This window comes from Streptomyces sp. NPDC000134 (assembly GCF_042899225.1).
GTDB lineage: Bacteria > Actinomycetota > Actinomycetes > Streptomycetales > Streptomycetaceae > Streptomyces.
The window spans coordinates 1-112,775 of the sequence record NZ_JBIAZN010000001.1; the positions used below are offsets into that span (position 1 = coordinate 1).

General features: G+C 72.9%; 100 protein-coding genes, 1 tRNA gene and 2 pseudogenes (1 of these 103 running past the window's edge). 47 read left to right on the plus strand and 56 right to left on the minus strand.

Going from position 1 to position 112,775, the window contains the following annotated elements; translation table 11 throughout:
- Nucleotides 1-472 (plus strand): IS5 family transposase (locus tag ACFY32_RS00005; RefSeq protein ID WP_390672998.1); only part of this gene is annotated, 472 nt, incomplete at its 5' end.
- A gap of 390 nt (nt 473-862) precedes the next feature.
- On the opposite strand, the gene ACFY32_RS00010 is transcribed toward ACFY32_RS00005, so the two are convergent.
- Nucleotides 863-1,078 (minus strand): hypothetical protein, encoded by a 216-nt coding sequence (locus tag ACFY32_RS00010; protein ID WP_359192661.1) that lies wholly within the window; start codon nt 1,076-1,078, stop codon nt 863-865.
- Nucleotides 1,079-1,450: 372 nt separating this feature from the next.
- On the opposite strand from ACFY32_RS00010, the gene ACFY32_RS00015 reads away from it, so the two are divergent.
- Nucleotides 1,451-1,978 carry a universal stress protein gene (locus ACFY32_RS00015; RefSeq protein WP_359192317.1) on the plus strand — a complete coding sequence of 176 codons (528 nt, stop codon included), beginning with the start codon at nt 1,451-1,453 and terminating at the stop codon, nt 1,976-1,978.
- Between the two features lie 231 nt (nt 1,979-2,209).
- On the opposite strand, the gene glmS is transcribed toward ACFY32_RS00015, so the two are convergent.
- Together glmS and ACFY32_RS00025 are read right to left on the minus strand one after the other, a co-directional pair.
- Nucleotides 2,210-4,027, minus strand: coding sequence for a glutamine--fructose-6-phosphate transaminase (isomerizing) (gene glmS / locus ACFY32_RS00020; protein ID WP_359192314.1), 1,818 nt, complete (start codon nt 4,025-4,027; stop codon nt 2,210-2,212).
- 32 nt (nt 4,028-4,059) lie between these two features.
- Nucleotides 4,060-4,317, minus strand: a complete 258-nt coding sequence (locus tag ACFY32_RS00025; protein WP_359192312.1) for a hypothetical protein — start codon at nt 4,315-4,317, stop codon at nt 4,060-4,062.
- A 165-nt stretch (nt 4,318-4,482) separates the two neighbouring features.
- Between ACFY32_RS00025 and ACFY32_RS00030 the strand changes: the two genes are divergently transcribed.
- Complete coding sequence (locus tag ACFY32_RS00030) at nt 4,483-6,042, plus strand: metallophosphoesterase family protein (protein WP_359192309.1); 1,560 nt, start codon at nt 4,483-4,485, stop codon at nt 6,040-6,042.
- Between the two features lie 9 nt (nt 6,043-6,051).
- On the opposite strand, the gene ACFY32_RS00035 is transcribed toward ACFY32_RS00030, so the two are convergent.
- The 11 genes from ACFY32_RS00035 to ACFY32_RS00085 form a co-directional block, all read right to left on the minus strand.
- Entirely contained in the window at nt 6,052-6,942 is an 891-nt protein-coding gene (locus tag ACFY32_RS00035; protein ID WP_359192306.1) for a DUF4429 domain-containing protein, read from the minus strand.
- A 29-nt stretch (nt 6,943-6,971) separates the two neighbouring features.
- Complete coding sequence (locus tag ACFY32_RS00040; protein ID WP_359192303.1) at nt 6,972-8,741, minus strand: IucA/IucC family siderophore biosynthesis protein; 1,770 nt, start codon at nt 8,739-8,741, stop codon at nt 6,972-6,974.
- Nucleotides 8,738-9,268, minus strand: coding sequence for a GNAT family N-acetyltransferase (locus ACFY32_RS00045; protein WP_359192300.1), 531 nt, complete (start codon nt 9,266-9,268; stop codon nt 8,738-8,740). The genes ACFY32_RS00040 and ACFY32_RS00045 overlap by 4 nt, the downstream gene beginning before the upstream one ends.
- A complete protein-coding gene (locus ACFY32_RS00050; RefSeq protein WP_359192298.1) occupies nt 9,265-10,539 on the minus strand; it encodes a lysine N(6)-hydroxylase/L-ornithine N(5)-oxygenase family protein in 1,275 nt (424 codons plus the stop codon). Before ACFY32_RS00050 ends, ACFY32_RS00045 begins: the two co-directional genes overlap by 4 nt.
- Nucleotides 10,523-11,965 (minus strand): lysine decarboxylase DesA, encoded by a 1,443-nt coding sequence (desA, locus tag ACFY32_RS00055; protein WP_390672999.1) that lies wholly within the window; start codon nt 11,963-11,965, stop codon nt 10,523-10,525. The genes ACFY32_RS00050 and desA overlap by 17 nt, the downstream gene beginning before the upstream one ends.
- A gap of 153 nt (nt 11,966-12,118) precedes the next feature.
- Nucleotides 12,119-12,976: a siderophore-interacting protein gene (locus ACFY32_RS00060; protein ID WP_390673000.1), complete on the minus strand. Its 858-nt coding sequence runs from the start codon at nt 12,974-12,976 to the stop codon at nt 12,119-12,121.
- A gap of 79 nt (nt 12,977-13,055) precedes the next feature.
- Nucleotides 13,056-14,102, minus strand: coding sequence for an ABC transporter substrate-binding protein (locus ACFY32_RS00065; RefSeq protein ID WP_359192289.1), 1,047 nt, complete (start codon nt 14,100-14,102; stop codon nt 13,056-13,058).
- Nucleotides 14,103-14,223: 121 nt separating this feature from the next.
- Complete coding sequence (locus ACFY32_RS00070) at nt 14,224-15,384, minus strand: acyl-CoA dehydrogenase family protein (RefSeq protein WP_359192285.1); 1,161 nt, start codon at nt 15,382-15,384, stop codon at nt 14,224-14,226.
- A gap of 4 nt (nt 15,385-15,388) precedes the next feature.
- A complete protein-coding gene (locus ACFY32_RS00075; RefSeq protein ID WP_359192283.1) occupies nt 15,389-16,321 on the minus strand; it encodes a hydroxymethylglutaryl-CoA lyase in 933 nt (310 codons plus the stop codon).
- Complete coding sequence (locus ACFY32_RS00080; RefSeq protein ID WP_359192280.1) at nt 16,318-18,321, minus strand: biotin carboxylase N-terminal domain-containing protein; 2,004 nt, start codon at nt 18,319-18,321, stop codon at nt 16,318-16,320. The genes ACFY32_RS00075 and ACFY32_RS00080 overlap by 4 nt, the downstream gene beginning before the upstream one ends.
- 14 nt (nt 18,322-18,335) lie before the next feature.
- The gene (locus ACFY32_RS00085; RefSeq protein ID WP_359192277.1) at nt 18,336-19,952 is read right to left on the minus strand and encodes a carboxyl transferase domain-containing protein; all 1,617 of its coding nucleotides are present in this window, start codon (nt 19,950-19,952) and stop codon (nt 18,336-18,338) included.
- Nucleotides 19,953-20,035: 83 nt separating this feature from the next.
- Here ACFY32_RS00085 and ACFY32_RS00090 point away from each other — a divergent pair, with 83 nt between their 5' ends.
- From ACFY32_RS00090 to ACFY32_RS00105, 4 genes are all read left to right on the plus strand, one after another.
- Nucleotides 20,036-20,620: a TetR/AcrR family transcriptional regulator gene (locus ACFY32_RS00090; protein WP_390673001.1), complete on the plus strand. Its 585-nt coding sequence runs from the start codon at nt 20,036-20,038 to the stop codon at nt 20,618-20,620.
- A 145-nt stretch (nt 20,621-20,765) separates the two neighbouring features.
- On the plus strand, nt 20,766-21,923 hold the full coding sequence (locus ACFY32_RS00095; RefSeq protein ID WP_390673002.1) for an acyl-CoA dehydrogenase family protein: 1,158 nt from the start codon (nt 20,766-20,768) through the stop codon (nt 21,921-21,923).
- Nucleotides 21,924-21,958: 35 nt separating this feature from the next.
- Nucleotides 21,959-22,831: an acyl-CoA thioesterase II gene (locus ACFY32_RS00100; protein ID WP_359192268.1), complete on the plus strand. Its 873-nt coding sequence runs from the start codon at nt 21,959-21,961 to the stop codon at nt 22,829-22,831.
- Nucleotides 22,832-22,836: 5 nt separating this feature from the next.
- The gene (locus tag ACFY32_RS00105; protein ID WP_359192265.1) at nt 22,837-23,814 is read left to right on the plus strand and encodes a cation diffusion facilitator family transporter; all 978 of its coding nucleotides are present in this window, start codon (nt 22,837-22,839) and stop codon (nt 23,812-23,814) included.
- A gap of 30 nt (nt 23,815-23,844) precedes the next feature.
- On the opposite strand, the gene ACFY32_RS00110 is transcribed toward ACFY32_RS00105, so the two are convergent.
- Together ACFY32_RS00110 and ACFY32_RS00115 are read right to left on the minus strand one after the other, a co-directional pair.
- Nucleotides 23,845-24,633 carry a phosphatase gene (locus ACFY32_RS00110; protein ID WP_359192262.1) on the minus strand — a complete coding sequence of 263 codons (789 nt, stop codon included), beginning with the start codon at nt 24,631-24,633 and terminating at the stop codon, nt 23,845-23,847.
- Between the two features lie 26 nt (nt 24,634-24,659).
- Nucleotides 24,660-24,902 carry a helix-turn-helix domain-containing protein gene (locus tag ACFY32_RS00115; protein WP_390673003.1) on the minus strand — a complete coding sequence of 81 codons (243 nt, stop codon included), beginning with the start codon at nt 24,900-24,902 and terminating at the stop codon, nt 24,660-24,662.
- 198 nt (nt 24,903-25,100) lie between these two features.
- Here ACFY32_RS00115 and speB point away from each other — a divergent pair, with 198 nt between their 5' ends.
- A complete protein-coding gene (gene speB / locus ACFY32_RS00120) occupies nt 25,101-26,069 on the plus strand; it encodes an agmatinase (protein ID WP_390673004.1) in 969 nt (322 codons plus the stop codon).
- Nucleotides 26,066-27,751 carry a thiamine pyrophosphate-binding protein gene (locus ACFY32_RS00125; RefSeq protein ID WP_390673005.1) on the plus strand — a complete coding sequence of 562 codons (1,686 nt, stop codon included), beginning with the start codon at nt 26,066-26,068 and terminating at the stop codon, nt 27,749-27,751. The genes speB and ACFY32_RS00125 overlap by 4 nt, the downstream gene beginning before the upstream one ends.
- 62 nt (nt 27,752-27,813) lie before the next feature.
- Here ACFY32_RS00125 and ACFY32_RS00130 read toward each other — a convergent pair whose 3' ends face one another.
- Nucleotides 27,814-28,239 carry a peptidoglycan-binding protein gene (locus tag ACFY32_RS00130; RefSeq protein ID WP_359192253.1) on the minus strand — a complete coding sequence of 142 codons (426 nt, stop codon included), beginning with the start codon at nt 28,237-28,239 and terminating at the stop codon, nt 27,814-27,816.
- Between the two features lie 296 nt (nt 28,240-28,535).
- Here ACFY32_RS00130 and ACFY32_RS00135 point away from each other — a divergent pair, with 296 nt between their 5' ends.
- From ACFY32_RS00135 to ACFY32_RS00160, 6 genes are all read left to right on the plus strand, one after another.
- Complete coding sequence (locus tag ACFY32_RS00135) at nt 28,536-29,336, plus strand: helix-turn-helix domain-containing protein (protein WP_390673006.1); 801 nt, start codon at nt 28,536-28,538, stop codon at nt 29,334-29,336.
- Nucleotides 29,333-30,139 carry a helix-turn-helix domain-containing protein gene (locus ACFY32_RS00140; protein WP_390673007.1) on the plus strand — a complete coding sequence of 269 codons (807 nt, stop codon included), beginning with the start codon at nt 29,333-29,335 and terminating at the stop codon, nt 30,137-30,139. Before ACFY32_RS00135 ends, ACFY32_RS00140 begins: the two co-directional genes overlap by 4 nt.
- 115 nt (nt 30,140-30,254) lie before the next feature.
- Nucleotides 30,255-31,292 (plus strand): esterase-like activity of phytase family protein, encoded by a 1,038-nt coding sequence (locus ACFY32_RS00145; RefSeq protein ID WP_390673224.1) that lies wholly within the window; start codon nt 30,255-30,257, stop codon nt 31,290-31,292.
- 87 nt (nt 31,293-31,379) lie between these two features.
- Complete coding sequence (locus ACFY32_RS00150) at nt 31,380-35,099, plus strand: ABC transporter ATP-binding protein (RefSeq protein ID WP_390673008.1); 3,720 nt, start codon at nt 31,380-31,382, stop codon at nt 35,097-35,099.
- 79 nt (nt 35,100-35,178) lie between these two features.
- Nucleotides 35,179-35,568, plus strand: coding sequence for a hypothetical protein (locus ACFY32_RS00155; RefSeq protein WP_390673009.1), 390 nt, complete (start codon nt 35,179-35,181; stop codon nt 35,566-35,568).
- Nucleotides 35,569-35,665: 97 nt separating this feature from the next.
- Nucleotides 35,666-37,090: a S28 family serine protease gene (locus tag ACFY32_RS00160; protein WP_359192238.1), complete on the plus strand. Its 1,425-nt coding sequence runs from the start codon at nt 35,666-35,668 to the stop codon at nt 37,088-37,090.
- A gap of 60 nt (nt 37,091-37,150) precedes the next feature.
- Here ACFY32_RS00160 and ACFY32_RS00165 read toward each other — a convergent pair whose 3' ends face one another.
- On the minus strand, nt 37,151-38,998 hold the full coding sequence (locus ACFY32_RS00165) for a glycoside hydrolase family 3 protein (protein ID WP_390673010.1): 1,848 nt from the start codon (nt 38,996-38,998) through the stop codon (nt 37,151-37,153).
- 131 nt (nt 38,999-39,129) lie between these two features.
- On the minus strand, nt 39,130-40,047 hold the full coding sequence (locus ACFY32_RS00170) for a LysR family transcriptional regulator (protein WP_359192232.1): 918 nt from the start codon (nt 40,045-40,047) through the stop codon (nt 39,130-39,132).
- A 90-nt stretch (nt 40,048-40,137) separates the two neighbouring features.
- Between ACFY32_RS00170 and ACFY32_RS00175 the strand changes: the two genes are divergently transcribed.
- The gene (locus ACFY32_RS00175) at nt 40,138-41,151 is read left to right on the plus strand and encodes an EamA family transporter (protein WP_359192229.1); all 1,014 of its coding nucleotides are present in this window, start codon (nt 40,138-40,140) and stop codon (nt 41,149-41,151) included.
- 209 nt (nt 41,152-41,360) lie between these two features.
- Nucleotides 41,361-42,353: a hypothetical protein gene (locus ACFY32_RS00180; RefSeq protein ID WP_390673011.1), complete on the plus strand. Its 993-nt coding sequence runs from the start codon at nt 41,361-41,363 to the stop codon at nt 42,351-42,353.
- Nucleotides 42,354-42,414: 61 nt separating this feature from the next.
- On the opposite strand, the gene ACFY32_RS00185 is transcribed toward ACFY32_RS00180, so the two are convergent.
- The 3 genes from ACFY32_RS00185 to ACFY32_RS00195 form a co-directional block, all read right to left on the minus strand.
- Nucleotides 42,415-43,212: a sugar phosphate isomerase/epimerase family protein gene (locus ACFY32_RS00185; RefSeq protein WP_359192224.1), complete on the minus strand. Its 798-nt coding sequence runs from the start codon at nt 43,210-43,212 to the stop codon at nt 42,415-42,417.
- A 75-nt stretch (nt 43,213-43,287) separates the two neighbouring features.
- Nucleotides 43,288-43,884 (minus strand): dihydrofolate reductase family protein, encoded by a 597-nt coding sequence (locus ACFY32_RS00190; RefSeq protein ID WP_390673012.1) that lies wholly within the window; start codon nt 43,882-43,884, stop codon nt 43,288-43,290.
- A gap of 180 nt (nt 43,885-44,064) precedes the next feature.
- Nucleotides 44,065-45,111: a LacI family DNA-binding transcriptional regulator gene (locus ACFY32_RS00195; protein ID WP_359192219.1), complete on the minus strand. Its 1,047-nt coding sequence runs from the start codon at nt 45,109-45,111 to the stop codon at nt 44,065-44,067.
- 179 nt (nt 45,112-45,290) lie between these two features.
- On the opposite strand from ACFY32_RS00195, the gene ACFY32_RS00200 reads away from it, so the two are divergent.
- Genes ACFY32_RS00200 through ACFY32_RS00210 form a run of 3 tightly spaced genes read left to right on the plus strand, consistent with a single transcriptional unit; the run spans nt 45,291 to nt 48,471 of the window.
- Complete coding sequence (locus tag ACFY32_RS00200) at nt 45,291-46,442, plus strand: Gfo/Idh/MocA family oxidoreductase (protein WP_359192216.1); 1,152 nt, start codon at nt 45,291-45,293, stop codon at nt 46,440-46,442.
- Nucleotides 46,439-47,599, plus strand: a complete 1,161-nt coding sequence (locus ACFY32_RS00205; protein WP_390673013.1) for a dihydrodipicolinate synthase family protein — start codon at nt 46,439-46,441, stop codon at nt 47,597-47,599. Before ACFY32_RS00200 ends, ACFY32_RS00205 begins: the two co-directional genes overlap by 4 nt.
- Entirely contained in the window at nt 47,596-48,471 is an 876-nt protein-coding gene (locus ACFY32_RS00210; protein ID WP_390673014.1) for a sugar phosphate isomerase/epimerase family protein, read from the plus strand. The genes ACFY32_RS00205 and ACFY32_RS00210 overlap by 4 nt, the downstream gene beginning before the upstream one ends.
- Before the next feature lie 1,180 nt (nt 48,472-49,651).
- Here the strand turns inward: ACFY32_RS00210 and rbsD are convergent.
- The 5 genes from rbsD to ACFY32_RS00235 all read right to left on the minus strand — a co-directional run bounded on the left by rbsD (nt 49,652) and on the right by ACFY32_RS00235 (nt 55,650).
- Nucleotides 49,652-50,041: a D-ribose pyranase gene (gene rbsD, locus ACFY32_RS00215; RefSeq protein ID WP_359192206.1), complete on the minus strand. Its 390-nt coding sequence runs from the start codon at nt 50,039-50,041 to the stop codon at nt 49,652-49,654.
- Entirely contained in the window at nt 50,038-51,027 is a 990-nt protein-coding gene (locus ACFY32_RS00220; protein ID WP_390673015.1) for a ribokinase, read from the minus strand. The genes rbsD and ACFY32_RS00220 overlap by 4 nt, the downstream gene beginning before the upstream one ends.
- Before the next feature lie 66 nt (nt 51,028-51,093).
- Nucleotides 51,094-53,034 carry a substrate-binding domain-containing protein gene (locus tag ACFY32_RS00225; RefSeq protein WP_390673016.1) on the minus strand — a complete coding sequence of 647 codons (1,941 nt, stop codon included), beginning with the start codon at nt 53,032-53,034 and terminating at the stop codon, nt 51,094-51,096.
- Nucleotides 53,024-54,550 (minus strand): sugar ABC transporter ATP-binding protein, encoded by a 1,527-nt coding sequence (locus ACFY32_RS00230; RefSeq protein WP_359192197.1) that lies wholly within the window; start codon nt 54,548-54,550, stop codon nt 53,024-53,026. Before ACFY32_RS00230 ends, ACFY32_RS00225 begins: the two co-directional genes overlap by 11 nt.
- A complete protein-coding gene (locus ACFY32_RS00235) occupies nt 54,547-55,650 on the minus strand; it encodes a LacI family DNA-binding transcriptional regulator (protein WP_390673017.1) in 1,104 nt (367 codons plus the stop codon). Before ACFY32_RS00235 ends, ACFY32_RS00230 begins: the two co-directional genes overlap by 4 nt.
- A 161-nt stretch (nt 55,651-55,811) precedes the next feature.
- Here ACFY32_RS00235 and ACFY32_RS00240 point away from each other — a divergent pair, with 161 nt between their 5' ends.
- Together ACFY32_RS00240 and ACFY32_RS00245 are read left to right on the plus strand one after the other, a co-directional pair.
- On the plus strand, nt 55,812-58,067 hold the full coding sequence (locus ACFY32_RS00240; RefSeq protein WP_390673018.1) for an ATP-dependent RecD-like DNA helicase: 2,256 nt from the start codon (nt 55,812-55,814) through the stop codon (nt 58,065-58,067).
- 231 nt (nt 58,068-58,298) lie between these two features.
- A complete protein-coding gene (locus tag ACFY32_RS00245; protein WP_359192187.1) occupies nt 58,299-59,588 on the plus strand; it encodes a citrate synthase in 1,290 nt (429 codons plus the stop codon).
- Nucleotides 59,589-60,135: 547 nt separating this feature from the next.
- Here the strand turns inward: ACFY32_RS00245 and ACFY32_RS00250 are convergent.
- From ACFY32_RS00250 to ACFY32_RS00260, 3 genes are all read right to left on the minus strand, one after another.
- A complete protein-coding gene (locus tag ACFY32_RS00250) occupies nt 60,136-62,427 on the minus strand; it encodes a heavy metal translocating P-type ATPase (protein WP_390673019.1) in 2,292 nt (763 codons plus the stop codon).
- 387 nt (nt 62,428-62,814) lie between these two features.
- Complete coding sequence (locus tag ACFY32_RS00255) at nt 62,815-63,054, minus strand: cation transporter (RefSeq protein WP_359192181.1); 240 nt, start codon at nt 63,052-63,054, stop codon at nt 62,815-62,817.
- A 360-nt stretch (nt 63,055-63,414) separates the two neighbouring features.
- Nucleotides 63,415-63,606, minus strand: a complete 192-nt coding sequence (locus ACFY32_RS00260) for a MerR family transcriptional regulator (protein ID WP_359192178.1) — start codon at nt 63,604-63,606, stop codon at nt 63,415-63,417.
- A gap of 300 nt (nt 63,607-63,906) precedes the next feature.
- Between ACFY32_RS00260 and ACFY32_RS00265 the strand changes: the two are divergent.
- From ACFY32_RS00265 to ACFY32_RS00300, 8 genes and pseudogenes are all read left to right on the plus strand, one after another.
- A pseudogene (locus ACFY32_RS00265) lies at nt 63,907-64,005 on the plus strand (5-deoxy-glucuronate isomerase); the annotation flags it as partial.
- A gap of 137 nt (nt 64,006-64,142) precedes the next feature.
- Nucleotides 64,143-65,645, plus strand: a complete 1,503-nt coding sequence (gene mmsA / locus ACFY32_RS00270; RefSeq protein ID WP_390673020.1) for a CoA-acylating methylmalonate-semialdehyde dehydrogenase — start codon at nt 64,143-64,145, stop codon at nt 65,643-65,645.
- Nucleotides 65,646-65,964: 319 nt separating this feature from the next.
- Nucleotides 65,965-67,377 carry an APC family permease gene (locus ACFY32_RS00275; RefSeq protein WP_390673021.1) on the plus strand — a complete coding sequence of 471 codons (1,413 nt, stop codon included), beginning with the start codon at nt 65,965-65,967 and terminating at the stop codon, nt 67,375-67,377.
- Nucleotides 67,378-67,472: 95 nt separating this feature from the next.
- Nucleotides 67,473-70,094 carry an alpha/beta fold hydrolase gene (locus ACFY32_RS00280; RefSeq protein ID WP_390673022.1) on the plus strand — a complete coding sequence of 874 codons (2,622 nt, stop codon included), beginning with the start codon at nt 67,473-67,475 and terminating at the stop codon, nt 70,092-70,094.
- Nucleotides 70,095-70,097: 3 nt separating this feature from the next.
- Nucleotides 70,098-70,973 (plus strand): ABC transporter permease, encoded by an 876-nt coding sequence (locus tag ACFY32_RS00285; protein WP_359192166.1) that lies wholly within the window; start codon nt 70,098-70,100, stop codon nt 70,971-70,973.
- A gap of 114 nt (nt 70,974-71,087) precedes the next feature.
- Nucleotides 71,088-73,013, plus strand: a complete 1,926-nt coding sequence (locus tag ACFY32_RS00290; RefSeq protein WP_390673023.1) for an AMP-dependent synthetase/ligase — start codon at nt 71,088-71,090, stop codon at nt 73,011-73,013.
- Nucleotides 73,014-73,208: 195 nt separating this feature from the next.
- On the plus strand, nt 73,209-73,436 hold the full coding sequence (locus ACFY32_RS00295; protein WP_359192160.1) for a chaplin: 228 nt from the start codon (nt 73,209-73,211) through the stop codon (nt 73,434-73,436).
- Between the two features lie 61 nt (nt 73,437-73,497).
- The gene (locus ACFY32_RS00300; RefSeq protein WP_390673024.1) at nt 73,498-74,328 is read left to right on the plus strand and encodes a chaplin family protein; all 831 of its coding nucleotides are present in this window, start codon (nt 73,498-73,500) and stop codon (nt 74,326-74,328) included.
- A gap of 84 nt (nt 74,329-74,412) precedes the next feature.
- Here the strand turns inward: ACFY32_RS00300 and ACFY32_RS00305 are convergent, their stop codons facing one another.
- Nucleotides 74,413-75,702, minus strand: a complete 1,290-nt coding sequence (locus ACFY32_RS00305; RefSeq protein WP_390673025.1) for an ATP-grasp domain-containing protein — start codon at nt 75,700-75,702, stop codon at nt 74,413-74,415.
- A gap of 137 nt (nt 75,703-75,839) precedes the next feature.
- Here ACFY32_RS00305 and ACFY32_RS00310 point away from each other — a divergent pair, with 137 nt between their 5' ends.
- On the plus strand, nt 75,840-77,189 hold the full coding sequence (locus ACFY32_RS00310; protein ID WP_390673026.1) for a glycoside hydrolase family 26 protein: 1,350 nt from the start codon (nt 75,840-75,842) through the stop codon (nt 77,187-77,189).
- 25 nt (nt 77,190-77,214) lie between these two features.
- Here the strand turns inward: ACFY32_RS00310 and ACFY32_RS00315 are convergent, their stop codons facing one another.
- From ACFY32_RS00315 to ACFY32_RS00350, 8 genes and pseudogenes are all read right to left on the minus strand, one after another.
- Nucleotides 77,215-78,318 (minus strand): GNAT family N-acetyltransferase, encoded by a 1,104-nt coding sequence (locus tag ACFY32_RS00315; RefSeq protein WP_359192147.1) that lies wholly within the window; start codon nt 78,316-78,318, stop codon nt 77,215-77,217.
- The gene (locus tag ACFY32_RS00320; protein ID WP_390673027.1) at nt 78,315-79,028 is read right to left on the minus strand and encodes a lipopolysaccharide biosynthesis protein; all 714 of its coding nucleotides are present in this window, start codon (nt 79,026-79,028) and stop codon (nt 78,315-78,317) included. Before ACFY32_RS00320 ends, ACFY32_RS00315 begins: the two co-directional genes overlap by 4 nt.
- Complete coding sequence (locus ACFY32_RS00325; RefSeq protein ID WP_390673028.1) at nt 79,025-80,182, minus strand: glycosyltransferase; 1,158 nt, start codon at nt 80,180-80,182, stop codon at nt 79,025-79,027. The genes ACFY32_RS00320 and ACFY32_RS00325 overlap by 4 nt, the downstream gene beginning before the upstream one ends.
- A gap of 1 nt (nt 80,183) precedes the next feature.
- Entirely contained in the window at nt 80,184-80,873 is a 690-nt protein-coding gene (locus ACFY32_RS00330; RefSeq protein ID WP_390673029.1) for a polysaccharide deacetylase family protein, read from the minus strand.
- A gap of 94 nt (nt 80,874-80,967) precedes the next feature.
- Nucleotides 80,968-82,665, minus strand: coding sequence for a lipid II flippase MurJ (locus tag ACFY32_RS00335; protein WP_390673030.1), 1,698 nt, complete (start codon nt 82,663-82,665; stop codon nt 80,968-80,970).
- Between the two features lie 299 nt (nt 82,666-82,964).
- A pseudogene (locus ACFY32_RS00340) lies at nt 82,965-84,224 on the minus strand (O-antigen ligase family protein); the annotation flags it as partial.
- Between the two features lie 38 nt (nt 84,225-84,262).
- Nucleotides 84,263-85,681, minus strand: coding sequence for an exopolysaccharide biosynthesis polyprenyl glycosylphosphotransferase (locus ACFY32_RS00345; RefSeq protein ID WP_359192135.1), 1,419 nt, complete (start codon nt 85,679-85,681; stop codon nt 84,263-84,265).
- Nucleotides 85,678-86,847 carry a glycosyltransferase family 4 protein gene (locus ACFY32_RS00350; protein WP_390673031.1) on the minus strand — a complete coding sequence of 390 codons (1,170 nt, stop codon included), beginning with the start codon at nt 86,845-86,847 and terminating at the stop codon, nt 85,678-85,680. Before ACFY32_RS00350 ends, ACFY32_RS00345 begins: the two co-directional genes overlap by 4 nt.
- Before the next feature lie 262 nt (nt 86,848-87,109).
- Here ACFY32_RS00350 and ACFY32_RS00355 point away from each other — a divergent pair, with 262 nt between their 5' ends.
- The 10 genes from ACFY32_RS00355 (at nt 87,110) to ACFY32_RS00400 (ending at nt 92,588) form a co-directional block, all read left to right on the plus strand.
- Nucleotides 87,110-87,355 (plus strand): chaplin, encoded by a 246-nt coding sequence (locus ACFY32_RS00355; RefSeq protein ID WP_359192130.1) that lies wholly within the window; start codon nt 87,110-87,112, stop codon nt 87,353-87,355.
- Nucleotides 87,356-87,571: 216 nt separating this feature from the next.
- Nucleotides 87,572-88,288, plus strand: coding sequence for a hypothetical protein (locus ACFY32_RS00360; RefSeq protein WP_390673032.1), 717 nt, complete (start codon nt 87,572-87,574; stop codon nt 88,286-88,288).
- Nucleotides 88,289-88,459: 171 nt separating this feature from the next.
- Nucleotides 88,460-88,756 (plus strand): hypothetical protein, encoded by a 297-nt coding sequence (locus ACFY32_RS00365; RefSeq protein WP_359192124.1) that lies wholly within the window; start codon nt 88,460-88,462, stop codon nt 88,754-88,756.
- 95 nt (nt 88,757-88,851) lie between these two features.
- The gene (locus tag ACFY32_RS00370) at nt 88,852-89,319 is read left to right on the plus strand and encodes a tyrosinase family oxidase copper chaperone (protein WP_390673033.1); all 468 of its coding nucleotides are present in this window, start codon (nt 88,852-88,854) and stop codon (nt 89,317-89,319) included.
- A complete protein-coding gene (locus ACFY32_RS00375) occupies nt 89,303-90,169 on the plus strand; it encodes a tyrosinase family protein (protein WP_390673034.1) in 867 nt (288 codons plus the stop codon). Before ACFY32_RS00370 ends, ACFY32_RS00375 begins: the two co-directional genes overlap by 17 nt.
- 119 nt (nt 90,170-90,288) lie before the next feature.
- Nucleotides 90,289-90,792 carry a DUF5949 family protein gene (locus ACFY32_RS00380; RefSeq protein ID WP_359192114.1) on the plus strand — a complete coding sequence of 168 codons (504 nt, stop codon included), beginning with the start codon at nt 90,289-90,291 and terminating at the stop codon, nt 90,790-90,792.
- 44 nt (nt 90,793-90,836) lie between these two features.
- Entirely contained in the window at nt 90,837-91,085 is a 249-nt protein-coding gene (locus tag ACFY32_RS00385; protein ID WP_359192111.1) for a hypothetical protein, read from the plus strand.
- A 144-nt stretch (nt 91,086-91,229) separates the two neighbouring features.
- On the plus strand, nt 91,230-91,511 hold the full coding sequence (locus ACFY32_RS00390; protein ID WP_359192108.1) for a hypothetical protein: 282 nt from the start codon (nt 91,230-91,232) through the stop codon (nt 91,509-91,511).
- A 260-nt stretch (nt 91,512-91,771) separates the two neighbouring features.
- Nucleotides 91,772-92,056, plus strand: coding sequence for a hypothetical protein (locus ACFY32_RS00395; protein WP_359192106.1), 285 nt, complete (start codon nt 91,772-91,774; stop codon nt 92,054-92,056).
- 250 nt (nt 92,057-92,306) lie between these two features.
- Nucleotides 92,307-92,588 carry a hypothetical protein gene (locus ACFY32_RS00400; RefSeq protein WP_359192103.1) on the plus strand — a complete coding sequence of 94 codons (282 nt, stop codon included), beginning with the start codon at nt 92,307-92,309 and terminating at the stop codon, nt 92,586-92,588.
- A gap of 193 nt (nt 92,589-92,781) precedes the next feature.
- On the opposite strand, the gene ACFY32_RS00405 is transcribed toward ACFY32_RS00400, so the two are convergent.
- Entirely contained in the window at nt 92,782-92,994 is a 213-nt protein-coding gene (locus tag ACFY32_RS00405; RefSeq protein ID WP_359192100.1) for a hypothetical protein, read from the minus strand.
- Between the two features lie 330 nt (nt 92,995-93,324).
- Nucleotides 93,325-93,400 (minus strand) — tRNA-Arg (locus ACFY32_RS00410).
- A gap of 322 nt (nt 93,401-93,722) precedes the next feature.
- Between ACFY32_RS00410 and ACFY32_RS00415 the strand changes: the two genes are divergently transcribed.
- The 4 genes from ACFY32_RS00415 (at nt 93,723) to ACFY32_RS00430 (ending at nt 99,787) form a co-directional block, all read left to right on the plus strand.
- On the plus strand, nt 93,723-95,330 hold the full coding sequence (locus ACFY32_RS00415; RefSeq protein ID WP_390673035.1) for a dynamin family protein: 1,608 nt from the start codon (nt 93,723-93,725) through the stop codon (nt 95,328-95,330).
- 3 nt (nt 95,331-95,333) lie between these two features.
- Nucleotides 95,334-97,343 (plus strand): GTPase, encoded by a 2,010-nt coding sequence (locus ACFY32_RS00420; RefSeq protein WP_390673036.1) that lies wholly within the window; start codon nt 95,334-95,336, stop codon nt 97,341-97,343.
- Nucleotides 97,344-97,601: 258 nt separating this feature from the next.
- Nucleotides 97,602-98,105 (plus strand): single-stranded DNA-binding protein, encoded by a 504-nt coding sequence (locus ACFY32_RS00425; protein ID WP_390673037.1) that lies wholly within the window; start codon nt 97,602-97,604, stop codon nt 98,103-98,105.
- 269 nt (nt 98,106-98,374) lie between these two features.
- Nucleotides 98,375-99,787 carry a Cys-Gln thioester bond-forming surface protein gene (locus ACFY32_RS00430; protein WP_390673038.1) on the plus strand — a complete coding sequence of 471 codons (1,413 nt, stop codon included), beginning with the start codon at nt 98,375-98,377 and terminating at the stop codon, nt 99,785-99,787.
- Nucleotides 99,788-99,995: 208 nt separating this feature from the next.
- Here ACFY32_RS00430 and ACFY32_RS00435 read toward each other — a convergent pair whose 3' ends face one another.
- From ACFY32_RS00435 to ACFY32_RS00480, 10 genes are all read right to left on the minus strand, one after another.
- Nucleotides 99,996-101,276, minus strand: a complete 1,281-nt coding sequence (locus ACFY32_RS00435) for a tyrosine-type recombinase/integrase (protein WP_390673039.1) — start codon at nt 101,274-101,276, stop codon at nt 99,996-99,998.
- Nucleotides 101,276-101,473: a helix-turn-helix transcriptional regulator gene (locus ACFY32_RS00440; RefSeq protein ID WP_390673040.1), complete on the minus strand. Its 198-nt coding sequence runs from the start codon at nt 101,471-101,473 to the stop codon at nt 101,276-101,278. Before ACFY32_RS00440 ends, ACFY32_RS00435 begins: the two co-directional genes overlap by 1 nt.
- Nucleotide 101,474: 1 nt before the next feature.
- Nucleotides 101,475-102,848 carry a replication initiator protein RepSA gene (gene repSA / locus ACFY32_RS00445; protein WP_390673041.1) on the minus strand — a complete coding sequence of 458 codons (1,374 nt, stop codon included), beginning with the start codon at nt 102,846-102,848 and terminating at the stop codon, nt 101,475-101,477.
- Nucleotides 102,841-103,032 carry a hypothetical protein gene (locus tag ACFY32_RS00450; RefSeq protein ID WP_390673042.1) on the minus strand — a complete coding sequence of 64 codons (192 nt, stop codon included), beginning with the start codon at nt 103,030-103,032 and terminating at the stop codon, nt 102,841-102,843. The genes repSA and ACFY32_RS00450 overlap by 8 nt, the downstream gene beginning before the upstream one ends.
- A 91-nt stretch (nt 103,033-103,123) precedes the next feature.
- The gene (locus tag ACFY32_RS00455) at nt 103,124-103,444 is read right to left on the minus strand and encodes a SpdD-like protein (RefSeq protein ID WP_390673043.1); all 321 of its coding nucleotides are present in this window, start codon (nt 103,442-103,444) and stop codon (nt 103,124-103,126) included.
- A gap of 23 nt (nt 103,445-103,467) precedes the next feature.
- Nucleotides 103,468-103,623, minus strand: a complete 156-nt coding sequence (locus ACFY32_RS00460; protein ID WP_137303588.1) for a hypothetical protein — start codon at nt 103,621-103,623, stop codon at nt 103,468-103,470.
- A gap of 14 nt (nt 103,624-103,637) precedes the next feature.
- Nucleotides 103,638-103,829 (minus strand): mobile element transfer protein, encoded by a 192-nt coding sequence (locus ACFY32_RS00465; protein WP_390673044.1) that lies wholly within the window; start codon nt 103,827-103,829, stop codon nt 103,638-103,640.
- 22 nt (nt 103,830-103,851) lie between these two features.
- Nucleotides 103,852-104,529: a DUF2637 domain-containing protein gene (locus ACFY32_RS00470; protein ID WP_390673045.1), complete on the minus strand. Its 678-nt coding sequence runs from the start codon at nt 104,527-104,529 to the stop codon at nt 103,852-103,854.
- An 82-nt stretch (nt 104,530-104,611) separates the two neighbouring features.
- A complete protein-coding gene (locus ACFY32_RS00475) occupies nt 104,612-105,967 on the minus strand; it encodes an FtsK/SpoIIIE domain-containing protein (RefSeq protein ID WP_390673046.1) in 1,356 nt (451 codons plus the stop codon).
- 2 nt (nt 105,968-105,969) lie between these two features.
- Nucleotides 105,970-106,320 (minus strand): hypothetical protein, encoded by a 351-nt coding sequence (locus ACFY32_RS00480; RefSeq protein WP_390673047.1) that lies wholly within the window; start codon nt 106,318-106,320, stop codon nt 105,970-105,972.
- A 424-nt stretch (nt 106,321-106,744) separates the two neighbouring features.
- Here ACFY32_RS00480 and ACFY32_RS00485 point away from each other — a divergent pair, with 424 nt between their 5' ends.
- Nucleotides 106,745-107,788: an XRE family transcriptional regulator gene (locus ACFY32_RS00485; RefSeq protein WP_390673225.1), complete on the plus strand. Its 1,044-nt coding sequence runs from the start codon at nt 106,745-106,747 to the stop codon at nt 107,786-107,788.
- On the opposite strand, the gene ACFY32_RS00490 is transcribed toward ACFY32_RS00485, so the two are convergent.
- The 4 genes from ACFY32_RS00490 to ACFY32_RS00505 all read right to left on the minus strand — a co-directional run bounded on the left by ACFY32_RS00490 (nt 107,772) and on the right by ACFY32_RS00505 (nt 111,634).
- Nucleotides 107,772-108,566 (minus strand): NUDIX domain-containing protein, encoded by a 795-nt coding sequence (locus ACFY32_RS00490; protein ID WP_390673048.1) that lies wholly within the window; start codon nt 108,564-108,566, stop codon nt 107,772-107,774. The two genes, ACFY32_RS00485 and ACFY32_RS00490, sit on opposite strands and share 17 nt — an antisense overlap.
- 494 nt (nt 108,567-109,060) lie before the next feature.
- Nucleotides 109,061-110,197, minus strand: a complete 1,137-nt coding sequence (locus tag ACFY32_RS00495; protein WP_390673049.1) for a pentapeptide repeat-containing protein — start codon at nt 110,195-110,197, stop codon at nt 109,061-109,063.
- A 301-nt stretch (nt 110,198-110,498) separates the two neighbouring features.
- Nucleotides 110,499-110,774 (minus strand): hypothetical protein, encoded by a 276-nt coding sequence (locus ACFY32_RS00500; protein WP_390673050.1) that lies wholly within the window; start codon nt 110,772-110,774, stop codon nt 110,499-110,501.
- Nucleotides 110,775-111,355: 581 nt separating this feature from the next.
- Nucleotides 111,356-111,634, minus strand: a complete 279-nt coding sequence (locus ACFY32_RS00505) for a hypothetical protein (protein ID WP_390673051.1) — start codon at nt 111,632-111,634, stop codon at nt 111,356-111,358.
- A gap of 77 nt (nt 111,635-111,711) precedes the next feature.
- On the opposite strand from ACFY32_RS00505, the gene ACFY32_RS00510 reads away from it, so the two are divergent.
- Nucleotides 111,712-112,467, plus strand: coding sequence for a GntR family transcriptional regulator (locus tag ACFY32_RS00510; RefSeq protein ID WP_390673052.1), 756 nt, complete (start codon nt 111,712-111,714; stop codon nt 112,465-112,467).
- Between the two features lie 13 nt (nt 112,468-112,480).
- Here ACFY32_RS00510 and ACFY32_RS00515 read toward each other — a convergent pair whose 3' ends face one another.
- On the minus strand, nt 112,481-112,775 hold the 3' portion of the coding sequence (locus ACFY32_RS00515) for a hypothetical protein (protein ID WP_390673053.1). Its footprint extends 209 nt past the window's final position; 295 of the gene's 504 nt are visible here — the last part of the coding sequence; its start codon lies beyond the right edge, outside the window; its stop codon occupies nt 112,481-112,483.

The window sequence follows — 112,775 nt, forward strand, 5'->3', positions numbered from 1 at the left end:
AAGGGGCGGACATACAGGTCCGAGCCCCGTGGACCGGGGCAAGCCGGGTTCCAAGATGCACGTCCTGTCGGACGCGAACGGACTGCCCCTTGTCGTCGGCGTCTCGGCCGGCAACACCCACGACAGCGAAGGGCTGAAGCCGATGGTCGAGGGTCACCAAACGAGACACGACCCCCATCGCGGCCGGTACTTCAAGCCCCAGCGCCTGCACGCCGACAAAGCCTACGATCGGGCTGACCTGCGTAGATGGCTGCGAGGGAAGCGGATCGGCGTGCGCATCGCCCGCAAGGGAATCGAGTCCAGCGAGCGATTAGGGCGGCGCCGCTGGGTGATCGAACGCACCATGTCGTGGCTGTCCGGCTACCGCCGCTTGAGCCCTCGCTACGAACGCGATCCCCGCAACTACCTGGCCTTTCTCGGCCTCGCCGCCGCCCTGTGCTGCTACAAGCGACTCATCCGCCTCACCACGTAGGACACGGTCTAAGCCCCCCTCGGTGGTCGCGGCGCCCTGGTCCCTTCGGGTCTGTCGCTCCAACACGTTTCCCCTCGGTCCTGCACGAGTCCCCCGCCGTAGACAGTCAAGATCGAATCTACTGTGTCCCATGACGCCGAAGTGGCCGGTTCGGCACTCGGGACATTGTCGACATGGCAACTTGGCGTGAAGCATTCGATCACGAAGCGTTGCACTCCCGGGCGCCGCAGGGAAGTGCGCCTCGTGTCAGTGGCCAATCCCCGTAGGGTGCGCAGTGCCGCCAAGACCCTTTCCGTGCAGGTGGAACGGGGGTTGGGGGGTGGTTCCGACGGGTAATGCGCCATCGCCGGAAGTTGGCTGAAAAGATGCGGGCGAGGGTGTGGAAACCGGTCAACCGACCGGTGTGTTTTTCCCGGAGTGCCGCCCGCCCCGGCGTGCGGTGGCACCGGTCCGCGCGCACCGCTCCGAGCGGCGCAGCAGGAGCCGGCAGGCCGCGGTGACGGCGGCCAGACCCAGTGCGGTGCCGGCCGCGCCCGCGAGCGAGGTGCCGCACCACAGCAGTACGACCGGGACCAGCAGGCAACTGAAGGCCGCCCAGCGGACCAGGTCCGTGACGCCGTCCCGGGGGCGTCCCCGGGGGCCGCGGGCGGCGCCGGGCGCGGGGCGTGCCCCGGCGGGGGCGTCGGTGCGGTGCCGACCGGGTCCGCCTGCTCTCTGGGGATGGTCCACGCGCGTTCAACGTCCCGGCCGACCGGTCGGTCACGTGGCAAACCGGCTGTGTGGCGCAGCCACCATTGCCATCCGTGCGCCCCCTCGTGCATGCTCCCTGGAACCCCGGCACGGAGCGTGCCGGGCACTGGGCGAAGGAGGCGTTCCGCCGTACCCTTGGGGGTACGGGATTGGGAAGATGATTCCCGGACACAGCTCCGCCGCACACTGTCGGTCCCATCCATAAAGGATCAAAACGCCGAGACAGCCATGGCCGGTCACGAATTCTTCGAACCCGCGGACCGCAAGCGGCCGGTCGCCGATCAGACGGCGGCCGATCCCCTGGCGGCGGAAGAGGCGCGCCACTCGTGCGACCCCGCCTTCAAGCACGGCGTCGTCGTCGGCTTCGACGGTTCCATGTCCAGTGAGCGCGCCCTGGCGTACGCCATCGGCATGGCGCGGCGGCTGGCGTCGGGCCTGATCATCGTCCATGTGGCCAACCGGCTGCCCACCACGGTGTGGGCGGGCTGCGAGCCGCCGGTCTTCGTGGACGTCCCCGACCACCGCACCGAGGTGCTCGGGCTGGAGCTGGCCTGCGCGGACTACCTCGCCGAGGTGCCCTGGGTCCTGGTCGAGCGGGGCGGCGACATCTGCCACGAACTCGAAGAGGTCGGGCGGGAGTACGAGGCGGACGCGATCGTGGTGGGCTCCACCCACGGGCTGGTGGGCCGGATCTTCGGCTCGGTCGCGGGGCGGCTGGCCAAGCGGGCGCAGCGGCCCGTGGTGGTCATTCCCTGACGGTTCTTCAGACGGCTGAACCTACCGGCGCGTAGGGGTGTTTGTGCTCTTGTGAAGGGCATATAGGGGGCATCGTCCCGGCGCGCGGCGGGTCGGCGTGTGACGGCCGTCGGACCGCCGCGCAGGGCCGGGGGGTTGGGCGGCCTCCCGGCGCATCGACGGCCCCCCGCGTGCCGGTGGCAGACGGGGGGCCGTTCGGGCCGGGCGTCCGGGGGCGCCCGGGGGTGTCCGCTACTCCACGGTCACGGACTTGGCCAGGTTCCGCGGCTTGTCGATGTCCCGGCCCAGCGCCAACGCCGTGTGGTAGGCGAGGAGTTGGAGCGGGATGCCCATGAGGATGGGGTCGAGTTCGTCCTCGTTCTTGGGGACCACGACGGTGTGGTCGGCCTTGGCCTCGTCCTGGTGGGCGACGGCGAGAATCCGGCCGCTGCGGGCCTTGATCTCCTCCATCGCGGCGCGGTTCTTCTCCAGCAGGTCGTCGGCGGGGACGATCGCGACCGTGGGCAGGGCCGGCTCGATCAGGGCGAGCGGGCCGTGCTTCAGCTCGGAAGCCGGGTACGCCTCGGCGTGGATGTAGGAGACCTCCTTGAGCTTCAGGGACGCCTCGCGGGCCACCGGGTAGCCCCGGACACGGCCGATGAACAGCATCGAGCGGGCCTCGGCGTACTGCGCGGCCAGCTTCTTGATCTCCTCCTCCCGCGCCAGGATCTCGGTGATCTGCGCGGGCAGCTTCCGCAGGCCCTCGATGATCCGCTTGCCGTCCCGCACGGAGAGGTCGCGGGTGCGGCCGAGGTGCAGGGCGAGCAGCGCGAAGGCGACGCAGGTGTTGGTGAAGCACTTGGTGGAGACGACGCAGACCTCGGGCCCGGCGTGCACGTACATGCCGCCGTCGGCCTCGCGGGCGATCGCCGAGCCGACCACGTTGACGATGCCGAGCACCCGGGCGCCCTTGCGCTTCAGCTCCTGCACGGCGGCCAGCACGTCGTAGGTCTCGCCGGACTGGGAGACGGCGACGTACAGGGTGTCGGGGTCGACCACGGCGTTGCGGTAGCGGAACTCGGAGGCCGGCTCGGCGTCGGCGGGGATGCGGGCCAGTTCCTCGATCATCTGGGCGCCGATCATGCCCGCGTGGTACGAGGTGCCGCAGCCGAGGATCTTCACCCGGCGGATCAGCCGGGCCTCGCGGGCGTCCAGGTTGAGGCCGCCCAGGTGCACGGTGGAGAAGCGGTCGTCGATCCGGCCGCGCAGCACCCGGTCCACGGCCTCGGCCTGCTCGTGGATCTCCTTGTGCATGTAGGTGTCGTGGCCGCCCATGTCGTACGAGGCCGCCTCCCACTCCACGGTGGTGGGCTCGGAGGTGGTACGGGTGCCCTCGGTGGTGTACGTGCGGAAGTCGTCGGCCTTGAGGGTGGCCATCTCGCCGTCGTCGAGGGTGACTATCTGCCGGGTGTGGGCGACCAGGGCGGCGATGTCGGAGGCGACGAACATCTCCTTCTCGCCGATGCCGAGGACGACCGGGGAGCCGTTGCGGGCGGCGACGATGCGGTCGGGGAAGTCGGCGTGCATCACGGCGATGCCGTAGGTGCCCTCGATCAGCCGGAGGGTCTCGCGGACCTTGTCCTCCAGCTTCTCGGCCGCCGAGCGGGCGATGAGGTGGGTGAGGACCTCGGTGTCGGTCTCGGAGAGGAACTCCACCCCCTCCGCCTCCAGCTTGCGGCGCAGCTCACCGGCGTTGTCGATGATGCCGTTGTGGACGACGGCGACCTTGTGGTCGGCGGACAGGTGCGGGTGGGCGTTGACGTCGGAGGGGGCGCCGTGGGTGGCCCAGCGGGTGTGGGCGATGCCGGTGGTGCCCTTGAACCGCGCGGGCACCTTGGCCTCCAGGTCGCGGACCCGGCCCTTGGCCTTGACCATCTTCAGGCCGGCCGACTTCGGCGAGGTGACGACGATGCCCGCCGAGTCGTAGCCCCGGTACTCCAGGCGCTGGAGGCCCTCCAGGAGCAGCGGCGCGACATCACGCCTGCCGATGTATCCGACGATCCCGCACATAGATACGTAGCCCTCTTGTTCTCTTCGGTGTCTCAGCCGTAGACGATGCGGCGCAGTTGGCGCAGCGACAGCTCCGGCGGTGCCACCGCCCGGTATTTCAGGTCCGCCCCGATCCGCTCGAAGATCGTCGCGTTCACCAGGCCCTGGGCCTGGAGTTCGCGGTGGCGGCGACGGACGTACTCCTCGGTCGTCTCGTCGAAGTAGGCGAGCACGTCCTGGACCACGCGCAGCGCCTCGCCCCGGCTGAGGGGGGTGGACCGCGTCAGATGATCAACGAGTTCGTCGTGCACCCGCTAGATCTTGGGGCACCGGCGAGGCTTTCGCAAGAAACCTGCCCGATTTCGGGCAAGGGGCTGTTGAAACTCTCATGAGCGGCTGTTCGCGCGCTGTCCATCCCCCGGCCGGGACCCCGTTGCTCAGCAGGACGAGTTTCAGACGCCATGGACATTCCTCGTATGGGCGTTCCCGAGAAGCTGGCCGAGCGCATGAGCATGGCCGAGCAGCACGAGTACCTGCGGTCCCGGTTCTCCCGGCGCACGATGATCCGGGGCGGCGCGGTCACGCTGGGCGCCGTCGCCGGTGGCGCGTTCGTGCCGGGCGCCGTGGCACGGGCCGCCACCCCGGCCGGACGCCCCGGCACCGAGACGGTCGACGGCGCCCTGGTCGCCCCCTTCGGCCGCCACCTCGCCTACGGCGACGACCCGCGCACCGAGATGACCGTCTCCTGGCAGGTCCCGGTCGCCGTCAAGAAGCCGTTCATCCGGATCGGCGCCCACCCCTGGGACCTCTCCCGCAAGATCGACGCCGAGGTCCGCGCCCTGCACACCCCGGCCGGGGTGGGCACGAGCGGCGACCACACCCAGTACTACCTGCACGCCAGGCTCAGCCACCTCAAGCCCGGCCGGACCTACTACTACGGCGTCGGCCACAGCGGCTTCGACCCGGCCGAGCCGCACCTCGCCGGCACCCTCGGCACCTTCACCACCGCCCCCGCCAAGGCCGAGCCGTTCACCTTCACCGCCTTCGGCGACCAGGGCGTCAGCTACCACGGCCTGGCCAACGACGCCCTGATCCTCGCCCAGAACCCCGCCTTCCACCTGCACGCCGGCGACATCGCGTACGGCGACCCGGCCGGGCAGGGCAAGACCACCGACACCGGCTACGACAGCCGCGTGTGGGACCAGTTCCTGTACCAGACCGAGTCGGTCGCCAAGCAGGTCCCGTGGATGGTCGCGTACGGCAACCACGACATGGAGGCGTGGTACTCGCCCAACGGCTACGGCGGCGAGGAGGCCCGCTGGGAACTGCCCGGCAACGGCCCCGACCGGCACAACCTCCCCGGCGTCTACTCCTTCGTGCACGGCAACACCGCCGTGATCTCCCTGGACGCCAACGACGTCTCCTTCGAGATCCCCGCCAACCTCGGCATCTCCGGCGGCACCCAGACCAGGTGGCTGGAGCGGCAGCTCAGGACGTACCGCGCCGACGACGCGATCGACTTCGTCGTCGTCTTCTTCCACCACTGCGCCTACTGCACCTCCACCGCCCACGCCTCCGAGGGCGGCGTACGCGCCGAGTGGGTGCCGCTGTTCGAGAAGTACACCGTCGACCTGGTCATCAACGGCCACAACCACGTGTACGAGCGCACCGACGTCATCAAGGGGAACAAGGTCGCCAAGGAACTCCCGATCGGCGGCACCGCCTACCCCGAGACCGACGGCGTCGTCTACGTCACGGCGGGCGCGGCCGGCAAGAGCCTGTACGCCTTCAGCGCCGAGCAGAGCTACGAGGGCCACGAGAAGGAGAACGACGCGGTGTCGTCGTTCCTCTGCGTCGAGGGCGGCCGGCAGGCCGAGACCGTCGCCTGGTCCCGGGTGCGCTACCTCGACTACTCCTTCCTGCGCGTGGACGTCACCCCGGCCGCCCGGGGCCGGCTCGCCACGCTGACGGTGCGGGGCATCGCCGAGACCGGCGAGCGGGTCGACCACTTCACGGTGGCCCGCCGCTCCCGGTGAGCGGGGCCGTCACATCCGTTTGAGCACCGCCTGCTTGGCGAGGGCGAACTCCTCGTCGGTCAGCACCCCCTCGCGGTGCAGTTCGCCCAGCTCGCGCAGGCGGCGCAGCAGCGCGTCGTGGTCGTCCTCGGCGGCGGCCGCGGCCGGCCGCGCGGCGGGCGGACCCGCGATCGGCCGGGTCTCCTCGGGGGGCGCGGGCCGGGAGGGGTGCGGGAGCCGGGCGAGGACGGCCGCCGCGACCAGCGCCATCAGCGGGTCCTTCTTGAAGCCCCACAGGTCCACGGCGTGCGGGTCGTACTTGGGCGGCGCCTTGGGCCCGGCGCCGTGGACGGTGAACCGCAGCCAGCCGTTCTCCAGGCCGGCCGAGGGGTGCCACTCCACGGCCGCTATGTCGGCGAGCGCCAGGACACGGGGGCCGGCGGCGGCCTTGGCGTCCTCCGTCTTCCAGTTCCACTCCAGACGGACCCGCTCGCCGTCGAAGCTGACCGTGCCGTCCCCGGCGGAGACCGAGAGCGGCACGGCCGGCCCCGCCAGCAGGTAGCCGTCCACCGGTCCGGACGGCACCTGGTCCAGCAGCAGCGCGGTGCGGACCTCCTCCACGAAGTACTCCGCGACGCCGAACCGGTCCGCCTCGACGAGCAACTGGTACGGGTCGTGCGGCTCGGTCAGCCGCCCGCCCGTCGCGTGCAGCAGCGGGTCGGCGCCGTCCCGCAGCCGCAGCCTCAGGCGTCCCGTCCGCCTGCCCTGCTCGAAGGAGATCCCCGCCAGCGCCCCGAGCGGCACCACCAGTTCACCCAGCTCCCTGCGGAGCAGGCTGACGCCCTTGTCCCGTCCGGGCGTCAGCCGCAGGGCGTCCCCGTCGAAGGCCCACGTGCCGTCCTTCTGGATGATTTCCGCCATGCACGGATTCTCCCCCGGCCCGCACCGGGTCAGAAAGCGGCGAGCGGGTTCCGCAGGTCGCCGGCCAACTGGAGCGCGCCGGAGGGGTCGGAGAGGTCGACCATCTGCCGGTTGTCGCGCAGTTGCAGCCGGTTCAGGCAGGACAGCGCGAACTCGGGCGCGAACACGTCGTACCGCGCGAACTTCTCGGCCAGCTCCGGCACCGACGCCTGGTACTCGCGGGTGACCTCGGCGACCGTGCGCCAGAAGTCGTCCTCGGTGAGGACGCCCTCGGTGGCGAGATGGGCGGCGAGGAAGCGGAAGAAGCAGTCGAAGACGTCCGTGAAGATCGACAGCAGCTTCTGGTCCTCGGGGACGTCCACCCGGACCCGGGAGACCTCCGGCGGCAGCACCGCGTCGGGGTCCAGCACCGCGATCTCCTCGGCGATGTCCTTGTAGACCGCCCGCCGTACGACGCCGTCCTTCAGGACCAGGATGACGTTCTCGCCGTGCGGCATGTACACCAGGTCGTAGGCGTAGAAGCTGTGCAGCAGCGGGGTGTAGTAGGCCCGCAGGTAGTGCCGCAGCCACTCCCGCGCGGGCAGGCCCGACCGCTCGATCAGCGCGCCCGCGAAGGAGGCGCCCTCGTGGTCGACGTGCAGCAGCGAGGCCATCGTGGCGAGGGACTCGCCGTCCTTCAGCGAGGGCACCGGGCTCTCCCGCCACAGCGCCGCCAGCATCTTGCGGTACGGCGAGTAGCGGTCGGTGGCCCGCTCGTACTCCAGGTGCCGGTAGCCGACCGCGGCCCGCTCCCGGATGATCGTCAGGCCGGTGCCCTTGAGCACGGGATCGTTCTCGATGAGCTGGGCGAGCCAGTCGTTGATCGCCGGGGTGGCCTCCATGTACGCCGCCGACAGGCCGCGCATGAAGCCCATGTTGAGGACGGACAGGGCCGTCTTGACGTAGTGCTTCTCCGGGTGGGAGGTGTTGAAGAAGGTCCGGATGGACTGCTGGGCGAGGTACTCGTCGTCGCCCTCGCCGAGGCAGACCAGGTGGCGCCGGGCGACCTCGGCGGCGAAGGTGACGGAGAGCTTGTTCCACCACTGCCAGGGGTGGACCGGGATCAGGACGTAGTCGGCCGGGTCCAGGCCCTGCTCGCGCAGGGTGCCGTGGAAGCGGTCGACGGTCTCCGTGCCCAGCTCGCCCCGGATGAAGCCCTCGTACTCGATGCCGACGCCGGCGGTGAACGCCGCGCGGGAGCGGTGCGCGGCCAGCCAGACCAGCCGGACGGGGCTCGCGGTCTCCGGGGCGTAACGGAGGTACTCGTGGATGCCGAAGCCCAGCCGTCCGTTGTTGGCGACGAAGCACGGGTGGCCCTCGGTCATGCCGGTCTCGACGGCCTGGAACCCGGCGCGGGCCAGCTCGGCGGCGGTCACCCGCGGCTTGGTCAGCTTGTAGCAGGTGCCGGAGAGGGTGGAGGAGATCTCCTCCAGGTAGACCGGGAGGATCTCGTCGCTCAGCCCCAGGCTGTCCTTCAGCTCGATCACGAAGTCCAGGGCGGACAGCGGGAGTTCGGCGCCGTCGCGGTGCCGGGTGATGGAGGCGGCGTCGACCTGCCAGTGGTCCAGGGCGCGGACGGTGGCGGTGAACCGGTAGCCGGTCAGCCCGTCGTCGCTGCGCACGACGTACGCCTCGCCGTCCCGCTCGGGGACGAGCAGCCGCTCGTGGGCGAACTCGGCGAGCGCCTTGCGGACCAGCAGGCGGTTGGCCTCGGCCCAGCGCTCGGGGGAGAGGTGGGCCACGGCGTCGGCGAGGCTCATGCGGCCACCCCCGTCGCGGCGAGGAACCGCTCCCGGGTGCAGAAGCTGAGCAGCGCCTTCTTCTCCGGCTTCTGGATCTCCCGCTCGGGCACGAAGCCGACGGCCGCGTTGAGCGCGTGCACGGCCTTGTTGGAGACGTCCGGCTCGACGACGACGCGGCGCACCGCCGGGTCCTCGAAGAGGTGCGCCATCACGGCGGTGATCACGGCCCGGGTGAAGCCGTGCACGGGCGTGTCGGTGGGCGGGGTGAGGAAGTGCATGCCGATGTCACCGGGTTCGGGCTCGTACAGGCCGACCAGTTCGCGGTGGGCCGGGTCGTACTTCTCCATCAGGAAGGCGGGCTCGCCGTCCTTCAGGCCGAGCAGCGCGTGGTGGTGTTCGTCGGCGGCTATCTCCAGGTAGGCGCGCTCGACGTCCTCCAGCCCGGCGTCCTGCATCATCCAGAACGCCGCCTTGGGGTGGGTGACCCAGGCGTGCAGCAGCTCGGCGTCCCCGGGCGGGTCGAGGGGGCGGAACGTGAACGTCATACGGAGAACTCCTGGAACGCGATGGTCTTCTCGACCGGGTAGTACTCGGTGCCGAGCAGCTCCCGGATGATGGAGCTGTTGCGGTAGGCGCCCATACCCAGGTCGGGGCTGGTGATGCTGTGGGTGTGCACGCCGGCGTTCTGCAGGAACACGCCCCGGCCGGTGACGTCCACGGCGTAGTTGCGGGCCACGTCGAAGTTGCCCCGCGAGTCGTAGCGCAGCCGGTCCCGGACGGGCTTGAGGAACTCCGGTTCGGTGTAGCGGTAGCCGGTGGCCAGGATCAGGCCGTCGGACTCGATCTCGAAGTCCCGGCCCTGCTCCTCCTGCCGGAAGCCGAGGGTGTACGTGCCGTCGGCGTACCGGGCGGTGGTGAGCGCGGAGTTGGTGAGCAGCCGGGTGGGCACCGGGCCGGCCACGCTCTTCTGGTAGAGCAGGTCGAAGATCTCGTTGATCAGGTCGCCGTCGATCCCCTTGAACAGGCCCTTCTGCTCGGCCGTGAGCCGGTAGCGGGTCTCCTCGGGCAGCGCGTGGTAGTAGTCGATGTACTCCGGGGAGGTCATCTCCAGCGTGAGCTTGGTGTACTCCAGCGGGAAGAACCGCGGGGAGCGGGTGACCCAGTTCAGCCGGTAGCCGTGCGCGTCGATCTCGCCGAGCAGGTCGAGGTAGATCTCGGCGGCGGACTGCCCGCTGCCGACCAGCGTGATGCTCTTCTTCTTCCGCAGCTCCGCCTTGTGCTGGAGGTAGCGGGAGTTGTGGATGAAGTCGCCGGCCAGGCCCCGGCAGGGCTCGGGGACGTACGGCGGGGTGCCGGTGCCGAGGACCAGGTGGCGGGCGCGGTAGAGGCCGCCGTCGGTGGTCCGCACCACGTACAGCTCGTCCTCGTACGTCACTTCCGTCACCGTGGTGGAGAAGCGGACGCTGCTGAGCTTGCCGGCCGCCCAGCGGCAGTAGTCGTCGTACTCGACGCGCAGCGGGTAGAAGTTCTCGCGGATGTAGAACGAGTACAGCCGCCCCTTCTCCTTCAGGTAGTTGAGGAAGGAGTACGGCGAGGTCGGGTCGGCCAGGGTGACCAGGTCGGACATGAACGGTGTCTGGAGGTGGGCGCCCTCCAGGAACATCCCGGCGTGCCACTCGAAGTCCGGCTTGGACTCCAGGAAGACGCCGTTCAGCTCGGCGATGGGCTCGGTGAGGCAGGCCAGGCCGAGGTTGAAGGGGCCGAGGCCGATCCCCACGAAGTCGTACGGCGTGGCGGCTTCAGGAAGCGCGGTCAAGGGACTCTCCCAGGTACTGCTCGGCGTGGCCGGCGATCAGGTCGAGGACGGCCGCGATGTCGGCCGTCGTGGTCTCGGGGTTGAGCAGGGTGAACTTCAGGTAGTGGCGGCCGGCCACCTTGGTGCCCGCGACCACGGCGTCGCCGGAGGCGAACAGGGCCTTGCGGGCGTAGAGGTTGGCGCGGTCGATCTCGGCGGGGTCGGTGACGGCCGCCGGGATGTAGCGGAAGACCAGGGTGGACAGGCTCGGCGCGACGACCACGTCGAAGCGGGGGTCGGCGGCGAGCAGCTTCCAGCCCTCGGCGGCGAGGTCGCACACCTCGTCGAAGAGCTGTCCGATGCCGTCGGCGCCCATCACACGCAGCGTCATCCACAGCTTGAGCGCGTCGAAGCGGCGGGTGGTCTGGAGGGACTTGTCCACCTGGTTGGGGATACGTTCCTGCACCATCCGGCGCGGGTTGAGGTACTCGGCGTGGTAGGTGGCGTGCCGCAGGGTGGCGGCGTCGCGGACCAGCACGGCGGAGGAACTGACCGGCTGGAAGAAGGACTTGTGGTAGTCGACGGTGACCGAGTCGGCGCGCTCGATGCCGGTGATGCGGTCCCGGTACTTCAGGGAGGCCAGCAGTCCGCAGCCGTAGGCGGCGTCGACGTGCAGCCAGGCGCCGAACTGCCCGCACAGCTCCGCGATCTCGGGCAGCGGGTCGATGGAGCCGAAGTCGGTGGTGCCGGCGGTGGCCACGACGGCCATGGGGACCAGGCCGTCGAGCTTGCAGCGCTCCAGCTCGCGGGCGAGGGCCACCGTCCGCATCCGCTTGTCCTGGTCGACGGGGACGGTGACCACGGCCTCGGGGCCGAGGCCCAGCAGTTTCGCGGACTTCTGCACGCTGAAGTGGCTGACCTCGGAGGCGAAGACGCGCAGTTTCGCCGGCTCGTCGGTCTTGGCCTCCTCGCGGGCCAGCAGCAGCGCCTGGAGGTTGGACTGGGTGCCGCCGGAGGTGAACACCCCGTCGGCGGCCGGGCCGAGGCCGATCCGGGCGGCCGTCCAGTCGATGAGCTTGCGCTCGATGAGGGTGCCGCCGGCCGACTGGTCCCAGGTGTCCAGGGAGGAGTTGACGGCGGTGAGCACGGCCTCGCCCAGCAGCGCCGGGATGACCACGGGGCAGTTGAGGTGGGCGAGGTAGCGGGGGTGGTGGAAGTAGACCGCGTCGCGGAGGTAGACCTCCTCCAGCTCGTCGAGGGCCGCGGTGGTGTCGCGCAGCGGCTCGTCCAGGTCGATCGCGGTGATGCGGGGGGCGAGGGCGTCGACCGTGACGCCGGTGAACGGACGGTCGGTGGCGGCGAGTTTGGCGGCCACCCGCTCGACTCCTTCGGTCACGGAGCGGCGGTATTGCTCCGTGGTGGTGCCGTTGAGCAGGTGCGAGCGCATGGGGAGGTTCCTCCGGTGGGGACGGTCCGCGCGGGACGGACGAGGGCGGAGCCCGGCTTCGACTTAGGTTAGCCTAACCTAATTAACCCTGGGGAAACGCACCTTGTGCGTGACGGCCGTCACGCGCGGCCTCCGGATAGCGGACATACGGGGTCAGCCCTGTTCCCGGAGCTGTTCCTCCGTCAGGCCGCGCCGCCAGTACCCGACGAAGGTCACCCGCCGCCGGTCCACCCCGCGCTCACCGACGAAGTGCCGGCGCAGCTCCTTCACGCACCCCGACTCGCCCGCGAGCCACACGTACGGCCGCTCGGCGGACGGCAGTCGCGCGGCGCGCACGGCGTCGAGCGAGGACCCCGGCGCCCCCTCCTCGCGGACCAGCCAGGTCACCTCGGCGTCCGCCGCCGTCCGGAGATCCGGTACGTCCCCGGCGTGCGGGACCTCCAGCCAGACCCGGGCGCGCAGGCCGGGCGGCAGGGCCTCGACGATCGCGCAGGCGGCCGGTACGGCGGTCTCGTCGCCCCAGATCACCACCAGGTCGCTGTCCCCGGGCGGCCGGAAGCGGATCGCCCGGTTGTCGGCGACCGCCGGGCCGAGCAGCAGCACCCGGTCGCCGGGAGCGGCGCCCGCCGCCCAGCGGGAGGCGGGACCCGCCTCGGTCGCACCGCCGTCGCCGACGCCGTGCAGCACGAAGTCGATGTCGATCCCGGCCGTGCGCCCCTCCTCGTCGCGGCGCAGCGCCCGCAGGGTGTACGAGCGCATCACCGCCCGTACGCCGTCGGGGAGTTCGCGCCACCCCTGCCACCATCCGTCGCCCAGTTCCACGGGCACCCGGGGCTCGCGCTGGCCGGGGTGCGGCAGGAACAGCGACAGCGACTGGTCGTGTCCGCCGGAGTGGAAGGCGTGCAGATCGGGGCCGGTGAAGCTGACCCGGGCCAGGGACGGGCCGAGCCGCCGCGTCCGCGACACCTGGAGGGAGAAGAAGCGGAACGGGGCGGCTACGGCGGTCGTCATGCGGGCCTTCCGGGACGGGGGTGCGGGCCTGACGGGACGGGGGCGTGCCGGGGCGCGGGCCCCGGCCCGACGGGAGCGGTCAGCTCACCTTCTTGGCGTTCTCGATGGCCTCGGCCAGGCCGGTGAGCAGCGGCGTGCACTTGGCGTAGGACAGGATCGGCTCGGGGGAGCGGGCGATGACCTGGCCGGCCTTGACGGCGGGCAGCTTCTTCCAGGTGCCCTCGGTGATGTCGGCGGGCTGGATGGTGGAGGACCGGTCGTCCATGATGATGATGTCGGCCGGGTACTTGTCGACGTTCTCCCAGCTCAGCGACTCGAACCAGCCGCCGGTGGCCTTCTTGGCCGCCTCCGAGGGCTCGACGAAGTTCACGCCGAGGGCCTTGAAGTACTCCAGGTCCACGGAGAGGTTGGTGCCGGAGACGTAGAACAGCTCGGCGCTCGCGGAGCCCGCCAGGACCTTGATCTCGGGCCGGGCCTTGGCGGCCTTGCGCAGCCGCGCGGCGGCCGCCTCGAACTCCTTCTTCGCCCGGACGGCCTTGTCGGCCTTCATGTCCGCGCCGAGGGACTCGGCCAGCTCCCACATCCGCTGCAGCGGCTGGGTGAGCTGGCGGTCGAAGACGGAGACGGCGACGCTCGGCGCCAGCTTGGCGATCTTGTCCTTGGAGTCCTCCGGGACCGACCACAGGGTGCCCGCGTCGTCGAAGGTGGTGGTGATGAGCACCTCGGGGGCGAGGGCGGCGTACTTCTCGACGTTGAGCTGGCCCCAGGCGTTGCCCAGGACCGTCACCTTGCTGACGTCCATGTCGCCGGCCTGGACGTCGGGCTTGCCGTCCTTGGTGGTGGTGGGGCCGAAGACGCCCTTGACCTGGATGCCGTAGTCGTAGAGGGCGGCGGCGACGCCGGTGAAGGCGACGATGCTGGTGGGGACCTCGTCCAGCTTCACGGTGGTGCCCCGGTCGTCCTTGAACGACCAGGGACCGGACTTCTTCGCGGCGGCCGCGCCCTCGGCCGGGTCACCGCTTTTCTCGTCGTCCCCGCAGGCCGCGAGCACGGCACCGAGACCGAGGGCGCCGCCGGCCGCGAGGATTCCGCGACGGGTGAGGTGGGAAGACCTGGCGTTGGGCATGGTGGTGACTGCTTTCGAACGGGGCGGAGCGTCCGCTGGACAATTCGAACGTAGGTTAGCCTAACCTCAGATCTTGTCCAGAGGGCGTACCGGGTCCGCCCCTCGGGCCACCGCCCCGGCCTCAGCTCACCAGGCCCAACTCCCGCGCGATCAGCAGCCGCTGGACCTCGCTGGTGCCCTCGCCGATCTCCAGGATCTTGGAGTCCCGCCACATCCGGGCCACCGGGTACTCGTTCATGAAGCCGTAGCCGCCGTGGATCTGCGTGGCGTCCCGGGCGTTGTCCACGGCCACCGTGGAGGAGTACAGCTTCGCCAGCGCCGCCTCCTTCTTGAACGGCTCGCCCGCCACCAGCCTGGAGGCCGCGTCCCGCCACGCCAGCCGCGCGGTGTGGGCCTTCATCTCCATGTCGGCGACCTTGAACTGGATCGCCTGGTTGGCGCCGATGGGCCGGCCGAAGGCGTGCCGCTCCTTGGCGTACTTCACCGACTCGTCCACACAGCCCTGCGCCAGGCCGGTCGCCAGCGCGGCGATGGCGATCCGCCCCTCGTCGAGGATGCGCAGGAACTGGGCGTAGCCGCGGCCCTCCTCGCCCAGCAGGTTGGCGGCGGGCACCCGCACATCGGCGAAGGACAGCTCCCGGGTGTCCGAGGCGTTCCACCCGACCTTGGAGTACGGCGCGGCGACGGTGAAGCCGGGCGTCCCCGACGGCACCATGATCGCCGAGATCAGCGGCCTGCCGTCGGGCTTGCGGCCGGTGACCGCGGTGACCGTCACCAGACCGGTGATGTCGGTGCCGGAGTTGGTGATGAAGCACTTGGTGCCGTTGATCACCCACTCGCCGGCCGCCTCGTCCAGGCGGGCCGTCGTCCGGGTCGCGCCCGCGTCCGAGCCGCCGTCCGGCTCGGTCAGCCCGAAGGCGCCCAGGACCTCGCCGGAGCAGAGCTTCGGCAGCCAGGTCCGCTTCTGCTCCTCGGTGCCGAACAGATGGACCGGCATCGCGCCCAGCGAGACAGCGGCCTCCAGGGTGATCGCCACCGAGGAGTCGACCCGGGCCAGCTCCTCCAGCGCGATGCCCAGCGCCAGGTAGTCGCCGCCCATGCCGCCGTACTCCTCCGGGAACGGCAGCCCGAACAGGCCCATGCGGCCCATCTCCCGGACGATCTCGTACGGGAACTCGTGCCGCTCGTAGAAGTCGCCGATCTCGGGCGCCACCACGTCGTGGGCGAACTCCTCGACGGTGCGGCGCAGTTCTTCCAGTTCGGGGGTCAGACGGTGGTCCATGGCGTCACGGCTCCTGGTGGGAGAGGGCTCGTACGGTGCGGGACGGGCTGGGCCGGCCCAGGTGTCCGGCCATCCACTCGCTGGTGGCGACGAGACGGCCGAGGTCGACACCGGTGTCGATGCCGAGTCCGCGCAGCATCCACACGAGGTCCTCGGTGGCGAGGTTGCCGGTGGCGGACTTGGCGTACGGGCAGCCGCCGAGGCCGCCGGCGGAGGCGTCGACGGTGGTGACGCCGCGCTGGAGGGCGGCCAGGGTGTTGGCGAGGGCCTGCCCGTAGGTGTCGTGGAAGTGCACGCCGAGCGCGGCGACGGGGACGCCCTCGGCGGTCAGGGCGTCGATCAGGGCGGTGACATGGCCGGGGGTGGCCACGCCGATGGTGTCGCCGAGGCTCAGCTCGTCGCAGCCCAGGTCGATCAGGGCCCGGCAGACCCGGACGACCTGGGGGAGGGGGACCGCGCCCTCCCAGGGATCGCCGAAGCACATCGACAGATAGCCGCGGACATGGACGTCCGCCGCCTTGGCGCGGGCCACCACCGGGGCGAACATGGCGAGCGCCTCGTCCACCGTGCGGTTGAGGTTGGCCTTGGCGAAGGACTCGGTGGCGCTGGCGAAGACGGCCACCCGGCGGGCGCCGAGGGCGAGGGCGCGGTCCAGCCCGCGTTCGTTCGGCACCAGCACCGGCAGGGCCACCGGCAGGGCGGCGACCCGGGGGAACAGCTCCTCGGCGTCGGCCAGTTGGGGCACCCACCTCGGATGCACGAAGCTGGTCGCCTCGACGGTGGTCAGGCCCGCCTCGGCGAGCTGCCGGATGAACTCGGCCTTGACGTCCGTCGGGACGGCCGCCTTCTCGTTCTGCAACCCGTCGCGCGGGCCGACCTCGTGGATGCGGACCCGGGCGGGCAGACCGGCGGCCGGGACCTCCATGGGCAGCGTCATGCGGTTCCCTCCGGGGCGGTGACGGCGGCGTCCGCGGCGGGCTTTCCCGGGGCGGTGACGGCGGCGTCCGCGGCGGGCTCCTCCGGGGCGGCGGGGGTGTCGTCCGGGGCGAGGACGGCCAGCACCTGGTCCATGGCGACGGCGGTGCCGGGCCTGACGTCCAGTTCGGTGACGGTGCCGGCGTGCGGGGCGGAGATGACGTGCTCCATCTTCATCGCCTCCACCACCAGCAGGCTCTGCCCGGCGACCACCCGGTCCCCGACGGCGACCTTGACCACCGTCACCGTGCCGGGCATGGGCGCGGTCAGCGAGTCGGCGCCCGCGTGCGCCGCGCGGGTGAGGGAGGCGGCGACCGGGTCGTGGTCGCGCACCAGCCAGGCGTCGCCGTCGCGGCCCAGCCAGTCGCCGGCCCGGTGGAAGGTGTGCCGGACGCCGTCCAGGGTCACGGTCACCGTGTCGTCGGTGACGGTGTGGGTGCCGCGCGGGGCGTACTCCACCGGATCGTCCGCCCGCAGGTGGAAGGCGACCGGCCGGGGCTCGCCGCCCAGCCGCCAGCCGCTCGGCACCGCGAACGGGTCCGTCCAGCCCCCGCCCTTCGGCGTCAGCGCGTCCAGCCGGACGGCCGCCGCCGCCTCGTACACCTCCTCGGGCACGCCGGTGGCGACCAGGCCGTCCACCTCGCGCTCCACCAGGCCGGTGTCCAGCTCGCCCGCCACCACCGCCGGGTGCGCCAGCAGCCTGCGCAGGAACCCGGCGTTGGTCGGCACGCCCAGCGTCACCGTCCCGGCGAGGGCCGCGCGGAGCCTGCGCAGGGCCGTCGCCCGGTCCGGGCCGTGGGCGATCACCTTGGCCAGCATCGGGTCGTACCGGCTGCCCACCTCGGTGCCCTCGCTGAGCCCGGAGTCGGTGCGCACGCCCTCGCCCTCCGGCTCGCGCAGCCTCAGCACCGTGCCGCCGGACGGCAGGAAGCCGCGGGCCGGGTCCTCGGCGCACAGCCGGGCCTCGACCGCGTGCCCGGTGAGCCGGACGTCCTCCTGGGTGAAGCCCAGTTCCTCGCCCGCCGCCACGCGGATCTGCCACTCCACCAGGTCCAGGCCGGTGACCAGTTCGGTCACCGGGTGCTCCACCTGGAGGCGGGTGTTCATCTCCATGAAGCAGTACGCGGAAGGGTCGTCGCCGGGGACGATGAACTCCACCGTGCCCGCGCCCCGGTAGCCGCAGGAGCGGGCCGCCTGCACGGCCGCCTCGCCCATCGCCGCCCGGGTCGCCTCGTCCAGGAGCACGCTCGGCGCCTCCTCGACGACCTTCTGGTGCCGGCGCTGCAGCGAGCACTCCCGCTCGCCGAGGTGCACCACCTGGCCGTGGCCGTCGGCCAGGACCTGGATCTCGATGTGCCGGGGCCGGTCGATCCACCGCTCGACCAGCAGTGTGTCGTCGCCGAAGGAGGCGCGGGCCTCGCGGCGGGCGGCGGCGATCTCCTCGTCCAGCGCGCCCAGGTCCCGCACCAGCCGCATGCCCTTGCCGCCGCCGCCCGCCGACGGCTTCAGCAGCACCGGCGCGCCCAGCGCGCGGGCCGCCTCCGCGAGGCCGGGGTCGCGTCCGCCGGGCACCACCGGCACCCCGGCCGCCGCCACCGTCTCCTTGGCGCGGATCTTGTCGCCCATCAGGGCGATGGCGTCGGCCGGCGGTCCGATGAAGACCAGCCCCGCCGCCTCGCAGGCCCGCGCGAACCCGGCGTTCTCCGCGAGGAACCCGTACCCCGGGTGCACCGCCCGCGCGCCCGTCCGCGCGGCGGCGTCCAGCAGCCTGTCCACCGACAGATAGCTCTCCGCGGCCGGCGCCGGGCCGATCCGGACCGCCGTGTCGGCCTCCCGGACGTGCCGGGCGCCGGCGTCGGCGTCGGAGAAGACGGCCACCGAGCGGATGCCCATCGTCCGCAGCGTCCGGATGACGCGGACGGCGATCTCGCCCCGGTTGGCCACGAGCACGGTGTCGAACATCTCGGGAATCCCCCTCACATCCGGAAGACGCCGAACTGGGGCTCGCCCAGTGGCGCGTGGGCGCACGCGGTCAGGGCCAGGCCCAGCACCTGCCGGGTCTCCAGCGGGTCGATGACACCGTCGTCCCAGAGCCGGGCGGTGGCGTAGTAGGCGTTGCCCTGACGCTCGTACTGGGCGCGGACCGGGGCCTTGAAGGCCTCCTCCGCCTCGGCCGGCCACTGCTCGCCGCGCGCCTCCATCTGGTCCCGCTTGACCGTGGCCAGCACCGACGCGGCCTGCTCGCCGCCCATCACGGAGATCTTGGCGCCCGGCCACATCCACAGGAACCGGGGCGAGTAGGCCCGCCCGCACATCGAGTAGTTCCCCGCGCCGTACGACCCGCCGACGACCACCGTCAGCTTGGGGACGCGGGTGCAGGCCACGGCGGTGACCATCTTGGCGCCGTGCTTGGCGATGCCGCCCGCCTCGTAGTCCCGGCCGACCATGAACCCCGAGATGTTCTGCAGGAACACCAGGGGGATGCCGCGCTGGTCGCACAGCTCGATGAAGTGGGCGCCCTTCTGGGCGGACTCCGAGAACAGGATGCCGTTGTTGGCGACGATGCCGACCGGGTGGCCGTGGACCCGGGCGAAGCCGGTGACCAGAGTCTGCCCGAACTCGGCCTTGAACTCCGCGAACCGGGAGCCGTCCACCACCCGCGCGATGATCTCCCGCACGTCGTAGGGCGTGCGCGGGTCGACCGGCACCGCCCCGTACAGCCCGTACGGGTCGACCTTCGGCTCGACGGCCGGCCGCACCTCCCAGGGCGGGGTCCCGCGCACCGGGAGGGTGTCGACGATGGTCCGCACGATCCGCAGCGCGTGCGCGTCGTCCTCGGCGAGATGGTCGGTGACGCCCGACACCCGCGCGTGGACCTCGCCGCCGCCCAGTTCCTCGGCGGTCACCACCTCGCCGGTGGCCGCCTTCACCAGCGGCGGGCCGCCCAGGAAGATCGTGCCCTGGCCGCGCACGATGACCGCCTCGTCGCTCATCGCCGGCACGTACGCCCCGCCGGCCGTGCAGGAGCCCAGCACCGCGGCGATCTGCGGGACGCCCGCGCCGGACATCCGGGCCTGGTTGTAGAAGATCCGCCCGAAGTGCTCCCGGTCGGGGAAGACCTCGTCCTGCATCGGCAGGAACGCCCCGCCCGAGTCCACCAGGTACAGGCACGGCAGCCGGTTCTCCAGGGCCACCTCCTGCGCGCGCAGGTGCTTCTTGACGGTCATCGGGTAGTACGTGCCGCCCTTGACGGTGGCGTCGTTGGCGACGATCACGCACTCCCGGCCGCTGACCCGGCCGATCCCGGCGATCACCCCGGCGGCCGGGGCCGCGCCGTCGTACATCCCGTCCGCCGCCAGCGGGGCCAGCTCCAGGAAGGGCGAGCCCGGGTCGAGCAGCCGGTCCACCCGCTCGCGCGGCAGCAGCTTGCCGCGTGCGGTGTGCCGGGCCCTGGCCCGCTCGCCGCCGCCGAGCCGGGCCGCGGCGAGCTTGCCGCGCAACTCCTCCACGAGGGCGCGGTGCGCCTCCTCGTTGGCCCGAAAGGCCGCCGACGCGGGGTCGGCCGCGCTGGTCAGCTCCGGTGCCTCGTGCATCTGGCGCTCCCCTTGTTAATGAGCGTTAACGCATGTGCCCCTCAGGTTAACGACCGCTAACCGTCCTGTCTAGAATCGTTCCCATGGCCACCAGAACCGACGCCCCCACCCGCCGCGAGCAGATCCTCAGGGAGGCGGCCCGGCTGTTCGCCGAGCGCGGCTTCCACGGTGTGGGCGTGGACGAGATCGGGGCGGCGGTCGGCATCAGCGGGCCGGGTCTGTACCGGCACTTCGCCGGCAAGGACGCGATGCTCGCCGAACTGCTGGTCGGCATCAGCGGTCAGCTCCTGACGGGTGCGAAGCGGCGTCTGGCGGAGGCCGGCGGCGAGGCCCCGGAGGCGGTCCTCGACTCGCTGATCGAGGGGCACATCGACTTCGCGCTCGACGACCGCCCGCTCATCACCCTGCACGACCGGGAGCTGGACCGCCTCCGGGACAGCGACCGGAAGCTGGTGCGGCAGTTGCAGCGGCAGTACGTGGAGCTGTGGGTGGGGGTGGTCCGCCGGCTCCATCCGTCCCTCGCGGAGCCGAGCGCTCGGGCGGCGGTGCACTCGGTCTTCGGTCTGCTGAACTCCACGCCGCACCTGGGAAGACCCGGGCGGGCGGTGACGGCGGAGCTGCTGCACCGGATGGCGCGCGGGGCGTTCGCCGCGGCCGGGGAGGGGTGACCGCCGGGCGGACCGGGCCGGGTGGCGGGCGGTACGGGTCCGAGTGACGGACGTTACCCGTGCCGTGCCCTGGACTCCCGTCCCTACTCGCCGGTACCGTTGTCTGAGCAAGCGCTTAGATACGTACCCGTGGAGGTGGGCGCCCGTGCGCCGTACGGTGTTCAACGAGGATCACGAGGCGTTCCGGGAGACCCTGCGCGCCTTCATCGAGGCCGAGGTCGTACCCGAGTACGACAAGTGGTTCACCGAGGGCATCGTGCCCCGCGAGTTCTACTACAAGCTCGCCGAGCTGGGCATCTTCGGTATCAACGTGCCCGAGGAGTTCGGCGGCGCCGGCCTGGAGTCGCACAAGTTCGAGGCGATCCAGTACGAGGAGACCGCCCGCGCGGGCGTCACCTTCGGCGGCTCCGGCGTGCACGTGCTGCTCGCCCTGCCGTACATCAAGATGCTCGCCACCGAAGAGCAGAAGAAGCGCTACCTGCCGAAGTTCGTCTCCGCCGAGGAGATGTGGGCGATCGCGATGACCGAGCCGGGCACCGGCTCCGACCTCGCGGGCATGAAGTCCACCGCCAGGCTCTCCGAGGACGGCACGCACTACGTCCTCAACGGCGCCAAGACCTTCATCACCGGCGGCGTCCACGCCGACCGGGTCATCGTCTGCGCCCGCACCGCCCCGCCCACCGCCGAGGACCGCCGCCACGGCATCTCGCTGTTCGCCGTGGACACCAGGTCCGAGGGCTACTCGGTCGGCCGCAAGCTCGACAAGCTCGGCCTGCGCACCTCCGACACCGCCGAGCTGGCCTTCGTCGACGTCAAGGTCCCCGTCGAGGACCTCCTCGGCGAGGAGAACAAGGGCTTCTCCTACCTCGGCGCCAACCTGCCCTCCGAGCGCTGGGGCATCGCCTTCGGCGCCTACGCGCAGGCCAAGGCCGCCGTCCGGTTCGCCCAGCAGTACGTCACCGACCGGACCGTCTTCGGCAAGACCGTCGCCAGCTTCCAGAACACCAAGTTCGAGCTGGCCGCCTGCCAGGCCGAGGTGGACGCCGCCGAGGCCGTCGCCGACCGCGCCCTGGAAGCCCTGGACGCCGGTGAGCTGACCGCCGCCGAGGCCGCCAGCGCCAAGCTGTTCTGCACCGAGGTCGCCCACCGGGTCATCGACCGCTGCCTTCAGTTGCACGGCGGCTACGGCTACATGAACGAGTACCCGATCGCCCGCCTGTACGCCGACAACCGCGTCAACCGCATCTACGGCGGCACCAGCGAGGTCATGAAGATGATCATCGCCAAGAACATGGGCCTGTAAGCCCCACGCGACGAAGGCCGGATACAACGGACCTCATGAGCGAGGAACTCCAGTCCCTCCTCGATCTGCTCGACCTGGAGCGGATCGAGGAGGACATCTTCCGCGGCCGGTCCCGGTCCGCCGTCGTCCCCCGGGTCTTCGGCGGACAGGTGGCGGCCCAGGCGCTGGTCGCCGCCGGGCGCACGGTCCCCCAGGACCGGCTCCCGCACTCCCTGCACGCCTACTTCCTGCGCCCCGGCGACCCCGGCGCGCCCATCGTCTACGAGGTCGACCGGCTCCGCGACGGGCGCTCCTTCACCACCCGCCGGGTGGTCGCCGTCCAGCACGGCAAGCCGATCTTCGGCCTGTCGGCGTCCTTCCAGACGTACGAGGAGGGACTGGACCACCAGGCGCCGATGCCGGCCGCGCCGGACCCGGCGACGCTGCCCACCGGCGAGGAGCGGCTGCGCGGCTATCCGCACCTGCCCGCCGAGACGGTGGAGCGGTTCATCGAGGCGCGGGCCGCCGTCGACCTGCGGTACGTCGACGATCCGCCGTTCGGCCGGTTCGGCGAGCCGCGCGAGGCGCACTCCCAGGTCTGGTTCCGCACCAACGGCAAGCTGGCCGACGACCCCCTCCTGCACGTCGTGCTGGCCACCTACGTCTCCGACATGACCCTGCTGGACTCGGTGCTGCTCGCGCACGGCCGGGGCGGCTGGGCCGTCGGTGACGTGGTCGGGGCCTCGCTGGACCACGCCATGTGGTTCCACCGCCCGTTCCGCGCCGACGAGTGGCTGCTGTACGACCAGCACTCCCCGTCGGCCTCCGGCGGCCGGGGCCTGGGCCAGGCCCGGATCTACACGCAGGACGGCCGGCTCGCCATATCGGTGATCCAGGAAGGCGTGGTCCGCGTCCCTCGGGAACACTGAGGGGCATGGCGCAAGCGACGGAGGAAGACAGGCCGGGCGGCGGCGGGAGCACCTCCACGGTGCTCGTCGCCGCCCTCGCCAATCTGGGCATCGCGCTGGCCAAGGCGGTCGCGGGGGTGATCAGCGGCTCCAGCGCGATGCTGTCGGAGGCCGCGCACTCGGTCGCCGACACGGTCACCGAGGTGCTGCTGCTGACCTCGCTGAAACGCAGCGCCCGCCCCGCCGACGAGGACCATCCCCTCGGCCACGGCCCCGAGCGCTACATCTGGGCGCTGCTCGCCGCCGTCGCCACCTTCGTCGGCGGCGCCGTCTTCTCGGTCTACGACGGCGTGCACACCCTGGTCGAGGGCGAGGACCTCGGCGACCCGCTGGTGTCCTACCTCGTCCTCGCGGTCGCCTTCCTGCTGGAGGGCTACTCGCTGCGTACGGGGCTGCGGCAGGCGCGCGGCGAGGCGGCCCGCGCCCGGGTGCCGTTCGGGCGGTATCTGCGGCGGACCCCCGACACCGCGGTGAAGGCCGTCGTCCTGGAGGACTCCGCCGCCCTGATCGGCCTCGTCCTCGCCGCGGGCGGGCTGCTCGGCGGGCAGCTCACCGGCTCCGGCGTCTGGGACGGCACCGCCGCCCTGTGCATCGGCGCCCTGCTGCTGTACGTCGCCTGGGTGCTCGGCCGGTCCAACGCCGAGTTCCTCATCGGCCGCCCGCTGCCCCGCGGCGTGCGCGACCGCATCCGCGCCGAGCTGCTGGCGGTGGAGCACGTCGAGGCGGTCCTGGAGCTGACCACCCTGGTGCAGGGGCCCCGGGAGGCGCTGGTCGCCGCCAAGGTCGACTTCCGGGACGTGGCGACCGCCGCGCAGATCGAGTGGGCCTGCGAGCAGGCCGAGCAGAAGCTGCGGGAGGCGGTCCCGGCGGTGCGCCGGGTCTACCTGGACCCGACGCCCGGTTTCGCCCAGCGCCGCTCGGAGGGCCTCAACCCCTGGCCGTGACCGCCCGCCGCGGCCTCCGCCCCGGTCCCGCTACGCCAGTCCGGCCTCGGCGAGCAGGTACGCCGTCATCGGGTCGTAGAAGCGGGGACTGACCACGTGGTCGTCCAGCGGGACCGTCACCTGGACGGTGCCCTCGGCCTCGGCGAGGAACAGCGCCGGGTCGTTGCAGTCGGCGTACCCGCAGGAGTCGACGCCGTGCTGCCCCGCGTACCCGGCCCAGCCGTGGTCGGCGACGACCAGGTCGGGCAGCGGGCGGCCCTCGCGCTCCAGACCGGTCAGGATCGCCTTCATCGGCTCGCCCGAGTGGGTGTGCCACAGCGTGGCCCCGTGCTCCAGCACCGCCACGTCCGCGAACTGCACCACGTACCCCTGGTCGGTCTGGAGTCCCTCCGGGATCACCACGATCTCGCAGCCCGCGGCGCGCAGCGCGGCGGCCGTGGCCCGGTGCACGTCCAGCAGCCCGCCCGGGTGGCCGGTCGCGAACAGCACCCGCTGCCCCCCGTCGGCCGCCTTGCGCAGCCGCCCGGCCAGCTTCTCCAGCGCGGCGACGGTCAGCTCGGGGTCGATGGTGTCCTGGCCGTGCCGGTACCCGGGGTCGTCGTTGACGCCGGCCCGCTCCGCCATCACCGCCAGGACGTCCTGCTCGTCGGTCCAGCGGTCGCCCAGCTCCAGGCCGAGCCAGTAGTTGCGGTCGCCGTTCGCCAGTTTGCGGTAGTGGGAGAGGTTGTTCTCGCGGGGCGTGGCGACGTCGCCCGCGATACGGGTCCTGACGAGGTGTCCGACGAGTTCGGCGCGGCTGGGTGTCCCGGATATCGGCATGTCTCCATTGTGGGGCAGCCGTCCGGTCACCGGTGCCGCAGCGCGAACCACAGCTCCATCCGTACGTCCGGGTCGCCCAGGTCCGTCTCCAGCAGGGCCGCGCAGCGGGCGACGCGCCGCCGGACCGTGTTGCGGTGCACGGACAGGGCGACGGCGGTGCGCTCCCAGTTGCCGTGCGGGGAGAGCCGGGTCCGCGGCGTCTCGGTGAGCGCCGGGTGGCCGGCCACGCCGACGGTGTCCGTGGCGGTGCCGGCGGCGCGGTCGGTCACGAACCGGGCCGGTCGGTCCAGCGCCGGGCCGGCCCCCTCGTCCGGCTCCCGGCCCGCCGACGCGGCCGTCCTGGCCGCCTGGCGCGACCGACTCGCCGGCCAGGCGCCCGAACCCGTGTCCGACCCGGCCCCCGCACACCAGTAGAGTCGGGACCCGAGCAGTACATACGCGACGAAGCGTACGAAGGAAGGCAGTTCATGACCAGCAACGAGTCGCCCCGCGGCCCCGTCGACTCCTCCCGCGTCCCGCGCTACGCCGGACCCGCGACCTTCGCCCGGCTGCCCCGCCTGGACGAGGTCGCCGCCGCCGACGTGGCCGTGGTCGGCGTGCCGTTCGACTCCGGCGTCTCCTACCGGCCCGGCGCCCGCTTCGGCGGCAACGCCATCCGCGAGGCGTCCCGGCTGCTGCGCCCGTACAACCCGGCGCAGGACGCCGCCCCGTTCGCCCTCGCCCAGGTCGCCGACGGCGGGGACATCGCGGTCAACCCCTTCGACATCAACGAGGCCGTCGACACGATCGAGGCCGCCGCCGACGACCTGCTCGGCACCGGCGCCCGGCTGATGACCCTCGGCGGCGACCACACCATCGCCCTGCCGCTGCTGCGCTCGGTGGCGAAGAAGCACGGCCCGGTCGCCCTGCTGCACTTCGACGCCCACCTGGACACCTGGGACACCTACTTCGGCGCCGAGTACACCCACGGCACCCCGTTCCGCCGCGCGGTGGAGGAGGGCATCCTCGACACCTCCGCCCTCTCCCACGTCGGCACCCGCGGCCCGCTGTACGGCAAGAAGGACCTGGACGACGACGCCAAGATGGGCTTCGGCATCGTCACCTCGGCGGACGTCATGCGGCGCGGCGTCGACGAGGTCGCCGACCAGCTCCGCCAGCGCATCGGCGACCGCCCGCTGTACATCTCCATCGACATCGACTGCCTCGACCCCGCGCACGCGCCCGGCACCGGCACCCCGGAGGCCGGCGGCATGACCTCCCGCGAGCTGCTGGAGATCCTGCGCGGCCTGGCCTCCTGCCACCTGGTCTCCGCGGACGTGGTCGAGGTGGCGCCCGCCTACGACCACGCCGAGATCACCTCGGTGGCCGCCTCCCACACGGCCTACGAGCTGACCACGATCATGGCCCGCCAGATCGCCGGGGCACGCGCCAAGTGACCCACGACCACGACCTGGAACTGCGTCCGACGCCCGCCCGGACGAAGGCGGCGCTGAACCCTCCCCCCGGCCGCACCGGCGGGGACCTGGTCGTGGAGACCCTCACCGGGCTCGGCGCGACCACCGTCTTCGGCCTGCCCGGCCAGCACGCCCTCGGCGTGTTCGACGCGCTGCGCCGCTCCGGCCTGCGCTACATCGGCCTGCGGGTGGAGAACAACGCCGGGTTCGCCGCCGACGCCTACGGCCGGATCACCGGCGAGGCGGCCCCGCTGCTGCTGTCCACCGGGCCGGGCGCGCTGACCTCGCTCGCCGCGCTCCAGGAGGCCCGCGCCGCCTCCGCGCCCGTGCTGGCGATCAGCAGCCAGGTCCCCACCGCGGGCCTGGGCGGCGGCCGGCACGGCTATCTGCACGAACTGCCCGACCAGGCCGCCTCGTTCCGGGGCGTGGTGAAGTCCGTGCACACCGTGCGGGCCGCCTCCCAGATCCCGTCCGCGATCGCCGAGGCGTGGCGGTCGGCGCTGACCGCCCCGCACGGCCCGGTCTGGGTGGAGATCCCGCAGGACGTCCTGCTCGCCGAGACCGTCCTGCCGGTGGTGACCGGCGTCGACGCCACCCCCGAGGAGCCCGCGCCCCGCGTGGAACTCACCGCCGTCGCCGCCGACTGGCTCTCCCGCGCCGCCCGCCCCGTGATCGTCGCCGGCGGCGGTGTGGTCCGCGCGGACGCCGCCGGCAAGCTGCGGCAGCTCGCCGAAACGCTCCAGGCCCCGGTCGTCACCACCTTCGGCGGCAAGGGCGCCTTCCCCTGGCGGCACCCGCTCTCCCTCCAGTCCTGGCTGGAGGACCGGCACACCACCGACTTCCTGGAGGACGCCGACGTCCTGCTCGTCGTCGGTTCCGGCCTCGGCGAACTCTCCTCCAACTACCACACGTTCGAGCCCCGCGGCCGGATCGTCCAGATCGAGGCCGACCTCGGCAAGCTGGAGTCCAACCACCCCGCCCTCGGCATCCACGCCGACGCCCGCCTCGCCCTCCAGGCCCTGCTGGAGACGGTCCGGCCCCGCGAGGACGCCGAGGCCCCGGCCCGGGTCCGCGCCCTCCTGGACCGGGTCCGCGCCCGCATCGACGCCCAGGACCTCGACCTGGAACAGCGGGTCCTCGCCTCCGTCCGCCGGGCGCTGCCGGCCGGCGCCCCGTCCTTCTGGGACATGACCATCCTGGCCTACTGGGCCTGGTCGGCGTTCGACGCCGGGGCGCCCAACACCATGCACTCCGCCCAGGGCGCCGGCGGCCTCGGCTACGGCTTCCCCGCCGCCCTCGGCGCCGCCGCGGCCGACCCGACCCGCCCGGTCCTCGCCGTCTCCGGCGACGGCGGCGCCCTGTACTCGGTCGCCGAGCTGGCCACCGCCGAGCAGTACGGCCTGAACGTCACCTGGCTGATCGTCGACGACGGCGGCTACGGCATCCTCCGCGAGTACATGACCGACGCTTTCGGCCAGGCCACCGCCACCGAACTGACCCGCCCCGACTACGTCGCCCTGGCCGGGTCCTTCGGTGTCCCCGGCGTCCGCACCACCCCGGAAACCCTGGCCGCCGACCTCGCCGAGGCCCTCGCCGCCCCCGGCCCGTCCGTCGTCGTCCTCCCCGCCGTCCTGCGCATGTTCGCCCCCACCCACCTGTCCTGACACGCGGAGGCGGCCCGTCCTCTCCCCCGAGACGAGGACGGGCCGCCGGTACCGCGCCGCGGCTACTTCAGCCGCAGCTCCGCCCAGGTCTTCTTGCCGACGATCCCGTCGTACGGCTTGACCTTGTACGTCTTCTGGAACCAGACCACGGCCTTCTTGGTCTTGCTGCCGAAGTCCCCGTCCACGCTCAGCTTCGGCTTGTAATTGGTGGTCTGGTTGATCAGGGCCTGCACCTCGCGGACCGCGTTGCCCTTGCTGCCGGAGCGGACGGTCGCGTTGCCCTTGTAGTAGCCGCAGTAGAAGCCGATGCCACTGGTGTACTTGCACTTCTTCGCCGCGGCGGACGCGTCGTCCGAGTGCGCCTGCACGGCGACGGTCCCGGTGCCGCCGCTGCTCTGGGCGGTGGCGACTCCGCTCGCCGTCCCGCCCAGGAGGGCGAGGGTGGCGACGCCGATCCCGACGGTCCTGCGCGTTGCGCCGATGGCCATGAGAGGTTCCCCCGATTCGGTCTTCCGTGTACGTCTTCCGGGCAGGTCGCCCGGGGTCGTCACCGACCATGCCCGCCCGCGCCCGCCCCCCGCCACCACCGCCCGGCAGATGCCGCCCACCCGGGACGTCCCACGCGCTGACCAGGCAGGACGCCCCCCGGGACGAGGCACCGACGGGACGCCGGAGCACCGCCCGCGGTGTCCGAAAACCTACCGCCGCCCCGTCCGGCACGGGAACCGGAGCCGTCACATGCGGCATCCTCGGTGACGACCTGGGAGTCGGACATGGGGGGGACATGTCTCGATGGAAGCAGTTGCCCGGTGCGCTCGACCCGCGCGTCCGGCAGCTCGTCGTACACCTGCGCAGGGTGAAGGACCACAGCGGCCTCGGCCTTCAGGCCCTGGCCTCGCGGACCGGCTACAGCCGTTCCTCGTGGGACCGCTACCTCAACGGCCGGGCCCTGCCGCCGCAGCGGGCCGTCGAGGCGCTGGCCCGCGCCTGCGACACCGACCCGGCCCGATTACTGGCCCTGCACGAGATCGCCGTGCAGGCGGGCGGCGCCCCGGAGAGCACCGGGGGCGCCGGACCGGCCGGCCCGGACGACCCGCCGCCCCGGGGGCGGCGGCGCGGGGTCGTCGCCCTGGTGGCGGCGGCCGTGGTGGCCCTCGCCGCCCTCGCCGTGCTGGCGCTGACCGCGCCCTGGGAGACCGACCGGACCGTGGCCGGCCGCCCGGCCGCCACCGGCGCCGCGCCGGCGGGCGGTGCGACCGCCGGCAAGGAACCGGGGGCCGTGCGACCGGGCCCGTTCGTCTTCCGCACCGGCCAGGACCACCCCTGCCGGGTGCGGCGCGCGGCCGACGGCCTGCTCTACGCCGGCTACAGCCGCACCCGCACCGCCCTGCTCGGCAAGGGGTCCGTCCAGTGGGCCGTCGTCGAGGCCCAGTGCCTGCTGCGGCACCACGGCTTCCCGGCCGGCATCGCCGACGGCATGTTCGGCAACCACACCGAACGCGCCGTGAAACGCCTCCAGGACAAGGCCCGCATCGTCGTGGACGGCGTCATCGGCGAGGACACCTGGGGAGTGCTGCGCGGATGACGCCCGACCGGCCCGTGGAGTGCGTGCGGCTCGCCGCCGCGCTGCGGGACCTGCGCGCCGCGACCGGGCTGAGCCTGGCCGGGCTCGCGACCAAGACGCCGTACAGCAAGTCCTCCTGGGAGCGGTACCTCAACGGCAAGACGCTGCCGCCCCGCGCGGCCGTGGTGGAGCTGTGCGAGCTGGCGGGCGAGCACCCGGCCCGCCCGGTCGCCCTGTGGGAGCTGGCCGACGCCGCGTGGAGCGGCCGCGCCGCCGCCCCGCCCGACGCCCCCGACGACCCTCCGGCCCGCCCCCGCCGACTGCGCCGGGGCCCGCTCGCCGGGGCCGCGGGCGTCCTGGCCGCCGCCGCGATCGCCGTGCCCGTGGCGGTCGGCGGCGGCTCCGGCGACGGCACCGGCCGCTCCGGTCCGACCCCGTCGCCGACGCCCTCGGTGCAGGGCTGCCACGGCAGCACCTGCACCGGCAAGGACCCCGAGCGGTACGGCTGCGGCGCCGAACCGCCGCCGCTCACCCTGAGCCGGCACGTCTTCGGCGGCCGGACCGCGATCAAGATCCGGTACGGCACGGTCTGCGGCGCGGTCTGGGCCCGGATCGACCTCGGCGAGGTCGGCGACCGCGTCGAGATCGTCGTCCCGCACCGGCCGCCGCTGCACTCCGAGGTGCACGACGAGTACGACGCCCAGGGCTCCCTGTCCACCCCCATGGTCGCCGCCGAACGCCGTGACCTGACGGGGGTCACGGCCTGCCTGGTGCGGGACGGATCACGGCAGTGCTTCGGCACCGACGGTACGGAGGGCCGCTAGGGCCGGTCGCGCGGTCGGCGGTCGCCGGGAGCCGCCTTCAGGGCCTCGCCCGCCGACTTCACCGGACGGCCCACCCCGCGTCACCGCTCCGCCCTACCGTGCCGCCATGCATCCGATGACCCTGCGCACCGCACTCGCCGCCGTCACCGCCGGCCTGGCCGCCGCCTGCCTCACGGCCGCCGGGCCCGCCACCGCCTCGCCCGCGGCGGCGCCCGGCGCCGCGGCGCGGAACGCCTGCTCGTCGTCCGTCTCCCTCGACGGTTTCTCCGACGCCCTGGACAAGACGGCCTTCGACGGCACCTACGTCGGCAACTTCTCCGCGCTGGCGGCCGACCGCCGCGGCACGCTGACCGCCCTGTCCGACCGGTCGGCCCTCTTCCGGCTGGACGCGGACACCCTGGCCCCGAGGTCCGTCGTCCCGCTCGCCGACGAGAGCGGTGCCGCCCTGGACAGCGAGGGCCTGGTCGTCGACCGCGACGGCACCTACCTCGTCTCCTCGGAGACCGAGCCCTCCATCCGCCGGTACTCCCGCACCGGAAAGATCCTGGACCGGCTGCCGGTGCCGGACGCGCTGCGGACCGCGCCGGCCGGCCGGGCACGGGCCAACGGCAGCTTCGAGGGGCTGACCCTGCTGCCGGGCGGCCGGACCCTGGTCGCCTCGATGGAGTACGCCCTGAGCGGTGACGACCCGGGCCTGGTCCGGGTCCAGACCTGGCAGCGGACGAGGCACGGCACCTGGCGGCCCGGCGCGCAGTACGCGTACCCCGTCGACGCCGGTCTCGGCGTGCCCGAGGTCGCCGCGACGCCCGACGGCCGCCTGCTGGTCCTGGAGCGCGGCTTCACCTCCGGCGTCGGCAACACCGTCCGCCTCTACCTGGCCGACGCGCGCCGGGCCGCGGACGTCGGCGGGACCGGGAACCTCACCGCGAGCGGCGTACGGACGGTGCGGAAGAGCCTGCTCGCCGACCTCGTCGCCTGCCCCTCCCTCGGCGCGACGGCCAGGCAGCCGCAGCCGAACCCGCTGCTGGACAACATCGAGGGCATGGCGGTCACCGGCCACGGCAAGGGCGGTCTGCGGGTCCTGCTGGTGAGCGACGACAACCAGAGCGCCGCCCAGACGACCCGCTTCCTGAGGCTGCGGGTGCGCCCCTGATCGTTCCCGATTGTTGCGGCGGGATGAAATCCGCTAGTCAGCGCGTTGGTGCCTTCCGGCAGAGCAGGACGAACGGAGGGCACCGGCGTGGACGCGCAACGGGGATGGGTACGACGACTGGCGGGCTATGCCTGGCGCCACCCCCGGGACGTCGTCCTGGCCCTCGGCTCCTCGCTGGCCGGCATGGCCGTACTGGCGCTGGTCCCGCTGATCACCAAGGTGATCATCGATGACGTGATCGGGACGAAGACCCGGTCGATGGCCCTCTGGGCGGGCGTCCTGATCGGCGCGGCCGTCGTCGTGTACGTCCTCACCTACGTCCGCCGCTACTACGGCGGCCGGCTCGCCCTCGACGTCCAGCACGACCTGCGGACCGAGATGTACGGCACGATCACGAGGCTGGACGGGCGGCGCCAGGACGAGCTGTCCACCGGGCAGGTGATCGGCCGGGCGACGAGCGACCTCCAGTTGATCCAGGGCCTGCTGTTCATGCTCCCGATGACCATCGGGAACGTCCTGCTGTTCCTGCTCTCCCTGGTCATCATGGCGTGGCTGTCGCCGCCGCTCACCCTGGTCGCGCTGGCCGTCGCGCCCGCCCTGTGGTTCATCGCCCGCCGCAGCCGCACCCGGCTGCACCCCTCCACCTGGTACGCGCAGGCGCAGGCCGCCGCTGTCGCGGGCGTCGTGGACGGCGCCGTCAGCGGGGTCCGGGTGGTGAAGGGCTTCGGGCAGGAGCAGCAGGAGACCGGGAAGCTGCGCGAGGTCGGCCGGAAGCTGTTCGCGGGCCGGCTGCGCACCATCCGGCTGAACTCCCGCTACACCCCCGCCCTCCAGGCCGTGCCCGCCCTCGGGCAGGTCGCGATGCTCGCCCTCGGCGGCTGGCTGGCGGTGCGCGGGCACATCACGCTCGGCACGTTCGTGGCGTTCTCCACCTACCTCGCCCAGCTCGTCGGCCCGGTCCGGATGCTCGCCATGGTCCTCACCGTCGGCCAGCAGGCCCGCGCGGGCACCGAACGCGTCCTGGAGCTGATCGACACCGAGCCGGCGATGGCCGACGGGACCAGGACGCTGCCCGCCGACGCGCCCGCGACGGTCGAGTTCGACGACGTGGCCTTCGGCTACGACCCCGGCCGTCCGGTGCTGCGCGGACTCAGCTTCCGGATCGGGGCGGGGGAGACCCTCGCCGTGGTCGGCACCTCCGGCTCCGGCAAGTCCACCGTCTCCCTGCTGCTGCCGCGCTTCTACGACGTGACGCACGGCGCCGTCCTGGTCGGCGGGCACGATGTGCGCGAGCTGACCCTGGACTCGCTGCGGTCCGCGATCGGCCTGGTCCCGGAGGACTCGTTCCTCTTCTCCGACACCGTCCGCGCCAACATCGCCTACGGCCGCCCGGACGCCACCGACGAGGAGATCGAGGCCGCCGCCCGCGCCGCGCAGGCGCACGGGTTCATCAGCGACCTGCCCGACGGGTACGGCACCACGGTCGGCGAGCACGGCCTGACCCTCTCCGGCGGCCAGCGCCAGCGGGTCGCGCTGGCCCGCGCGATCCTCACCGACCCCCGGCTGCTGGTCCTGGACGACGCCACCTCCGCCGTGGACGCCCGGGTGGAGCACGAGATCCACGAGGCGCTGAAGGAGGTCATGCGGGGCCGGACCACCCTGCTGATCGCCCACCGCCGCTCCACCCTGAACCTCGCCGACCGCATCGCCGTCCTGGACGGCGGCCGGCTCGCCGACGTCGGCACCCACGAGGAACTCCAGCGGCGGTGCGCGCTGTACCGGAAGCTGCTCACCGACCCGGACGAGCTGGGCGGCGTCTCGCCCGGCCACGCCCGCCCGGCCGCGCCGGCGGAGGAGACCTCGGTACGGGACGAGCTGGACGCCGAGTTCGACGCCGAGCGGGGGATCACGCCCCGGCTGTGGGCGGGGGAGCGCACCCCCCGGGACGCGGCCCTGGACGGCACCCCGGCCACCCCCGAACTGCTCGCTCAGGTCGAGGCGCTGCCCCCGGCCACCGACGTCCCGGACGTCGACGAGGAGCGGGCGGTGCGGCCCGAGGAGTCCTACGGGCTGCGCCGCCTGCTGCGCGGCTTCGGCCGCCCGCTGCTGATCAGCCTCGCCCTGGTCGCCGTGGACGCCGGGATGGGCCTGCTGCTGCCGGTGCTGATCCGGCACGGCATCGACGACGGCGTCGACCGGCTCGCCCTCGGCGCGGTCTGGACGGCGTCCCTGCTGGCGCTGCTCGCCGTGATCGCCCAGTGGGCCGCGCAGACCGGCGAGATCCGCAAGACCGGCCGCACCGGCGAACGGGTGCTGTACGCGCTGCGGCTGAAGATCTTCGCCCAGCTCCAGCGGCTCGGTCTGGACTACTACGAGCGGGAGCTGACCGGCCGGATCATGACCCGGATGACCACCGACGTCGACGCGCTGTCGACGTTCCTGCAGACCGGTCTGGTCACCGCGTTCGTGTCGGTCGTCACCTTCTTCGGCATCATGGCCGCCCTGCTGGTCATCGACGTCCAGCTCGCCCTGGTGGTCTTCGCCACCCTCCCGCCGCTGATCGTCGCCACGTACTTCTTCCGCCGGGCCAGCGTGAAGGCGTACGAACTGGCCCGGGAGCGGGTGTCGGCGGTCAACGCCGACCTCCAGGAGTCGGTGGCGGGGCTGCGGATCGTGCAGGCGTTCCGGCGCGAGACGGACGGCGGGCGGCGGTTCGCCGAGCGCAGCGCGAGCTACCGCGAGGCCCGGGTCCGCGGGCAGTGGCTGATCTCGGTGTACTTCCCGTTCGTGCAGTTCCTGTCCTCCGTCGCCGCCGCGGCCGTCATGATCGTGGGCGGTGCCCGCATCGACGACGCGACGCTGACGACCGGCGCGCTGGTGGCGTACCTGCTCTACATCGACCTGTTCTTCGCGCCCGTGCAGCAGTTGTCCCAGGTCTTCGACGGCTACCAGCAGGCCGCCGTCTCGCTCGGCCGCATCCAGGAACTGCTGCGCGAGCCGGCCTCCACCAGGGCCGCCGCGAAGCCGCTGGACGTGCCCTCGCTGCGGGGCGAGATCGCCTTCGAGGACGTGCGCTTCCGGTACGGCGACGAGGAGGAGGCCCTCACCGGCGTGACCCTGCGGATTCCGGCGGGGCAGACGGTGGCGTTCGTCGGGGAGACCGGCGCGGGCAAGTCGACGCTGGTGAAGCTGGTGGCCCGGTTCTACGACCCGACCGGCGGCCGGGTCACCGTCGACGGCCGGGACCTCAGGGACCTCGACCTGACCGCCTACCGGCACCGGCTCGGGGTCGTCCCGCAGGAGGCGTACCTGTTCCCCGGCACCGTCCGGGACGCCATCGCCTACGGCCGCCCGGACGCCACCGACGCCGAGGTGGAGGCGGCGGCCCGCGCGGTCGGCGCCCACGAGATGATCGCCACCCTGGAGGGCGGCTACCTGCACGAGGTCGCCGAGCGCGGACGCAACCTCTCCGCCGGGCAGCGGCAGTTGATCGCGCTGGCCCGCGCCGAACTGGTCGACCCGGACGTGCTGCTCCTGGACGAGGCGACCGCAGCCCTGGACCTGGCCACGGAGGCGCAGGTCAACCAGGCCGCCGACCGGTTGTCGGGCCGGCGTACCACCCTGGTGGTCGCGCACCGGCTGACCACCGCCGCCCGCGCCGACCGGGTCGTGGTGATGGACCGCGGCCGGGTCGCCGAGGACGGCACGCACGAGGAACTCCTCGCCCGCGACGGCCGGTACGCGGCGCTGTGGCGGACCTTCGTCGGGGCGGACGGGCCCGGGGAGCCGGTCGGCGCGACCCGATGAGAATCGCGCAACCGTGCGGTGGGTGTCGTGCGTCCGTACAGCCGTACGCCCATGACCGCCGTACGGAGGAGGGGTCCTGGTGACCCGGAGCGCCGCGATCCACCGGCGACTGGGGCTCGGCGCGGCCCTGCTGGCCGCCGCCGGGCTGCTCGTCGTCGCCGCGCCCCAGGACGCGCTGGCGGCCTCGTCCTGTCCGGGGCGCACGGTGCGCACCCTGCCGTTCTCCACCGGCTCCGTCGTCGTGCACAAGCGCGACGGATACGTCTGCGCCGTCACCCTGCCCAAGAAGCCCGGCACCAAGCGGACGATGTCGGTCAGCCTCCGGGCGCGCGGCGGCCGGCCGGTCGTGGACAAGGGCAGGTACGCCTACCGGGCCGGACCGGTGACCGTGCACGCCGGTCAGCGCTGTGTGTGGGTGGAGGGGCGGGTCGGCGGCGGCTCGGTCACCTCCGGCTGGGTCCTGTGCTGATCCACAGGTTTCTCCCAGGGATTCGCGCGCTCCCCTGGTGCGTCGCCGAGAAGCTCCGATAGCTTCCGGCGGACGTCAGATACCCAGGGGAGGGTGCATGCGCAAGGCGCTCAGATGGCTGCTGGCGCTGGCCGTGCTCATAGGCACCGTCAGTACGGCCGGGGCGGCCACCGCCGCCCAGCCGGAGGCCACCGACATCAAGGACAGGCTTCTCTCCGTGCCGGGGATGAGCCTGATCGAGGAGAAGCCGTACCCCGGCTACCGCTTCTTCGTGCTCGGCTACACCCAGCCGGTCGACCACCGGCACCCGTCCAAGGGCACCTTCCAGCAGCGGATCACCGTGCTGCACAAGGACACCGCCCGCCCGACGGTCTTCTACACCGGCGGCTACAACGTCTCCACCACGCCGAGCCGCCGCGAGCCGACCCAGATCGTGGACGGCAACCAGGTCTCCATGGAGTACCGCTACTTCACCCCGTCCCGGCCCGAGCCGGCCGACTGGTCGAAGCTGGACATCTGGCAGGCCGCCAGCGACCAGCACCGCATCTTCACGGCCCTGAAGAAGATCTACTCCGAGAACTGGATCTCCACCGGCGGCTCGAAGGGCGGCATGACGGCCACCTACTACGAGCGGTTCTACCCGCGCGACATGGACGGCGTGGTCGCCTACGTCGCCCCCAACGACGTGGTGAACAGGGAGGACTCGGCGTACGACCGGTTCTTCGCCACGGTCGGCACCAAGGAGTGCCGCGACCGGCTGAACGGGGTGCAGCGCGAGGCGCTGGTGCGCCGGGCCGCGCTGGAGGACCGCTACCGGGCGTACGCCGCCGAGAACGGCTACACCTTCGACACCATCGGCAGCCTGGACCGCGCCTACGAGGCCGTCGTCCTCGACTACGTCTGGGGCTTCTGGCAGTACAGCACCCTGAAGGACTGCGACACGATCCCGGCGGACGCGAAGAACGCCACCGACGACGACATCTGGACCTCCGTCGACACGATCTCCGGCTTCACCGCCTACACCGACCAGGGCCTGACCCCGTACACGCCGTACTACTACCAGGCGGGCACCCAGCTCGGGGCGCCGACCATCCACTTCCCGCACATCGAGAAGAAGTACATCCGCTACGGCTACCAGCCGCCGCGCAACTTCGTGCCCCGGGACATCCCGATGCGGTTCCAGCCGTTCGTGATGGACGACGTGGACGCGTGGGTCCAGCGCAACGCCCGGCAGATGCTGTTCGTGTACGGGCAGAACGACCCGTGGGGCGCCGAACCGTTCCGCCTGGGCAAGGGGGCGCGTGACTCCTACGTCTTCACCGCGCCCGGCATGAACCACGGCGCCAACGTCGCCGGACTGGTCCCGGAGCAGAAGGCGCTCGCCACCGCCCGGGTCCTCGACTGGGCGGGCGTCGCGCCCGCCGCCGTCCAGGAGGACCCGTCGGCGGCCAGGCCGCTGGCGCGCTTCGACGCGAAGCTGGACCGGCGCGACGTGGAACGGGAGCCCGCGCTGCGCCCGTGAGCCGCGGCAGCCCGCCGCCCCGCCGGGACGAAAGCCGTCCGTCCCGGCGGGGCGCGGCCGTCACGACCGGTACGTCAGGCCGTACCCGACCGGGTACAGCACCGTCGCCGGATCGTCCGCCCGCACCACCGGCACCGGCAGCCTGCCGCGCGGCTCCGCCCGGCCGGCGATCACCCGGGCCGCGGCCCGCACCTCCACGTCGGTCCAGGAGTAGGCGGCCAGCACGGCCGGGACGTCCGGCAGCCGGGCCACGTCGTACGGGTTGCGCACGGCGACCGCGACGACCGGCCGGCCGGTGGCCAGCAGTTCCCGCACCAGGGTGCGCTGGCCGCTGGTCGCGGTGACGTTGTAGGTGGTCACGACGACCGCGTCCGCGTCTGCGGCCGCGGCGACCGCGCGGGCCACGGTGGCGGAGGTGGGGGCGGTGCCGGTGGACAGGGCGGTGGCGGTGAAGCCCAGTTCGGTGAGGGCGCCCGCGAGCACGGTGGTCGGCGGGCCGGTGGTGCCCGACGGGGAGGCCGGGTCGGCGCCCACCACGAGCAGCCTCGGCGTCCGCCGCCGGGACAGCGGCAGCAGGTCTCCCTCGTTGACCAGCAGGGTCGTGGTCCGCTCGGCGATCCGGTCGGCCGCCGCCAGATGCGCGCGGGTGCCCACGGTGCGGTCCACCTCCCGCGCGGAGGTGTACGGGTCCCGGAACAGGCCCAGCTTCGCCTTCAGCCGCAGCACCCGCAGGATCGATTCCTCAAGGCGGGCCTCGGACAGTTCCCCGTTCCGTACGGCCGTCAGGACGCCGTTCCACGCCAGGTCCAGGTCGGGCGGGTTGAGGAGCTGGTCGACGCCCGCCTTCAGGGCCAGCACCGGCACCCGCTCGTCGCCGTACTTGGTGCGCACGCCCTCCATGCCGAGGGAGTCGGTGACCACGACCCCGTCGTAGCCCAGTTCCTCGCGGAGCAGGCCGGTGACGATGGGGCGGGAGAGGGTGGCCGGGTCACCGGAGTCGTCGAGGGCGGGAACCATGAGGTGGGCGGTCATGATGGAGTCGATGCCCGCCGCGATCGCCGCCCGGAACGGCGGGGCGTCCAGTTCCTCCCACTGCGCGCGGCTGTGCGTGATGACGGGGAAGCCGGTGTGGCTGTCGACGGCGGTGTCCCCGTGCCCGGGGAAGTGCTTGGCGCAGGCGGCGACCCCGGACCCCTGGTACCCGGTCACCTCCGCCGCCACCAGCGAGGCCACGGCCCCCGGGTCGGCGCCGAAGGAACGGACGCCGATCACCGGGTTGGCCGGGTTCACGTTCACGTCGGCGACGGGGGCGTAGTCCTGGCGGATGCCCATCGCGCGCAGTTCGGCGCCCGCGATCCGGCCCAGCCTGCGGGCGTCGGCGCGGGAGCGGCCCGCGCCGATCGCCATGGCGCCGGGGAACAGCGTGGCCGGCTCGCCCACCCGGGCCACTGCGCCGTGCTCCTGGTCGGTGGAGATCAGCACGGGCAGCCCGCGCTCCTGCGCCAGGGACGCCTTCTGGATGCCGTTGGACAGGGCGGCGATCTGCCGGGGGTCGCGGGTGTTGTGCGCCCAGGCGAAGTAGATGATGCCGCCGACCCGGTACCTGGCGATCAGCTCGGCGGCCGTGCGGACGCCGATCTCCGCGAGGTTGGCGTCGATGTCGGCCTGGTCGGGGGCGGTGGCGGAGTGGCCGTAGACCCGCATCACGAAGAGCTGGCCGACCTTCTCCTCAAGGGTCATCCGGGAGACGAGGGAGCGGAGCCGGGCCTCGCCGGCGGGGGCGGCGGGCCGGGCGGACGCGGTGCCGCCGGCGGCCAGGGCCGCGGTGACGCCCGCGCCGGCGGCGAGGACCGTACGTCTGGAGGGCCGGGCGGTGCTTCCGGTGCTTCCCGTGCTGCTGTCGGGCACGTGCGCTCCTTCCGGAGGCCGGTGAAGGAAACTTCCGAGGTGTCACCAATATCCGGGAAGTTTCTGCCAGTCAAGGGAACGCACAGGCACGGGGCGGGGGGCCGCCCGAGGGGCGGGGGCGGCCCGGAGCGTCAGTTGCGGGGGTGGGACGCCGCCGCCGGCCAGTGCGCCCGCAGCGACCGTACGGTCTCCGCGATGGCGGGGCGGCGGGCCGCGCCCGCGCGCCACAGGGCGTACAGGTGCCGCACCGGCATAGGGTCCAGCGGCACCTCCACCACCCCCGCGGGCAGCGGCCCGCGCCCGAGGCGGGGGATCAGCGCCACCCCGAGTCCGGCGGCGACCAGCGCGACCAGCGTCGGGTTCTCGTCGGCCTGGTGGACGATGTCCGGTTCGTGCCCGGCGGCGCGCAGGGTGCGCTGGAGCCAGTCGTGGCAGACCCGGCCGGGCGGCTGGCAGATCCACCGCTCACCGCCCAGTTCCTGCCGCCGTACCGCCGCCCGCCCGGCGAACGGGTGCCCCTCGGGGACCAGCAGGTCGCACAGGTCGTCGCCGATGGCCGCGTGCTCCACCCCGGCCGGCGCGGGCAGCGGCGCGATGTCCCAGTCGTGCGCCACCACCAGGTCGACGGCCCCCTTGGCGACCAGGTCGACGGAGAGGTGCGGGTCGACCTCGGTGAGCCGGGCGTCCAGCGCGGGGTGCCGGCGGGCGAGGTCGGCGAGCACGGCGGGCAGCAGACCGCGCGCCGCCGACGCGAACGCGGCGATCGTCAGCTTCCCGGCCGGCCGCCCCCGCCCCTCCTCCAGCCGCGTCTCCGCCCGCTCCACGATCGCCAGCAACTCCTGTGCCGTATCGGCCAGTTGCCGGGCCTCGTCGGTGAGCCGGACGCCCCGGCCCGCCCGTTCCAGGAGGACGGTGCGGGTCTCCCGTTCCAACTTGGCGATCTGCTGGGACACGGCGGACGGCGTGTAGCCGAGCGCCGTGGCGGCGGCCCCGACCGTGCCGTGCACGGAGACCGCGTGCAGGGCCCGCAGCCGCTGTAGGTCGAGCATGGGGACCCCTCGTTCATTCAGCATCGCTTCATCCGACAGTGCAGCAATCATCGCTGGTGCTTCACGGTGCGGGAAGGTGATCCTCGACGCATGCGACCGTCACATCTCTTCCTCGCCGTTCTCGTCGCCGCCGTGTGGGGCGTGAACTTCACCGTCATCGAGATCGGCCTCGACCACTTCCCGCCGCTCCTCTTCTCCGCCCTGCGCTTCCTGGTGGCGGCGCTGCCCGCGGTGTTCCTCGTCGGCCGCCCGAAGGTGGCCTGGAAGTGGATCGTCGCGGTCGGCGTCGCCCTGGGCGTGGCCAAGTTCGGCCTGGTGTTCCTCGGCATGGACGCGGGGATGCCGGCCGGGCTGACCTCCCTGGTGCTCCAGGTGCAGGCGGTGTTCACGGCCGTCATCGCCGCCGCCGTACTGGGCGAACGGCCCACGCGGATACGGGCGGCGGGCATGCTGGTCGCCCTCGCCGGCATCGGCGTCGCGGCGGTCGACGAAGGTGCCTCGGGCCCGCTGGGCGCCTTCGCGCTGGTGATCGCGGCGGCGTTCTGCTGGGGCGTGTCCAACGTGCTGACCCGCAAGGCGGCGCCGCCGGACGCGCTGAACTTCATGGTGTGGGTGAGCACCGTCCCGGTCCTGCCGCTGCTCGGCCTGTCCCTGCTGACCGAGGGGCCCGCCCGGGACCTGGCGGCGCTGCGCGCTCTGGACCGGCAGGGCGCGGGCACGGTCCTCTTCGTCGCCTGGGTCGCGACCGTCTTCGGCTTCGGCGCCTGGGGCTGGCTGCTGCGCCGCCACCCGGCCTCCGCGGTCGCCCCGTTCTCGCTCCTGGTGCCGGTCTTCGGGATGTCGTCGGCGGCCCTGTTCCTCGGCGAGCCGGTCTCCCCGCTGCGCTGGTGCGCGGCGGCCCTGCTGGTCGGCGGGGTCGCGCTGACCTCGCTGCCGCCCCGCCGCCGGACGGCGCCCGGCACCGGACCGGCGGACCCGGCGGAAACGCACCGGGAACCGACCGGGAAGACAACCGCGCGGGCAGCCGCACCGACAACCGCACGGACAACCGGACAGGCAACCGGACAGGCCCACGAGAACAGTGCTTCCTCGCTCGTCCCGTAAGCGCCTCGACACCGGCTCACCGATAGGACTTGTCGGGCCGGTCATTCACTCGTGTGCCACGTACCCAGCGGGTTCACCGTCGCGTTAGTCGAACATGACCAAGGTGACTGAGGGGGGCCGGCTCCCCGTGACATTCCGGGAGACGGGCCGGATCGCACGCGCAGTGAATGAGCGACCCGCGTTCTCGCGGGCGGAATGACCGGGGTCGCATGATGTACGGCGAGGAATCCGCATACCGCCCGCACTTCCAGGACCCGCATCCCCTCGGCACCTACGACTTCCCGCCCGGCGACGGCCGGCACCGCGCCCCCGCCCCGGAGTACGCCCCGCCGCCCCTGGTCCCCGACATGACCTGGGACCCGGCCGAGGAACTGGCCTTCCTGCTCCAGGACGCCCTCGCGGAACAGCGCCCGGACGTCCCGCCGCCGCCCGGAGAGGCCCCGGCGGCGGCCCCCGCGCCCGGCAGCCCGCTCGGCGACCTCCAGGAGATCACGACGGAGCTGCCGCCCCTGCGGGACGCCGCCCACAGCCACCGCAAGGTGCGCGAGCGGCGCGGCCCGCGCGGACTGGACGCCGTCAGTTACCTCACCGCCGCCCTCGTCACCGTCATCGCCAGCGCGGTGAGCCTGCTGAGCGGAGTGGTCGCCTACGACCCCCTGCGCGTCGTCGCCGTGACCCGGCTCCAGTCCGGGGTGGTGTCCTGGTGGCCCCTGCTGGTCTTCGGGCCCTGGCTGGTGGCCTCGCTGTCCGTGCTGCGGGCGGCACTGCACCAGCGCCGTGCCGTGCACTCCTGGTGCGTCGTCCTGGTCTTCTCGCTGATCTCGGTCTTCCTCTGCGTGGTCCAGGCGCCGGGCACCGTCATCGACATCGCCGCCGCGGCCCTGCCGGGGCTCGCCTCACTGGCCTGCTTCCAGCAGCTCGTACGCCAGGTCACGCTGACCCGCCCGCCCCGGCGGACGGCGCCCCGGCACCGGGCGGGGAGCGAGCCGGAGCAGCCGGCCGAGGAGGAGAAGGAGTTCGGGGCGGTGCCGGACGCGGAGGTGCCGGAGGCCCTCGCGCCGCCCGGCCCGCGCCCGCCGCGGCCCGTGCCGCAGCGCGCCGAGCGCACCGTGAAGACGTACGTGATCAGCGACAACCGGCGCCTGCGCCACCCGGCCCCGAGCCGCACCGGCCCGGTCCCCCAGCCCCGCCGCGCCCACTGACCCCACCGGCCGGCCCGGCCACGCGGACCGGCTCGGGCCGGCCCGGCCACGTCCGTCCCGCTCAGGCCGATTCGCTCAGCAGCTTGTCCAGGTACCGCCGTCCCGCGTCCAGCAGTCCGGGCAGCGGGGCGGCGTCCTCGTACCACCGCTTCTCGTACTCCCAGCACAGCCAGCCCTCCCAGTCGTGCCGGGTGAGCAGCTCCACGCACTCGGCGAGCGGCAGCACCCCGTCGCCCAGCGGCAGCGGCGTGGTGTCCTCGGCGGAGGCGATGTCCTTGACCTGGAGGTAGCCGAGGTGGGGGGAGAGGGCCGCGAAGGAGTCCGTCGGCTGCTCGCCGCCCAGCCAGGTGTGCATCACGTCCCACAGGGCGCCGGCCTGCCGGTGGCCGACCAGCCCGAGGACGCGCATCGCGTCGGCGCCGGTGCGGTGCGAGTCATGGGTCTCCAGCAGCAGCCGCACCCCCGCGTCGGTGGCCCACTCGGCGGCGGTGCCCAGCCGCCGCGCGGCCGTCGCGTCGGCCTCCTCGGGGCTCTGCCCGCCGCCGCCGGGGAAGACCCGGACGTACGGGGCGCCCAGGTCGCGGGCGAGGCCCAGCAGGTCGTGGAGTTCGGCGAGGACGGGTCCGTCGTCACCGGGGGCGGCGACCCGGGTGTACCCGGCGACGGCGAGGATCTCGACGCCCGCCGCCGCGAACCGGTCGGCCACCGCGGCCCGCTCGGCGGGCGACAGCCCCGGATGGACCGGTTCCTCGGGGTGGGCGCGGAGTTCGACACCGTGGTAGCCGTGCTCGGTCGCGAGCCGCAGCACGTCGGTGACGGGCAGACCGGGGACGCCGAGGGTGGAGAACGCCAGCTTCATGCCAACCGACGTACCCGCTGCGGAGCAGGTCACTCCGGGTGCCTGGCCGCCGGGGGCGCGGTCGTCCGCGGTGGCTCAGGCGCCGGGCGCCGCCCGGTAGACGCACACCTGGGCGCCGGTCGGCGCGGCGGTCGTGGAGACCAGCTCGAACGCGCGCAGCACACCGTCGGCGGGGAAGACGCTCTTGCCGCCGCCGAGCACCACCGGCATCACCACCAGCCGCAGCTCGTCCACGAGCCCTTCGCTCAGCAGCAGCCGGACCAGCGAGGGGCTGCCCATCAGCAGCAGTCCGCCGTCCCCGCCCTCCGCCCGCAGCTCGCGCAGCTTCGCCACGGCCTGCGACCCGGGCACCCGGGTGGTGTTCCACACCATGTCGGCATCGCCGAGGCTGTCGGAGACGACGTACTTCGGCAGCGCGTTGATCCGGTCCGCGAAGGGGTCGCCGGCCTGCGCGGGCCACGCCTGCGCCATCACCTGCCAGGTCCGCCGCCCGTACAGCAGCGCCTCGGCCCCGCGCAGCGCCTCGTCGAAGGACCCGCCGACCACCTCCGGGTCGAAGTACGGGTGCGTCCAGCCCCCGTGCGCGAACCCGCCGTCGGTGTCCTCCTCGGGCCCGCCCGGCGCCTGCACCACCCCGTCGAGGCTGATGAACTCACTGATCACGATACGCACCGGGCTCACTCCTGAAGATCCGTCCGAACAGCTACGCACCATCAGACCGCCCGCCGCTCCGGAAGTCATCGGTCCGGCGCGAGATCCGGTCCGTCCGGCGTTCGAGGACGAGGCCGCGGGCCGGAGCGGGGCCCGGGGACGGCAGCCCCCGGACGACACCCGCGCGGACGCGGGGTCACCTCACGACCGAGGCCCCCCGGAGGACCCCCGCACCATCAACTCCCCCCGCACCGTGGCGATCCCCCCGGGCGGCGCCTCCTCCCGCCCCATGGCGATGCGCCCCGCCCGCGCCCCCGCCTCGGCCAGCGGCAGCCGGACCGTCGTCAGCGCCGGCACCGCGTCGATACTGAACGGCAGGTCGTCGAACCCGGCCACCGACACGTCCGCCGGAATCCGCAGCCCGGCCTCCCGCAGCGCCGCGCACGCGCCCAGCGCGACGGAGTCGTTCGCGGCGACCACGGCGGTCAGCGACGGGTCCCTGCGCAGGAGTTCGAGGGTCGCCTCGTAACCGGAGCGCCGGTCGTAGCGGCCGTGGACGGTCCAGCGCGGGTCCTCCGCGATGCCGTGCGCGGCGAGCGCGGCGCGGTGGCCCTCCAGCCGGTGCCGGGTGGTCGTGCGCTCCTCGGGGCCCGCGATGTAGCCGAGCCTGCGGTGGCCGAGCCCGATCAGGTGCTCGGTCAGCTCCCGCCCGCCGCCCCGGTTGTCGAAGGTCAGCGCGATCGCCCCGGTCTCCGGCGCCGGCGGCCGCCCGCACAGCACCACCCGGGTCCCCGCGTCCCCCAGTTTGCGCAGCTTCGCCGCCACGGCCGCCTTGTGCGGCGCGTCCTCCACCGCCCCGCCGGTCAGCACCACCGCCGCCGCCCGCTGCCGTTGCAGCAGGGTGAGGTAGGTCAGCTCGCGCTCCGGCGAGCCGCCGGTGTTGCAGACCACCGCGAGTCTCTCGCCGCCCGCCCGGCCGCCGGGCCCGCCGATCTCCGACTGGATCGCCCCCGCCATGATCCCGAAGAACGGGTCGGCGATGTCGTTCACCAGGATGCCGACCAGGTCGGACGTGGCGGCGGCCAGCGCGCTGGCCGGGCCGTTGAGCACGTAGTCCAGCTCGTCGACCGCCTTCAGCACCCGTTCCCGGGTGGACGCGGCGACGGGGTAGTTCCCGTTCAGCACGCGCGACACCGTCGCGGGGGAGACCTGCGCGCGGGCCGCCACGTCCGCCAGGGTCACCGTCATGTCCTCGTCCTCCGCCTCGTCGTCCTGAAGCCGCCTCGTCCTGAAGCCGCCCGTCGAACCCCGGCCGCGGTCTTGTCCAGACCACCGCCCACAGGCTAGCTTCGTATCAGATAGAAAGCGCTTGCTATCACGCCCGTCCCGGCGGAGGCGGCGCACGGACCGTGTACGAAGGGAATGACGTGACACGCAAGACGGTGCGTATCGCCATGAACGGTGTGACCGGGCGCATGGGCTACCGCCAGCACCTCGTCCGCTCCATCCTGGCCCTCCGCGAACAGGGCGGCCTCGACCTCGGCGGCGGCACCGTGCTGTGGCCGGAGCCGGTCCTGGTCGGCCGCCGTGAGTACGCGCTCAGGGCGCTCGCCGAACAGCACGGCCTGGAGCACGTCTCGACGGACCTGGACGCCGTCCTCGCCGACGACAGCGTCGAGATCTACTTCGACGCGCAGGTGACCTCGGCCCGCGAGGAGGCGATCCGCAAGGCGATCGCCGCGGGCAAGCACATCTACACCGAGAAGCCCACCGCCACCGGCCTCGACGGCGCCCTCGCGCTCGCCCGCCTGGCCGAGGAGAAGGGCGTCAAGCACGGCGTCGTCCAGGACAAGCTGTTCCTGCCGGGCCTGCTCAAGCTCAAGCGCCTCATCGACGGCGGCTTCTTCGGCCGGGTCCTCTCGGTGCGCGGCGAGTTCGGCTACTGGGTCTTCGAGGGCGACTGGCAGGAGGCCCAGCGCCCGTCCTGGAACTACCGCGCGGAGGACGGCGGCGGCATCGTCGTCGACATGTTCCCGCACTGGGAGTACGTGCTGCACGAGCTGTTCGGCCGGGTGCGGTCGGTGCAGGCCGTCACCGCCACCCACATCCCGCAGCGCTGGGACGAGAACGGCAAGCCCTACGACGCCACCGCCGACGACGCCGCGTACGGCATCTTCGAGCTGGAGGGCGGCGCGATCGCGCAGATCAACTCCTCCTGGGCGGTGCGCGTCAACCGCGACGAACTGGTCGAGTTCCAGGTCGACGGCACCGAGGGCTCCGCCGTCGCCGGGCTGCGCGACTGCCGCGTCCAGCACCGCAGCGCCACCCCCAAGCCGGTCTGGAACCCGGACATCCCCGCCACCGAGGTCTTCCGCGACCAGTGGCAGCGGGTCCCGGACAACGGGGAGTTCGACAACGGCTTCAAGGCCCAGTGGGAGCTGTTCCTCAAGCACGTCTACGCCGACGCCCCCTACCACTGGGACCTGCTGGCCGGCGCCCGCGGCGTCCAGTTGGCCGAGCTGGGCCTCAGGTCCTCCGCCGAGGGCCGCCGTCTCGACGTACCGGAGATCGCGCTGTGACCCTCCACCTGCCGGGCGCCGACGGCACGCTGCGGGCGTACGAACCCCGCGGCGAGCCCCTCGCGCTCACCCCCGGAAGCGCTTTCACCTCGCGTACGGTCTTCTCCGCGGCGCATGTCGTCGCCGACCCGTACGCCGATGCCGGCCCCGACGCGCCGGCCGCCGTGGACTGGGACGCCACCCTCGCCTTCCGCCGCCACCTGTGGTCGCACGGCCTGGGCGTCGCCGAGGCGATGGACACCGCCCAGCGCGGCATGGGCCTGGACTGGGCGGGCGCGGCCGAGCTGATCCGCCGCTCCGCCGCCGAGGCCAGGGCGGCCGGCGGCCGGATCGCCTGCGGCGTGGGCACCGACCAGCTCGCCCCCGCCGGCCCCTTCACCCTCGCCGAGATCCGCGCCGCCTACGAGGAGCAGCTCGCCGTCGTCGAGGAGGCCGGCGCCCAGGCCGTCCTGATGGCCTCCCGCGCGCTGGCCGCCACGGCCCGCGGCCCCGAGGACTACCTGGAGGTCTACGGCCATCTGCTGCGCCAGGCCGCCGAACCCGTCGTCCTGCACTGGCTCGGCCCCATGTTCGACCCGGCCCTGGAGGGCTACTGGGGCTCCTCCGACCTGGACACGGCGACCGGCACCTTCCTGGAGGTCATCGCCGCCCACCCCGACAAGGTCGACGGCATCAAGGTCTCGCTGCTCGACGCCCGGCGCGAGGTCGAGCTGCGCCGCCGCCTCCCGCACGGCGTGCGCTGCTACACCGGCGACGACTTCAACTACCCCGAGCTGATCGCCGGCGACGAGCAGGGCTTCAGCCACGCCCTGCTCGGCATCTTCGACCCGCTCGGCCCGCTGGCCGCCGAGGCGGTCCGGGTCCTGGACACGGGGAACGTGCCGGGCTTCCGGGCCCTCCTCGACCCCACGGTGGAGCTGTCCCGCCACCTCTTCCAGGCCCCGACCCGCTTCTACAAGACGGGCGTGGTGTTCCTCGCCTGGCTGGCCGGCCACCAGCGCCACTTCACGATGGTCGGCGGCCTGCAGTCGGCCCGTTCCCTGCCCCACCTCGCCCGCGCCTACGAACTCGCCGACGGTCTGGGGCTGTTCCCCGACCCCAAGCTCGCCGAGGAGCGGATGCGGACCCTGCTCGCGCTGTACGGAGTCGACCGGTGACCGATCTCGCACGCTTCAGCATCAACCAGATGACGGTCAGGCAGCTCACCCTGCCCGAACTGACCGCCGCCTGCCGCGACCTGGGCGTGGTCAACGTCGGCCTGTGGCGCGAACCCGTCCAGGAGTACGGCGTGGAGGCGGCGGCCAAGCTGGTCCGCGACGCCGGCCTGGCCGTCACCACCCTGTGCCGGGGCGGCTTCCTCACCGCCGCCGACCCGGACGCGCGGGCCGCGGCCCTGGCCGACAACCGGCGGGCCGTCGACGAGGCCGCCGCCCTCGGCACCGACACCCTGGTCCTGGTCTCCGGCGGCCTGCCCCCGGGCGAGCGCAGCCTGACCGCCGCCCGCGAACGCATCGCCGACGCGCTCGCCGAACTCGCCCCCTACGCCGGGGAACACGGCGTCCGCCTGGCCATCGAGCCGCTGCACCCCATGTACGCGGCCGACCGCTGTGTGGTCTCCACCCTCACGCAGGCCCTGGACCTCGCCGAACGCTTCCCCGCCCACCAGGTCGGCGTCACCGTCGACACGTACCACATCTGGTGGGACGACCGGGCCCCCGCGCAGATCGCCCGAGCGGGCGCGGGCGGCCGCATCCACACCTTCCAGCTCGCCGACTGGACGACCCCCCTGCCCGAGGGCGTCCTCAACGGCCGCGGCCAGATCGGCGACGGCTCGATCGACATGCGCGAGTGGCAGGGCTACGTGGAGGCCGCCGGGTACACCGGCCCCATCGAGGTGGAGCTGTTCAACGAGGAGCTGTGGTCCCGCGACGGCCGCGAGGTGCTGGCCGAGACGGCCCGCCGGTTCGTGACGCACACGGCTCAGCGGGTGGTCACGCGGGCGCCGTACGTGAGGGAGGTAAGGACATGAACCACGCTGTCAGCGCTGTGCTGTAGCATATGCGGCCGTTATTCGGATACTCCGTCTACCGGACGGTAGATCGGGGCGTTCAGGACATCCGGCCCGCTTCGGCCGGGCCCGATGCCGCTGTCCTTTCTGTGGGATGCGTCACGCTTGCGGGTGAGTAACGCATTTCTGAGCTGGCCGAATGCGCAATTGCACAGCGGAAACAGATATCCGTTCACTCTCTCAACCCGTCGGCAGGTCTCGCATACCGCCTCCCTCGCAAGGCAAGATGGGGGCTGCGCGTACGCGCTGCACGTGAATCGTCGCCCTTTCGGGGCGATCACGAGATCGCTGCGGGCAGAGCGAGAGCCCCATCTCCGAAGTTGTCGGCTGTAGAGATGAGGCTCTCCGGCAGCACCAGAACGGGCTGGGCCCCGGCTCTCGGGCCGGGGCTCTTCCCTCAGTGGCTCAGGAACTCCCGCAGGATCTTGTAGATCCCGGCGATCGGCCCGAGCCAGCGGACCTTGTTGTAGAACCGGTCCGCTTTGGTGTTCTGGTGCCCTTCTGGCTCTGCAGCCATCAGGCCGTTCCCCTTCCTGGTCCACGTTCGTGAACCTCGCGAGGGAGTCCACGAGGCGCGGCCCTGCCGAGGAGCGGTGGTAGCGCCATACAGTACCGGTCACCAGCGACAACCACGGCGAGTCCGGCTCACTCCTACGGGTGGCCGCCGCCCCGCTTGAACGGCACGGCGTGCCGGGCGGGTTGACGGGGATGCCACGGTTGTGGCGATCAAGGCGACTGCCAGCGCCGTTGCAAATGCGTCTGAAGTGACGGGGTGCCAGTTCCGGTGCCGGAAGTCGCGTATCTCACACCCAGGAGATGACGGAACCTCCGCCAAAGTTTGCACTTTCGTCAGCAACGATCGCTGCGCGACCTGCTCCGGGCGGGGAGGGTGGCCGCATAGGGCAGCGATCGGTCGCCGCCGCTCAGCAAGCGCGTAGTTTGCGAAGGGGACGAGAGAGCGGCCGGAAGTCGGAAAAAAATGCGGACGCCCGTGCAACCCTTCCCCCGCCCGGCGGGTCGTACTTGGCATCAGGACACCCCGGGGGGAGATCTCGGGGGGGATCAGCGGGTGTTCTGGCAGGAGGGGGAAAGCCGAGGGGGCCCGGTCGACGACCGGGCCCCCTCGAAGCATGACCGGCCGTCAGAAGAACACCCCGCACCGCAGCAGCACATTGGCGTACGGCCGGGCCTCCCCGGTGCGCACCACCAGGCGTGCGCCCGCCGACAGTTCCTTCAGCCTCTCGTGCGGGACCAGTGCCAGGCCGGGGAAGTGCCCGTCGAGCAGGGCCGCCGCCGGCGGATTCGCCGCCCGTACCTCCTCGGCCGCCGTGGCGCCCTCCACGACCAGCTCGGCCAGCAGCCCGTCGAGGACCTCCGCGAACGACGGCACCCCGGCCCGGAACGCCAGGTCCACGACGCGCGGACCGTCCGGGACCGGCATCCCCGCGTCGCACACCAGCACCCCGTCCCCGTGCCCCAGCTCGGCGAGGGCGCCGGCGAGGTGGCGGTTGAGTATCCCGGCCTTCTTCACCGGGCCTCACCTCGCGGACCCGTGCCGGTCGAGTCCTGCGGGGTCCGGCCGGGGGTCCGGGGGCCGTCCCCCGGGTAGGCACGGGACAGGGCCTCGGCCTCCGCCGCCGTCGGGTACGAGGCCTGCGCCCCCGCCTTCGTGACCGCCGCCGCCCCGACCCGCGCCGCGTACGCCGCGGCCTGCGCCAGGGACTCGCCGGTGCCGAGCCGCCAGGCCAGCGCCGCGGTGAACGCGTCGCCCGCCCCGGTGGTGTCCACCGCGTCCACCCGCACCGCCGGAACCCGCCGGACCCCGTCCGCCGACGCCACCAGCGCGCCCTGCGCGCCCAGCGTGATCACCACCGAACGGGGCCCCTTGGCGAGCAGGACCCGCGCCCAGTCCTCGGGCGTGTCACCGACCCGGGAGGTCCCGAGGATCACCTTCGCCTCGTGCTCGTTGACGATCAGCGGATCGCAGGCGTCCAGCACCTCGCGGGGCAGCGCCCGCGGCGGGGACGGGTTCAGCACGAACCGGCTGTCCGGCGCCAGGCTCCGCACCACCTCCACGACCGTCTCCAGCGGGATCTCCAACTGCGTGGACACCACCCGGGAGGCGTGGAAGAGGCTGGCCGCGGCCCGGATGTCACCCGGCGTCAGCCGCCCGTTGGCGCCCGGCGAGACGACGATGCTGTTGTCGCCGGACGGGTCCACGGTGATCAGCGCCACGCCGGTGGGCACCTCGCCCACCAGGACGCCCACCGTGTCGACGCCGGCCGCCCGCTGCGAGTCCAGCAGCAGCTTGCCGTGGTCGTCGTCGCCGACCCGGGCCAGCAGCACCGTACGGGCGCCGAGCCGGGCGGCGGCGACCGCCTGGTTGGCGCCCTTGCCACCGGGGTGGACGGCCAGGTCGGAGCCGAGCACCGTCTCCCCGGCCGCCGGCCGCCGCTCCACACCGATCACCAGGTCGGCGTTGGCCGACCCCACGACCAGCAGGTCGTAGTCGTACATGGGTTGTCTCCCCGCTCGAATCACGAGGGCGGGCGGTCACGCGACCGCCCGCCCGGGTGCTGTCTGTCAGCCGTCGAAACCGGCCACGTTCTGACGGGTGACGACCTTCACCGGAACCTTCACCGTCTTCTCGACCCGCTTCCCCTCGGCTGCCCGCAGCGCGTTGTCCACGGCGATCCTGCCCAGTTCCTTCGGCTGTTGCGCCACCGACGCGTACAACGTGCCGTTCCGTACGGCCGCCAGCCCGTCCGGGGTGCCGTCGAAGCCGACGACCTGCACGGACTTCCCGGCCTTGGCGCCCAGCGCCTTGATCGCGCCGAGGGCCATCTCGTCGTTCTCCGCGAAGACGCCCGTGATGCCGGGGTGCGCCTGGAGCAGGTTGGTCATCACGTCCAGGCCCTTGGTGCGGTCGAAGTCCGCGGGCTGCTGGGCGACCACCTCGATGCCCGGGTACTTCTTCAGCCCGGCCGCGAAGCCCGCCCCGCGCTCCCGGCTGGCGGAGGTGCCCGCCTGCCCCTGGAGGATCACGATGGTGCCCTTGCCGCCCAGCTTCTCGGCGAGCGCCTCGGCGCCCAGCTCACCGCCCTCGACGTTGTCGGAGGCGACCAGCGCCGCCGTGTCCGCCTTGTTGACGCCGCGGTCCACGGCGACGACCGGGATGTCCGCCTTGTTGGCCGAGCGCACCGAGGGGCCCGCCGCGTCGGAGTCGACCGGGTTGACGACGACCGACGACAGGCCCTCGCTGGTGAAGTTCTGCACCTGGTTGGCCTGCTGCGAGGCGTCGTTCTGCGCGTCCGTGACGGTCAGGTCGACGCCCAGCTTCCGGGCCTCCTCCTGGGCGCCCGCCCGGATCTGTACGAAGAAGGGGTTGTTCAGCGTCGACAGCGACAGGCCGATCTTCCGCTTCGTGCCCGCCTCGGCCCCGCCGTGCAGCAGCGAGGTCGTGCCGGCCACCGCGACGGCGACCACGGCCGCGATGACGTACGTGACCGCCTGCCTGCCCTTGCCGCCGCCGGCACCGGCAGCGGCCGGGGTGGCCCCCGCCTTGCGCCGCGCGGTGTCCAGCAGCACGGCCAGGGCTATGACGACACCGATGACGACCTGCTGCCAGAACGCCGACACCGACAGCAGGTTCAGGCCGTTGCGCAGCACCGCGAGGATCAGCGCGCCGATCAGCGTGCCCGACGCCTTGCCGGTGCCGCCCGCCAGCGACGCGCCGCCGATGACGACCGCGGCGATGGCGTCCAGCTCGTACCCCTGCGCGGCCTGCGGCTGCGCGGAGGACAGCCGGGCGGCGAGCACGATGCCCGCGGCGGCGGCGAACAGCCCGGAGAACGCGTAGATCGCCAGCTTCTGCCGCTTCACCCGCAGCCCCGACAGCCGCGCGGCCTCCTCGTTGCCGCCGATCGCGTACATCGACCGGCCGATGTACGTCCGCCCCAGCACCAGGGCCGTGACCAGCCCCAGCACGATCATCACCAGTACCGGCACGGGCAGCCAGTCGCCCAGCGTGTCCCCGAGGTGCGAGACCGAGTCGGGGAACGGGATCGGCGAGCCCTGCGAGATCACCAGCGACAGCCCGCGCCCCACCGACAGCATGGCCAGCGTCGCGATGAACGGCGGCAGCTTCCCGTACGACACGAGGAAACCGTTGACCAGGCCGCACGCGGCACCGGTCAGCACCGCCAGCAGCACGGCTATCGGCACCGGCACCCCGGCCTGCGACGCGGTCCACGCCAGCACGGTCGCCGACAGCGCGGCCACCGAACCGACCGACAGGTCGATGCCCGCCGAGACGATCACGAAGGTGACGCCGAACGCCAGGATCGCGGTCACCGCCGCCTGGACGCCGACGTTGAGCAGGTTGTCGGTGGTCAGGAAGTCCCCGGAGAGCGCCGACATGGCGATGACGAGGACGATCAGCGCGGTCAGCGCGCCGTTGTCGAGCAGCAGGCGGCGCAGCCCGCCCGAGGCGCCCGGCTTGCTCTTGAGGGTGTCAGTGGCCACCGGGGGCCTCCGTTCCGTTGCTGTGGTTCGTGGTGCCGACGGCGAGCGCCATCACGGCGTCCTGGGTGGCTTCCCCGGCGGCGAGTTCGCCGGCGATCCGGCCCTGCGCCATCACCAGCACCCGGTCGCTCATGCCGAGCACCTCGGGCAGATCGCTGGAGATCATCAGGACGGCGGCGCCCTGCGCGGTCAGCTCGTTGACGAGCTGGTAGATCTCGACCTTGGCGCCGACGTCGATGCCCCGGGTCGGCTCGTCGAGGATCAGCACCCGGGTGTCGGCCAGCAGCCACTTGCCGATGACGACCTTCTGCTGGTTGCCGCCGGAGAGGGTGCGCACCTGCTGGCCGAGACCGGCCATCCGCACACCGAGCTGCCCGGCGATCCGGGCGGCGGCCTCGCGCTGGGCCTTCAGATCGACGAGCCCCGCGCGGGAGGCCGACCGGAGCGTCACCAGCCCGAGGTTCTCCTCGACGGAGGCGTCCAGCACCAGCCCCTGGCCCTTGCGGTCCTCGGGCACCAGTCCGATCCCGGCGGCCATCGCGGCGGTCACGTCGTGCCGCCGCAGCGGCGCGCCGCCGACCCGCACGCTGCCCGCGTCGTAGGGGTCGGCGCCGAAGACGGCCCGCACCACCTCGGTGCGTCCGGCCCCCACCAGCCCCGCGATGCCGACGACCTCGCCGGCCCGCACCTCGAAGCTGACGTCGTGGAAGACCCCGTCGCGGGTGAGTCCCTCCACCGTGAGCAGCGCCGCGCCGGCGTCCGCCGGTTCGCGCGGGTACTGCTGCTCGATCGACCGCCCCACCATCAGCCGTACGAGTTCGTCCTCGGGCGTGGAGGCGGGCACCTGCCCCACACTGGCCCCGTCGCGGATGACGGTGACCCGGTCCCCGAGCGCGGCGATCTCTTCGAGGTGATGGGTGATGAAGACGATGCCCACGCCGTCCTCGCGCAGCCTGCGCACGATGGCGAACAGCTTCTCCACCTCTTCCGAGGTGAGCACGGCGGTCGGCTCGTCCATGATCAGCACACGGGCGTCCAGGCTCAGCGCCTTGGCGATCTCGACCATCTGAAGGCGTGCGATGCCCAGTTCCCGCACCCGTGTCCGGGGCGGGACGCTGACGCCCACCCGCTCCAGCAGCTCGGCGGCCTCGGCCTCCATCGCCTTCCGGTCGATCATCCCGAACCGCCGGGGCTGCCGGCCGAGGAAGATGTTCTCGGCGACGGTCAGATCCGGTACGAGGTTGAACTCCTGGTAGATGGTCGCGATCCCGAGCCGCTCGGCGTCCTGCGCCCCGTCGATCCGCACCTCCTCGCCCCCGACGAGGATGCGGCCCGCGTCGGGCGTGTGGGCACCGGACAGCGTCTTGATCAGGGTGCTCTTGCCGGCCCCGTTCTCACCGAGCAGGACGTGCACCTCGCCCCGGCGCAGATCGAAGTCCACGCCGTCGAGCGCGACCACGCCGGGGAAGACCTTGCGGATGCCCTCGATGCGCAGCAACTCGTCCGGGTCGCTCACGGCGTACTCCTTCGTACGGAAGAGGCGGAAGAGGCGGAAGAAGCAGGGGAGACGGGGGAGTCGGGGGAGTCGGGGGAGTCGGGGGAGTCGGGGGAGTGCGGGGAGGAACCGGGCGCCCCGCAGGAGCGCCGCACCACCAGTCGCGCGGGCAGCGCCACCGACTCCGGGCGCCGCCCCTCGATCCGGTCGACCAGTGCCCGTACGGCGGCCCGGCCCAGCTCCCCCGTGGGCTGGGCGATGGCGGTGACCGGCGGATCGGTGTGCACGAACCACGGGATGTCGTCGAACGCGGCCAGCGCGATGTCCTCCGGCACCCGCAGCCCCCGCGCCCGTACGGCGTCCAGGGCGCCCAGCGCCATCAGGTTGTCGGCGGCGAACACGACCTCGGGCGGCTCGGGCAGGTCGAGGAACCCCTCGGTGACCCGCCGCCCGCTGTCCGCCTGGAAGTCGCCCTGGCCGATGTGGTCGGCGGGCAGCGGCAGCCCGAACTCCCCGAGCGCCGCCCGGAAGGCGTCCACCCGCTCGCGTCCGGTGGTGGTCGCCGCCGGCCCGGCGATGATCGCCAGCCTGCGGTGCCCGAGCCCGTGCAGATGCGCGACGAGATCCCGTACGGCATCCCGGCCGTCCGACCGCACCACCGGCACGTCGACGCCCGGTATCCACCGGTCCACGAACACCATCGGCGTCCCGCCACGCGCGGCTTCGAGCATCCGGGGCGACCCGCCGTCGGTGGGCGACACCAGCAGTCCGTCGATACGCCGGTCCAGCAGCGTCGTGACGTGGTGGTCCTGCAACTCGGGCCGCTCGTCGGCGTTCCCGATGATCACGCTGTACCCGAGCGCGCGGGCCTCTTCCTCCACGGACCGCGCCAGCTCGGTGAAGTACGGGTTCAGCACATCGCTGATGACCAGCCCGAGGGTGCGGGTCTGGTCCGTCCGCAGCGATCGCGCCAGGGCGTTCGGCCGGTACCCCAGCGCCTCGACGGCGGCCAGCACCCGCTTCCTCGCCTCCGCGCTGACCGACGGATGCCCGTTGAGCACGCGCGACACGGTGGCGACGGACACCCCGGCCCCGGCGGCAACGTCCTTGATGCTCGCCATCGTCGTTCCACCTCCTCGTGGAATCGATTACACGGAGGATTGGAATCGATTACACGAGCGACTGGCAAGGGGGTGGGGCCAGCCCGAGACCCAATCGTGACCCGGAGGGACCGGAGGACCGCCGCCGCGGTGCTGTCACACCCCACGGGTACCGTCGGATCATGCCCAACCAGTCCGCAGGCGCCGCTCCCGGTGAACGAAGGCTCGCTGTCGTCGAAGGCGTCCTGGAGCGGATCACGTACGCCAACGAGGAGAACGGCTACACGGTCGCCCGGGTCGACACCGGCCGGGGCGCCGGTGATCTGCTCACCGTCGTCGGCGCGCTGCTCGGCGCGCAGGTGGGGGAGTCGCTGCGGATGGAGGGCCGGTGGGGCTCGCACCCGCAGTACGGCAAGCAGTTCACGGTGGAGAACTACACCACCGTGCTGCCGGCCACCGTCCAGGGCATCCGGCGCTACCTCGGCTCCGGCCTGGTCAAGGGCATCGGGCCGGTCTTCGCCGACCGGATCACCCAGCACTTCGGCACGGACACCCTGCGGATCATCGAGGAGGAGCCGAAGCGGCTGATCGAGGTCCCCGGCCTCGGCCCGAAGCGGACGAAGAAGATCGCCGAGGCGTGGGAGGAGCAGAAGGCGATCAAGGAGGTCATGCTGTTCCTCCAGACCGTCGAGGTGTCGACGTCGATCGCGGTGCGGATCTACAAGAAGTACGGCGACGCGTCGATCTCGGTCGTGAAGAACCAGCCCTACCGGCTCGCGTCCGACGTCTGGGGCATCGGCTTCCTCACCGCCGACAAGATCGCCCAGTCGGTCGGCATCCCGCACGACAGCCCGGACCGGGTCAAGGCCGGGCTCCAGTACGCGCTGAGCCAGGCCACCGACCAGGGGCACTGCTATCTGCCCGAGGAGAAGCTGATCGCGGACGCGGTGAAGCTGCTCCAGGTCGACACCGGGCTGGTCATCGAGTGTCTCGGCGAGCTGGCGGCGGAGCCGGCGGAGGGCGAGGACCCGGGGGTGGTGCGGGAGAAGGTGCCCGACCCGCAGGGCGGCGACCCGGTCACCGCCGTCTACCTCGTCCCGTTCCACCGCGCCGAACTCTCCCTGTCCGCGCAGCTCCTGAGGCTGCTGCGCACCGGCCAGGACCGCATGCCGGCCTTCCGGGACGTCGCCTGGGACAAGGCGCTCACCTGGCTGAAGGGGCGCACGGGCACCGACCTCGCGCCCGAGCAGGAGGCGGCCGTGAAGCTCGCGCTGACCGAGAAGGTCGCGGTGCTGACCGGTGGTCCGGGCTGCGGCAAGTCGTTCACCGTGCGGTCGATCGTGGAGCTGGCGCGGGCCAAGCGGGCCAAGGTCGTGCTGGCCGCGCCGACCGGCCGGGCCGCCAAGCGGCTGGCCGAGCTGACCGGCGCGGAGGCGTCCACCGTGCACCGGCTGCTGGAGCTGAAGCCGGGCGGTGACGCGGCGTACGACCGGGAGCGGCCGCTCGACGCCGACCTGGTGGTCGTGGACGAGGCGTCGATGCTGGACCTGCTGCTGGCCAACAAGCTGGTCAAGGCCGTACCGCCGGGGGCGCATCTGCTGTTCGTGGGGGACGTCGACCAGCTCCCCAGCGTCGGCGCGGGAGAGGTGCTCCGGGACCTGCTCGCCGAGGGCGGTCCCGTCCCGGCGGTGCGGCTGACCCGGGTGTTCCGGCAGGCCCAGCAGTCCGGCGTGGTCACCAACGCGCACCGGATCAACGCCGGACAGCACCCCGTCACCGACGGCATGAAGGACTTCTTCCTCTTCGTCGAGGACGACACCGAGGAGGCCGGCCGGCTCACCGTGGACGTGGCGGCGCGGCGCATCCCGGCCAGGTTCGGCCTGGACCCCCGCCGGGACGTCCAGGTCCTCGCGCCGATGCACCGCGGGCCCGCCGGCGCCGGCACGCTCAACGGGCTTCTCCAGCAGGCCGTCACCCCGGGCCGCCCGGACGTCCCCGAGAAGCGGTTCGGCGGCCGGGTCTTCCGCGTCGGCGACAAGGTCACCCAGATCCGCAACAACTACGAGAAGGGGGAGAACGGCGTCTTCAACGGCACCGTGGGCGTGGTCACCTCGCTCGACCCGGTCGAGCAGCGCCTGACGGTGCTGACCGACGAGGACGAGGAGGTGCCGTACGAGTTCGACGAACTGGACGAGCTGGCCCATGCCTACGCGGTGACCATCCACCGCTCCCAGGGCAGCGAGTACCCGGCGGTGGTCATCCCCGTGACCACGGGCGCGTGGATGATGCTCCAGCGCAACCTGCTCTACACGGCGGTCACCCGGGCGAAGAAGCTGGTCGTCCTGGTCGGTTCCCGCAAGGCGATCGGGCAGGCGGTGCGCACGGTGTCGGCCGGCCGGCGCTGCACGGCCCTCGACTTCCGGCTGGCGCAGCCCTGACCGGGACCCCGGAGGCCACCTCGCGGAAAAATGATCGATCAAACGAGTCGCGAAGGTCACAGAGCACTTCCCGAAGGGGAACAGAGGGGGCAGTATGAGCAAGTTGGCGGCACTGAGTGCCGCCAATAGGCCCGATGGTCGACCCCGAGTGCACTCTCCTGAGCCAAGTGGGGGATGGTAGAGACAGTCAGGGCACCTCGAAGATGAGGCACTACGTCGGTGAGGGAAGACGTGAGCGACAACTCTGTAGTACTGCGGTACGGCGACGGCGAGTACACCTACCCGGTGATCGACAGCACCGTCGGTGACAAGGGCTTCGACATCGGCAAGCTCCGCGCCCAGACCGGTCTGGTGACGCTGGACAGCGGTTACGGCAACACCGCCGCCTACAAATCCGCCATTACGTACCTGGACGGCGAGGCGGGCATCCTCCGGTACCGCGGCTACCCGATCGAGCAGCTTGCCGAGCGCTCCACGTTCCTGGAGGTCGCTTATCTGCTGATCAACGGCGAGCTGCCGACCGTCGACCAGCTCACCTCGTTCAAGAACGAGATCACGCAGCACACCCTGCTGCACGAGGACGTCAAGAACTTCTACCGGGGCTTCCCGCGCGACGCGCACCCGATGGCCATGCTGTCGTCGGTGGTCTCGGCGCTGTCCACCTTCTACCAGGACAGCCACAACCCGTTCGACGAGCAGCAGCGCAACCTCTCCACGATCCGGCTGCTCGCCAAGCTTCCGACGATCGCGGCGTACGCGTACAAGAAGTCGGTCGGCCACCCGTTCGTCTACCCGCGCAACGACCTCGGCTACGTCGAGAACTTCCTGCGGATGACGTTCTCCGTGCCGGCGCAGGAGTACGACCTGGACCCGGTCGTGGTCTCCGCGCTGGACAAGCTGCTGATCCTGCACGCGGACCACGAGCAGAACTGTTCGACCTCCACCGTCCGCCTGGTCGGCTCCTCGCAGGCGAACATGTTCGCGTCGATCTCGGCCGGCATCAACGCCCTGTGGGGCCCGCTGCACGGCGGCGCCAACCAGTCGGTGCTGGAGATGCTGGAAGGCATCCGCGACGCGGGCGGCGACGTCGACTCCTTCATCCGCAAGGTGAAGAACAAGGAGGACGGCGTCCGCCTGATGGGCTTCGGCCACCGGGTCTACAAGAACTTCGACCCCCGCGCCAAGATCATCAAGGCCGCCGCGCACGATGTCCTCTCCGCCCTCGGCAAGTCCGACGAGCTGCTGGACATCGCGCTGAAGCTGGAGGAGCACGCGCTCTCCGACGACTACTTCGTCTCGCGCAGCCTCTACCCGAACGTCGACTTCTACACCGGTCTGATCTACCGGGCCATGGGCTTCCCGACCGAGATGTTCACGGTCCTGTTCGCCCTCGGCCGGCTGCCGGGCTGGATCGCCCAGTGGCACGAGATGATCAAGGAGCCGGGTTCCCGCATCGGCCGCCCGCGCCAGATCTACACCGGCGTGGTCGAGCGCGACTTCGTGCCCGTCGAGGAGCGCTGAGCCTCAGGTCCGCGTACCGGCCCCGGGTCCGATCACGTCGGACGCGGGGCCTTGGTGCGTCCCGGAAGGCGAGGAAGAGGGCCACGACGAAAGGCGCCCCGGCGTCGGTCCCCCCACGGGCCGACGACCAGGGCGCCTTCCCATGTCCCGGTGCGGATTCCCCCCACGGGATCCGGCCGGGCGCTTGTGAGGACAGCGCCTGAATCGCTGTGTCGCGCATCGTGCACCTGCGGTCTGCCGGGACAGCGCACGCTCGGGAGGGCCGCTCAAAGCTCCCCGGTGTACGTGTCCCGGCAACGCATCTCTGGAGAAGTCCCCCAAGACATCCCCAGATGCCCGGCAGCGCCCCCCAAGACGCTCCCCGACATCGCCAACTTAGACCTTCGAACCCCTTCGTTGGTTACGTTCGGATCACTGTGATCTGCGTCTCTTGCATATGTCCGGTAAATGCGCAAGAGGCCGATATGTCGAACGCGCCCAGCGTAAGGAAGATGCGCGAGCCTTGTGAAGAGCTTATGTGAGGTGGGTTCCGGACTCCAGAGGCACCTCAGTGAAAAGTCCGCAGCCTCAGGCTGTTGCTGACCACGAAGACCGAGGAGAAGGCCATCGCGGCCCCCGCGATCATCGGGTTCAGCAGCCCGGCGGCGGCCAGCGGCAGCGCGGCCACGTTGTAGCCGAAGGCCCAGACCAGGTTGCCCTTGATCGTCGCGAGGGTCCGCCGGGAGAGGCGGATCGCGTCCGCGGCCACCCGCAGGTCGCCCCGGACCAGCGTCAGATCGCTCGCCTCGATCGCCGCGTCCGCCCCGGTGCCCATCGCCAGGCCCAGATCGGCGGTGGCCAGCGCCGCCGCGTCGTTGACGCCGTCCCCGACCATGGCGACCGTACGGCCCTCGGCGCGCAGCCTCTTCACCACCTCGGCCTTCTCCTCGGGCAGCACCTCGGCGATCACGTCGCCGGGGTCGATACCGACCTCACGGGCGACGGACTCGGCGACCCGCCGGTTGTCGCCGGTCAGCAGGACGGGCCGCAGGCCCAGCTCGCGCAGCGCGGCCACCGCCTCGGCGCTGGTCTCCGCGACCGCGTCGGCGACGGCGACCATCCCGCGCGCCTCGCCGTCCCAGCCGACCGGGACGGCCGTGCACCCGTCCTCCTCGGCCGCCCTGACGGCCCGTGCGACCTCGTCGGGCACGTGGTCGAACAGGCGGCGGCCGACGGCGACCTCGCGGCCCGCCACACGGGCGCGTACGCCCCTTCCCGGCACGTTGGTGAAGTCCTCGACGGGCGGGAGCGCACCGATGCGTTCCGCGGCGCCCGCCGCGACGGCGCGCGCCACCGGATGCTCGGAGGCGTGCTCGACCGCGCCGGCCAGCCGCAGTACCTCCCGCTCGTCGGTGCCCTCGGCGGCGTACACCGCCACCAGGGTCATCCGGCCGGTGGTGACGGTGCCGGTCTTGTCCAGGACGACGGTGTCCACGCGCCGGGTGGACTCCAGGACCTCGGGGCCCTTGATGAGGATGCCGAGCTGGGCGCCGCGCCCGGTGCCGACCAGCAGGGCGGTCGGCGTGGCCAGGCCCAGGGCGCACGGGCAGGCGATGATCAGGACGGCGACGGCGGCGGTGAACGCGGCGACCGTGTCACCGGTGGTTCCCAGCCAGCTTCCGAAGGTGCCCGCCGCGATCAGCAGCACCGCCGGGACGAAGATCCCGGCGACCCGGTCGGCGAGCCGCTGCACCTCGGCCTTGCCGCTCTGCGCGTCCTCGACCAGGCGGGCCATCCGGGCCAGCCGGGTGTCGGCGCCGACCCGGGTGGCCTCGACCACCAGCCTGCCCCCGGCGTTGACCGTGGCCCCGGTGACGGCGTCGCCGACCGTGACGTCCACGGGCACCGACTCGCCGGTCAGCAGGGCGGCGTCCACGGCGGAGGTGCCCTCGACGACCGTACCGTCGGTGGCGATCTTCTCGCCGGGGCGGACGACGAACCGGTCGCCGACGGCGAGCCGGTCCGCCGGTATCCGCGTCTCGCGCCCGTCGCGCAGCACCGCGACGTCCTTGGCGCCCAGGTCCAGCAGGGCCCGCAGGGCGGCGCCGGCGCGGCGCTTGGAGCGGGCCTCCAGGAAGCGGCCGAGCAGGATGAAGACGGTGACGCCTGCGGCGACCTCCAGGTAGATCGTGGCGGTGCCGTCCGCGCGGGAGACGGTCCAGGCGAAGGGGTGCCGCATGCCCGGCATCCCCGCGTCGCCGAGGAACAGCGCCCACAGCGACCAGCCGAACGCCGCGAGGGTGCCGAGCGAGACCAGCGTGTCCATGGTGGCCGCGCCGTGCCGGAGGTTGGTCCGGGCGGCGCGGTGGAAGGGCAGCCCGCCCCAGACCACGACGGGCGCCGCGAGGGTGAGCGACAGCCACTGCCAGTTGTCGAACTGGGCGGCCGGGACCATGGCGAGCAGGACGACGGGCAGGGCGAGCAGGGCGGAGACGGTGAGCCGCTGCCGCAGGGCGGACAGCTCCGGGTCGGTGTCCTCGCGCGAGGCGTCCTCGCGCGCAGGGTCCGGGGCGGTGGCGGCGGGCTCCGGCGGCGGGGGTTCCTCGGCCGTGTACCCGGTCTTCACCACGGTGGCGATCAGGTCGGCGACCTCGGTGCCGGCGGGGTAGGCGACCCGGGCCTTCTCGGTCGCGTAGTTGACCGTGGCGGTGACGCCCTCCATGCGGTTGAGCTTCTTCTCGACGCGGGCCGCGCACGAGGCGCAGGTCATCCCGCCGATGCGCAGCTCGACCTCCGAGTGGCCGGGACCGGGGCCGGCGGGCGCCGGTGCCGACGGGGTGCGGGCGGTACTGGTGGTCATGCTCCGGCTCCAGACGGCGGACCGGACCGTGCGGCGGCGGTCCGGTCGGCGGAAGACTTCCTGCGGGGTCGGACCGGCCCCGCTACGGCCACGGGGTCCGGGCCGGCCCGTACGGACGGACGGGCCGCGGACCGGCCCTGTCCGACGTCACGGGGCACGCGTCGGTCTGTACGGACGGACGGGCCGCGGACCGGCCCCCGTCCGACGTCACGGGGTGCGCGTCGGCCCGTACGGACGGACCCGTACGGACTGCGAATCGGCCCGTCCGGCGTCGTCACGGGGGTACCGGTCGGCCCGTACGGCGGACGGACGGGCTGCGGGCCGGCGCCGTCCGATGGCACGCGGTGCCGGTCGGCCCCGTACGGCCACGGGCGCGGGCCGGCCGGGTCAGGACCGGCCGGCCAGTTCGAAGCCCGCCTCGTCCACCGCCGCGCGCACCGCCGCCTCCTCCAGCGGGGCGTCGGAGACGACGGTGACCTCGCCGGTGGAGGCGACGGCCTTCACCGAGGTGACGCCGGGCAGCTCGCCGATCTCGCCGGAGACGGCGCCCTCGCAGTGTCCGCAGCTCATTCCGCTCACCTTGTAGACGGCGGTGACGGAACCCTGGGTGTCGGTGTGGGCGGTCATGTCTACTCCTCGTCGGGGCGTGTGGGTGGAGTACCCGTGACCCGCGATGGGGTCACCTCGCCTCCACCATACCCCTAGGGGGTAAGGCGACCGCGCATCCGGGCCGCTCCGGGAACGCCCCCGCCCAGGGCCTGTCGTCCGGATCGGCCCGCGGACGCGGGGCCCCGCACGCACCTAGGGCCTGTCGTTTGGATCAGCCCGCAGACGCGGGGCCTGGCACGCGCATCTGCGGCGTTGTCGTCGGTTGTCAACGCTCCGCGTTGCCGCCCTCCTCCGCCTTGCATCTGCACGCACCAGGCCCCGCTCACCGGCATGACGAGGCGCAGCAGATTCCCTGCGACCTGATCCAAACGACAGGCCCTAGCGCCGCCTGTTCCCCGGCCGGGAGGCCGCCCACGCCCGGACGGTGTCCGCGTACCAGTAGGGCTTGCCGTTCTCCACATGGTCGGGCGGCGGCAGCAGGCCGTGCTTGCGGTACGAGCGGACGGTGTCCGGCTGGACCCGGATATGGGCCGCGATGTCCTTGTAGGACCAGAGCTGCCGGTCGGTCATGGGACGCACCTCCCCACGCGCGCCGCGGCGGCGGCCGGGACGGCCGCCCAGGGGGAGCCGGGCGCTGCGCTGGCGGTCACCCAGCCTGTGTCCCGGGTGCGACGCAAGCGCGCGAGCCGCGCGTGAGCCGTGCGCGACTGTGACACGACCGCTGCCCGGTCGCGACACCCGTGACACGGCCGAGGCGTTTGTGACAGGGCGTGGACCGGGTCGTCCGAATGTCCGGACAAACCATTGACAGCCGTCGCGGGCCGGGCTAGAAAGCGGGGAGTCGGCGCGACAGGCCGCCGTGCCCCCGGACCGGCGGACCGCCGATCACCGATCGCCTCCGGCGCGGGAGACCGCTTCGCCCTGGCAGGAGCGAAGGGCGAGCGCCGACTCCCCGCCCGCCACGGCCCCCGCGCCGGAGGTCATGTGTCTACGGGCGGGCCCGAACCGCAGACACTGTGTCGAGCCCGTGGCGGGCCCGCGCCTGGTGGGATGGACGCACGGCACCTCTCGACCCGACGCCGCCCTCTGTGAAGGAGTTCTCGGTCATGACGCACCTCGTCAACCACTGGATCGGCGGCAGGACCGTCGAAGGCGCCTCCGGCCGCCACGGACCGGTGACCGACCCGGCGACCGGCCAGGTCACCACCCGGGTCGCCTTCGCCTCGGCCGAGGAGGTGGACGCCGCGGTCGCCGCCGCGCGGGAGGCGTACGCCACCTGGGGGCAGTCCTCGCTGGCCCGGCGTACGGAGATCCTCTTCCGCTTCCGGGCGCTGCTGGACGCCCACCGCGACGAGATCGCCGCGCTGATCACCGCCGAACACGGCAAGGTGCACTCCGACGCGCTCGGCGAGGTCGCCCGGGGCCTGGAGATCGTCGACCTGGCCTGCGGCATCACCGTGCAGTTGAAGGGCGAGCTGTCCACCCAGGTCGCCGGCCGCGTGGACGTGGCCGCGATCCGGCAGCCGCTGGGCGTCGTCGCCGGCATCACGCCGTTCAACTTCCCGGCGATGGTGCCGATGTGGATGTTCCCGATCGCCATCGCCTGCGGCAACACCTTCGTCCTCAAGCCCAGCGAGAAGGACCCCTCCGCCGCCAACCGGCTCGCCGAACTGTTCGCCGAGGCCGGGCTGCCGGACGGCGTCTTCAACGTCGTCCACGGCGACAAGGCGGCCGTCGACCGCCTCCTGGAGCACCCCGACGTCAAGGCCGTCTCCTTCGTCGGCTCCACGCCCATCGCCCGCCACATCCACGCCACCGCCTCCGCCCACGGCAAGCGCGTCCAGGCCCTCGGCGGCGCCAAGAACCACATGCTGGTGCTGCCCGACGCCGACCTCGACGCGGCGGCCGACGCGGCGGTGAGCGCGGCCTACGGCTCGGCCGGCGAGCGCTGCATGGCGATCTCCGCGGTCGTCGCCGTCGGCGCCGTCGGCGACGAACTGGTGCGGAAGATCCGCGAACGCGCCGAGAAGATCAGGATCGGCCCCGGCAACGACCCGGCGAGCGAGATGGGCCCGCTGATCACCAGGGCCCACCGCGACAAGGTGGCGTCCTACGTCGAGAACGCGGCGGCCGAGGGCTGCGAGGTCGTCCTCGACGGCACCGGACACACCGTCGAGGGCCACGAGGACGGCCACTGGATCGGCATCTCGCTGCTCGACAGGGTGCCGGTCACGGCGAAGGCGTACCAGGACGAGATCTTCGGCCCGGTGCTGTGCGTCCTGCGGGCCGGCACCTACGAGGAGGGCGTGGCCCTGATCAACGCCTCCCCGTTCGGCAACGGCACCGCGATCTTCACCCGGGACGGCGGCGCCGCCCGCCGCTTCCAACTGGAGGCCGAGGCCGGCATGGTGGGCGTCAACGTCCCGATCCCGGTCCCCGTCGGCTACCACTCCTTCGGCGGCTGGAAGGACTCCCTCTTCGGCGACCACCACATCTACGGCAACGACGGCACGCGCTTCTACACCCGCGGCAAGGTCGTCACCACCCGCTGGCCCGACCCCGCCGACGCCCCGGCCGGCGTCGACCTGGGCTTCCCCCGCAACCACTGACCCGATGCGCCCCCGCCGCCCCGCCCCCGCTCCCGGAGGCGGGGCGGCGCCTTGTCCGGACGTGAATTTTTCGCCGCCCCGCTGCGGTTCCCGCACCCGCCAACACCCGGGAACCCCAACCCCGAAGTGCCGTATCCGGGCGAGACCCCCGCCCAGGGCAACGGATTCCGCAGGAAAACACCCATTGACGTGCTGGTTTCGCCAGGGTTCTCTCATACGCCGGGAGCGACCCAGAACCACGTACGACCCAGCCGCCGGAGGCGATAGCGCTCCCGTCCCCCTTTTCTTCCTCACCGCACGAGTCGATCGGAAACGCTCCATGACCGACACGCTCCGCCCCGCCGGAACCACCGCCGCCGCGCCCCCGGACCACCCCGGCCCCCGGACGCTCAAGCGTTCCATCGGAGTCGTCGGCGCGACGCTTCTGACCCTCTCGTGCGTGACCCCCGCCTCGACCCTCTTCGTGGTCGTCCCCGACCTGTTCGGCTCGCTGGGCACCGCCACCGCCCTCACCATCGCCATCGGCTCGCTGCTCTGTATCGCCGTCGCGTTCTGCTACTCGGAGCTGGGCACCCTCATCCCCAGCGCGGGCGGCGAGTACGCCATGGTGTCGACGATGGCCGGACGGCTGGCGGGCTGGCTGGTCTTCGTGCTCTCCCTGCTGGTCGTGATGATCGTGCCGCCGGTGATCGCCATGGGCACCGCCGACTACCTCGCCCCGATCGTGCACCTCGACCCCGCCACGGCCGGCGCCGGCGTCATGCTGCTCGCCACCCTGGCCGGCCTGCTGGACCTGCGCGCCAACGCCTGGATCACCGGCGTCTTCCTGGTCCTGGAGGTCATCGCGGCGGCCCTGGTCGCGGTGCTGGGCTTCGCCCACGGCGAGCGCGGCCTCGGCAGCCTCGCCTCCATGGAGGTGGCCGGCGCCGACGGCCACGCGGACGCGGTGACCGGCATGCTGGTCGTCTCCGGCCTCGCCATCGCCCTCTTCGTCACCCAGGGCTTCTCCACCGCCGTCTACCTCTCCGAGGAACTGGAGAACCCGCGCCGCAACGTCGCCCGCACGGTCCTGGCCACCCTCGCCATCTCCACCGCGATCATCCTGGTGCCGGTCGTCGCCATCACCCTGGGCGCCTCCGACCTGGCCGAACTGACCGGCGGCGACATCGGCGCCATGGTCACCGCCTGGTCCAACTCCGCCACCGGCACCTTCGTCAGCCTCTGCGTGGCCCTCGCGATCATCAACGCGGGCATCGTCATGGTCATCCAGAACTCCCGGGTCCTGTTCGCCTCCGCCCGCGACAAGGCGTGGCCCGAGCCGGTCAACCGGCTCTTCGCCCGGCTCGGCCGCTTCGGCTCCCCCTGGGTCGCCACCCTCGCGGTCGGCGTCCCCGGCGCGGCCCTGTGCTTCGTCAACCTCGACACCCTGTACGGCGTCACCGGCGTCTCGGTGACCGGCATGTACCTCCTGGTCGCCGTCGCGGCCCTGCTGGCCCGCCGCAGCAACCACCGCCACACGGCAGCCTGGCGCATGCCCCTGTGGCCGGCGGTTCCGGTCCTCCTGATCGTGGTCCTCGCCTACATCCTGACGCAGCAGGAACCGGAGTACCTCCTGTGGACAGGCGGCATAGCGGCGGCGGCGACGCTGTACTGGGCCCTCTACCTACGCCCTCACCGCGACACCCGCTGGCTGGTCTCCATCCCCGAGGACACGGAAACGCCCCTTCTTTAGGGGCGCGGGGCCGTGCCGATGCGCGGCTCCGCCGCGTGGGCGCGACGAGCCGCACACGGACCCGCACCCGGCAACTCACCCCGTACGGTTGACGCATGGATCTTCGACTGCCCGGCACCCGCCGATGGCCGGCCGCCGCGGCCGCGGTGGCCGTGCTCGCGGGCATCGGCACCTGGACCGCCGTGGCCGCCGACGACCCACCGGAGGTGCACCGCACGGACCGGTTCCTGGCCGCGGCCCCCGGAGTCCGCCTGGACACCTCGTACTTCACCCCCGCCGGGGACGGCGACCACCCCGCCGTCCTGCTCGGCCACGGCTTCGGCGGCAGCAAGGACGACGTCCGCGAGCAGGCGGAGGATCTGGCGCGGGACGGGTACGCCGTCCTGACCTGGTCCGCCCGCGGCTTCGGCCGCTCCACCGGCAAGATCGGCCTGAACGCCCCGGACGGCGAGGTGGCCGACGTCTCCCGGCTCGTCGACTGGCTGGCGAAGCGGCCCGGCGTCGAGCTGGACAAGCCCGGTGACCCCCGCGTCGGCATGGCGGGCGCCTCCTACGGCGGCGCGATCGCCCTGCTGGCCGCCGGACACGATGCCCGGGTCGACGCCGTCGCCCCGGCGATCACGTACTGGAACCTCGCGGACGCCCTCTTCCCCGACGGCGTCTTCAAGAAGCTCTGGGCGGGCGTCTTCGTCAACACCGGCGGCGGCTGCGACAAGTTCGAGGCCGCGCTGTGCCGGATGTACGAGCGGGTCGCCGAGTCGGGCGAGCCGGACCCCGCGGCGGTCGAGCTGCTGGAGAAGCGCAGCCCGCAGGCCGTGGGCGACCGCATCAAGGTGCCGACGCTGCTGATGCAGGGCCAGACCGACTCCCTCTTCCCGCTCGGCCAGGCCGACGCCGCCGCGAAGGCGATCAGGGCGAACGGCGCCCCCGTCGACGTCGACTGGATCGCGGGCGGGCACGACGGCGGCGACCTGGAGGGCGACCGCGTCCAGGTTCGCGTCGAGGCGTGGTTCGACCGCTACCTGAAGGACGACAAGGACGCCGGCACCGGCCCCGCCTTCCGCGTCACCCGCACCCTCGGCACCGGCACCGGCGACGGCGAACCCCGCCTCAGCGGCGTCGGCGCCGACACCTACCCCGGACTGACCGCGCACCCCCGTTCCCTCGAACTGGCCGGGCGTGAGCGGGAGTTCGCCAATCCGCCGGGTGCCGGCCCGCCCTCGGTCTCCGCACTGCCCGGCCTCGGCGACACCGGCGGCCTGGCCCAACTCTCCTCCCTCGGCATCGGCGTCTCCCTCGACTTCCCCGGCCAGTACGCCGCGTTCACCTCCCAGCGGCTCCGCGAAGACCTCCAGATCACCGGCTCCCCGACGGTCACCGTCCACGTGAGGTCCACGACCGACGACGCCGTGCTCTTCGCCAAGGTCTACGACGTCGGCCCCGACGGCGGCCAGGTGCTGCCCGCCCAACTCGTCACCCCGGTACGCGTCGAGGGCGCGAAGGCCGGCCAGGACGTGACGCTCACGCTCCCCGCCGTGGACCACACCGTCGAGGCCGGCCACCGCCTCCGCCTGGTCCTGTCCTCCACCGACCTCGGCTACGCCTCCCCGGCGGCCCCGGCGACGTACACCGTCTCCGTGGAGAGTTCCCTGAAGGTGCCGGCCGGTCTCGGTGCCACCGGCCGGGCGGCCGGGCTGCCCGCCTGGGTGTGGTGGGCGCCGCTCGCCGGTGCGGCCGCCGCCGCCGCGCTGCTGCTGACCGCCCGCCGCCGCACCACCGCCCCGCCGCCCGACCCGGCCCTCGCGGACGTACCGCTGACCATCACCGGTCTCACCAAGCGGTATGCCGGGTCCAGCGACCGGTACGCGGTGCGCGACCTGTCGTTCCGGGTGGAGAAGGGCCAGGTGCTGGGGCTGCTCGGGCCGAACGGCGCCGGCAAGACCACCACCCTGCGGATGCTGATGGGCCTGATCACCCCGGACGCCGGTGAGATCCGCGTCTTCGGGCACGCCATCGCGCCCGGCGCCTCCGTGCTCTCCCGCGTCGGCGCCTTCGTCGAGGGCGCGGGATTCCTGCCGCACCTGTCCGGGCGGGAGAACCTGGAGCTGTACTGGCGGGCCACCGGCCGCCCGCCCGAGGACGCCCACCTGGACGAGGCGCTGGAGATCGCCGGGCTCGGCGACGCGCTCGCCCGCGCGGTGCGCACCTACTCGCAGGGCATGCGCCAGCGCCTGGCCATCGCCCAGGCCATGCTGGGCCTGCCCGACCTGCTGATCCTGGACGAGCCGACCAACGGCCTGGACCCGCCGCAGATCCGCGAGATGCGCGAGGTGATGATCCGGTACGCGGCGGCCGGCCGCACGGTGATCGTCTCCAGCCATCTGCTGGCCGAGGTCGAGCAGTCCTGCACCCACCTGGTCGTCATGGACCACGGCCGGCTCCTCCAGGCCGGACCGGTCCGGGAGATCGTCGGCTCCGGCGACACCCTGCTGGTCGGCACCGGCGGACCCGTCCCGGCCCCCGTGGCCGAGAAGGTCGCCGCGCTGCCCGGGGTGGCCTCCGCCGTGCCCGCCGACGACGGGCTGCTGGTCAGGCTGGAACCGGGGGCCACCGCCCGCCGGCTGGTCGCCGACCTGGTCCGCCTGGACGTGCCCGTGGAGTCGGTCGGCCCGCACCGCCGTCTCGAAGACGCCTTCCTCACCCTGATCGGAGACTGAGGCATGAGCACGCCGCTCACCGGGCGCGCCGCGTCCCGCGAGGTCGCCCACGGCTACCGCGCGGGACGCACCCTGCCCGTGCGGGTCGAACTGGTCCGGCAGATCAAGCGGCGCCGCACCCTGGTCATGGGCGGCATCCTGCTCGCCCTGCCGTTCGTGCTGCTGATCGCCTTCGCCGTCGGCGGCGAACCCGAGGGCCGCCCCGGGCAGATCAGCCTGATGGACTCGGCCACCGCCTCCGGCGCCAACTTCGCCGCCGTCACCCTGTTCGCCTCCGCGGGCTTCCTCCTCGTCGTGCCCGTCGCCCTGTTCTGCGGCGACACCGTCGCCTCGGAGGCCAGTTGGTCCTCCCTGCGCTATCTGCTCGCCGCGCCCGTCCCGCGCGCCCGGCTGCTGCTGTCCAAGCTGACCGTCGGGCTCGCCCTCAGCCTCGCCGCGATCGTGCTGCTGCCCCTGGTCGCGCTCGCCGTCGGCACCGCCGCCTACGGCTGGGGCCCGCTGCACCTGCCCACCGGCGGCGCCCTGCCGGCCGGCACCGCCACCGGACGCCTCGCGCTGACCGCGGCGTACGTCTTCGTCTCCCAACTGGTCACCGCCGCGCTGGCGTTCTGGCTCTCCACCCGCACCGACGCCCCGCTCGGCGCGGTCGGCGGCGCGGTCGGCCTGACCATCATCGGCAACGTCCTGGACGAGGTGACCGCCCTCGGCGACTGGCGCTCGGTGCTCCCCGCCCACTGGCAGTACGCCTGGCTCGACGCCGTCCAGCCCCGGCTCGACCTCACCCGCATGATCCAGGGCACCTCGCTGTCGGTGACGTACGCGCTCGTCCTGTTCGCCCTCGCCTTCCGGGGTTTCGCCCGCAAGGACGTCGTCTCCTAGGCCGCGGCGAGAAGCGCTCCCGGGGGCGGACCGTCCCACCCGGCCCTTGACTTTCTTACGCGCGAGTAAGTTGACTCGTGAGTAAGTAAGCGACCGCCGTCACCGGGAGCCGCCATGGGCGTACGCAAGGATCTGAAACGGGCCGCACGACACGCCGGGCTCGCCGCCCGCACCCGGGCGGAGCTGACCCGGGACGCCACCGGCACCGTCCGCGAGGTCCGCGTCCCGCCCCTGGTCCCGCGCCCGGTCGCCGGCTCCCTCGCCGACATACCGTTCACCAACGCCGCCGAGGCCCCCGGCACGGTGGTCCTGCGCCGCCGGACCGGCGGGGCGTGGCGGCCGGTGACCGCGGCGGTCTTCGCCGACGAGGTGACCGCCGTGGCCAAGGGCCTGATCGCGGCCGGCCTGGAACCCGGCGGCCGGGTCGCCGTGATGTCCCGCACCCGCTACGAGTGGACCGTCCTGGACTTCGCCGTCTGGGCGGCCGGCGGCCTCACCGTCCCCGTCTACCCCACCTCCTCCGCCGCCCAGGTCGAGTGGATCGTCCGCGACTCCGGCTCCCGGCTCGTCGTCACCGAGACCGCCGCGAACACCGCCACCGTCCTCGCCGGCACCGCGGACCACCCCGAACCGCCCCGGGTCCGGGAACTCGACGCCGGCGCGCTCGCCGACCTCACCGCGCTCGGCCGGTCCGTGCCCGACGAGGAGGTCACCAAGCGCCGCACCGCCCTCACCCCCGACTCGGTCGCCACCCTGTGCTACACCTCCGGCACCACCGGCCGCCCCAAGGGCTGCGTCCTGACCCACGCCAACCTGCACGCCGAGGCCGCCAACACGGTCGAACTGCTGCACCCGATCTTCAAGGCGGCCACCGGCCAGGCCGCCTCCACGCTCCTCTTCCTCCCCCTCGCCCACATCCTCGGCCGCACCCTCCAGATCGCCTGTCTGACGGCCCGTATCCAGCTCGGCCACTTCCCGAGCCTCAAGCCCGACGAACTCCGCCCGGCCCTCAAGGCGTTCCGCCCGACCTTCCTGGTCGGCGTCCCCTACCTCTTCGAGAAGATCCACGACACCGGCCGCGCCACCGCCGAGAAGCTCGGCCGCGGCGCCTCCTTCGACCGCGCCCACCGCGTCGCCGTCCGCTTCGGCCAGGCCCACCTCGGCCGGTTCCTCGGCCAGGGCAAGGGTCCCGGCCCCGCCCTGTGGGCCGCCTGGGCCCTGTACGACCTGCTGGTCTACCGCCGCGTCCGCAAGGAACTCGGCGGCCGCACCCGCTACGCCATCAGCGGCGGCTCCCCGCTGGACCGCGACCTCAACCTGTTCTTCTACGCCGCCGGGATCATGGTCTACGAGGGCTACGGCCTCACCGAGACCACCGCCGCCGCCACCATCGTCCCGCCGCTCGCCCCCCGCCCCGGCACCGTCGGCCTGCCCGTCCCCGGCACCGCCGTCCGCGTCGCCGACGACGGCGAGGTGCACATCAAGGGCGACATCGTCTTCGGCGCCTACCGGGGCGACCCGGCGGCCACCGGCCGGGCCCTCACCGACGGCTGGTTCGCCACCGGCGACCTCGGCTCCCTGGACGCCGACGGCTATCTGACCATCACCGGCCGCAAGAAGGACCTCCTGGTCACCTCCGGCGGCAAGAACGTCTCCCCGGCCGTCCTGGAGGACCGGCTGCGCAGCCTCCCGCCCGTCGGCCAGTGCCTGGTCGTCGGCGACAACCGGCCCTACATAGCCGCCCTGATCACCCTCGACCCGGACGCGGTCGCCCACTGGCTCGCCGTACGGGGCCGGCCCGCCGGCACCCCGCTGTCCGAGCTGGTCCGCGACGAGGAACTGCGCGCCGACGTCCAGAAGGCCGTCGACCACGCCAACCTGGCCGTCTCCCGCGCCGAGTCCATCCGCGCCTTCCGTCTGATCGACGGCGAGTTCACCGAGGAGAACGGGCTGCTGACCCCCTCCCTGAAGGTGAAACGGCACGCGGCGACCGCGGCGTACGCCGACGAGATCGAGGCGCTCTACACCGGCGGCCGCTGACGGCCGCGCCGCCCCCGTTCCGGGGGATTCACCCGACGAGCATTCGGGTGAATTCCCCGCGCCCCGCCCCTTTCCTGAGTTTCCCGGCCGCCATTTCCTCGTTTGCAGACTGCTGGTCATGGTGCGAGCCGCCAAGCCGCGCTCGCTCGGCTCAGGCCGTCACCACCGGGCCTGACCGCTGAGAAGGGACACCACATGAGGAAGAGCGCTGCTCTCCCGGCGGGCGCGGTCATGGCCCTGGGCTCCGGGACACCGGCCTTCGCCGACGCGGGCGCCACCGCCGTGGCCCAGGACACCGAGGGCGACCTCTCCGGCAATGTCGTCCAGGTGCCGGTCGACGTCCCCGTCGACGTGTGCGGCAACACCATCGACGTCATCGGCGCTCCGAACCCGGCCTCCGGCAACGAGTGCGAGAACGGCTGACGTCGTCCGCACCAGCCTTCCCATCTCTACCAGCAGGAAGATCAAGGAATTGCGACAGACCTTGAGCAGGGGAATGGCCGCGGCTGCCGCCGCGACGAGTGTCCTGTCCTTCTACGGCGCCCCCGCCCTCGCGGACGCGCAGGCGGACGGAATCGCCAAGAACTCCTCCGGCTTCATGTCCGGCAACGTGGTCCAGGTCCCGGTCAACGCACCGGTCAACGCCTGCGGCAACACCGTCGACGCGGCCGCCGCACTCAACCCGTCCTTCGGCAACAAGTGCCGGCAGGGCCACGACGACCACGGGTACGGCTCGGGTTACGGCTCGGACGACGACTCGGGCTACGGCTCGGGTTACGGCTCGGACGACGACTCGGGCTACGGCTCCGGCTACGGCTCGGACGAGGAGTCCGGCTACGGCGACGACGACGGTCCCGACTCGGGCGCGTACGGCGAGAGCGAGGGCTCCTCCGGCGTCGGGTCCGGCAACGCCGTCCAGGTGCCGGTCGACTCACCGGTGAACGCCTGCGGCAACACCGTCGACGCGGTCGGCGCGCTCAACCCGGTGGCCGGCACCAAGTGCGAGCAGGGCGGCTACGGCCACGACGAGACGCCCCCGAAGTCGCCGCCGGACGGCCACACCCCGCCGGCCGACGACGAGGAGAAGTCACCGCCGTCCGACGACGAGGAAGAGGAGAACACACCGTCCGACGAGGAGGAGTCCCCGGAGCCCGCCGGTGAGGAGGGCGCGCCGCCCGCCGAGGACGGCGACGCGGAGCTGTCCCTGCCGAAGACCGGCGCCGAGGGGATGCTCGGCGCGGGCGCCGCGAGCGCCGTGCTGATCGCCGGCGGTGTCCTCCTGTACCGCCGCAGCCGGGCCGCCGCCACGCGCTGACGCGACCGGGACCGCCTTCCCCGCTCCGCCCCCGCCCGGCCCCGACCGCCCGGACGGGGGCGGAGCCCTGTCCGGCCCCGCCCCTCAGCGGTGGCCCGCCGGTTCGCCGTCCCCGAGGCCGACCGGGTCCGCCGGGTCGGCCTGGTGCGGCAACCGGGCGCCCGCCGCCCGCCGTACCTCCCGGGGGCCCGCCGGGTCCGGCCGGCGCAGCCGCCCCGCCAGGCGCCCGGCCGCGTGGCGGCCCCACATCCCCCACAGCGCGCGGCCGGGCGCCCGGTCGTCCCGGGCGTGCCAGGCCGCCTCCCGCCCGGCGGGCGCCGGGCGCAGCGCGGCCAGCGGCGCGTAGTTCTCCGCCACGAACACCCGCCCCGGCACGGCCGCCCCCACGGGCAGCGCCCGGCGGGTCAGGTCCAGGTGCAGCGCCCGTACGACGTCCAGCCCGGCGGTGTCGGTGAACAGCCGGAACTGGGCGCCGGGGCGCGGGTTGAAGTCGAGCAGGTGATAGCGCCCCGTGCCGCCGCAGCGCCGGAAGTCGAGGTCGAGGACGCCGCGGTAGCCCAGTTCGCCGACGACCCGCTCGGCGAGCGCCCGCACCCCCGGGTCGGCGGCCCAGCGTCCGACCGCGGTCAGACCGGCGCCGCGCGGCCGGGCCCGCGTCTTGACGCCGGTGCCGCCCGCGCGCAGGACGCCGCGGTGGTCGGCGTACCCGTGGAAGAACCAGTCGCGGTCCGGGCCCGGCGGCAGGAACGCCTGCAACAGCAGCCGGCCGCCCGCCTCGCCGGCCCGCGCGTACAGCTCCCGGACCTGCCGCGCGGAGCGCACCAGCCGGGTGCTGCGCAGTCCGCCGCCGGCGGGCAGCAGCCAGGGCCGGCTCCACTTGGCGACCACCGGCGGCCCCAGCACGCCGACGGCGCGGACGGCCTCGGCCGCGCTGTCCGGGAGCACCGTCCTGGGGTGCGGGATGTCCAGGGCGGCGCACACCGCGGCCAGCTCCGCCTTGTCGGCCAGCCGTTCGGGCAGCGGGCCGGGCAGCTCCGGCAGCAGGTAACGGGGGGTCAGCTCGGCGCGGGCGCGGGCCACCGCGATCGCGCCGGCGTCGTCCATCGGCACCAGGACGGCGGGCCCGCCGAGTCCGGCGGCGACGCGGCGCAGCGTCTCGGCGACCCGCGCCGGGGACGCGCCGGGCGGCGGCGGGGCGTGCAGCCGGTGCAGGTAACGGGAGGCACCGACCGGGCTGTCGGCGCAGTCGGCGACGACGTGCACCTCCACGCCGGCCCGGCCGAGGGAGCGCACCGCGCCCAGCGTGCCGTGGTGGAAGGGATTGCGGTCGATCCGCAGGACGACGGCGGGGACACGGGTGTCGAATGACGACACGGAATTCTTCCTTCGGTTCGGCGGGGTACCCGGAAGCCGTAGCGCCGGTGGCGTGATGGCTTTTCATGTGACTGACTGTCGAAGGGAAATGAGAAAAGCGGGAAATAGGAATGGCGAAAGAAAAGGAGGAAGCCGGCATGTCCCCATACCAGTCGCGTACGCGGATGCGGCGGCCGGCGCTCGTGGCGGCGGCGGTCGCCGTGACGGCCGCGCTGGCGGCGGGCCCGGTGCGGGCCGCCGGTCCACCCGACCCGGACCCGTCCGCGCCGACGGCATCCTCCGCACCGAGCGCGCGGCCCGAACCGGCCGAGCCGACCGAACCGCCCGAGCCGGGGGAACCACCCGAGCCGACCGAACCGCCCGAGCCGGGGGAACCACCCGCCCCGACCGAACCGGCTGAACCGACCGCCCCCGAGGAACCCCCGGGCGGTGCTCCCGCCTTCGGCGCCTACCTGGACTACGGTCCCCGCGGCGTGACCCGGATGACCGAGCTGAGCCGCTGGCTGGACGGCGCGGAACTGCGCGTCGGCCACACCTACCTGCCGGGCGACCGCTGGAGCAACATCGCGGGCGCCCCCGGCTTCCTCGAAGCGTGGGCCGACTGGCGCACCGGCGGCGCCGACCGGCTGTTCGTCCTCAACGTGCCCATGCTGGAGCGCAACGAGGAGAACGTGCCCGACCGGGAGGTCCGCCGACTGCTGCGGGCCGGCGCGGCCGGGCGGTACGACCGGCACTTCCGCGCCCTGGCCGAGCGGCTGGTCGAACTGGGTGTGCCGGACACGGTCCTGGTGCTGGGCTGGGAGATGAACGGGACCACGTACACCCACCGCTGCGGCCCCGACCCGCAGGCGTGGAAGGCGTACTGGAACCGGATCGTCACCGCCATGCGCGCGGTGCCGGGCCAGCGCTTCCGCTTCGACTTCGCGCCGAGCCGCGGCCGGGACGCCGTCCCCTGGACCGAGTGCTACCCGGGCGACGACACGGTCGACATCGTCGGCATGGACTCCTACGACCAGCCGCGCGGCATGCCCTTCGACGAGCAGGTGACGGAGCCCTACGGACTCCAGGCGCACGTCGACTTCGCCCGGGAGCACGGCAAGCCCGTCTCGTACCCCGAGTGGGGGCTGTTCCGCAACGGCGACAACGACGAGTACATGCGGCGGATGCTGGCCTGGATGGACGAGCACCGGCCGGTCTACAACACGCTGACCGACTACTGCCCGCACGGCGTGTGGAGCTGTGCCGACAACCCCCGCGCGGCCCGGGTCTACCGGTCGATGCTGTCCGGCCGCACCGACGGGCCCGGCACCCCGCGGCCACCGGCACCGACCCCCACCCCCACCCCCACACCGGCACCGACGCCGGTGCCGTCCGCCGCCTCCGAGCCCCCGGCCGGCTGCACCCCGCTGCACCTCGGCGCGTGGTTCCAGCGGTGGTACGGCCGCGAGCTGTGCCTGAAACTGGGCCCGCTGCCGGGCGGGCGCTAGCGGCGCGCGGTGCCGGCCGGCCCGGTCAGGTCCCGCCGGCACCGGCCCGCTCCTTCCGGCGGCGCAGCAGTTCCTTGCCCGCCCGGCGCCCGGCGACGTCGCCGACGGCCACCGCCAGCAGCGGGGCGGTGCGCCGCCGGGCCAGCAGCAGCCGCTGGTTGACCACCCGGCGGGGCCGCCAGTGGTGCTTGTACGGCTCGTCGCCGCGCAGCAGGCTCAGCGTGCCGCGGCCGGGGGCCAGGACGCGCGAGGCGGAGGAGTGGAGCAGCATCGCCGCCACGTCCGCCTTGTGCTCGCGCAGCCGGGGATGGGCGCCGTACAGATAGCCGCCCGCCAGCCCCGCCGACAGCAGCGTCAGATCGACGGCCACCAGTTCGTCGTCGAGCCGGAACTCGGTGACGACCGCGTTCCCGGAGCACACCATCGGCCCGACCGACCGCACCAGATGCTCACGGAACCGGGGCCGCAGGTGCTCGCCGGTCACCTTCCGCCCCTGCCACTGCAGCCGGTGCAGGGCGAGCAGCTTCTTGATCGCCGCCTCCGCCTCGCCGGGCAGCACGACATGGCTCTTGACGCCCAGCGCGTCCAGCCTGCGCAGCTTGGCGCGGGCCCGCTGCTGGGTCCGGGCCGAGGGCAGCCGGGCGATCAGGTCGGCCATGGGGACGGCGGGCAGCTCCAGGCACGGGGAGTCGGCCACCCGGTGGCGGGGCCCGGTCCAGCGGGCGTAGACGCGTTCGGCGGCACCGCCGGGCCGCACCTCGCGGAGGTCGACCAGGGCGGTGCGGGCGGCGGCGGCCAGCGCGTCGGTGAGGGCGGCCACCGCCGCCTCGCCGTGCCCGTCGTCCACCAGCACGTCCCCGTAGTCGGAGATCGACCCGCCGAGCGGCACCAGCGCCGGCACCGGCCGCCGTACCCGCATCAGCGGCGCGGCGGCGACCAGCCCGGCCCCGTCGCGGACCACCAGCAGCCGCAGCGTGCCGGGCCTGCCGTACGACAGCCACCAGGAGTGCAGCCAGGCGTGGCTCTGGAACGGCGTGGCCGTCGCGCACCGCCGGTGCAGCTCCGCCCAGTCGGCGCCCAGCGCGGCGAAGTCCCGTTCGCCGGTGACGAGTTCGGCGCGGTACGTCATGACTGGCCGCGGGCGTCGGCGGCGGGCACCGGCGCGGGGGAGGGGCCGGGCACGGCGGCCGGGCGGCCGGCGCCGTCCGGGGACCGGCGCGGCCGCACCAGCAGGCCGAGCGCGCCGAGCAGGCCGCCCGCGCTCGCCCCGACCAGCCCGGTCAGCGCGGCCGGCGGGGAGGACGGCTCGGCGGGTTCGACGGCGCGGGCGAACTGCCGCAGCGCGACCCGGGTGGCGTCCTCGGTGGCGGCGGCGTGCCGGGTCAGCGCACGGGCGACGGCGTCGGCCATGTCGGTGGCGAGGTCCGGGCGGGCGGCGGTGGCGGTGACCGCGACCATCGGCGCGTCCGGCGAGGTCGCCGTCCGCACGCTCTCCCGCAGCGTCGCGGCCGGCACCCCCGCCCACACCTGGGCGTCCCCGAGCACCGCGAGCTGGGTGGCGACCCGGCCGTACGCCTGCGCGTAGCCCAGCGCGGACGCCGGGTCGGCGCCCTTGGCCGGCACGGCGACGACGTAACTCGTGGCCGTGTACTGCGGGGTCCGCAGCAGGCCGTAGCCGCCGCCGGCCAGCGCGCCCACGAGGACGCCCGCGACCAGCGGCGACCAGGGCGGCAGGGAACCGGCCCGGACCCCGGACCGGGACGCGGGGCGGGGGCGGGCGGCGGTGGCCGGGCGGCGCGGGCCGGGCGCCTGCCCGTCGTGTGTCCTGATCTCCGTCATGCGGAACTGACTCCCTGAAGTGCGGATGCCGGGTACGACGCGGACGTGAGGGCGGTGGCGTACACGTCCATCAACCGCGCCGCGCTGCGCGTGACGCAGTAGTGACGGGCGGCCTCCGGGGGATCGCGCTGCGGCGGGCCCGCCGCGCGGACCCGGGTCAGGGCGTCCGCGAACTCCGCCGCGCCGCCGCGGACCCGCCGGGCGGCCGGCGCGGCGCCCGGGGGCAGGTCCTCGATCGCCGGGCAGGAGGCGTACAGCACCGGCAGCCCGGCCGCCAGGCCCTCCACGGCCGCCAGGCCGAACGCCTCCTCGGGCGAGGGCGAGGCCAGCACGTCCATCGCGCAGGCCAGCGACGGCAGGTCGGGGCCGGGGGAGCCGTCGGGCAGGGCGGGACGCTCCCCGGTGAGCAGCACCCGGTCGGCGACGCCGGCCTCGCGGGCGGTGCGGCGCAGCGCGTACTCCTCGGGGCCGCCGCCGACCAGCAGCAGCCGGCAGTCCCCGGGGAGCCGGGCCAGGGCGCGGACCAGGACGTCGAACCGCTTGCCGGGCACCAGCCGGCCGATGCCGCCGACGACGTACGCCTGGTCGGGCAGGCCCAGTTCGCGGCGGGTGGCCAGCCGCCGTAGCGGGTCGAAGCGGAACCGGTCCGCCTCGATGCCGTTGGGGACCACCTCGATGCGTGGCGCGGGCACGCCCCAGCGCCGCAGCCGGCCGGCCACGGTGGGGGAGACGGCGACGGTGGTGCTGCCCAGGCGCTCCCCGGCCAGGTACAGGGCGCGGACCCCGAAGGTCAGCGGGCGCCCCTCGATCAGGGTGTCGCCGAGGGAGTGCTCGGTGGCGACCACCGCGCGGACCCCGGCCAGCCTCGCGGCGATCCGGCCGTACAGGCAGGCCCGGTACAGGTGGGTGTGGACCAGGTCGTAGCCGCCGCCCCGGATCAGCCGGACCAGGCGGGGCAGGGCGGCCGGATCGCGGTTGCCGCGCATGCCCAGGTGCGTCACGCGCACCCCGTCGGCGGCCAGACCGGCGGCGACCGGGCCCGGCGCGGTGAGGGCGACCACGTCGCCGTGGACGGGCAGATGCCGCAGCAGCAGCCGCAGTTGCTGCTCGGCGCCGCCCACCCCGAGGCCGGTGATGATGTGCAGGACCCGCATCTCACACCCCCTCGGCCGGGCGCCGGCGCCACCGGTGCAGCCCTCGTTTCAGCAGCAGCCGTACGGCCGTGTCGTCCTCCCCGACATGCACCCGGGGCAGCGCGTACGGGCCGGTCAGCGCGCCCGGGTCGATGGCACAGCCGTAGCCGTACCCGGCTTGCCGCACCGCCTCGGCGGCACGCCGGTCGACCGTGCCGTACGGGTAGCAGAACCCGGCGACCGCGGTGCCCGTCAGCTCCGTCAGCCGCGCCCGGCTCCCGGCGGTCTCCGCCCGCAGCACGGCGTCGTCGGCCCCGGTGAGGTCGACGTGGGTCAGCCCGTGCGAGCCGATCTCCACGCCCTCGGCGGCGGCGAGCCGGATGCCGTCCGCGGTCAGCAGCGGCTTGCGCGGGCCGAGCCGGTCCCAGGCGTTGTCGCCGCCGAGCCGGCCCGGCAGCACGAACAGGGTCGCCCCGCAGTCCCACTTGCGCAGCAGCGGCAGGGCGTGCGTGACGAAGTCGGCGTACCCGTCGTCGAAGGTCAGCCCGACCAGGCCGCGGCCCGCGCCGCGCGCCCGCGCGGCCAGCAGCGCCGCCACGGACACCCCGCGCAGCCCGCGTCGGCGCAGCCAGCCGAGCTGCGCGTCCAGCCTGGCGGGCGTGACCGTCACGCGGTACGGGTCCTCGGAGCGGTCGCCGACGGAGTGGTACATCGCGATCCACGGGACCCCGGGCGTGCGGACACCGGCGGTCGCGCCGGAGCCCGCCCGGAGGTCAACGGGGCCCGCGAAGCCGGGGGAACCTGCATTACCTGCGGAAACGGCCATACGAGAGCCTTCGTGAGACGAGACGGACGGAACGGATGGACAGAGCGGAACGGGCGGAACGGGCGGAACGGAGGAGATCCGGGGCCGTGACGACCCCCGGCACGCCCAGGACCGGGCCGGTCAGGGCGAAGACGGCGGCGACGGCGGCGGCACCGGCGGCCAGCCCGCCGGCGGGGTCGGCGCACCGGGCGGCGACCGCCGCACCCGCCGCCGTCGCCACCGCCGCCACCGCCAGCGCCCGGCCGAGCCCGGCCAGGACCCGGCCGGTGCGCACCGGGACGGCACGCCGTCGCATCCCGGCGAGCAGCAGCGCCGCCGTGACGGTGATGCCGGCGGCGTTGGCGGCGGCGATGCCCCGCACGCCCCAGGCGGCCACGGCCCCGGCGCCGAACCCGGCGGTGGCGGCGACCCCGGCGGCCATCGCGGCCGGCGCGTACCAACTGGCGCGGCCGGCCGAGAAGTACGTACGGGCCAGCGCGCCGACGACCGTCTGGGCGAGCAGCCCCAGGGCGTACACCCGCATGACGCCCGCGGTCGCCGCCGTGTCCGCCGGGCCGAACGCGCCGCGCTGGAACAGCAGCCCGACGAGCTGCGGCGCGCAGGCGACGACCGTGGCCGCGCCCAGCAGCACCAGGTACGCGGCCAGCGCCACGTCCCGCTCCACCCGGCGGCGGGCCCGTTCGGTGTCGCCGTCGGCCAGGGCCCGTGCCACCACCGGGAAGGTGACCGTGCACAGCATCAGCGACAGCGTCATCGGGATCTGCGCGACCTTCTGCGCGTAGTTCAGGTGCGAGATGGCCCCGGCGGGCAGCCCGGAGGCGAGGAACCGTTCGATGAGGACCTGCGACTGCCGGCACAGCGCGAACAGCAGGACGGTGCCGAGCAGGGCGAGGGCGAGCGGGCGCGGCTCGCCGGCCGCCGCCGCGGCCCGCCCCGTCCGGCCCCGCCGCAGTTGCCGCAGCAGCGGCGGGAGCTGGGCGGCCACCATCAGGCAGCCGCCCACCGCGACCCCGAGCGCCGCCGCGCGCACCCCCCAGTCCCCGTCGAACAGGAACATCGTGGTGATGATGCCGGTGTTGTAGGCGACGTAGATCGCCGCGGGCGCCAGGAAGCGGCGGTGGGCGCGCAGGGCCGCGCTGGCGTACCCGGCGAGCCCGAAGCTCAGCACGCAGGTGGCGGTGAGCCGGGTGCAGTCCACGGCCAGCGCCCGGTCGGGCAGTCCGGGCGCCAGCCCCCGGACCAGGTACGGGGCGGCCAGCGCGGTCAGCGCGCCGACCGCGGCGAACGCGAGCGCGAGCCGGGGCAGTGTGGCGGCGACCAGGGCGCGCACCGGGTCGCCGGGGGCGCCCCGCGTGCGGCGGGCCAGGGCCAGGCTGAACATCGGGACCAGCGCGAACGCCAGTCCGTCCTCGATCAGCAGCGTCGCCGCGAACTCCGGCACCGTCCACGCCACCAGGAACGCGTCGGTGCCGCTGCCCGCCCCGAACAGCCGGGCCAGCGCCTGGTCCCGCACCAGCCCCAGCACCGACCCGGCCACGGACAGCGCGGCGGTGAGCAGCGCCGCGCGGGCCAGCCCCCGCGACCGCCCGCCGGTCCCGGCGTCCCGCGCACGCGGGCGGACGCCGTCCACCACCGGGGGCGGCACCGCCGGACCGGCCGCCGAAGGAGTCACCGCCACGGCCCCACCCCGTCCTCCCGACCGGCCCCGGCCGCCCACGGGCCGTCGGCACCGGCCGCCTGCGGGGGGCCGGCGGGGTCTCCGGAACTGGTCGCCCGGGGGGCGTCCTCGGGACCGGCACCGTTCACCCGCAAGGGGTCGACGGGAACACCGGCACCGTTCACCCGCAGGGGGCCGACGGGAACACCGGCACCGACCGCTCCCCGCTCATCCCCCCGTTCATCCCCTCGCTCATCCCCTCGCTCATCCCCTCGCCCGTCCCCCCGCTCATCCCCCCGGTCCGACCCCCCGGCCAGGCCACCGCCCCCCACCGCCCACCGCGCCGCCAGTCCGAAGCACACCGCCGTCAGCACCGTCGAGGGCCCGCCGATGTCGCCGTAGCCGAAGTCCACCAGGTGCCACACCAGCAGCCCGCACGCGATCAGCCCGCCCTCGGGACGGGCCCCGGGACACCGGCGCGGCAGCGCGCGCACCGCGCACACCAGCAGCGCCGACCAGCTTCCGGCGAGGGCGAGCAGCCCGAGCAGCCCCTGTTCGGCGAGGACGAGCAGGTACATGTTGTGCGGGGACAGCAGCGGCTGCCGGCGGAACGCCGCGCCCGCGCCCTCCGTGTCGCTGCCCGAGGACAGCGCCACCGACGCGTGCGCGTCCCGGTGCCCGGGAAACCCCTTGAGGCCGACGCCGGTCAGCGGCCTCTCGCGCCACATGCCGACCGCCGCCGCCCACATCGTGTACCGGTCGGTCACCGACCGGTCGGGCGCGTCGGCGACCCGCGTGATGCTGTCGACGCGTTCCTGGAGCATCGCCGTGCCCAGTCCGAGACCGCCCACCAGGACCACGCCCGCCGCCACCACGGCCGCCCCCGCCGCCAGCGCCCGCCGCACCCCCGACAGCGCCAGCAGCACCACGCCCGTCACCGCCGTGGCGATCCACGCCCCCCGGCTGAAGGACAGCGCGAGCGGCACCGCGAGGGCCACCGCGCACCCGGCCGCCACCGCCCGGACCCGTCGCGGCGACCGCCCCAGCGCGAGCCCGGCGGCGCAGACCAGCCCCAGGGAGACGACGGTCGCCATCCCCATCACGTCCTGCGCCCCGAAGGTGCCCACCGCCCGCACCGGCTCACCCCGGTACGACGCCCCGGTCCCGGTGACGTACTGGTGGATGCCGACCGCCCCCTGCCACAGCGCCAGCCCGGTCAGCGCCCACGCCGCCAGCGTCACGTCGCGCCGGTCGCGCACCAGCAGCACCACGGCGGCCGGGACCAGCACGAACACCTGGAGGTAGCGGACGAACCCGACGAGCCCGTCCCCCGGCGTCGGCGCCCCCACGGCGGCGGCCGCCAGCCCCAGCACCGGCAGCCCCAGCAGCAGCGCCGCCCGCCGGGACAGCGGGCGCCGCCGCTCCCGTGCCAGGCGCACCGCGCACCACAGCACCAGGACCGCCGAGGCCGCGTCCGCCGGATGCGCGCCGCCGTCGCCGCCCGGCTCACCCGGCAGAGCGAGCAGGGCGATCACCCCGGCCACCGGCAGCGCGGACGGCAGCCCCCGCACGCGAGGCACGGGCGGTACGGGCGGGGGCGGGGCGGGGCCGGCCACGGTCAGCTCCCCGTGGGGCGGACGAGCGTGACGGCCGTCCGCAGCAGGATGCACACGTCCTGCCAGAGCGACCAGGTGTCGATGTAGGCGTTGTCGAAGCGGGCCCGGTCCTCGATGGAGGTGTCCCCGCGCAGCCCGTGGACCTGCGCCAGCCCGGTGATCCCGGCCGGCATCCGGTGGCGGGCGGCGTAACCGGGGTGGGCCTGGCTGAACTTGGCGACGAAGTACGGACGTTCCGGACGCGGCCCGACCAGGCTCATGTCGCCCCGGAAGACGTTCCACAACTGGAGCAGCTCGTCCAGCGAGGTGCGGCGCAGGAACCGGCAGAACCAGGTCATCCGGTGCTCGTCCGCCACGCTCCACCGGGTCGCCGACTCGTGCGCGTCGGCCGGGCGGTGGGTGCGGAACTTCAGCAGCGTGAACGGCCTGCCGCCCTGCCCGACCCGCTCCTGCCGGAAGACCACCCCCGGTCCGTCGCTGACCCGCAGTACCACCGCGCAGGCCAGCAGCAGCGGGCCGGCCAGCAGCAGCAGCGCCCCCGACACCACCACGTCCAGCGCCCGCTTGGCCGCGCCGGGCCGCACCTGCCCCGGGCCCAGTCGCCGGCCGGTGAACCCGGCGATCACCTCGGGTCCGGGGGCCGCGGGGGAGTCGGCGTCGAGGTCCCAGACCGTGCAGCCCGCCGCGGCCAGCGCCCGCAGCAGCGCCGCGTGCCGCACCCGCGCGACGGGGTGCACGGCCAGGACGTCCCGGACGCCGTGCCGTACGACGGCCCGCTGCACCTCCGCGTCCGTGGCCAGCACGGGCAGCGGCCCGGTGCCGTCCGCGTCGGCGGCCACGATCCCCACCGGCCGCAGCCCGCACCCCGGGTGGCGCAGCACGGCGGCGGCCACCCGCCGCGCGGTCGCGGCCGGTCCGACGACGAGGGCGGCGTGCGGGCGGCTCAGCAGCGCCGCGCGACGCCGCCGGTGCACGGCGCCACGCCCCGCGCAGGCCACCGCCGTCTGGACCGCGAACCCCGCGAGCAAGGCGGGCGCGGACAGCGCGTACCGGGGGTCGCAGGCCGCCGCCAGGGCCGCCAGCGCCAGCCAGGCCACGGCGATCCGGCCGCCGACGGCGGGCAGTTCGTCCAGGACGGCCGGCAGCCGCCGTACCCGGCGCGGGGCCAGCAGCAGCGAGACGGCCACCAGCAGGGCCGCGAACAGCGGCCGTCCGGGCACGCCGGGCAGCGCCAGCCCGGCCGCCAGGGCGGCGGTGCCGTCCGCGGCCAGCAGCGGCAACGGGCCGGCGGGCCGGGCGGCCGGACGTCCGGCGGGGAGCGCCGGGGCGGGCGCGGGGCGCGGCGGCAGGACCGAGACCGGGTGCCGTCCTAGGTCGTGTGGCTGCCCGGCGGGGCCGGGCACGGTGCTTTCCGCGGTCACGAGTGGAGGCACTCCCTGTAGGACTCGGTGGGCGCGGCGGACCGCTGCCGGGCGGGCGGCGCGCCGCCGAGCAGTTCGCGGTACAGCGCCGTGACGGCCCCCGCCGTCCGCCGTACGTCCCGCTCTTGTCGGACGTGCGTCCGGCCGAGGCGGCCGAGCGACGCGCGCAGCGCCGGGTCGGCCAGCAGCCCGGCGACCGCTTCGGCGAGCGCCGCCGGTTGCCGCGCCGGTACGACGCAGTGCGGCAGGGCCGCCGCCGGCAGGGCCTCCCGGGCACCGGCCACGTCGGTCACCACCACCGGCCGGCCGCAGGCCATCGCCTCCAGCGGGGCCAGCGCCATGCCCTCCCAGCGCGAGGGCAGGACGACCAGGTCGGCGGCCCGGTACCAGGGCCCGGGGTCCGTGACCGGCCCGGCGAACCGTACGGAGCGCGGCGCGAGGGCCCGCAGCCGCTCCCGGTCCGGCCCGTCGCCGACCAGCACCAGCCGCGCCCCCGGCACCCGGCCCAGGACCCGCCCCCAGGCCGCCAGCAGCACGTCCTGGCCCTTCTGCGGGCACAGCCGCCCGACGCAGACCACCAGGGGCGCGGGCGGGCCCGCCGTGTGGCCGGAGGGCGCGGCGGGACGGAAGCGGTCCGGGTCGACGCCGTTGGGGATCACCGCCCACCGGGCGCGCACCCCGGCCCGGACGCCGGTACGGCGCTCCGCCTCGCTGACGCACAGCACCCGGGCCGCCCACCGCGCCCCCCGCCGTTCCCAGGCCCGCGCGAGCACCGCGGCGGTGCCGCCGACCGCCTCGAAGGACCAGGCGTGCGGCTGGAACACGGTGGGGACGCGCCCCCGGACGGCGAGCCGCCCGGCCAGCCCGGCCTTCGCGCTGTGCGCGTGCACCAGATCGGGCCGTACGTCCGCCACGACCTGCCCGAGCCGCCGTACCTCCGCGCCCAGCGACGGCCCCGGCGGGCGCGTGGCCTCCCACCGCCGGACGTCGGCGCCCAGCGAGCGCAGCGCGGCGGCGAGGGCGCCGTCGGGACAGGCGACCGTGACCCGCAGGCCGGCGGCGAGCTGAGCCCGCGTCAGGTCCGCCACCACCCGGGCGACTCCGCCGTCCACCGGCTGGGTGATGTGCAGGACGCGCGGCCGGGGATCGGTTGCTGACAGGTCCATGCGCGGTTTCCTCGCTCACGGGCGGTGCTCGGGACGGGCGGGAACGCGCCTCACTGCGGTGGCACGAGGGGGCGTCGAATGGCCGGAACTCTAACCCCAAAAGCAACTAACGAGGAGAGAACGGATAAGTGTGTCGGATGGGCCAAAGCGCGTAGCCCGGGGCTTCACTCCACCGGCGCACAACCCGGGTGCGCGGCTCGCGTTCACACTGCACCGGGCATTTCGTCCGGATGTCCGTGCCGACTTCGAGGAGCACCCCTTCATGTCGCGTATCACGCGGGTCCTTGTCCTGACCTCCGTCGCCGCCACCACGCTGACGGGCACCGCCGGTGCCGCCGTCGCCCACGGCGGTGGCGGCGCCGGCGCGCGGGCCGTGACCACCGGCTCCCACGGCGAGTCGTCGGGCAACGTCCTGCAGACCCCGGTCGCCGTCCCGGTCAACGTCTGCGGCAACACCGTCAACCTCGTGGGGCTGCTGAACCCGGCGTTCGGCAACAAGTGCCGCTGACGCCGCCCCGCGTCCCCGGCCGGGCGGACGGCGCTGCGCCGAATGGAGGGCGCGGCCGACGGCCCGGCGGGTGAGCGTCGACAGGCCGTCTTACCAGCGGAGATGCCGTGGGGGCGGGGGAACCTCGGTGGTGGTGGGTGGCGGTTGGGTTGCGGAGCGCGGGGACCGCTTCCACCGTGGGCACAAGATCTACGCGCCCCCGAAAGGACCCTCCTCATGCGCCTGCCCGCACGGCGAACCGCCACCTCCGTACTCTGCGCGACCTTCCTGCTCGGGCTCACCGGGCCGGTGGCGATGGCGGCCGACGGCGACGCCCCCCGGGAGCGCGCGGGAGCGGCGGCGCACGCACCCGGCCCCGGGGCCGGCGAACCGGACGACCGGGCGCAAGTCCTCGGCGCCGTGGGCGATTACCTCCGGCCGGTCACCGAGCTGCTCGGCACCATGACGAGGGGGGACGAGGGGCGGCTCACGTCCCAGGAGGCGGACCTGCTGAACGCGGCCGTCGAGGAGGCCCTCGCCAAGGCCGAGGCGTCCAGGACGACTTCCCTCACCACCTACCCGGACGACGCGGACGAGGGCGACGCGGACGAGGGCGACGTCGACCAGGACGACGACGCCGACGACGATGACGCCGACGAGAACTGCGACGCCGACGAGGGCTGGGGCGGCTTCGCCCCCGGCGGCCGGCCGAACGGGCCGGACGCCGCCGCGCCCGTCACCACCCTGCCCGCCCGGCCCTCCCTCGCGCCGGACGACCCGGCCGCCGACACCGCCGTACGGGACCGGCTGCGCTCGGACATCGACACCCTGGTCGACGCGGGCCTGTCCGGCGGGATGCGGCAGGTCGACACGGCCGTCTCCGACCTGACGCGGAGCATGACCGACGCCCTCACCGCCGTCCTGTCCGGCTCGGCGGTGGACGACCGCGCCTGACACACCGCCCCGCCTCCTCCGGCCGCCGCACCCGCCCAGCAAGGGCGGGTGCGGCGGCCCGCTTCGTGGCCGGGAATCCCCCGAGTGCGGGGTTTCCGCTCCGCGCCGGGGTCGTTAGGCACGGCGGCAGCTCCCCTCCTGGCGACACCAGATCGCCGAGAAAGGAACGCGATGAAGCCCCTCAAGGCCGCCGCAGTCGTCCTCGGGTCCGTCGTCCTGGCGGGCACGGCCGCACCCGCGTTCGCCCAGGAACCCGCCGGCACCGGACTGCGGTCCGCCGGCCTCGACGGCCCCCTGGACACAGTGGCCGAGAGCCCCGTCCAGGTCGTCCCGCTCCGCCACCGGCCGGAGGTGCTCGGCCCCGACAACCCGGCGAGCAGGAAGACCGTGCTGGACACCCTGAAGGGCATCGGCGTCCGGCCGGACCCGGTGGGCGGGCTGCTCGGCGGCCTGCCGCTGACGGGCTGATGCCCACGGACGCCGGCGACCGGCCGGCCGTCCCCCCGCCGTATCCCCGTACTACCCCGGCACCCGGCAGCACCGGGCCGGACGAGGAGTCAGACATGGTCGTCAGCGCGGGCGGAACTCCGCGGAACACAGGACGCCAACCGGCCGGCCGCGAGCGCGGCGGACCCCCGGCCGCCACCCGGCGGAGCGTGGTGCGCGGGCTGCTCGCCCCCGCCCTCGCCCTGCCGCTCACCTCCCTGGCCGCCGCCGCCCCGCCCGGGGGCGGCGCCTCCGACGAGCACGACCGCGGCGCCTTCGACGAGCACTACCGCGGGCGCCGCGTCCAGGGCGCCGCGGCCCCGGCCGGAGGCTGGCACGTCACCGTCGACGGACGTCCGCTGCCCCTCATGCGCCGCGCCGACGGCACCTGGCTGAGCACGGTCGACCACTACGGGTCGTACCCCACCCCGCTCGCCGCGGCCCGCGCGGCCGTCGACGAACTGGGTCCCGGACAGCGCCTGCGCACCACCACGGTCCACGGCGGCCACGGACACCAGGGAGGACACCATGGCGTACCGGCGTAAGGACGTCAGCACCCTCACCCGCACCGAGCGGAGCCGGTTCGTCAAGGCGCTGCTGGAGCTGAAACGCCGCGGCGAGTACGACGAGTTCGTACGCATCCACGTCGCGTACTACGTCCCGGACGGCGAGGACGGCCTGCGTACGGCCCACATGGCACCGTCCTTCCTGCCCTGGCACCGCCGGTTCCTGCTGGAGCTGGAACGGGCGCTGCGCCGGGTGGACCCGTCGGTGTCGGTGCCGTACTGGGACTGGACCAAGGACCGCTCCGCCACCGCCGCGCCCTGGACCGCGGACCTGCTCGGCGGCACCGGGCGGCGCTCCGATCTCCGGGTGACCACGGGTCCGTTCGCCCACGCCGGGGGCAAGTGGACCCTCAACGAGAACGTGACCGACACCGAGTACCTCACCCGGGACCTCGGCCGCCCCCGCGCCCCGATCGCCCTGCCCACCCGGCAGGACCTGGAGAGCGCGCTGGCCGACCCGGTCTACGACGCCCACCCCTGGGACTCGACGGCGGCCAAGGGTTTCCGCAACAAGCTGGAGGGATGGGGCCCCGGCCGGGGCAGCGCCTCGTGGCGCAACCACAACCGGGTGCACCGCTGGGTCGGCGGCGCCATGACCGGCGGCGCCGCGGTCAACGACCCGGTCTTCTGGCTGGTGCACGCCTTCATCGACCTGCAGTGGTCCCGCTGGCAGCGCCGCCACCCCGGCGCCCGCTACCTGCCCGCCCAGCCGCCCGGCCGGGACAGCTCCCAGCACGGACGGATCGTCGCCCGGCACGAGAAGCTCCCGCCGTGGGACGTGACCCCGGACGAACTGGAGGACCACAGCGGCATCTACCGCTACGGATGACCCGGGCGCGGGCGTGCTGCGGGGGACTGACACGGAAAGGTGAATGCGGGCACCGGCCTGGCCCAAACGGGTGGAAAGGCTCCGGAAAACCCCCCGAGGCGCCACTAGCATCCGGCCCCATGACCTCTTCGACCACCGCACCCGAAAAGCCGCGGGGCTCCCGTCTGGGAACCCTCACCATCGTCCCGTGGTCCAGCGTCCCCACCACCGAGACCCCCCGGCTGCCGTTCCTCACGGTGTACTCGCTCGGTGACGGCGTCGACGGACCCGGGGCCGGGGAACAGACGATGCGCGCCCACCTGGAGAGGATCGGCCTGCCGGTGACCGGTGAGCTGGTCGAACTGACACAGGAGGCCAGGACCGCCATCACCTTGCTGGTGGAGGCCGAACAGGCCGTGCTCACCATGCCGTTCCTCCAGGTGCAGTGCCCGGTCCCGGCGGCCTGGCAGGACGCCGCGCACCGCAACGGCACCGTCCGTCTGATCTGCCTGACCCGCCCGTGGCCGCACGTCGCTCCGGGCGAGGACGTGACTCCGGAGCAGTTGCGCTCCTTCCTCACCGACGACCACCTCCGGTCGGCCAGCTCCCACTGCATGGTCCCCGTCACCCGCCTGCGCCGCTGACACCAGCGGTCCACCCGTCCACCACTCCACTCGAAGGACTCGACATGCGACGATCCCTTACCGCGGGCATTCTGGCGGCGACGGCACTGGGGTGGGCGGCGACAGGAACCGCCCACGCCGTGGACGTCGCCGACGCGTCCACCCTGAACAGCGTTCCGGGTGTCTCCCCCGACCGGCTGAGCGAGGTGGTCGTGGGAACGCTGGGGCAGCCGGCGAGCCTGGTCGCGCAGGCCGGCGGAGCCGGCGCCCGGCAACTCCTTCCGCAGGCGGGCGAGGCCCTGCGTCTCGTCTGAGCCGCGTTCCCACCGTCAGTCACACGAATCCGGTGTTCGGGTGATTGCCGAACACCGGGAGAAACGTCGAAGCGGAGAAACGGTTAGCGATAGTGCTGCCGTCTTCATCGGACGGCGTCGCCATACGTCAGGAAGGTAAACACCATGGATATGAAGAGGATCGTCGCGGGGTCCATGCTGACCTTGACCGCCACCGGGCTCGCTGCCACGCCGGCCATGGCTGACGAAGAGGTGCACGGCAACTACTCGCAGAACATCGAGATCATCCGCGACATCTGCCCCACCATTCAGGACATCGACGTCCTGACCATCGAGCTTCTGGACGAGGCCCGTGCGTTCCAGTGCAACCACGTCCGCGAGGGGTCGAAGGTGACCGACAGCTCGTCGGCCCCGGCCCTGCCGATCCTCGGAGTCGTCAGGAACTAGGTCTCAGCACCGCTTTTCCCTGGGCCCCGATGCTGTGCGATTCATTCGCACCGCACCGGGGCCTCGTGCTGCGCCCGGCCGGTCCCGCGATCGTCACGCTTGTCCGATGGAACAGCCGCACCCCGCCCCGGACCCGGCCATTGCTGCAAGCGGATGAACCGGGGGCCGACGACGAAACTCCGGGAGCGCGCGCTCGGTTAATGGGCTGTCGGCACTCACCACTAGGTGTCGCGGATTCACGCACAAGGAAGGCAACACGAATGAACGCCAAGAAGGTTCTCGCCGGTTCGATGCTGACGCTGGCTGCTACCGGCGTGGCGGTCTCGCCGGCCATGGCCGACGAAGAGGTGCACGGCCACAACTCGCAGAGCATCGAGATCATCCGCGACATCTGCCCCACGATCCAGGACGTCGACATCCTGACCATCGAGCTTCTGGACGAGGCCCGTGCGTTCCAGTGCAACGAGATCCGCCAGAAGTCGAAGGTGATCGACAGCTCGTCCGCCCCGGCCCTGCCGCTCCTCGGACAGGTCGTCAACGACTGATTTCGGGAAACCGCTCACCTGGTTTCCGCGGAATAACCTCGCAGAGGTAAAGCGCCCCGAACTGTGCGACCAGCCGCGCGGTTCGGGGCCTTTTTCCATGTCGATTCACGGAAACGACCCGGCCGCCCATTGCTGCAAGTGGATGAATCGGGGTCGCGGCGCGGAACCCGACGGGTATGAAGTTGGTTAGTAGGCTGTCGGCACTCGCCACTATGTGCCGCGGTTATCACGCACAAGGAAGGCAACACGAATGAACGCCAAGAAGGTTCTCGCCGGTTCGATGCTGACGCTGGCTGCTACCGGCGTGGCGGTCTCGCCGGCCATGGCCGACGAAGAGGTGCACGGCCACTACTCGCAGAACATCGAGGTCATCCGTGACATCTGCCCCACGATCCAGGACGTCGACATCCTGACCATCGAGATCCTGGACGAGTCCCGCACGTTCCAGTGCAACGAGATCCGTCAGAAGTCGAAGGTCAGCGACGACTCCGCTGCGCCGGCCCTCCCCATCCTCGGAGCTGTCATCGACTGAACGCGGTAGATGAGGCAGGCTCTACTGCTGACGTCGGGGCCGTCGCTCCTGGAGCGGCCCCGACGTAGTGCGCTACGGCTCGCCACACCACTAGCGGGTGTATGTGCGGAAAAGGTCTGAGGCCCCTGATCATGTGATCGAGGGGCCTCAGGCTTTTTCTTCAGCGCGATCCGGAAGCGAACGGACCCCGCGGTCAGTCGGTGACGCTGATGAACGCCTCGTGGCTCAGGGAACCTTCGTAGATGCCGGTGCCGGAAGACGTCCTCAGGGCTTCGAAGGTCCCGCTGGTCTTCTCGGCGGCGACGAGGCGGTCGTGACCCTCGTCGTCGGTCGCGGCGGCACTTCCGGCGCCCAGCGCGACGGCGGCCGCGGCGACGGCCGCGCACGTCAGAAACTTCTTGATCATTTTTTCTCCGGGTTCAGCGGTCGAACCCGTCCCCTGCATGGGACAGGCTTGCGCGGTGATGCTAGCCGCGAAAGCGGGGCGAATTGGGTCAAAAAGGGCGGTCTCACTCTTTCGAGATGAGTGTTGGACCCATTCGGCTCGCAGGGTGCCGCCCTCTGGCCGGGTATCGCGAGAGCGCGGGGCGCGGAGAGCGCGGAGGGCGCGGAGAAGGGGGTCGCGGGGGAGTTGCCGTCCGTGCGGTGCTCGCGGGGAATGGCGGGAAGTCGCCGTCGAGGCGACGCTCGCGGGGAACGCTTCCGCCGAGCGTCGCGGGCCTCCGCGACGGGTCGGTGGCGCCCCCGGCAGGACTCGAACCTGCGGCCAAGCGCTTAGAAGGCGCCTGCTCTATCCACTGAGCTACGGGGGCCAGGTGTGGTGGCCTCGGTCTTCGGTGCCCGGGTGTGGGCCGATCCGTGACGTTGCCGGAGACAAGGATAGGGCTCCCCGCTCCTCGTCCCTGGTGCCTCCCCTCCGTGGCTCGATGTGGAGGTTCGGTGAAGCGGTCCTGATAATCGCAGGTAGGTGCGAATCCCGCATCGCTTTTGACGGCTCCCGCATCGGGTGTTGTGCACTCGTTATGCCTGGCCTGTGTTCTCGCCCCCGTCATCCCTTGCGTCCCAAGTGTCCGGTCGGCGCGCAGACATGCTCATATGCTTCAGAATTCCCCTAAAATTGGGCATTCTTCGCATGTGGTGACCTTGGACGTACGGCCTCAGCTTCTCGACGCACTCTCCGCCCTGCGCGACCGTGTCGCGGCCGCACGCTTCCCGCTGCCCCTCGCGGGGGCGCCACGCGCGCGTGCCAACCGCGACGAGCTGCTCGCCCAGCTCGACGACTACCTGGTGCCCCGGCTCAGAGAACCCGACGCGCCCCTGCTCGCCGTCGTGGGAGGCTCCACCGGGGCGGGGAAGTCCACGCTGGTCAACTCCCTGGTGGGCAGGCGCGTCAGCGAGGCCGGCGTCCTGCGGCCGACCACCCGGACCCCGGTCCTGGTCTGCCACCCGGAGGACCACCACTGGTTCAGCGGCATGCGCGTCCTGCCCGACCTCACGCGCGTGTGGGTGCCCCACCAGGAACCCGGCGAGGACCTGCTGCTGCCCGGCGAGAACGCGGCCCGCGTCCTGCGCGTCGAGACCGCCGACACCCTGCCGCCCGGCCTCGCCCTCCTGGACGCACCCGACATCGACTCCCTGGTCGCCGACAACCGCGTCCTGGCCGCCGAGCTGATCTGCGCCGCCGACATCTGGGTGATGGTCACCACCGCCGCCCGGTACGCCGACGCCGTCCCCTGGCACCTGCTGCGCACCGCCAAGGAGTACGACGCCACCCTGGTCACCGTCCTGGACCGGGTGCCCCACCAGGTGGTGACCGAGGTGTCGCGGCAGTACGCCGCCCTGCTCACCAAGGCCGGGCTCGGCGACGTCCCCCGGTTCACCGTCCCCGAGCTGCCCGAGTCCGCGTGGGGCGGCGGACTGCTGCCCGCCACCGCCGTGGCCCCCCTGCGGACCTGGCTCGTCCACCGCGCCCAGGACCCCGGCGCCCGGCAGCACGTGATGGCCCGTACCGCCTACGGCCTCCTCGACTCCCTGAAGTCCCGGATGCCCGGACTGGCGAGCGCCGCCGCCGCCCAGTACGCCGCCGCCCTGCGGCTCACCGCCGCCGTGGACGGCGCCTACGACAGCGAGCACACGCGCGTGCGGGGCCGCCTCCAGGCGGGCGCGGTGCTCGCCGGGGACGCCCTCAAGCGCTGGCGGGCCTTCCCGCTGGACTGCGACGCCGAGGAACTCCTCGACTCCCTGGTGGAGAGCCTCGGCACCCTCCTGCTGTGCGCCGTGACCGCCGCCGACGAACGCGTCGACGAGGCATGGCGCCGCGAACCGGCCGCCGCCGCCCCCGGCCTCACCGCCCGCGACCCGGCCCCGGACGACGCCGAGCACCGCATCGGGATGGCCGTACGGCGGTGGCGGCGCGAACTGGAGGAGTACGCCGAGGAGGAGACGGGCGCACTCGACCGGAGCCTGGCCCCCGACCCCGGGGTGGTCGCCGCCCTGGTCGCCACCGCGCTGCTCGGCGGACGCCGGGGACGCACCGCGGGGGAGTCCCTCGCCGAGCGGATCGGCGCCCACGGCGCGCTGCGGCTGCGCGACCGGGGCGGACGGCTCCTGGCCGAACACGTCGACCGGATCATGCACCGGGAGCGCGAGCGCCGCCTCGCCCCCCTCGACGCCCTGGAGGTGCACCCCGAACCGCAGGCCGAACTCATCGCCGCGCTGTCCGTACTGCAGAAGGAGAGGTGACCGGTGACCGCCGTCACTGACCAGGACCCCACCGAGCACACCGACCCCACGGGGAACGGCGACGGACCCGCCGACGGACGCGGGAGCCGCAGGGGCCGCAAGGGCTTCGCGCGCCGCGAGCCCACCGCGAACTCGGCGAACTCCGCGAACTCTGCGAACGCCGGGAACTCTGCGAACGCCGGGAACCGCCCGGGGAGCGAGCCGGGCCGGCGCCCCCGGTCGGCCGACGGAGCCCCGGCCGACGGACCTTCGGCCGACGAATCCCCGGCTGACGGACCTCCGGACGGCGGACCCCCGGCCGACGACGAGGACGCCTGGGACGACGGACTGATCGCCCGCCGGGTGAACGAGACCGGCGGCGAGCCGTTCCCCGCCGTCGAGACCCGGCCCGCCGCCCTCGGCCCCGTGCCGGTGACTCCCCTGGCGTACGACGGCCCCCTCAGGTCCCGCCTGGACGCGCTGCGCGAACTGGTCGGGCTCTCCCGCACCCGGCTCGACAGCCGGACCCTCGCGGAGGCGGGCCGGGTCCTGGACGAGGCCGCCGCCCGGCGCCGGCTCTCCGGACAGCACACCGTCGTCGCCCTCGCGGGCGCCACCGGCAGCGGCAAGTCCCAGTTGTTCAACGCCCTGGCCGGCGTCAACATCTCCGAGACCGGCGTCCGCCGCCCGACCACCGCGGCCCCCATCGCGTGCAGTTGGAGCGACGGCGCCGCCACCCTGCTGGACCGGCTCGGCATCCCGGGACGGCTGCGCCGGCGCCCCGTTCAGCCCCCGGACGCCGACCCCCGGCTGCGCGGACTCGTCCTCGTCGACCTGCCCGACCACGACTCCGCCGCCGTACAGCACCGCGAACAGGTGGACCGCGTGCTGGCCCTCGTGGACGCCGTCATCTGGGTCGTCGACCCCGAGAAGTACGCCGACGCCATGCTCCACGAACGCTATCTGCGGCCCATGGCGGGCCACGCCGAGGTCACCTTCGTCGTCCTCAACCAGATCGACCGGCTGCCCGGCGAGGCCGCCGAACAGGTCCTCGACGACCTGCGGCGCCTCCTCGACGAGGACGGCATCGCGCTCGGCGAGTACGGCGAACCCGGCGCCACCGTCATGTCCCTGTCCGCGCTCACCGGGGACGGGGTAGGCGACCTGCGCGAGGCGCTCGGCCAGTTCGTGGCGGAGCGGCAGGCGCCCGCGCGGCGCGTCGCCGCCGACGTGGACGCCGCCGCCTGGCGGCTGCGCCCCGTCTACGTCACCGGGCGGCGCCCCGGGCTCAGCGAGGAGGCCCGGGAGGAGTTCACCGACCGCCTGGCGGACGCGGTGGGCGCCACGGCGGCGGGCGACGCGGCCGAACGCGCCTGGCTGCGCAACGCCAACCGCGCGTGCGGCACGCCCTGGCTGCGGCTGTGGCGCTGGTACCACCAGCGGGGCGAGTCCCCCACCGGGCGGCTTCCGCGGCGCACCCAGGCCGACGAGGAGGCCACCGCACGCCAGCGCGTCGAACAGGCGGTGCGCACGGTCGCCGACCGGGCGTCCACGGGGCTGCCCGCGCCCTGGGCGCAGGCGGTGCGCGAGGCGGCCGTACGCGGCTCCCAGGGACTGCCGGAGGCGCTGGATGAGCTGGCCGCGCGTGCGGGACTGCCGCCGGGGCGTCCGCCGCGGCCCGGGTGGTGGCCGATGGCGGTGCTGGCCCAGGCCGGCATGACCCTGCTCCAGGTGGTCGGGGGCCTGTGGCTGCTCGGCCAGATCGTCGGCCTGCTCCCGCCGAACCTCGGGGTGCCGGTGCTGCTGATGCTCTGCGGGATCGTCGGGGGGCCGCTCATCGAGTGGAGCTGCAAGCTGGCCGCCCGCGGCCCGGCCCGGCGCTACGGCCACGAGGCGGAACGCCGGCTGCGGGAGGCGGCGGCCGGGTGCGGCCGGGCCCGCGTACTCGACCCGGTCGCGGCGGAGTTGCTGCGGTACCGGGAGGTGCGGGAGCAGTACGGGCGGGTGACGGGGGCGGGGGCGCCGGTGGGGTGAGACGGGGGCGGGGGCACGGTGGGGTGACGGGGGCGTCGGCGGGGCGACGGGGCGTCGGCGGGGCGACGGGGCGTCGGCGGGTCCTCGCCGGTGGGGGATCACCCGTCCGGGTGGCCGAGTTGTCCACAGGGCGGCGGTGGTCCACAGCGCCCGGCGGGTCCGGTCCGGCGCGGGCAGTCTGGCCTGACGGCGACCGCCAGGACGCGGCCGCCACAGCCGTACGGGACGGACCCGGCGGCACGGGAGGGGCTGACGACGATGAACGAGACCATGATGTGTGCGGTGGGGAACGTGGCGACCCGGCCGGTGTACCGGGAGCTGGCGAACGGCCCGTCGGCGCGGTTCCGGCTGGCGGTCACCTCGCGCTACTGGGACCGGGAGAAGAACACCTGGGCCGACGGCCACACCAACTTCTTCACGGTGTGGGCCAACCGCCAGCTCGCCACCAACGCGGCCTCCTCGCTGGAGGTGGGCGAACCCGTCATCGTGCAGGGCCGGCTCAAGGTCCGCACCGACGTGCGCGACGGACAGAGCTGGACCTCGGCGGACATCGACGCGGTCGCCATCGGCCACGACCTCGCCCGGGGCACATCGGCCTTCCGCCGGACCGGCCGGCCGGACACGGCGGCCCGGCCCCCGCGCCCGGAACCCGACTGGGAGACACCGGCGGACGGGACGAACCCCGCGGACCCGGAGGCCGAGGCGGAGGCGGAGGCGGAGGCCGAGGCGGAAGGGCGGCCGGAGCCGGTCGCCGTCACTTGAGGCGACGCCGAAGACGTACCGGTGCGGCACGGCTTATCGACGGGTCCACGTCGTTGATCCCGAGAGATCCCCGGAGATTTGTCGACAAGACCTGCTCGCGGCCGGTCCGGCGATAACGATTCCGATTCGGATCGGTGATCGGACCGCTCCCGGGGAAAGGGCGCGGCGCACCACGTCCTTAGGATGCCGAACAGGCCCCGTGGGGCCGCTGATTCTGCTGGTGGGACCGTGCCCCCCACATCAACAGGTCCCGCTCGAAAGGGAATTTGGTGCTCGCTGTCCTCTCAGACCTGACCGTGCCCGGCCGAGGAACGGCGCGACTCGCCGCCGCGACGCTGGTGTCGGTGCTCGCCGCCACCGTGGTGATGTCCGGCGCGGGCCGGGCCGCCGCCGAGGGCACGGCGCAGAGACAGGGCGGGGCGACGGCCACCATGGGCGGCCTGAAGACGTACGGCGACGCGGTGATCCACGGCGAGGACGGGGACCGGGAGGTCCCGGCCGGCCTGTTCGAGATGTCGGTCGAGGGCGGCGGCATGCTGCAGACGTACTGCGTCGACATCCTCAACCCCACCCAGAAGGACGCCAAGTACCAGGAGACCCCCTGGAGCGGCACCTCGCTGGGCACCAACAAGGACGCGGGCCGGGTCCGCTGGATACTGCGGAACTCCTACCCGCAGGTCGACGACCTCGCGGCGCTCGCGAAGAAGGCGGGCGTGAAGGGCGGCCTCACCCGGCAGGACGCGGCGGCCGGGACGCAGGTGGCCATCTGGCGCTACTCGGACCACGCCGACGTGACGGCCGTGGACCCGCAGGCCGAGCGGCTCGCGGACTACCTGGAGAAGAACGCCCGTCCGCTGGCCGAGCCCGCCGCGTCGCTCACCCTCGATCCGCCCTCCCTCTCCGGACACCCGGGGGAGCGGATCGGCCCGGTCACGGTGCGCACCAACGCCGGCCGGGCGACGGTGAGCCCGCCGGCGGACGCCGTCACCAGCGGGGTGCGGATCGTCGACCGCGAGGGCGAGGAGGTCACGGAGGTCCCCGACGGCGGCCGGATCTACTTCGACGTACCCGAGGACGCCGCGGCCGGGACGGCGGCGCTGACCGTGCAGGCGTCCACGACGGTGCCGGTCGGCCGGGCCTTCGCCTCCGAGAGCCGCAGCCAGACGCAGATCCTGGCCGGCTCCAGCGAGTCGACGGTCTCCGCGACGGCCGGCGCGACCTGGGCGGAACAAGGACCGATACCCGCGCTGTCCGCAGCGAAGAACTGCGCCGAGGGCAGCCTGGACATCACCGCGGCCAACAAGGGCGACGAGACGTTCGCCTTCGACCTCCTGGACACCCGCCACCGCATCGCGCCCGACCGGACCCGGACGATCTCCGTCCCCGTCCAGGAGGACCAGCCCTACGACCTCACGGTGCGCGGCCCCGACGGCTTCGAACACCGCTTCACCGGCATCCTCGACTGCCGCACCGAGTCCGACACCCTCGCCGACGTCACCACCCAGACGGTGGTCGAGCCCACCCCCGTCACGGCCGGCGGCGCCGCCGCGGAAGCCAACCTCGCCGAAACCGGCACCTCCGACCTCACCCCGTTCCTCACCGCCACGGCCCTGACCCTCCTGACGGTCGGCGGCACCACCCTGTACGTCCTGCGCCGCAGGAACACCACGGCGGGAAACTGACCCCGTCCCGACTGGCCCCTTCCGGCGCACCGCGGGGGCGAGTCAAGCGGCGACCCGCAGGGGACGAGTAGGAAACCCCAGGTCAGCGCCCCCGCCGGGAACGTATTTCCTCCCAGGGGTGGCGGTGCGGCAAGATGGGGTGTTACTTACCGCGCGAGGGCATGAAAAGGCCCCTCACCAGCGGTTTCCTCGCCGATGAGGGGCCGTGTCAGGCGGCGTGGGCCGTCTGTGGGCCGTGCGGCGTCTCTGGGCCGTGGTGGGCGTGACCGGCGGCCCGGTACATCGCGGAGATGGCTTTCCGGGTCCGCGTCTCGCTGGACGGCATGAGGTGCGTGTAGACCCGGAGGGTGAACCCCGGATCGCTGTGGCCGAGGTAGAGACTCAGGGCCTTGATGCTTTCCCCGGCGTCTAGGAGGACCGAGGCGTAGAAGTGCCGGAGCGCGTGCATACCGTGCTCGCGGGCGGCGGCGTAGCGCTTGCCCTTCTCAGGGATCGGGATGATGCCGGCGGAAGCGAGAGCGGGCTTCCACGCTTGGTCGTTGAACGCCTGGCTCCAGATGGCTGAGCCGATACCGCTCGTGAAGACGAGCCGGTGCGTGACCTTCGGACCGGTCGGCGTCAACCAGGGCAAGGTCACCTCGACGGGTGGGAAGCGCTCCATGTGCTCGCGGAGAGCGGTCGACACCTCGGGATCAAGAGGAACGTCGCGGAGCTTGCCGCGCTTGGGCGGAGCGAAGACGAGTACTCCGCGGACTTTCTTGACCTGCTGACGCACATACAGCCAGCCGAGGTCGCCGATATCGTCGTCGGCAAGTCCGAAGATCTCACCCTGCCGCAGACCACACCCGGCACCCACATCGACCGTGGCCTGGTAGCGGTCAGGAAGGCCCGCCCGTACGCCGAACACCTGCTCAGCCGTCCAGGGCCGAACGCGTGAGGGCGCCGGACGGGGCGCCTTGACTGATCGGACCCGGCAGGGATTCGAGGCCAGGAGCCGGTCATCCACGGCCGCGCTCAGCACTGAGGAAACGGCGTCGAAGATGAGGCGCCGGTACTGCGCCGACGCCACGGCGTCTTCGAGCTGGCGATTCCAGTCGCGGATGTGCTCGGCTTGGAAGGAGCCGATAGGGCGAGAGCCGAGGTACGGCAGGGCGTGAAGGCGGAGCCTGCCTTCCACGGCGGCCCGGCTGGTGAGGTCGGTCGTCAGGGCGGAGAGCCAGCGTTCGGCGTACTCGCGGAACGTGACACGGGCGGCTTTCGGGTCGATGTACTGGCCGCGTGCCATATCGGCCTCGACGTTGGTCAGCCAGGCGTCGGCTAACCGCTTCTGCTTGTCCGGGAAGCTCTTCGACTTCTCGGTCCCGTCCGGGCCGATGTAGCGGGCGCGGTAACGCATCCCGGTGCCGTGGCGGTCGGTCTTGATCCTGCGCGTCTTGCCGTCCGGGCCGGCCTCGGTGCGGTACCAGCGGTCTTGGACGTGGCCGGCCATCAGGCAGCCTCCCCGAGCTGAGAGTCCACCCAGGCGCGCACGTCGTTGGGGTCGAAACGGAGGTGTCGGCCTACGCGGAAGCCACGAGGACCGGTGCGCTTGCGGCGCCACTGATAGACCGTCTCCACGCTGGGCAGCTCGAACATCTCGACCAGGTCATCAGGGGTGAGGAAGCGGTGCGGCAGTTCGGCGGACATGTCACCACTCCCTTTCGTCGGTCAACTGGCCGCGTAGGGCTTCGCGGGCGGTTTCACGGTTGCGTTGGAGGTCACGGTGGATGGTGGCGGCGAGGGCGGATTCGCCGGGGGTGTGGCCGTGGCCGGCGTACTGCCAGTCGGCCAGGACGAGCACGGTGTCCGGCGTCTGGTCGTCGATGCCGAGAGCCGCGCGCTCCTGCTCGGCGCGGAAATCGGCGCGTGCCTGGCGCAAGGCTCCGAGGGTCGTCGAGTAGCGGCGGCTCTTGCTGGAGAAGTGGCCGCGGAAGCCGAGCATGTGGGCCCAGGCCCAGAGCCGACGGTCCGGGTACAGCGGGTCCAGGTCGCGGCACGCGGTGATCAGTCGGCGGGCGTGGTCCGGGACGCCGTGACGGTCGAGTTCGGCCAGTTCGCCGATGCGGCGGTCGAGGGTGCCTGTGTTCTCGGCGGCTTTGGTCGCGTACTTGGCGACGTACGAGGCCACGGCCTGTTCGGCCAGGTCCGAGCCGTCGCCGAACGCCTTCACCGGCCGTACGTCGAGCTGTGTGCCCCAGCGGAAGGTGCGCGCGGGTTGGTCTCCGGCAGTCGGGACGGAGACCGAGGTGTAGGAGTGCGCGGCGGCGGCTCGAATGGCGTCGCCGAGGAGCCGCACGCTCGCCCAGGACGGCGGGGCGGAGTCCGGGCCGTCCGGGCCGTCGATGCGGATGACGGCGTGGAAGTGGACGGCGCCGCGTTTCTGGAACTCGGCGACCTTGCCGTAGGAGAGGCGGGCGCACTCGCGCAGTTCCCGTTGGGTGAGGCCGGCGCGGGCGGCGATCTCGCGGCGGAGCCGGTTGGTGAAGCGCTGCCAGAGCTGTCCTGCGTGGTTGTTGAACAGCACCGCGCCCGCGTAGTCGTACGTCTCCGGGTCGAGGGCGGTCCCCAGCTCCGGTGCGTCCGGGGCGTGGCGGGTGCCGCAGCGGCAGGCGCCTCGGTCGGGGCGGTTGTGGACCGGGCCGAAGGAGGGGGCGGTGAACGTGGCGAAGACGCGGGGGTGGTCCCGGACGGTGGTGGGGATGTCGCGGCGGTCGTCTCCGGCGAGGCCGGCGCGGATGAGGTGGTAGGTGTCGCCCGCGTAGGTCCAGGCGCAGGCCGGGCAGCGGGAGGCACGGCGGTTGCCGCAGGCGACGCGGAGCCGTCCGCCGGGCTCAGCGGCGGTGGTGTAGTGGTGCAGGGTGGCGCCGGTGGTCTTGTCCTTGTGGATGGTCCAGCCCGTGAGGTGTACGGGGTCGGCGCAGCCGCCGGTGCGGCGGATCTGGTCCTCCCACCGGTGGTAGTCGGGGGCCGAAGCCACCCTCAGCAGGTCGCCGAGGGTTGTCGGGTCGAGCACGTCAGACACGGGCGCCCTCCCGGTTGCGGCGGGGGGAGGCGGCGCGGGTACCGGTGCCTCGGCAGGCCGGGCAGTGGGTGGTGATGGTGCGCAGGTGGCCGCGCGAGGTGCGTCCGCCGGTGGTGATGGCGGCGGAGGCGAAGCCGTCACAGTTCGGGCAGATTCGGGGCGCCGGGCACATGGGCTGCGGCATTCTGGGAGCTACCTTTCGGTTCCATGGGGTCGGAGGGAGTCGGCGCCCGGGCGGCGGATGCTTGGCGGTATCGGAGCCGCCCGGGGGCCGGTCAGCGACGCTTGCCGTCGGCGTTGAGCAGCGAGCGCAGGACGACCGCGCATACGGCGACCGAGGCGCCGGTGATGGCGACCGCCAAGAGCATGGAGACCAGGACGGCGCCGACGACCAGGACCACGGCCGTGCCGCCGCTGACGAGGGCGAGCGTGGTGCCGGGGGTGAGCTGCAGGACCGGGCGGGAGGGTGCCGGCGCGGCGGAAGCTGGCGACGGGACCGGGGCGCCGGGCGTGATGGTGGTCGGCTCGACGACGGTGGCGGGCGGTGTGGCCGGGGTGATCGGCTGGGGCATGGTCGGGAGCTTGGGCCGGAGCATGAAGGGTTCTCCTCTCGTACGGCTTACTTGACGGCGGTGTCGATGACGGGGGCCAGGAGGCTGTCGGCGAGGAGGTAGCCGCCGAGGAGGAGTACGGCGATGAGCCACCAGGGCGGGCGGATGAGCTTGACGCCGAGGACTCCGACGCAGAGCAAGGCGAGCCAGAGCGGAACGTCCATGACAGAACCTCCGGTCAGTTGACGCGGCAGCGGTGGGTACGGGCGGCGAGCTGAGCGGCGGACCGGCTGGAGTAGTCGGCGGACCAGCCGCAGCGGTCGTTGGTGCACACGGCGGCGTGTTTCGTGCGTCCGTTGTGGTCGCGGTGGGTGCCGATCTGCACCGGTCCGATCCGCATCACGGAGTGGAAGTGGTCGCGGGCAGGCATGACGGTCGGGCTCCTTCCGGGGTCAATCGAGCTGGGCGGCGATGGCGGCGGCGAGCTGGGGCGGGACGCCGAGGCGGGCGCGGAGGGTGTCGGGGTCGATCGGCGTGCCGGTCCGCTGCTCGTGGTCGTCGGCGACCTTGCGGGCGTGGTCGACGAGCGCGGCCGGGACGGGCGGGATGTCCGTCGTGGGCGGTGCCGGGGCCGGCCGAGAGGCGTGGGCGGGAAGTGCCGGGGTTTCCTCGACATCGGGCGCCACGGGTGCGGCCCGCTCTTCCTGGTCGACCTCGACAGTCGGGGCTTCAGGGTGGGAGCGCGCAGGCGCTTCCGGCTCAGCCTGGCCGGGACTGTGAGCAAGGAGCGTGCCGCCCATGAAGGCCAGCGCGGGCCAGGCGGCGACGAGGATGCGCAGCCAGGCCGGGACGGCGCGCAGGTCGAGGAGGCCGGCGGTGGCGACGTTGGCGCCTAGCGAGGCGACCAGGGCGATGACGAACCAACACCAGGCCAGCCGGGTCGGTCCGTCGGTGCGCAGTCGGCGCCAGGCGGCGACCAGGAGCAGGTCGACGCTGATCGGGTAGGCCCAGGCTTTCCAGCCGTCCTGTCCCGCAGCGGCGGCGAGGTCGTGGAGGTGAGCGAAGGACAGCGCCCCGGCGATGACGGCCTGGACCAGGACGGCGTCGGCGCGGAGTGCGGGGCGGGCCATCACGGGTTCCTTCCTGTCGTCAGGCATGGGAGGGGTAGGGACCTGGCGTGAAGGCGGTCACGCCGACCGGACGGGGTGGGTGTCAGGCGGTGGCCGGGGCTGTCTTGGACAGCCGGACCCGGGCCGGGGGCACCGCGGCGACGGCGGGACGGAAGGCCGCCAGAGCAGGCACGTCGGGGGTGCGGTGCGCGTGCTTGTTGCAGATGTTCACGGCCTCACGCAGTGAGGTGTGCGGGGCGCGGATGCGGTGCCAGCCGCCGGTGGAGTCCCCGGCGATGGCCAGGCCACGGGTCTCGGCCGGTATCTGGATCGCGGCCAGTACGGCATCGGGAGCGATGTCGCCGAAGGCCATGTTGGCACTGGTCTCGTCGTTGACGCGGTGGGCGGTGCGGCCGGTGAGCTGGGCGCGGAGCATGGTGATGCCCTTGCCCAGTTCGGAGCCGAAGCGCTGCCCGCAAATCTCCAGGTAGATGCCGGCGGCGCGGCCGAGCTGGGCGAGGCGGACCAGGGCGGTGATGATCCGGTCCCGGCGCTTCTCCTCGTCCTTCGTGGCGTACAGGGCGAGTTCGGCGACCTCGTCGACGAGCACCACGACCGGCACCGGGCGCAGCTCCTCGGGCAGGTCCCAGATGTCGGCGGCGATCTCCGCGTCCGGCACAGCGACGCTGATGCGCTGTTCGGCCCGGATGAGCTGGTAGACGTCCTGCATGTGCCCGACCAGGGCTTCCAGCAGTTCCAGGGCGGTGTCGGGGTTGTCGGCCAGCGCGGAGAACCGGCGGGCCAGCGGGAACAGCTCCACCCCTTGCTTGCAGTCGATGCCGACCAGGGCGACGTGGTGCGGGGCGAGCCCGGCGACGAGGTGGCGTTGGTAGACCGACTTGCCGGACTCCGTGGCACCGAGCGTCAGCCCATGCGGTACGGCCCGGTAGTCGCGGTAGTGCACGGAACCGTCCTCGCGCAGGGCGACCGGAACGCGCATCGGCCGGGTGTCGAGCCGCGCAGGCATCTGCACCCGCTTGAGCACGTCGTACCCGGTCATCCGCAGCTCCACCACACCGGACCGGATCTCGCGGGAGGTGACGCCGTACAGACCGAAGGAGTGCCGGAGCCGATCCGTGACGGCGGCCACGTCGAAGGCGTCCTGCCCCGGCTTGAGCTTGAGCCGCAGCACCAGGCCGGTCCGGGTCGGCCGCAACCGCAGGATGCGCGGCGGCCGGGACTCCGGAACCTCCCGCCCGGTCATCCGAGCCAGGGCCAGGCGCCAACGGGCCGGCGGAACGGTCAGCCCACACGCGTCCATCACGGATGAGTACCGGACCAGCACCCGCAGCATGGCGAAGGTGACCCCGAACGACAGCCAGTACCAGGCGGGGCGCCGCCACCGCAGGAGACCCGCAGCGGCGGCGACCAGCGCCCCAGTGACCATTAACCAGGCCATGATCAGGCCGCCTTGGCGCCCGCAGCGGCCAGCGAGGTCACGGCGACCGCGCGGAAGGCGATCCCGTGCCGCTTCTGCCCGTTGAACTCGTTCTCCCACGGCCGGGCGATCAGGCCCGTCAGCGCAACCGGGGTGCCCATGGCCAGGTCGTCGGAGATGCCGGTCTCCGGGACGGTGATGGACAGGATCTCGACATCGTCGTTGGCCGCGAACATCACGTCGACGGTCATCAGCTTGGCACCGGTCTCAGCATCGGTGGCGATCTCACCGGTACGGCGGTCACGGATCTTGACCTGTGGCGTCTTGGCGACCATGACGACGGCGGAGGAGGTGTCGACAGGAATCTGGCGCATGATGGATGTCCCTTCCGAGGGCGGGAGCGGCGTACTTGCTTGGCGGTGGGTCGCCGCTCCTGACGTTGATGGAGTGCCGCAGCAAAGCTGCGGAGATTTCGCACTTCTCACTGGTGCGCACCAGTAGGTTGCAACTGGTGCGCACCAGATGTCAAGCGCTGTCGCGTGTCCGACGCCTCAACTCGCCTGACTGCGACACCTCCAGGGAACCGCGTCCGGCAACGGGCCGGTAGCCAACAAGGGTTAACAGCAGACCGGTTAACCCCTGTCGACCTGCACCGACGTGAGGCATCCTGCTGTTACGGCTCAACCCCCCTACGCGAAGCGGCAGTACGCGATGAGTGGACTCAAGGCAGCGAGAACGGCACGGGACTGGTCACAGGAGCGGCTCGTACGGGAGATCGAGCGCCATGCCCGCCAGCACATGATCACCGTCGCCTCGACCGCGAGTTTGCGAGTGTACGTATCGGAGTGGGAGAACGGCCGCCGGACGATCTCCAGCCGTTACGCCAAGATCCTGCGAGCGCTGCTCGGAGTCACCGACGCCGAGCTGACGGGCGAACCGCAGTCGCCGCCGGCACTCGCCACGGCCGACGGGTACGACGAACTGATCGGCCGGATCGACGAGGCGCGGAACGTCAGCCTGACCATGGTCAAGACGTTCATGGACCAGACCGAGCTGCTGCGGACCATCGACCGGCAGATGGGCGCCGCCAGCCTGGTCGACGAGATGACCGCTCACCTGTCACGGCTGGAGGACGCCCTCACCTTCGCGGTACTTCCGGAGACCCGCCGCCCCGTCGCCCGGGCCCTGGCCGGAGCGGCGACCCTGGCGGCCTGGCAAGCCCTGGACGTCGGTGCCGTGGAACGAGCGTGGCGCCACTACGAGCTGGGCAAACGCGCCGCCCAGGAGGCCGAGGAACCCATGTACCTCGCGCACGCCACCGCCGAACAGGCGTACGTGCTCTGCGACGCGGGACGCCCCGAAATGGCGGTGCAACTGGTCCGGGACGCCCAACGGCTCGGCGGAAAGGGCATGTCTCCGCGCCTCAGGGCCTGGCTGTACGCGGCGGAGGCCGAGATCTGCGCCAGAGCCGGACTCCCCGACGACTGCCGGCGGGCACTTGAGCTGGCGATGAGGCACCTACCCGCAGGGAAGGAGGCCCGCGACCCCGACATGCTGAGCATCTTCCTCAACGAGGGCCACCTCACCCGGTGGCGCGGCAGCGCCCTCGCGCTGATCGGCGACGCCGACGCGGTGGACAGCCTGTACAACGCGCTCGAAACAGCCGACCCCACGTTCATCAGGGCGTCGGCGGGACTCCGCTGCGACTTGGCGCAAGCCCACCTGGCTCGCGGCGAGTACGACGAGGCACAGAAGCACCTGCGGCAAGCCCGGCTGGTGGCGAGCCGGACCAGGTCAGTGCGTCACAAGCGACGCATCGAGCAGCTCATGCAGCGCTTGTAGGCGAGGCGCCAGCACCCCGCGAGGCCAGCACATGAAGCAGGGCGACCAAGGTGCCGGACCCCATCAGCTCTCCCCGGGCCATCAACCCGGGGATGTCGGCCAGAGGCACCCAGGCGATATGCCCGGCCTCTTCCAGATCGGTCGGCTCCCCGATGAGCTTGGCTCCGTGCCCGACGAAGATCTCATGCGGTGAGTCGACCATGCCGACCATGGGCTGGTACGTGATGACATGCTCCAGGGCGTTCGGCCGCCACCCGGTCTCTTCCTCGACTTCTCGCATGGCGGTCTGAAGAGGCTCCTCGCCCTCATCGACGATGCCGCCGGGCAGCTCCCAGCCGAAGGCATCAGGGACGAAGCGGTACCGCCACAGCATGAGCACCCGATCTTGGTCGTCGATGACCGCGGCGATGGCCACATGGTCGAGCCTGACGACATGGTGTTCGAAGCGCTCGACCCCGGGCGGTTCGACGTCGACAAGGCTCAGCTTCACCCAGCGGTTGTCGTACAACGTCCGCTCGCCATGGATTTGCCAGGGTTCCACGTCGGTCGGCGCCTCGGTCGTCACGGATCGATCCGGCACCCGGTAGGAGCTACGACCGTGAACCTCGACGACGCCCTCAGCAACGAGCTTGGCCAGCACCTGACGTAGGGCCGTTCGGCCGATCTCCAGCTCCTCCGACAGAGTCCGCTCAGACGGGAGCTTGGAACCTGGCGAGTACTTGCCCGTAGCGATCCACTCACGAATCGTGCGGTAGACCCGCTCCGACTTCGGTCCCATCCGCTGAGCACTCTCCTGCCGTCGTGTCGAGTATCCGACCCAAGCCTAGCCACGTGCCTACTCACATGAGTAGGCATCACCCGACGACGACACCCAGCATGAGCGCGGTAGAACTTTCCCTACTTCATCAAGGCCCGCGCACGGCGCGGGCGCGCGCCGCCTCTGCGGCGCGGCCTGCCTCCTGTCTTCGCCCCGGCTGGCCGCGCCCGGCGGCGCGCTGCGTGCATGCGGGCCGAGGTAGGAAACCCCTCTGTGGCTGGGGCGGTCGGCTCCACGGCTTTAGGCAGCCAATTTGGCGCGAGCCTCGAAGATCATGGCCCAAGATCGGGCACTAACGGGCAGGCTTACAAACCTGCCCGATCCGCTGGCTAGCGTAATGGGTCATGATCACTCGCGCCAAATCAGCTCCAGCCCAAAGCCGCTCCACCGACCTCCGAGGCGCAACTGCCCGTAAGCAAGCAGTGATACGGTCTGGCGCTGAGGTAGCTTAATCTCTATCCTTCCTCCTCAGAAGATTCAGGCGAGGATTCAGGGAGAAGGGTGTCACCATTACAAATGGCCAAGTCGAGGATGCTCGAAGTTATCCCCTTCGTCGTTCGGAGATCAGCATTCCGAAAGTCGGCGCCCTGCAAATTTGCGGCCTCAACTTGAGCTTCGTTCAGAGAGGCATTCAAAAATGAAGCCTTAGGAAGTTCACACCGCACGAGCGCAACCCTCCCCATATCGGCGCCAGTGAAGTCGACGCCTTCACCCTCAGCCTTCCAAAGAGACACACGCGTCATGTCGGAATCAGCAAATGTGGCCCCGTCGATGCGTGTGTCGCCCAAAAATGCATCCGTCAAATCCGATCGTGAGAAGTACGCACAGCGTAGCGACGCCCGGTGGAAATAGGCAGTCTGCAGCAAGCAATTGCTGAAGTCGACATGATCAAACACCGCATCCGTTAGCTCTGCCCCTCGTAGATCCGTATGGCGCAGATCAATGAAGTCGGTTTTCTCTTCATGGATGCGACGACGCCCCAGCACAGTAAGGGCGGCTTGCACATCTTCCTGTGGCCTTCTTTGGTCATCGGGTCCGACTAGTCCGTCTGTTTTTTCAATGGCAGCGTGGTCTCGAATGAAAGCCGCAAGTACCTCTACCGCAGTTGAGCGATCCTTATCCGAATCCCACATTATACGTTCGAGTGAGTAAATGCCGCCTAGTCTTTGAGTGAGTTTATCGGCAGAGAGAAGTTTGATCGCTTCCACATATCGCTCGGTGACCTGCCCTTCCCGAGTAAGTTCTGCTTGTTCACGGTCCTTGGCCTGCGTGTGAGCGAACTGCGCTTGGGCATGCACGAACTGGTCTTGAGTAAGAAAAAAATGGGCTTGTCCTTGTTCGTACTGCTGCTGCGCCAACTGATGGTTGCGGTGTGTGTAATATAGGCCAAACACAGCAATAGCCCCTGCGCCGAGGGCGACGAGCATGGTACGGAAGCCAGTGATGACGACACCGTCGGCGGGCTGGAGGTTCTGAGTGCGCAGATGGTCACCGTCAAACCACCAAGGCCCGCGCCACAGGAGCAGGGCGTACCCAACGACCACAAGTGCGAGGACAACACCGAGCGCAGTCCGCTTCACCTTCCGTTTCATGGCAAGCAGCATGGCATTGGGCCCCGCCTCCAACCGTGAATAGTCCCGTCCTCAGAGCAGAAATTGAGCTTGCACGACCAGCTTTGAGCGCCCTCCCGGGCCGTCATAGGGCCGCGGAAGGACGCCTAGCGTTGACCAACGCCGACAGCTACCGACAGCTCAGCAGCAGGTCAGGGTGTTGATCGATAAGACGGTCGCAGGTCACGGCCGCCGGTGATCAGTTGTGGCCGTACTGATTGAGTGGCCGGCGGAGGGACGAAGTGCGGTCGGCAGATGCACGTTCAGAGGGGCGCAGGCAGTGTCAGCGGCACCCGCGGCTCGTTGCCACGCGCAGTACGTCTCGCAGGGCGCCTGCCAACTGGGCGGCGAGGAGGAACAGGTCCTCCTCGGTGTCGGGGTCGTCGTCGAGTGTCTCTCGGGCCTCTTCCAGGAGATCAGCCGCCATTGCGAGTTGCTCCGCCTCGATGCGGTCGGCGAGGCGGGACACCAAGCCGACGTCGTTGTCTGTGCTCAGGTAGCAGGGCTCACCTTCCGGTCCTGCCCACGGCAGGAGCCTGAGCTGGTCCTGTGGCGTCATCCGTTAGTCCGCCTTTCGGTGATCGGGGTGGTGGGCGTCGGCGGGTCTCCGGGTGCGCCGTCGTTCGGTGGCCCGCCCGTGGGCGCCGGTGCCGAGTGGCACGGGCAGTCGCAGGCTTCGTAGATCACGGGGACATCCACCGGTGCCGAAGCCGGAGAGGACTCCGAGCACGCCAGGTGTCTTCCGATCCGGCATGCGACGGAGCGGTAGGGGGCAGGCGTCGCGTCCAGGTGGGGCCCGTGGTGTCGGGAGGTCATCAGCGAAACCCCAGAAGAGCGGTCCGGGCGTCGGCCGGCAGGTGAGGTGCGATGACGATCGACGGGTGCGGTCGACTGGCACGTTCCTGAGCTAGGACGTACGGCCGGACCAGGGCAACGTCCTCGCCTCTGAGTAAGTGCTGATGGCGCGTACGGGCGGGGGCCGTCAGGGTGAGGGTTTGATCATCTGCGGGTGTGCGGGGAGTCGGGCAGGCCGGGGGGTTCAGGGGCGCCCGGGGTCGACGGTGTTTGCCCTTGGGGGAGTGTCGGGTCCTGATGAGGGAGATGGCGTGACGGATGTATTCGAGCACGCTGGATCAGCTCCTAGTGCTGATGAGCCGGGTCCCCGGCGTCGTCCGTCGAGGGGACCGCTTTGTGTACGACCGCCCATAAGGTGCGGTCGCCCAGGCTGGTGGCGAGGAGGCCGAACCGGTCGGCCTCGGCCACCGCTTCCAGGGCCTCCCTCCATGACTCGGCGGAGAGCGCTTCCGGCACCTCCGCCTCGACCGTGGTGAAGCGGGCGTGTTCCTCCACGCGTGTGGGGAGTCCGGCGGCGGACAGTCGGGCGGCGATGGCCGCCGCGCTCACTCGCGAAGCGGGCACAGGCAGCCTCCGTCACCAGCGATCACTTTCAGTGAAGCTAGTTAACTAGGTTAGAGCTAGTGGACTAGATTTTCCACATGCCTGAGCAGCCGCCTTACCTCCGCGTCGCCGACGAACTGCGGCGGCGGATCGCGGAGCACGTCTGGGAGCCGGGAGACCGCCTGCCCTCACGCGCCCAGATCGGCCAGGAGTACGGCGTGGGCGAGAACGTCGTCCGCAGGGCGCAGGAGCTGCTGATCTCGCAAGGCGTGCTGGAGGGGCGAGCCGGATCGGGGACCTATGTCGCCGAGCCCCGTCAGCGGGTGCGGATCGTTCGGTCGTCGGCGCGTGAGCGTCCCACCGGGTCGCCGTTCCGCGCCGACATGAAGGTCCTCGGCAAGCAGGGTGACTGGGAGAGCCGGACTGACGCCAAGGTGCCGGCCCCGGCGGACATCGCGGCACGGCTCGGCATCGACGAAGGCGCCCTGTGCGTCCGTACGTCGTACGAGTTCCTGGCCGACGGCAGGCCCGTGCAGCTCTCCACGAGCTGGGAGCCGTACGACCTCACCGCCGGCACCCTCGTCGTCCTTCCCGAGGGCGGGCCGCACGCCGGGGCGGGTGTCGTGAACCGGATGGCCGCCATCGGCATCACCGTCAGCCACGCCGTCGAGCAGCCGGAGCCCAGGCAGGCGACCGCCGAGGAGGCGTCGCTGCTCGGAATTCAAAAGGCCGCGCTCGTCACGCACATCCGGCGGACCTACTACAGCGACCAGGGGCGGCCGGTCGAGACGGCGGACATCGTCGTGCCCGCCGCTCACTGCGAGATCGTCTACGAAATTCCGATCAACCGGTAGGGCGCCTCCCCGCTTACGTAGCTGAGCTGAGCCAGTCGGCCAGTGTTGTGAGGTCGGCGGTAGTGAGACCCCTTTCCGGGGCGACACGATGCAGAAGTGAAGGCCCGGGGCGCGCGGCAGCCACCCAGAGGCGGTCAATGTCGCTGATCTCGTCGTCGACCCAGATGAACGGTCGATGGTCGGCCCACGCGACAAGGTGGGGTGTCTTCCAGTGCAGGCCACGGGGAACGGCGTCCGCGCTGCGGTCCGGCCACGGCACCACCGGCAGGCGCGGCAGCCCGATGAGCGGGGCGATGATCGTGTTCGCG

What these genes read in the sequence shown, in the direction of transcription:
- ACFY32_RS00015 (WP_359192317.1), top strand. Translation starts at nt 1,451, where the DNA reads ATGGCCGGTCACGAATTCTTCGAACCCGCGGACCGCAAGCGGCCGGTC.
- glmS (WP_359192314.1), bottom strand. Translation starts at nt 4,027, where the DNA reads ATGTGCGGGATCGTCGGATACATCGGCAGGCGTGATGTCGCGCCGCTG.
- ACFY32_RS00030 (WP_359192309.1), top strand. Translation starts at nt 4,483, where the DNA reads ATGGGCGTTCCCGAGAAGCTGGCCGAGCGCATGAGCATGGCCGAGCAG.
- ACFY32_RS00035 (WP_359192306.1), bottom strand. Translation starts at nt 6,942, where the DNA reads ATGGCGGAAATCATCCAGAAGGACGGCACGTGGGCCTTCGACGGGGAC.
- ACFY32_RS00040 (WP_359192303.1), bottom strand. Translation starts at nt 8,741, where the DNA reads ATGAGCCTCGCCGACGCCGTGGCCCACCTCTCCCCCGAGCGCTGGGCC.
- ACFY32_RS00045 (WP_359192300.1), bottom strand. Translation starts at nt 9,268, where the DNA reads ATGACGTTCACGTTCCGCCCCCTCGACCCGCCCGGGGACGCCGAGCTG.
- desA (WP_390672999.1), bottom strand. Translation starts at nt 11,965, where the DNA reads ATGCGCTCGCACCTGCTCAACGGCACCACCACGGAGCAATACCGCCGC.
- ACFY32_RS00060 (WP_390673000.1), bottom strand. Translation starts at nt 12,976, where the DNA reads ATGACGACCGCCGTAGCCGCCCCGTTCCGCTTCTTCTCCCTCCAGGTG.
- ACFY32_RS00065 (WP_359192289.1), bottom strand. Translation starts at nt 14,102, where the DNA reads ATGCCCAACGCCAGGTCTTCCCACCTCACCCGTCGCGGAATCCTCGCG.
- ACFY32_RS00070 (WP_359192285.1), bottom strand. Translation starts at nt 15,384, where the DNA reads ATGGACCACCGTCTGACCCCCGAACTGGAAGAACTGCGCCGCACCGTC.
- ACFY32_RS00075 (WP_359192283.1), bottom strand. Translation starts at nt 16,321, where the DNA reads ATGACGCTGCCCATGGAGGTCCCGGCCGCCGGTCTGCCCGCCCGGGTC.
- ACFY32_RS00080 (WP_359192280.1), bottom strand. Translation starts at nt 18,321, where the DNA reads ATGTTCGACACCGTGCTCGTGGCCAACCGGGGCGAGATCGCCGTCCGC.
- ACFY32_RS00085 (WP_359192277.1), bottom strand. Translation starts at nt 19,952, where the DNA reads ATGCACGAGGCACCGGAGCTGACCAGCGCGGCCGACCCCGCGTCGGCG.
- ACFY32_RS00090 (WP_390673001.1), top strand. Translation starts at nt 20,036, where the DNA reads ATGGCCACCAGAACCGACGCCCCCACCCGCCGCGAGCAGATCCTCAGG.
- ACFY32_RS00100 (WP_359192268.1), top strand. Translation starts at nt 21,959, where the DNA reads ATGAGCGAGGAACTCCAGTCCCTCCTCGATCTGCTCGACCTGGAGCGG.
- ACFY32_RS00105 (WP_359192265.1), top strand. Translation starts at nt 22,837, where the DNA reads ATGGCGCAAGCGACGGAGGAAGACAGGCCGGGCGGCGGCGGGAGCACC.
- ACFY32_RS00110 (WP_359192262.1), bottom strand. Translation starts at nt 24,633, where the DNA reads ATGCCGATATCCGGGACACCCAGCCGCGCCGAACTCGTCGGACACCTC.
- speB (WP_390673004.1), top strand. Translation starts at nt 25,101, where the DNA reads ATGACCAGCAACGAGTCGCCCCGCGGCCCCGTCGACTCCTCCCGCGTC.
- ACFY32_RS00130 (WP_359192253.1), bottom strand. Translation starts at nt 28,239, where the DNA reads ATGGCCATCGGCGCAACGCGCAGGACCGTCGGGATCGGCGTCGCCACC.
- ACFY32_RS00135 (WP_390673006.1), top strand. Translation starts at nt 28,536, where the DNA reads ATGTCTCGATGGAAGCAGTTGCCCGGTGCGCTCGACCCGCGCGTCCGG.
- ACFY32_RS00140 (WP_390673007.1), top strand. Translation starts at nt 29,333, where the DNA reads ATGACGCCCGACCGGCCCGTGGAGTGCGTGCGGCTCGCCGCCGCGCTG.
- ACFY32_RS00145 (WP_390673224.1), top strand. Translation starts at nt 30,255, where the DNA reads ATGACCCTGCGCACCGCACTCGCCGCCGTCACCGCCGGCCTGGCCGCC.
- ACFY32_RS00160 (WP_359192238.1), top strand. Translation starts at nt 35,666, where the DNA reads ATGCGCAAGGCGCTCAGATGGCTGCTGGCGCTGGCCGTGCTCATAGGC.
- ACFY32_RS00170 (WP_359192232.1), bottom strand. Translation starts at nt 40,047, where the DNA reads ATGCTCGACCTACAGCGGCTGCGGGCCCTGCACGCGGTCTCCGTGCAC.
- ACFY32_RS00175 (WP_359192229.1), top strand. Translation starts at nt 40,138, where the DNA reads ATGCGACCGTCACATCTCTTCCTCGCCGTTCTCGTCGCCGCCGTGTGG.
- ACFY32_RS00180 (WP_390673011.1), top strand. Translation starts at nt 41,361, where the DNA reads ATGATGTACGGCGAGGAATCCGCATACCGCCCGCACTTCCAGGACCCG.
- ACFY32_RS00185 (WP_359192224.1), bottom strand. Translation starts at nt 43,212, where the DNA reads ATGAAGCTGGCGTTCTCCACCCTCGGCGTCCCCGGTCTGCCCGTCACC.
- ACFY32_RS00195 (WP_359192219.1), bottom strand. Translation starts at nt 45,111, where the DNA reads ATGACGGTGACCCTGGCGGACGTGGCGGCCCGCGCGCAGGTCTCCCCC.
- ACFY32_RS00220 (WP_390673015.1), bottom strand. Translation starts at nt 51,027, where the DNA reads ATGTACGACTACGACCTGCTGGTCGTGGGGTCGGCCAACGCCGACCTG.
- ACFY32_RS00235 (WP_390673017.1), bottom strand. Translation starts at nt 55,650, where the DNA reads ATGGCGAGCATCAAGGACGTTGCCGCCGGGGCCGGGGTGTCCGTCGCC.
- ACFY32_RS00240 (WP_390673018.1), top strand. Translation starts at nt 55,812, where the DNA reads ATGCCCAACCAGTCCGCAGGCGCCGCTCCCGGTGAACGAAGGCTCGCT.
- ACFY32_RS00250 (WP_390673019.1), bottom strand. Translation starts at nt 62,427, where the DNA reads ATGACCACCAGTACCGCCCGCACCCCGTCGGCACCGGCGCCCGCCGGC.
- ACFY32_RS00255 (WP_359192181.1), bottom strand. Translation starts at nt 63,054, where the DNA reads ATGACCGCCCACACCGACACCCAGGGTTCCGTCACCGCCGTCTACAAG.
- ACFY32_RS00260 (WP_359192178.1), bottom strand. Translation starts at nt 63,606, where the DNA reads ATGACCGACCGGCAGCTCTGGTCCTACAAGGACATCGCGGCCCATATC.
- mmsA (WP_390673020.1), top strand. Translation starts at nt 64,143, where the DNA reads ATGACGCACCTCGTCAACCACTGGATCGGCGGCAGGACCGTCGAAGGC.
- ACFY32_RS00275 (WP_390673021.1), top strand. Translation starts at nt 65,965, where the DNA reads ATGACCGACACGCTCCGCCCCGCCGGAACCACCGCCGCCGCGCCCCCG.
- ACFY32_RS00280 (WP_390673022.1), top strand. Translation starts at nt 67,473, where the DNA reads ATGGATCTTCGACTGCCCGGCACCCGCCGATGGCCGGCCGCCGCGGCC.
- ACFY32_RS00285 (WP_359192166.1), top strand. Translation starts at nt 70,098, where the DNA reads ATGAGCACGCCGCTCACCGGGCGCGCCGCGTCCCGCGAGGTCGCCCAC.
- ACFY32_RS00290 (WP_390673023.1), top strand. Translation starts at nt 71,088, where the DNA reads ATGGGCGTACGCAAGGATCTGAAACGGGCCGCACGACACGCCGGGCTC.
- ACFY32_RS00295 (WP_359192160.1), top strand. Translation starts at nt 73,209, where the DNA reads ATGAGGAAGAGCGCTGCTCTCCCGGCGGGCGCGGTCATGGCCCTGGGC.
- ACFY32_RS00310 (WP_390673026.1), top strand. Translation starts at nt 75,840, where the DNA reads ATGTCCCCATACCAGTCGCGTACGCGGATGCGGCGGCCGGCGCTCGTG.
- ACFY32_RS00315 (WP_359192147.1), bottom strand. Translation starts at nt 78,318, where the DNA reads ATGACGTACCGCGCCGAACTCGTCACCGGCGAACGGGACTTCGCCGCG.
- ACFY32_RS00320 (WP_390673027.1), bottom strand. Translation starts at nt 79,028, where the DNA reads ATGACGGAGATCAGGACACACGACGGGCAGGCGCCCGGCCCGCGCCGC.
- ACFY32_RS00325 (WP_390673028.1), bottom strand. Translation starts at nt 80,182, where the DNA reads ATGCGGGTCCTGCACATCATCACCGGCCTCGGGGTGGGCGGCGCCGAG.
- ACFY32_RS00330 (WP_390673029.1), bottom strand. Translation starts at nt 80,873, where the DNA reads ATGTACCACTCCGTCGGCGACCGCTCCGAGGACCCGTACCGCGTGACG.
- ACFY32_RS00350 (WP_390673031.1), bottom strand. Translation starts at nt 86,847, where the DNA reads ATGGACCTGTCAGCAACCGATCCCCGGCCGCGCGTCCTGCACATCACC.
- ACFY32_RS00355 (WP_359192130.1), top strand. Translation starts at nt 87,110, where the DNA reads ATGTCGCGTATCACGCGGGTCCTTGTCCTGACCTCCGTCGCCGCCACC.
- ACFY32_RS00360 (WP_390673032.1), top strand. Translation starts at nt 87,572, where the DNA reads ATGCGCCTGCCCGCACGGCGAACCGCCACCTCCGTACTCTGCGCGACC.
- ACFY32_RS00365 (WP_359192124.1), top strand. Translation starts at nt 88,460, where the DNA reads ATGAAGCCCCTCAAGGCCGCCGCAGTCGTCCTCGGGTCCGTCGTCCTG.
- ACFY32_RS00370 (WP_390673033.1), top strand. Translation starts at nt 88,852, where the DNA reads ATGGTCGTCAGCGCGGGCGGAACTCCGCGGAACACAGGACGCCAACCG.
- ACFY32_RS00375 (WP_390673034.1), top strand. Translation starts at nt 89,303, where the DNA reads ATGGCGTACCGGCGTAAGGACGTCAGCACCCTCACCCGCACCGAGCGG.
- ACFY32_RS00380 (WP_359192114.1), top strand. Translation starts at nt 90,289, where the DNA reads ATGACCTCTTCGACCACCGCACCCGAAAAGCCGCGGGGCTCCCGTCTG.
- ACFY32_RS00385 (WP_359192111.1), top strand. Translation starts at nt 90,837, where the DNA reads ATGCGACGATCCCTTACCGCGGGCATTCTGGCGGCGACGGCACTGGGG.
- ACFY32_RS00390 (WP_359192108.1), top strand. Translation starts at nt 91,230, where the DNA reads ATGGATATGAAGAGGATCGTCGCGGGGTCCATGCTGACCTTGACCGCC.
- ACFY32_RS00395 (WP_359192106.1), top strand. Translation starts at nt 91,772, where the DNA reads ATGAACGCCAAGAAGGTTCTCGCCGGTTCGATGCTGACGCTGGCTGCT.
- ACFY32_RS00400 (WP_359192103.1), top strand. Translation starts at nt 92,307, where the DNA reads ATGAACGCCAAGAAGGTTCTCGCCGGTTCGATGCTGACGCTGGCTGCT.
- ACFY32_RS00405 (WP_359192100.1), bottom strand. Translation starts at nt 92,994, where the DNA reads ATGATCAAGAAGTTTCTGACGTGCGCGGCCGTCGCCGCGGCCGCCGTC.
- ACFY32_RS00425 (WP_390673037.1), top strand. Translation starts at nt 97,602, where the DNA reads ATGAACGAGACCATGATGTGTGCGGTGGGGAACGTGGCGACCCGGCCG.
- ACFY32_RS00435 (WP_390673039.1), bottom strand. Translation starts at nt 101,276, where the DNA reads ATGGCCGGCCACGTCCAAGACCGCTGGTACCGCACCGAGGCCGGCCCG.
- ACFY32_RS00440 (WP_390673040.1), bottom strand. Translation starts at nt 101,473, where the DNA reads ATGTCCGCCGAACTGCCGCACCGCTTCCTCACCCCTGATGACCTGGTC.
- ACFY32_RS00450 (WP_390673042.1), bottom strand. Translation starts at nt 103,032, where the DNA reads ATGCCGCAGCCCATGTGCCCGGCGCCCCGAATCTGCCCGAACTGTGAC.
- ACFY32_RS00455 (WP_390673043.1), bottom strand. Translation starts at nt 103,444, where the DNA reads ATGCTCCGGCCCAAGCTCCCGACCATGCCCCAGCCGATCACCCCGGCC.
- ACFY32_RS00460 (WP_137303588.1), bottom strand. Translation starts at nt 103,623, where the DNA reads ATGGACGTTCCGCTCTGGCTCGCCTTGCTCTGCGTCGGAGTCCTCGGC.
- ACFY32_RS00465 (WP_390673044.1), bottom strand. Translation starts at nt 103,829, where the DNA reads ATGCCTGCCCGCGACCACTTCCACTCCGTGATGCGGATCGGACCGGTG.
- ACFY32_RS00470 (WP_390673045.1), bottom strand. Translation starts at nt 104,529, where the DNA reads ATGGCCCGCCCCGCACTCCGCGCCGACGCCGTCCTGGTCCAGGCCGTC.
- ACFY32_RS00475 (WP_390673046.1), bottom strand. Translation starts at nt 105,967, where the DNA reads ATGGCCTGGTTAATGGTCACTGGGGCGCTGGTCGCCGCCGCTGCGGGT.
- ACFY32_RS00480 (WP_390673047.1), bottom strand. Translation starts at nt 106,320, where the DNA reads ATGCGCCAGATTCCTGTCGACACCTCCTCCGCCGTCGTCATGGTCGCC.
- ACFY32_RS00485 (WP_390673225.1), top strand. Translation starts at nt 106,745, where the DNA reads ATGATCACCGTCGCCTCGACCGCGAGTTTGCGAGTGTACGTATCGGAG.
- ACFY32_RS00490 (WP_390673048.1), bottom strand. Translation starts at nt 108,566, where the DNA reads ATGGGACCGAAGTCGGAGCGGGTCTACCGCACGATTCGTGAGTGGATC.
- ACFY32_RS00495 (WP_390673049.1), bottom strand. Translation starts at nt 110,197, where the DNA reads ATGAAACGGAAGGTGAAGCGGACTGCGCTCGGTGTTGTCCTCGCACTT.
- ACFY32_RS00500 (WP_390673050.1), bottom strand. Translation starts at nt 110,774, where the DNA reads ATGACGCCACAGGACCAGCTCAGGCTCCTGCCGTGGGCAGGACCGGAA.
- ACFY32_RS00510 (WP_390673052.1), top strand. Translation starts at nt 111,712, where the DNA reads ATGCCTGAGCAGCCGCCTTACCTCCGCGTCGCCGACGAACTGCGGCGG.